The sequence below is a fragment of the Janibacter sp. Y6 genome (assembly GCF_040900765.1).
In the GTDB taxonomy this organism is placed as follows: Bacteria; Actinomycetota; Actinomycetes; order Actinomycetales; family Dermatophilaceae; genus Marihabitans; species Marihabitans melonis.
Genome location: NZ_JAKLYZ010000002.1, coordinates 167,512 through 279,586, shown reverse-complemented (window position 1 = coordinate 279,586; position 112,075 = coordinate 167,512). Strand labels below are relative to the sequence as shown.

The 112,075-nt window shown below is 73.8% G+C and carries 108 protein-coding genes and 1 tRNA gene (2 of these 109 running past the window's edge); 59 read left to right on the top strand and 50 right to left on the bottom strand.

Annotation, left to right across the window (positions count from 1 at the left end; all coding sequences use genetic code 11):
* Both L6241_RS06270 and L6241_RS06265 read left to right on the top strand, forming a co-directional pair.
* Positions 1 to 351 carry the end of a hypothetical protein gene (locus L6241_RS06270; protein WP_368245411.1) on the top strand. The gene continues 591 nt to the left of window position 1, outside the view, so the window shows 351 of its 942 coding nt (coding positions 592-942); its start codon lies off the left edge, out of view; the stop codon is at positions 349 to 351.
* Positions 352 to 374: 23 nt separating this feature from the next.
* Positions 375 to 791: an NUDIX domain-containing protein gene (locus L6241_RS06265; protein ID WP_368245410.1), complete on the top strand. Its 417-nt coding sequence runs from the start codon at positions 375 to 377 to the stop codon at positions 789 to 791.
* 11 nt (positions 792 to 802) lie between these two features.
* Here the strand turns inward: L6241_RS06265 and L6241_RS06260 are convergent, their stop codons facing one another.
* A complete protein-coding gene (locus L6241_RS06260) occupies positions 803 to 2,161 on the bottom strand; it encodes an O-antigen ligase family protein (protein WP_368245604.1) in 1,359 nt (452 codons plus the stop codon).
* The gene (locus L6241_RS06255; RefSeq protein ID WP_368245409.1) at positions 2,161 to 3,024 is read right to left on the bottom strand and encodes a hypothetical protein; all 864 of its coding nucleotides are present in this window, start codon (positions 3,022 to 3,024) and stop codon (positions 2,161 to 2,163) included. The genes L6241_RS06260 and L6241_RS06255 overlap by 1 nt, the downstream gene beginning before the upstream one ends.
* 136 nt (positions 3,025 to 3,160) lie before the next feature.
* Between L6241_RS06255 and L6241_RS06250 the strand changes: the two genes are divergently transcribed.
* From L6241_RS06250 to L6241_RS06240, 3 genes are read left to right on the top strand one after another with little or no spacing between them, the layout of a single operon-like run.
* Positions 3,161 to 3,853 carry a hypothetical protein gene (locus L6241_RS06250; protein ID WP_368245408.1) on the top strand — a complete coding sequence of 231 codons (693 nt, stop codon included), beginning with the start codon at positions 3,161 to 3,163 and terminating at the stop codon, positions 3,851 to 3,853.
* A gap of 49 nt (positions 3,854 to 3,902) precedes the next feature.
* Complete coding sequence (locus L6241_RS06245; RefSeq protein ID WP_191563616.1) at positions 3,903 to 4,982, top strand: hypothetical protein; 1,080 nt, start codon at positions 3,903 to 3,905, stop codon at positions 4,980 to 4,982.
* A complete protein-coding gene (locus L6241_RS06240) occupies positions 4,979 to 5,776 on the top strand; it encodes a WecB/TagA/CpsF family glycosyltransferase (protein ID WP_368245407.1) in 798 nt (265 codons plus the stop codon). The genes L6241_RS06245 and L6241_RS06240 overlap by 4 nt, the downstream gene beginning before the upstream one ends.
* Positions 5,777 to 5,839: 63 nt before the next feature.
* On the opposite strand, the gene L6241_RS06235 is transcribed toward L6241_RS06240, so the two are convergent.
* From L6241_RS06235 to L6241_RS06190, 10 genes are all read right to left on the bottom strand, one after another.
* The gene (locus L6241_RS06235; RefSeq protein ID WP_368245406.1) at positions 5,840 to 7,285 is read right to left on the bottom strand and encodes an oligosaccharide flippase family protein; all 1,446 of its coding nucleotides are present in this window, start codon (positions 7,283 to 7,285) and stop codon (positions 5,840 to 5,842) included.
* A gap of 4 nt (positions 7,286 to 7,289) precedes the next feature.
* A complete protein-coding gene (locus tag L6241_RS06230) occupies positions 7,290 to 8,393 on the bottom strand; it encodes a DegT/DnrJ/EryC1/StrS family aminotransferase (RefSeq protein WP_191680419.1) in 1,104 nt (367 codons plus the stop codon).
* Positions 8,393 to 9,037: an acetyltransferase gene (locus L6241_RS06225; RefSeq protein WP_191680418.1), complete on the bottom strand. Its 645-nt coding sequence runs from the start codon at positions 9,035 to 9,037 to the stop codon at positions 8,393 to 8,395. Before L6241_RS06225 ends, L6241_RS06230 begins: the two co-directional genes overlap by 1 nt.
* Positions 9,034 to 10,176, bottom strand: a complete 1,143-nt coding sequence (locus tag L6241_RS06220; RefSeq protein ID WP_368245405.1) for a DegT/DnrJ/EryC1/StrS family aminotransferase — start codon at positions 10,174 to 10,176, stop codon at positions 9,034 to 9,036. Before L6241_RS06220 ends, L6241_RS06225 begins: the two co-directional genes overlap by 4 nt.
* Positions 10,177 to 10,178: 2 nt before the next feature.
* Complete coding sequence (locus L6241_RS06215; RefSeq protein WP_368245404.1) at positions 10,179 to 11,153, bottom strand: NAD-dependent epimerase/dehydratase family protein; 975 nt, start codon at positions 11,151 to 11,153, stop codon at positions 10,179 to 10,181.
* Positions 11,150 to 12,196 carry a Gfo/Idh/MocA family protein gene (locus L6241_RS06210; protein ID WP_191680416.1) on the bottom strand — a complete coding sequence of 349 codons (1,047 nt, stop codon included), beginning with the start codon at positions 12,194 to 12,196 and terminating at the stop codon, positions 11,150 to 11,152. The genes L6241_RS06215 and L6241_RS06210 overlap by 4 nt, the downstream gene beginning before the upstream one ends.
* 167 nt (positions 12,197 to 12,363) lie before the next feature.
* Positions 12,364 to 13,158, bottom strand: coding sequence for a MerR family transcriptional regulator (locus tag L6241_RS06205; protein WP_368245403.1), 795 nt, complete (start codon positions 13,156 to 13,158; stop codon positions 12,364 to 12,366).
* 17 nt (positions 13,159 to 13,175) lie between these two features.
* Positions 13,176 to 14,195, bottom strand: a complete 1,020-nt coding sequence (locus L6241_RS06200; RefSeq protein ID WP_368245402.1) for an NAD(P)H-dependent flavin oxidoreductase — start codon at positions 14,193 to 14,195, stop codon at positions 13,176 to 13,178.
* Positions 14,195 to 14,863 carry a hypothetical protein gene (locus tag L6241_RS06195; protein WP_368245401.1) on the bottom strand — a complete coding sequence of 223 codons (669 nt, stop codon included), beginning with the start codon at positions 14,861 to 14,863 and terminating at the stop codon, positions 14,195 to 14,197. The genes L6241_RS06200 and L6241_RS06195 overlap by 1 nt, the downstream gene beginning before the upstream one ends.
* A 57-nt stretch (positions 14,864 to 14,920) precedes the next feature.
* Positions 14,921 to 15,364: a VOC family protein gene (locus L6241_RS06190; RefSeq protein ID WP_368245400.1), complete on the bottom strand. Its 444-nt coding sequence runs from the start codon at positions 15,362 to 15,364 to the stop codon at positions 14,921 to 14,923.
* Positions 15,365 to 15,404: 40 nt separating this feature from the next.
* On the opposite strand from L6241_RS06190, the gene L6241_RS06185 reads away from it, so the two are divergent.
* From L6241_RS06185 to L6241_RS06165, 5 genes are all read left to right on the top strand, one after another.
* Positions 15,405 to 15,959, top strand: coding sequence for a CoxG family protein (locus tag L6241_RS06185; protein WP_163562432.1), 555 nt, complete (start codon positions 15,405 to 15,407; stop codon positions 15,957 to 15,959).
* Positions 15,956 to 16,939, top strand: a complete 984-nt coding sequence (locus tag L6241_RS06180; protein ID WP_229299807.1) for an NAD(P)H-binding protein — start codon at positions 15,956 to 15,958, stop codon at positions 16,937 to 16,939. Before L6241_RS06185 ends, L6241_RS06180 begins: the two co-directional genes overlap by 4 nt.
* 50 nt (positions 16,940 to 16,989) lie before the next feature.
* A complete protein-coding gene (locus tag L6241_RS06175) occupies positions 16,990 to 17,982 on the top strand; it encodes an ATP-binding cassette domain-containing protein (protein ID WP_368245399.1) in 993 nt (330 codons plus the stop codon).
* Positions 17,979 to 18,812, top strand: coding sequence for an ABC transporter permease (locus tag L6241_RS06170; protein WP_368245398.1), 834 nt, complete (start codon positions 17,979 to 17,981; stop codon positions 18,810 to 18,812). Before L6241_RS06175 ends, L6241_RS06170 begins: the two co-directional genes overlap by 4 nt.
* A 637-nt stretch (positions 18,813 to 19,449) precedes the next feature.
* Positions 19,450 to 20,256 (top strand): M57 family metalloprotease, encoded by an 807-nt coding sequence (locus L6241_RS06165; protein WP_368245397.1) that lies wholly within the window; start codon positions 19,450 to 19,452, stop codon positions 20,254 to 20,256.
* Positions 20,257 to 20,372: 116 nt separating this feature from the next.
* On the opposite strand, the gene recD is transcribed toward L6241_RS06165, so the two are convergent.
* From recD to L6241_RS06135, 6 genes are all read right to left on the bottom strand, one after another.
* Positions 20,373 to 22,235, bottom strand: coding sequence for an exodeoxyribonuclease V subunit alpha (gene recD, locus L6241_RS06160; protein WP_368245396.1), 1,863 nt, complete (start codon positions 22,233 to 22,235; stop codon positions 20,373 to 20,375).
* Positions 22,232 to 25,711, bottom strand: a complete 3,480-nt coding sequence (locus L6241_RS06155) for a UvrD-helicase domain-containing protein (protein WP_368245395.1) — start codon at positions 25,709 to 25,711, stop codon at positions 22,232 to 22,234. The genes recD and L6241_RS06155 overlap by 4 nt, the downstream gene beginning before the upstream one ends.
* Complete coding sequence (gene recC / locus L6241_RS06150) at positions 25,708 to 29,106, bottom strand: exodeoxyribonuclease V subunit gamma (protein ID WP_368245394.1); 3,399 nt, start codon at positions 29,104 to 29,106, stop codon at positions 25,708 to 25,710. The genes L6241_RS06155 and recC overlap by 4 nt, the downstream gene beginning before the upstream one ends.
* A 188-nt stretch (positions 29,107 to 29,294) precedes the next feature.
* Positions 29,295 to 29,918: a DUF305 domain-containing protein gene (locus tag L6241_RS06145; protein ID WP_368245393.1), complete on the bottom strand. Its 624-nt coding sequence runs from the start codon at positions 29,916 to 29,918 to the stop codon at positions 29,295 to 29,297.
* Positions 29,918 to 30,541 (bottom strand): DUF3105 domain-containing protein, encoded by a 624-nt coding sequence (locus L6241_RS06140; protein WP_251717981.1) that lies wholly within the window; start codon positions 30,539 to 30,541, stop codon positions 29,918 to 29,920. Before L6241_RS06140 ends, L6241_RS06145 begins: the two co-directional genes overlap by 1 nt.
* Before the next feature lie 112 nt (positions 30,542 to 30,653).
* Entirely contained in the window at positions 30,654 to 30,818 is a 165-nt protein-coding gene (locus tag L6241_RS06135) for a hypothetical protein (RefSeq protein ID WP_251717982.1), read from the bottom strand.
* A 122-nt stretch (positions 30,819 to 30,940) separates the two neighbouring features.
* On the opposite strand from L6241_RS06135, the gene ppk2 reads away from it, so the two are divergent.
* The 4 genes from ppk2 to L6241_RS06115 are packed head-to-tail and all read left to right on the top strand — an operon-like array spanning position 30,941 to position 34,053.
* Entirely contained in the window at positions 30,941 to 31,837 is an 897-nt protein-coding gene (gene ppk2 / locus L6241_RS06130; RefSeq protein WP_251717984.1) for a polyphosphate kinase 2, read from the top strand.
* Entirely contained in the window at positions 31,830 to 32,873 is a 1,044-nt protein-coding gene (locus L6241_RS06125) for an LLM class flavin-dependent oxidoreductase (RefSeq protein ID WP_368245392.1), read from the top strand. Before ppk2 ends, L6241_RS06125 begins: the two co-directional genes overlap by 8 nt.
* Positions 32,870 to 33,223 carry a DUF952 domain-containing protein gene (locus L6241_RS06120; protein ID WP_368245391.1) on the top strand — a complete coding sequence of 118 codons (354 nt, stop codon included), beginning with the start codon at positions 32,870 to 32,872 and terminating at the stop codon, positions 33,221 to 33,223. The genes L6241_RS06125 and L6241_RS06120 overlap by 4 nt, the downstream gene beginning before the upstream one ends.
* Positions 33,220 to 34,053 carry an SGNH/GDSL hydrolase family protein gene (locus tag L6241_RS06115; protein ID WP_368245390.1) on the top strand — a complete coding sequence of 278 codons (834 nt, stop codon included), beginning with the start codon at positions 33,220 to 33,222 and terminating at the stop codon, positions 34,051 to 34,053. Before L6241_RS06120 ends, L6241_RS06115 begins: the two co-directional genes overlap by 4 nt.
* Positions 34,054 to 34,180: 127 nt before the next feature.
* Here the strand turns inward: L6241_RS06115 and L6241_RS06110 are convergent, their stop codons facing one another.
* From L6241_RS06110 to L6241_RS06095, 4 genes are read right to left on the bottom strand one after another with little or no spacing between them, the layout of a single operon-like run.
* Positions 34,181 to 35,938: a SelB C-terminal domain-containing protein gene (locus L6241_RS06110; RefSeq protein WP_368245389.1), complete on the bottom strand. Its 1,758-nt coding sequence runs from the start codon at positions 35,936 to 35,938 to the stop codon at positions 34,181 to 34,183.
* Complete coding sequence (gene selA, locus L6241_RS06105; RefSeq protein WP_368245388.1) at positions 35,935 to 37,227, bottom strand: L-seryl-tRNA(Sec) selenium transferase; 1,293 nt, start codon at positions 37,225 to 37,227, stop codon at positions 35,935 to 35,937. The genes L6241_RS06110 and selA overlap by 4 nt, the downstream gene beginning before the upstream one ends.
* Before the next feature lie 51 nt (positions 37,228 to 37,278).
* Positions 37,279 to 37,647, bottom strand: a complete 369-nt coding sequence (locus L6241_RS06100) for a hypothetical protein (protein WP_354588315.1) — start codon at positions 37,645 to 37,647, stop codon at positions 37,279 to 37,281.
* Complete coding sequence (locus L6241_RS06095; protein ID WP_368245387.1) at positions 37,644 to 38,747, bottom strand: C2 family cysteine protease; 1,104 nt, start codon at positions 38,745 to 38,747, stop codon at positions 37,644 to 37,646. The genes L6241_RS06100 and L6241_RS06095 overlap by 4 nt, the downstream gene beginning before the upstream one ends.
* 91 nt (positions 38,748 to 38,838) lie before the next feature.
* Between L6241_RS06095 and L6241_RS06090 the strand changes: the two genes are divergently transcribed.
* Together L6241_RS06090 and selD are read left to right on the top strand one after the other, a co-directional pair.
* Positions 38,839 to 38,934 (top strand) — tRNA-Sec (locus L6241_RS06090).
* 63 nt (positions 38,935 to 38,997) lie between these two features.
* On the top strand, positions 38,998 to 40,005 hold the full coding sequence (selD, locus tag L6241_RS06085) for a selenide, water dikinase SelD (protein ID WP_068270384.1): 1,008 nt from the start codon (positions 38,998 to 39,000) through the stop codon (positions 40,003 to 40,005).
* A 228-nt stretch (positions 40,006 to 40,233) separates the two neighbouring features.
* Here the strand turns inward: selD and L6241_RS06080 are convergent, their stop codons facing one another.
* The 5 genes from L6241_RS06080 to fdh all read right to left on the bottom strand — a co-directional run bounded on the left by L6241_RS06080 (position 40,234) and on the right by fdh (position 48,265).
* On the bottom strand, positions 40,234 to 41,091 hold the full coding sequence (locus L6241_RS06080; protein ID WP_368245386.1) for a hypothetical protein: 858 nt from the start codon (positions 41,089 to 41,091) through the stop codon (positions 40,234 to 40,236).
* A gap of 254 nt (positions 41,092 to 41,345) precedes the next feature.
* The gene (locus tag L6241_RS06075; RefSeq protein WP_368245385.1) at positions 41,346 to 42,641 is read right to left on the bottom strand and encodes an OFA family MFS transporter; all 1,296 of its coding nucleotides are present in this window, start codon (positions 42,639 to 42,641) and stop codon (positions 41,346 to 41,348) included.
* A gap of 31 nt (positions 42,642 to 42,672) precedes the next feature.
* Positions 42,673 to 43,809: an NrfD/PsrC family molybdoenzyme membrane anchor subunit gene (gene nrfD, locus L6241_RS06070; RefSeq protein ID WP_368245384.1), complete on the bottom strand. Its 1,137-nt coding sequence runs from the start codon at positions 43,807 to 43,809 to the stop codon at positions 42,673 to 42,675.
* Positions 43,806 to 44,942: a 4Fe-4S dicluster domain-containing protein gene (locus L6241_RS06065; protein WP_368245383.1), complete on the bottom strand. Its 1,137-nt coding sequence runs from the start codon at positions 44,940 to 44,942 to the stop codon at positions 43,806 to 43,808. Before L6241_RS06065 ends, nrfD begins: the two co-directional genes overlap by 4 nt.
* Positions 44,939 to 48,265: a formate dehydrogenase gene (gene fdh, locus L6241_RS06060; RefSeq protein ID WP_368245382.1), complete on the bottom strand. Its 3,327-nt coding sequence runs from the start codon at positions 48,263 to 48,265 to the stop codon at positions 44,939 to 44,941. Before fdh ends, L6241_RS06065 begins: the two co-directional genes overlap by 4 nt.
* 220 nt (positions 48,266 to 48,485) lie before the next feature.
* On the opposite strand from fdh, the gene L6241_RS06055 reads away from it, so the two are divergent.
* The 7 genes from L6241_RS06055 to L6241_RS06025 all read left to right on the top strand — a co-directional run bounded on the left by L6241_RS06055 (position 48,486) and on the right by L6241_RS06025 (position 54,990).
* On the top strand, positions 48,486 to 49,127 hold the full coding sequence (locus L6241_RS06055) for a 2Fe-2S iron-sulfur cluster-binding protein (protein ID WP_368245381.1): 642 nt from the start codon (positions 48,486 to 48,488) through the stop codon (positions 49,125 to 49,127).
* Entirely contained in the window at positions 49,124 to 50,131 is a 1,008-nt protein-coding gene (locus L6241_RS06050; RefSeq protein WP_368245380.1) for a xanthine dehydrogenase family protein subunit M, read from the top strand. Before L6241_RS06055 ends, L6241_RS06050 begins: the two co-directional genes overlap by 4 nt.
* Positions 50,128 to 52,236, top strand: coding sequence for a xanthine dehydrogenase family protein molybdopterin-binding subunit (locus tag L6241_RS06045; protein ID WP_368245379.1), 2,109 nt, complete (start codon positions 50,128 to 50,130; stop codon positions 52,234 to 52,236). The genes L6241_RS06050 and L6241_RS06045 overlap by 4 nt, the downstream gene beginning before the upstream one ends.
* Positions 52,233 to 52,841, top strand: coding sequence for an NTP transferase domain-containing protein (locus tag L6241_RS06040; RefSeq protein ID WP_368245378.1), 609 nt, complete (start codon positions 52,233 to 52,235; stop codon positions 52,839 to 52,841). The genes L6241_RS06045 and L6241_RS06040 overlap by 4 nt, the downstream gene beginning before the upstream one ends.
* An 89-nt stretch (positions 52,842 to 52,930) precedes the next feature.
* Entirely contained in the window at positions 52,931 to 53,311 is a 381-nt protein-coding gene (locus tag L6241_RS06035; protein WP_368245377.1) for an MmcQ/YjbR family DNA-binding protein, read from the top strand.
* An 89-nt stretch (positions 53,312 to 53,400) separates the two neighbouring features.
* Positions 53,401 to 53,955: an antibiotic biosynthesis monooxygenase gene (locus L6241_RS06030; RefSeq protein ID WP_368245376.1), complete on the top strand. Its 555-nt coding sequence runs from the start codon at positions 53,401 to 53,403 to the stop codon at positions 53,953 to 53,955.
* A 27-nt stretch (positions 53,956 to 53,982) separates the two neighbouring features.
* On the top strand, positions 53,983 to 54,990 hold the full coding sequence (locus L6241_RS06025) for an aldo/keto reductase family protein (protein ID WP_191564298.1): 1,008 nt from the start codon (positions 53,983 to 53,985) through the stop codon (positions 54,988 to 54,990).
* 61 nt (positions 54,991 to 55,051) lie between these two features.
* Here L6241_RS06025 and L6241_RS06020 read toward each other — a convergent pair whose 3' ends face one another.
* Positions 55,052 to 56,263: a cysteine desulfurase-like protein gene (locus L6241_RS06020; RefSeq protein WP_368245375.1), complete on the bottom strand. Its 1,212-nt coding sequence runs from the start codon at positions 56,261 to 56,263 to the stop codon at positions 55,052 to 55,054.
* Between the two features lie 40 nt (positions 56,264 to 56,303).
* On the opposite strand from L6241_RS06020, the gene L6241_RS06015 reads away from it, so the two are divergent.
* From L6241_RS06015 to L6241_RS05985, 7 genes are all read left to right on the top strand, one after another.
* Entirely contained in the window at positions 56,304 to 57,179 is an 876-nt protein-coding gene (locus tag L6241_RS06015) for an aminotransferase class IV (protein WP_368245374.1), read from the top strand.
* Between the two features lie 99 nt (positions 57,180 to 57,278).
* Entirely contained in the window at positions 57,279 to 58,208 is a 930-nt protein-coding gene (locus L6241_RS06010) for a lysophospholipase (protein ID WP_368245373.1), read from the top strand.
* A 7-nt stretch (positions 58,209 to 58,215) separates the two neighbouring features.
* Positions 58,216 to 58,896, top strand: coding sequence for a DUF998 domain-containing protein (locus tag L6241_RS06005; RefSeq protein WP_368245372.1), 681 nt, complete (start codon positions 58,216 to 58,218; stop codon positions 58,894 to 58,896).
* Positions 58,893 to 59,216, top strand: a complete 324-nt coding sequence (locus L6241_RS06000) for a hypothetical protein (protein ID WP_368245371.1) — start codon at positions 58,893 to 58,895, stop codon at positions 59,214 to 59,216. Before L6241_RS06005 ends, L6241_RS06000 begins: the two co-directional genes overlap by 4 nt.
* A gap of 5 nt (positions 59,217 to 59,221) precedes the next feature.
* Positions 59,222 to 59,512, top strand: coding sequence for a GNAT family N-acetyltransferase (locus L6241_RS05995; RefSeq protein ID WP_123093015.1), 291 nt, complete (start codon positions 59,222 to 59,224; stop codon positions 59,510 to 59,512).
* 44 nt (positions 59,513 to 59,556) lie between these two features.
* Positions 59,557 to 60,228: an HAD-IA family hydrolase gene (locus L6241_RS05990; protein ID WP_368245370.1), complete on the top strand. Its 672-nt coding sequence runs from the start codon at positions 59,557 to 59,559 to the stop codon at positions 60,226 to 60,228.
* 4 nt (positions 60,229 to 60,232) lie between these two features.
* The gene (locus L6241_RS05985) at positions 60,233 to 60,730 is read left to right on the top strand and encodes an ASCH domain-containing protein (protein WP_123093129.1); all 498 of its coding nucleotides are present in this window, start codon (positions 60,233 to 60,235) and stop codon (positions 60,728 to 60,730) included.
* A 3-nt stretch (positions 60,731 to 60,733) separates the two neighbouring features.
* Here the strand turns inward: L6241_RS05985 and L6241_RS05980 are convergent, their stop codons facing one another.
* From L6241_RS05980 to L6241_RS05955, 6 genes are all read right to left on the bottom strand, one after another.
* Positions 60,734 to 61,258 carry a ferritin gene (locus tag L6241_RS05980; RefSeq protein WP_201467909.1) on the bottom strand — a complete coding sequence of 175 codons (525 nt, stop codon included), beginning with the start codon at positions 61,256 to 61,258 and terminating at the stop codon, positions 60,734 to 60,736.
* A 54-nt stretch (positions 61,259 to 61,312) separates the two neighbouring features.
* A complete protein-coding gene (locus L6241_RS05975; RefSeq protein ID WP_068270315.1) occupies positions 61,313 to 61,495 on the bottom strand; it encodes a hypothetical protein in 183 nt (60 codons plus the stop codon).
* A gap of 65 nt (positions 61,496 to 61,560) precedes the next feature.
* Positions 61,561 to 62,343, bottom strand: a complete 783-nt coding sequence (locus L6241_RS05970) for a PIG-L family deacetylase (RefSeq protein WP_368245369.1) — start codon at positions 62,341 to 62,343, stop codon at positions 61,561 to 61,563.
* Positions 62,344 to 62,413: 70 nt separating this feature from the next.
* Positions 62,414 to 63,577, bottom strand: a complete 1,164-nt coding sequence (locus L6241_RS05965; RefSeq protein ID WP_368245368.1) for a sterol desaturase family protein — start codon at positions 63,575 to 63,577, stop codon at positions 62,414 to 62,416.
* Positions 63,578 to 63,675: 98 nt separating this feature from the next.
* The gene (locus L6241_RS05960) at positions 63,676 to 64,251 is read right to left on the bottom strand and encodes a hypothetical protein (protein ID WP_368245367.1); all 576 of its coding nucleotides are present in this window, start codon (positions 64,249 to 64,251) and stop codon (positions 63,676 to 63,678) included.
* Positions 64,248 to 65,447 (bottom strand): hypothetical protein, encoded by a 1,200-nt coding sequence (locus tag L6241_RS05955; protein ID WP_368245366.1) that lies wholly within the window; start codon positions 65,445 to 65,447, stop codon positions 64,248 to 64,250. The genes L6241_RS05960 and L6241_RS05955 overlap by 4 nt, the downstream gene beginning before the upstream one ends.
* Before the next feature lie 197 nt (positions 65,448 to 65,644).
* On the opposite strand from L6241_RS05955, the gene L6241_RS05950 reads away from it, so the two are divergent.
* Both L6241_RS05950 and L6241_RS05945 read left to right on the top strand, forming a co-directional pair.
* Positions 65,645 to 66,235, top strand: a complete 591-nt coding sequence (locus tag L6241_RS05950; protein ID WP_368245365.1) for a TIGR00730 family Rossman fold protein — start codon at positions 65,645 to 65,647, stop codon at positions 66,233 to 66,235.
* A gap of 11 nt (positions 66,236 to 66,246) precedes the next feature.
* Positions 66,247 to 66,882, top strand: a complete 636-nt coding sequence (locus L6241_RS05945) for a DUF5701 family protein (RefSeq protein ID WP_368245364.1) — start codon at positions 66,247 to 66,249, stop codon at positions 66,880 to 66,882.
* Here the strand turns inward: L6241_RS05945 and L6241_RS05940 are convergent.
* Positions 66,872 to 67,348 (bottom strand): SRPBCC family protein, encoded by a 477-nt coding sequence (locus tag L6241_RS05940; protein WP_368245363.1) that lies wholly within the window; start codon positions 67,346 to 67,348, stop codon positions 66,872 to 66,874. The genes L6241_RS05945 and L6241_RS05940 overlap by 11 nt on opposite strands.
* Positions 67,349 to 67,470: 122 nt before the next feature.
* On the opposite strand from L6241_RS05940, the gene fumC reads away from it, so the two are divergent.
* Entirely contained in the window at positions 67,471 to 68,877 is a 1,407-nt protein-coding gene (gene fumC, locus L6241_RS05935; RefSeq protein WP_123093033.1) for a class II fumarate hydratase, read from the top strand.
* 185 nt (positions 68,878 to 69,062) lie between these two features.
* On the opposite strand, the gene L6241_RS05930 is transcribed toward fumC, so the two are convergent.
* On the bottom strand, positions 69,063 to 69,479 hold the full coding sequence (locus tag L6241_RS05930; RefSeq protein ID WP_368245362.1) for a tetratricopeptide repeat protein: 417 nt from the start codon (positions 69,477 to 69,479) through the stop codon (positions 69,063 to 69,065).
* A gap of 66 nt (positions 69,480 to 69,545) precedes the next feature.
* Positions 69,546 to 70,412, bottom strand: coding sequence for an oxygenase MpaB family protein (locus L6241_RS05925; RefSeq protein WP_368245361.1), 867 nt, complete (start codon positions 70,410 to 70,412; stop codon positions 69,546 to 69,548).
* Between the two features lie 79 nt (positions 70,413 to 70,491).
* Here L6241_RS05925 and L6241_RS05920 point away from each other — a divergent pair, with 79 nt between their 5' ends.
* Complete coding sequence (locus L6241_RS05920; protein WP_368245360.1) at positions 70,492 to 71,193, top strand: maleylpyruvate isomerase N-terminal domain-containing protein; 702 nt, start codon at positions 70,492 to 70,494, stop codon at positions 71,191 to 71,193.
* Positions 71,190 to 71,669: a hypothetical protein gene (locus L6241_RS05915; RefSeq protein ID WP_368245359.1), complete on the top strand. Its 480-nt coding sequence runs from the start codon at positions 71,190 to 71,192 to the stop codon at positions 71,667 to 71,669. Before L6241_RS05920 ends, L6241_RS05915 begins: the two co-directional genes overlap by 4 nt.
* Here L6241_RS05915 and L6241_RS05910 read toward each other — a convergent pair.
* Together L6241_RS05910 and L6241_RS05905 are read right to left on the bottom strand one after the other, a co-directional pair.
* Positions 71,642 to 72,463 carry an NAD-dependent epimerase/dehydratase family protein gene (locus L6241_RS05910; RefSeq protein ID WP_368245603.1) on the bottom strand — a complete coding sequence of 274 codons (822 nt, stop codon included), beginning with the start codon at positions 72,461 to 72,463 and terminating at the stop codon, positions 71,642 to 71,644. The two genes, L6241_RS05915 and L6241_RS05910, sit on opposite strands and share 28 nt — an antisense overlap.
* A gap of 3 nt (positions 72,464 to 72,466) precedes the next feature.
* Positions 72,467 to 72,628, bottom strand: a complete 162-nt coding sequence (locus L6241_RS05905) for a hypothetical protein (RefSeq protein WP_368245358.1) — start codon at positions 72,626 to 72,628, stop codon at positions 72,467 to 72,469.
* A 101-nt stretch (positions 72,629 to 72,729) separates the two neighbouring features.
* Between L6241_RS05905 and L6241_RS05900 the strand changes: the two genes are divergently transcribed.
* Positions 72,730 to 74,253: an amidohydrolase gene (locus L6241_RS05900; RefSeq protein ID WP_368245357.1), complete on the top strand. Its 1,524-nt coding sequence runs from the start codon at positions 72,730 to 72,732 to the stop codon at positions 74,251 to 74,253.
* Between the two features lie 161 nt (positions 74,254 to 74,414).
* Here L6241_RS05900 and L6241_RS05895 read toward each other — a convergent pair whose 3' ends face one another.
* Both L6241_RS05895 and L6241_RS05890 read right to left on the bottom strand, forming a co-directional pair.
* Positions 74,415 to 75,218: an endonuclease I family protein gene (locus tag L6241_RS05895; RefSeq protein ID WP_368245356.1), complete on the bottom strand. Its 804-nt coding sequence runs from the start codon at positions 75,216 to 75,218 to the stop codon at positions 74,415 to 74,417.
* Positions 75,219 to 75,377: 159 nt separating this feature from the next.
* Positions 75,378 to 75,932: a nucleosidase gene (locus L6241_RS05890; RefSeq protein ID WP_368245355.1), complete on the bottom strand. Its 555-nt coding sequence runs from the start codon at positions 75,930 to 75,932 to the stop codon at positions 75,378 to 75,380.
* A 45-nt stretch (positions 75,933 to 75,977) separates the two neighbouring features.
* Here L6241_RS05890 and L6241_RS05885 point away from each other — a divergent pair, with 45 nt between their 5' ends.
* On the top strand, positions 75,978 to 77,453 hold the full coding sequence (locus L6241_RS05885) for a cryptochrome/photolyase family protein (protein ID WP_368245354.1): 1,476 nt from the start codon (positions 75,978 to 75,980) through the stop codon (positions 77,451 to 77,453).
* 53 nt (positions 77,454 to 77,506) lie between these two features.
* Complete coding sequence (locus L6241_RS05880) at positions 77,507 to 78,928, top strand: HAD-IB family hydrolase (RefSeq protein WP_368245353.1); 1,422 nt, start codon at positions 77,507 to 77,509, stop codon at positions 78,926 to 78,928.
* A 133-nt stretch (positions 78,929 to 79,061) separates the two neighbouring features.
* On the opposite strand, the gene L6241_RS05875 is transcribed toward L6241_RS05880, so the two are convergent.
* A complete protein-coding gene (locus L6241_RS05875; protein WP_368245352.1) occupies positions 79,062 to 79,775 on the bottom strand; it encodes a FadR/GntR family transcriptional regulator in 714 nt (237 codons plus the stop codon).
* 156 nt (positions 79,776 to 79,931) lie between these two features.
* On the opposite strand from L6241_RS05875, the gene L6241_RS05870 reads away from it, so the two are divergent.
* Positions 79,932 to 81,335 (top strand): GntP family permease, encoded by a 1,404-nt coding sequence (locus tag L6241_RS05870; protein WP_368245351.1) that lies wholly within the window; start codon positions 79,932 to 79,934, stop codon positions 81,333 to 81,335.
* 63 nt (positions 81,336 to 81,398) lie between these two features.
* On the opposite strand, the gene L6241_RS05865 is transcribed toward L6241_RS05870, so the two are convergent.
* Positions 81,399 to 82,541, bottom strand: coding sequence for a diacylglycerol kinase family protein (locus L6241_RS05865; RefSeq protein ID WP_368245350.1), 1,143 nt, complete (start codon positions 82,539 to 82,541; stop codon positions 81,399 to 81,401).
* Positions 82,542 to 82,585: 44 nt separating this feature from the next.
* On the opposite strand from L6241_RS05865, the gene L6241_RS05860 reads away from it, so the two are divergent.
* From L6241_RS05860 to L6241_RS05815, 10 genes are all read left to right on the top strand, one after another.
* Complete coding sequence (locus L6241_RS05860) at positions 82,586 to 83,899, top strand: cation:proton antiporter (protein ID WP_368245349.1); 1,314 nt, start codon at positions 82,586 to 82,588, stop codon at positions 83,897 to 83,899.
* 40 nt (positions 83,900 to 83,939) lie between these two features.
* Positions 83,940 to 85,259, top strand: coding sequence for a serine--tRNA ligase (gene serS / locus L6241_RS05855; protein WP_368245348.1), 1,320 nt, complete (start codon positions 83,940 to 83,942; stop codon positions 85,257 to 85,259).
* Complete coding sequence (locus L6241_RS05850; protein ID WP_123093061.1) at positions 85,259 to 86,695, top strand: HAMP domain-containing sensor histidine kinase; 1,437 nt, start codon at positions 85,259 to 85,261, stop codon at positions 86,693 to 86,695. Before serS ends, L6241_RS05850 begins: the two co-directional genes overlap by 1 nt.
* Positions 86,696 to 86,757: 62 nt before the next feature.
* Entirely contained in the window at positions 86,758 to 87,417 is a 660-nt protein-coding gene (locus tag L6241_RS05845) for a response regulator transcription factor (protein WP_123093063.1), read from the top strand.
* Between the two features lie 201 nt (positions 87,418 to 87,618).
* On the top strand, positions 87,619 to 88,821 hold the full coding sequence (locus L6241_RS05840) for a glycosyltransferase family protein (RefSeq protein WP_368245347.1): 1,203 nt from the start codon (positions 87,619 to 87,621) through the stop codon (positions 88,819 to 88,821).
* A complete protein-coding gene (locus L6241_RS05835) occupies positions 88,811 to 90,136 on the top strand; it encodes a glycosyltransferase family 4 protein (protein WP_368245346.1) in 1,326 nt (441 codons plus the stop codon). Before L6241_RS05840 ends, L6241_RS05835 begins: the two co-directional genes overlap by 11 nt.
* Positions 90,133 to 91,290, top strand: coding sequence for a glycosyltransferase family 4 protein (locus tag L6241_RS05830; RefSeq protein WP_368245345.1), 1,158 nt, complete (start codon positions 90,133 to 90,135; stop codon positions 91,288 to 91,290). The genes L6241_RS05835 and L6241_RS05830 overlap by 4 nt, the downstream gene beginning before the upstream one ends.
* Positions 91,287 to 93,137, top strand: a complete 1,851-nt coding sequence (locus L6241_RS05825; RefSeq protein ID WP_368245344.1) for an ABC transporter ATP-binding protein — start codon at positions 91,287 to 91,289, stop codon at positions 93,135 to 93,137. Before L6241_RS05830 ends, L6241_RS05825 begins: the two co-directional genes overlap by 4 nt.
* Entirely contained in the window at positions 93,134 to 94,246 is a 1,113-nt protein-coding gene (locus tag L6241_RS05820) for an aminoglycoside phosphotransferase family protein (protein ID WP_368245343.1), read from the top strand. Before L6241_RS05825 ends, L6241_RS05820 begins: the two co-directional genes overlap by 4 nt.
* Positions 94,243 to 95,331 carry a hypothetical protein gene (locus tag L6241_RS05815; protein ID WP_368245342.1) on the top strand — a complete coding sequence of 363 codons (1,089 nt, stop codon included), beginning with the start codon at positions 94,243 to 94,245 and terminating at the stop codon, positions 95,329 to 95,331. Before L6241_RS05820 ends, L6241_RS05815 begins: the two co-directional genes overlap by 4 nt.
* Here the strand turns inward: L6241_RS05815 and L6241_RS05810 are convergent.
* Positions 95,317 to 95,718, bottom strand: a complete 402-nt coding sequence (locus L6241_RS05810; protein WP_368245341.1) for a hypothetical protein — start codon at positions 95,716 to 95,718, stop codon at positions 95,317 to 95,319. The two genes, L6241_RS05815 and L6241_RS05810, sit on opposite strands and share 15 nt — an antisense overlap.
* A 164-nt stretch (positions 95,719 to 95,882) precedes the next feature.
* On the opposite strand from L6241_RS05810, the gene L6241_RS05805 reads away from it, so the two are divergent.
* The 4 genes from L6241_RS05805 to L6241_RS05790 all read left to right on the top strand — a co-directional run bounded on the left by L6241_RS05805 (position 95,883) and on the right by L6241_RS05790 (position 100,089).
* Complete coding sequence (locus L6241_RS05805; protein ID WP_368245340.1) at positions 95,883 to 97,205, top strand: sensor histidine kinase; 1,323 nt, start codon at positions 95,883 to 95,885, stop codon at positions 97,203 to 97,205.
* Complete coding sequence (locus L6241_RS05800; RefSeq protein WP_368245339.1) at positions 97,202 to 97,882, top strand: response regulator; 681 nt, start codon at positions 97,202 to 97,204, stop codon at positions 97,880 to 97,882. Before L6241_RS05805 ends, L6241_RS05800 begins: the two co-directional genes overlap by 4 nt.
* A gap of 90 nt (positions 97,883 to 97,972) precedes the next feature.
* A complete protein-coding gene (locus L6241_RS05795) occupies positions 97,973 to 98,923 on the top strand; it encodes an ABC transporter ATP-binding protein (RefSeq protein ID WP_368245338.1) in 951 nt (316 codons plus the stop codon).
* A complete protein-coding gene (locus tag L6241_RS05790) occupies positions 98,920 to 100,089 on the top strand; it encodes an ABC transporter permease (protein ID WP_252975425.1) in 1,170 nt (389 codons plus the stop codon). Before L6241_RS05795 ends, L6241_RS05790 begins: the two co-directional genes overlap by 4 nt.
* 91 nt (positions 100,090 to 100,180) lie before the next feature.
* Here L6241_RS05790 and L6241_RS05785 read toward each other — a convergent pair whose 3' ends face one another.
* Together L6241_RS05785 and L6241_RS05780 are read right to left on the bottom strand one after the other, a co-directional pair.
* Positions 100,181 to 100,984 carry a DUF6226 family protein gene (locus L6241_RS05785; protein ID WP_368245337.1) on the bottom strand — a complete coding sequence of 268 codons (804 nt, stop codon included), beginning with the start codon at positions 100,982 to 100,984 and terminating at the stop codon, positions 100,181 to 100,183.
* Positions 100,985 to 101,135: 151 nt separating this feature from the next.
* The gene (locus L6241_RS05780; protein ID WP_123093085.1) at positions 101,136 to 101,792 is read right to left on the bottom strand and encodes a DedA family protein; all 657 of its coding nucleotides are present in this window, start codon (positions 101,790 to 101,792) and stop codon (positions 101,136 to 101,138) included.
* Between the two features lie 143 nt (positions 101,793 to 101,935).
* Between L6241_RS05780 and L6241_RS05775 the strand changes: the two genes are divergently transcribed.
* The gene (locus L6241_RS05775) at positions 101,936 to 102,583 is read left to right on the top strand and encodes a TrmH family RNA methyltransferase (RefSeq protein WP_123093087.1); all 648 of its coding nucleotides are present in this window, start codon (positions 101,936 to 101,938) and stop codon (positions 102,581 to 102,583) included.
* Positions 102,584 to 102,648: 65 nt separating this feature from the next.
* On the opposite strand, the gene putP is transcribed toward L6241_RS05775, so the two are convergent.
* The gene (gene putP / locus L6241_RS05770; protein WP_368245336.1) at positions 102,649 to 104,157 is read right to left on the bottom strand and encodes a sodium/proline symporter PutP; all 1,509 of its coding nucleotides are present in this window, start codon (positions 104,155 to 104,157) and stop codon (positions 102,649 to 102,651) included.
* Positions 104,158 to 104,408: 251 nt separating this feature from the next.
* On the opposite strand from putP, the gene L6241_RS05765 reads away from it, so the two are divergent.
* Positions 104,409 to 105,230, top strand: a complete 822-nt coding sequence (locus L6241_RS05765; RefSeq protein ID WP_368245335.1) for a response regulator transcription factor — start codon at positions 104,409 to 104,411, stop codon at positions 105,228 to 105,230.
* Positions 105,231 to 105,394: 164 nt separating this feature from the next.
* Here the strand turns inward: L6241_RS05765 and L6241_RS05760 are convergent, their stop codons facing one another.
* Positions 105,395 to 106,693, bottom strand: coding sequence for an acyltransferase (locus tag L6241_RS05760; protein WP_368245334.1), 1,299 nt, complete (start codon positions 106,691 to 106,693; stop codon positions 105,395 to 105,397).
* Positions 106,694 to 106,788: 95 nt separating this feature from the next.
* On the opposite strand from L6241_RS05760, the gene L6241_RS05755 reads away from it, so the two are divergent.
* Entirely contained in the window at positions 106,789 to 107,409 is a 621-nt protein-coding gene (locus L6241_RS05755; protein ID WP_368245333.1) for a LysE family translocator, read from the top strand.
* On the opposite strand, the gene L6241_RS05750 is transcribed toward L6241_RS05755, so the two are convergent.
* A complete protein-coding gene (locus tag L6241_RS05750; protein ID WP_368245332.1) occupies positions 107,369 to 108,847 on the bottom strand; it encodes a hypothetical protein in 1,479 nt (492 codons plus the stop codon). The genes L6241_RS05755 and L6241_RS05750 overlap by 41 nt on opposite strands.
* Positions 108,844 to 109,368, bottom strand: a complete 525-nt coding sequence (locus L6241_RS05745; protein ID WP_201467874.1) for a SigE family RNA polymerase sigma factor — start codon at positions 109,366 to 109,368, stop codon at positions 108,844 to 108,846. Before L6241_RS05745 ends, L6241_RS05750 begins: the two co-directional genes overlap by 4 nt.
* 113 nt (positions 109,369 to 109,481) lie before the next feature.
* Here L6241_RS05745 and L6241_RS05740 point away from each other — a divergent pair, with 113 nt between their 5' ends.
* The 3 genes from L6241_RS05740 to fbaA form a co-directional block, all read left to right on the top strand.
* Positions 109,482 to 110,681, top strand: coding sequence for an aminotransferase class I/II-fold pyridoxal phosphate-dependent enzyme (locus tag L6241_RS05740; protein WP_368245331.1), 1,200 nt, complete (start codon positions 109,482 to 109,484; stop codon positions 110,679 to 110,681).
* A 108-nt stretch (positions 110,682 to 110,789) separates the two neighbouring features.
* A complete protein-coding gene (locus tag L6241_RS05735; RefSeq protein ID WP_368245330.1) occupies positions 110,790 to 111,416 on the top strand; it encodes a hypothetical protein in 627 nt (208 codons plus the stop codon).
* A 114-nt stretch (positions 111,417 to 111,530) separates the two neighbouring features.
* Positions 111,531 to 112,075, top strand: the 5' portion of a protein-coding gene (gene fbaA, locus L6241_RS05730; RefSeq protein WP_123093105.1) for a class II fructose-bisphosphate aldolase. The gene runs 490 nt beyond the window's last position; only the first 545 of its 1,035 coding nucleotides appear in the window; it begins with the start codon at positions 111,531 to 111,533; its stop codon lies beyond the right edge, outside the window.

The window sequence follows — 112,075 nt, the reverse complement described above, 5'->3', positions numbered from 1 at the left end:
CTCAGCCACGTCAACGGCGTCGCGTCCATGGGCGGCGGGGGCCTCACGGTGCGGCGCAACACGATCCTCAACGAGCACCCGCAGACCTCGGTCGTCGCCCTCTACCAGGACTTCGGGACGCAGTCCGACGACCTCGTGCAGGACAACCTGCTCGCCGGCGGCGGATACATCTTCTACGGCGGTGACGGGACCTTCGGCCCGACGTCGAAGATCCGCTTCCTCGACAACCGGGTCGCCCGCCTGTACTACCCGAAGGGGGGTTCGCTCGGGGTCATCGCCCACCTCGACCTGGACCTGCCGGGCAACGAGTCGTCGGGCAACTTCTGGGACGACACCGGCGAGCTGCTCTGAGCGCCGACCGCGCTGACCTCGAGGTGCACCGTGTCGCCGCCGCGGCGCTCGTGCGCGACGGCGCGATCCTGCTCGGGCACCGCCACCCGGGTCGCCGCTACTACCCGGACTGCTGGGACCTCGTCGGGGGTCACGTGGAGCCGAGGGAGACCCCGCAGGACGCCGTGCGTCGCGAGTGCCTCGAAGAGATCCGCGTCCTCGTCGAGGACCCTCGGCCGGTACGGCTGACCCTCGCCGACCCGGCCGTCGAGATGCATGCCTTCGTCGTCACCACCTGGTCGGGCGAGCCGGTCAACGCCGCACCGGACGAGCACGACGAGATCCGCTGGTTCGGCGTGGAGGAGCTGGGCGGCCTCGTCCTGCCCGACCCCGCAGCGCTGCCCGACCTCGTCGCGATCCTGCGCAGCGCGTCTGGTCGCAGCGCGGCGGGAGCCGGCTGAGCCGGTCCCCTCTAGCGGGTGGGCAGGAGCCGGCGCCACGAGCGCGCCGGCACCGGCGCCTCCTCGCCGGGCCGGCCCGCCGAGCGCTGGATGCGGCTCGAGCGCAACGACGCGCCGGCCATGCCCATGAGGAGGAACCACACGCTCGGCATCATGGGGAAGCTGAAGCCGTCGAAGAAGGCGAGCAGGATCGTCCCGACGACGACCCCCGCCCCGATGCCGGCGACGACCGGCCGCACCTGGGGATCAGTCGTGCGCAGGTAGGCGGCGAGGGCGCACCCGATCGCGGTCAGGGCGACGAGGAGGAGCGCGCCGAGCCCGACGACGCCGATCTCGACCGACGACAGCAGGTACTGGTTGTCGAAGATCCGGAATCTCGGCAAGAAGGTGCCCGGACCACGCCCGAGGAGCGTGTCCCGCGAGAGGTAGTCGGCGGCGACGGCGTAGCCGTCGACACGGGACTGCAGGCTGGTGTCGCCGTCGAGCCCCGTGAAGAGGCCGAGCGTCGTGCCCACCATGCCCGGCACGGTGACGAAGACGACCGCGCTGCCGAGCACGAGGGCGAGACCCACCCACAGCCGCTGCACGCGGTCCCAGGTGGGGAAGAGCACGACGAGCGCGACGAGCAGGCCGATGAGGGCCGACCGGGTGCTCGAGACCCCGATCGCGGTGGCGATGGCCAGCGCGGGCCACCAGCGGCCCAGGGTGCTGGTCTCGTCGTCGGGGTCCCGGGCGGCCATCGCGCTGCTCAGGGCGAGCGGCAGGAGCATCCCGAGGACCGCCCCGTACTCGATGGGGTGGATCGACGTGCCCGCCGGCCGGGTGAAGCCGTCACGGACGTAGCCCTCCGAGATGGCCCGGATGGTGACGAGCCCGGGGATCTGCAGCTCGTCGACCCAGGACCGCCCCGTGGCGAACTGGACGATGCCGAGCAGGGCGACGCCCCCGCCCGCCGCCGCAACCCGCCGGGTGAGCACGACGAGCCGGCCCGGGTCCCAGATCGCGTCATGCGTGAGCAGGAGCGCCCCGCTCCACGCCACGTAGAGCATGAGGGTCATCGTCGCGACGCCGATCTCGGCCGTTGCGGCCGGTCGCGCGATCGCCGTCGAGAAGGAGATGACCGCGACGCCGAGGAAGACGACGAGCGCGCCCACGAGCGGCGTCGACAGCTCGCTGCGGACGCGGTGCACCCGCTCCCACGCCCACCACAGCCCGCAACCGAGCCACAGCACCGTGGCAGGGGTGCCGACCCCGCCGAGACCGGGGACGACGAACTGCGAGGGGATCGCCAGGGTCGCGACGACGCACACCGTGAGCACGGTGACGCCGTCGCCGACGACCCCGAGACCGGAGCCCCCGTACCGCGGCATCACGGCTGGGGGACCCTCCGGTCCCGCAGAGCACTGGTGGCCTTCGGCGCATCAGGGCTGCTCTGCAGCGGGGGCGTCTCGGGCCGGGCCGTCTCGGGCCGGGACGTCTCGGGCGAGGGCACGTCGTCGTGCACGGGGGGCGGCGGCGACAGCTTCCCGTCGTGGCCACCTGGCGCATGCCCCTGGACCGGCGGAGGGAGGACCACCCCGGACGGCGGGGATGTCCTGCCCCGGCCGCGACGACCCGGGCCGGTCAGACGGCGCTCCGCGCGACGTCGCAGCGCGCTGTCGATCATGGACAGCGCGATGAGGGTGAGCACCCCGACGCCGACGAGCGCGATGAGGGCGGAGCGCACACGGTCACGACCGACAGACTCGGCGACCTTGTCGGAGCTGACCACCCGACTGGTGATCTGCTGGTCCGAGCCGCTCGTGATCTTCGACTGCAGGGCCGACAGGCTCTTGGGCGCCGTCGCGAGCAGCTCGTCGCGGATCTGCAGGGCGCCCTGGCTGGTGACGTCGCGCACCGTGAGGAGCAGCACCGGGCTGCTCGTGCTCGGCTCGTTGACCACCTCGTAGGAGGCGTCCGGCTGCAGCTCCTCGACCCGCCGACGCACGTCCTGCCCGGACAGCTCGAGGACGAGCACGTCGACCGCCTCGTTGAGACCGCCGAGCTGGAGCAGAGGGTTGTCGCCCTCCTCGACGGTGGCCCGCGGTGGCAGGAGCAGGACCGTGGCCGTGGCCTCGTAGGTCGGTGGCGTCGTCGCGTACGCGCCGTACCCCGCACCGAGCGCGCAGAGCACCCCGATGACCACCACCCACCACCGTCGGCGCCCGGCCGACACGACGTCGCGCAGCTGCACGTCCCCACCTCTCTCCGGTGTGGCCCGACTCCCCTTCGCCCACACCTCGTCCGTGCCATATTAGGAACAGATCGCCTCGCGCCGTGGGGGTTTCGCAGCGATCGCAGCGGGTGGACCGTGACGAAGGGGGATCGCCGTGAGCGTGTGGGACGTGGCCAGGGCCGTGCGCCGCCAGCTCGTCGTCCTCCTCGTCGGGCTGCTTGCAACGGGGTGGGCCGCGCTCGCCGTCACCCACGAGGAGCCGGTCTACTGGGCCCGGGTGCGGGCGGTGCTCGTCGCGCAGGGCGGCAGCCGCAACTGGCTCGTGCAGCCCGGTGAGAGCGCGATCCCCCTCGCCGGTCTCCTCGAACGCCGGATGAACGCCGAGGTCGACGCCGTGCCGACGAACTCCCCGGACGTGACGATCATCGACCGCGGGATCACCCACGGCACGGTCGTCTTCCTGCCCGACCGCGGCGGTCAGTGGGCGCACAACTTCACCGAGCCGATCGTCGTCCTCGAGGCCGCCGGCCCGGACGAGGCGTCGGTGCACGTGCAGATGGACGAGCTGGTCCGCCGCCTGCGCGGCGAGCTGACGACGCTGCAGCGCGACCTGCTCGTCAGCGGTTCACCGCGGGTCGGCTTCAGCGACTCCACCCTCGAGTACACGGTGCAGGCCGCGGCGGGCCGGCCGAAGGTCGGCGCCGTCGGCGTCGTGCTCGTCGGTGCCACGCTCAGCGTGCTCGCCTGCGTGAGCGTCGAGCGCCTGCGCCGATCTGCGCGAAACCGGGACGGCGCCACCTACCCCGGTGTCATCATGATCACCGCGGCGCCAGGGGGTCGGGTCTGACCGACCGCCGTGGTGGGTCCGCTGACGACCACCGGGGGGAAGGACGCCCATGACGGGCCACGAGGACCTGCAGGACCTGGCACTGAGGGGCCTGCGCACGATGTACGACGCGCGCACCGGTCGGGTGCCGCAGACGATGCGCCTGGTGCGCACGCCCGACGGCGTCCGGCTGCGGCCCGAGGGCGAGAACCTGCGCTACGACGGCATGGTCGCGCTCGGCCTGTCGCGCGCCGGGGACGAGGCGGCCCGGTCGGTCGTCGGCGAGGGCGGCGTCACGGCGTACGTGCGCACCGTCGTCGAGCGGGCGAAGGGGTCGGCCGAGCTCGGCGAGATCGCGCTCGCGGCCTGGTGCCTCGGCGAGATCTGCGGCGAGGAGGACCCCGTCCTCACCAGCCGCATGCTCACCCAGCTGGGCGCGCCGTCGGTGGCGACCGTCGCCACCTCGTGGGCGCTCACCGCCACGACGAGCGTGCCCCAGGGGTCGGCGGGGCTGCACGAGGTCCGCGACGCCGCCCTGGCCCGGCTGCTGCCCGCGCAGGGGCCCGGCGGCCTCTACCCGCACCTGCTCCCCGCATCGGGGACGCTGCGGGCGCACGTCGGCTCCTTCGCCGACCAGGTCTACCCGGCGATCGCCCTCGCCCGCCTCTCGCGCGCCCGCGACGACGCCGACGCGCTGAGCCGGGCCACCCGGACCGTCGACGTCCTGTGCCGGCTCCAGGGCAGCGCCGGCCAGTGGTGGTGGCACTACGACTCGCGCGGCGCCGAGGTCGTCGAGCGCTTCCCCGTCTACAGCGTCCACCAGCACGCGATGGGCCCGATGACGCTGCGCGACCTGCGCGAGGCCGGGGGACCGGACCGCAGCGCGGAGGCCGAGGCCGGGGTGGCCTGGCTCGAGCATCACCCGGAGTCGCTCGAGGACCTCGTGAGCCCGCGCCACAGCATGATCTGGCGCAAGGTCGGCCGGACCGAGCCGCCGAAGGCCGCGCGTGCCATCGGGGCGGCCGTGACCTCCCTTCGCCCCGGCACCCAGGTGCCCGGCCTCGACGCCCTGCTGCCCCCGGGCGCGGTCGACCACGAGTGCCGCCCCTACGAGCTGGGGTGGCTGCTCTACGCGTGGGGCCGGTCGTGACCGGCCCCGTCGCTGGCCCGGTCTCGGACCACGAGGTCGACCTCTTCGGCCTGCCCGTCGCGGCCCTGACCTCCGAGCAGGTGGTCGCCCGGTGCGTCGCGGCAGTCGAGCGCCGCGAGGTGCTCGAGATCGGGGTGCTCAACGCGGCGAAGGTCGTGAGCATGCGTCGCGACGCGCGGCTGCGCGAGTCGCTCCTCGGCTGCGACCTCCTCGTCGCCGACGGCCAGGCCGTCGTGTGGGCGAGCCGGGCCCTGGGCCGCCCGCTGCCCGAGCGGGTGGCCGGCATCGACCTCTTCACCAGCCTGCTCGAGGTCGCCTCCGAGCGCAGGCTGCGGGTCTACCTGCTCGGCGCGACGGCGGAGGTCCTCGCCGGGGTCGAGCAGGTGCTCGCGACGCGCTACCCGGGGGCGGTCCTCGCGGGCTCGCACGACGGCTACTTCGCGCCGGAGCAGGACGACGAGGTCGCCCGCGAGATCGGGCGCGCGCGCGCCGACCTGCTCTTCGTCGCCATGCCCTCGCCGCGCAAGGAGACCTTCGTCGACGCCCACCGCGACGTGCTCGCCGTGCCCGTCCTGCACGGCGTCGGCGGCTCCTTCGACGTCGTGTCCGGACGCACCCGTCGCGCCCCGGGCTGGATGCAGCGCGCGGGCCTCGAGTGGGCCTACCGGCTGCTGCAGGAGCCGCGCCGCATGTGGCGGCGCTACCTCGTGACGAACACCCTCTTCGTGCTGCTCCTCGTGCGTGAGCGGGTCCGGCCGAGCGCGCCGTACCGAGACCCGCGTCGGGTCGCCTGAGTCGAAGAAGGAGCGTCACCTCGAGGTGACGCTCCTTCTTCGAACCGGGCGAAGGGGGACCGGTCAGGCGGTGAGGGAGCGCAGCCGCTGCCAGTCGGAGACCAGCTCGCGACGTCGCACGGCGAGCAGGACGAGCCCGACGACGCCCGCCAGGCCGAGGGCGGCCACCGAGGGCAGCGTCGTCGCCCCCACCACGACGACCCCCGCGCCCACGACGCTCGCCCCGACGACCGGGGCCACCTGACCGCCGAGCGCCCGCACCGGCAGGTCGACGCGGTGCAGCTGCCACAGGTAGAGCGGCAGCACGACGACGAGGCCGACGACGAGCTGGGCGACCGCCACGGCCCACACCCGCCCGCTCTGCGCGGCGACGTACGCGCCGACCGCGAGGGCGAGCACCCACAGCAGCTGAGCGAGCAGCAGCAGCTGGGTCGAGCCGATGACGACGAGCAGGTCGTAGCAGAGCTCGGCGAGGATGCGCACGAGCGCGAAGACCGCGAGCCAGGCGAGCACGGGCGCGCTGCCGGCCCACTCCTGCCCGTAGACGAGGGCCACGAGCGGTCCCGCCGCGGCCGCGAGCACGAGGCACGCGGGCGCCGAGACGCCGAGCAGCAGGCGCACGAAGAGCGAGACCCCCGAGGCCATGACCTCGGGGCTCTCGCGCACGCGGGCGAAGAGAGCCGGCGCCACGCTGCGCAGCGGCTGCGAGAAGAGGCTGACCGGCCAGCTCGCGAGGTTGAAGGCGAGGACGTACAGGCCGAGCTGGACCGGGCCGAGCACCCCGCCGACGACGAGCTGGTCGAGGTAGCCGATGACGAAGACGAGCACGCTCGCCCCCGCCAGCGGCAGCCCGAAGCCGAGCAGCCGCCGCGCGACGTCGCGGTCCCAGCCGAGCCGGTAGGGCAGCGGCGAGGCGACGACGAACATCACGGCGGAGACGACGCTGCCCGCCAGGCGCCCGATCGCCAGGCTCATCGCGCCCCAGCCGGTCAGCGCCAGGGCGAGGCTGGTGAAGGCGCCGAGCCAGACGTTGACCTGGTCGATGACCATCCGCTGCTTCTGCAGCATCTTGCGCTGCATGAGCGCGGCCGGGGTCGCGACGAGGCCGTTGACGAGGATCGCCATGCCGAGCCAGCGCACGGGGTCGGTCGCCGCGGGCGCCCCCATCGCCGTCGCGTAGTACGGCGCGCCGACCCACACGAGGCCGGTGAGCACCGCGCTCGTCAGCACGGTCACCGAGGTCACCGTCGGGGCGATGTCCGCCGGCTCGTCGGCCCACCGCACGATCGCCAGGCTCACGCCGAGGTCGTTGAAGGCGAGGATCGCGAGCAGCGCGACGACGGCGACGGCGAAGGTGCCGAACTCCTGCGGGCCGAGCACCCGCGCGAGGACGATGCCGATCGCGAGCGTGCCGAAGCGTGACGCCGCGGTGTTGACCAGGCTCCAGCCCAGGGCGTTCGCGGCCCGCGCCCCGAGCCCGCGGCTCTCGGTCTGCGGCGGGGTGCCCATCGGTTCAGGCGCCGAGCGCGTCGGCGAGCGACTGCGCGACGTGCTCCTGCTGCGCGGGGGTGATGTGCGGGTAGATCGGCAGCGACAGGATGCGGTCGGCGGCGGCCTCGGTCACCGGGAAGTCGCCCCGGCCGTACCCGAGGTCGGCGAAGGCCCGCGTGAGGTGGACCGGCTCGGGGTAGTGGATCCCCGCGCCGACCCCCGCCTCGTGCAGCGCCGAGAGCACGCGGTCGCGCTCGTCGACCTGGATGACGTAGAGGTGCCAGACGTGCTCGTTGCCCGGGGCGACCGCGGGCAGGGTGACGGGCAGCCCGTCGAGCAGGCTCGCGTAGCGCTCGGCCGCCTCGCGACGGCACGCGTTCCAGCGCTGGAGGCGGCGCAGCTTCGCACGCAGCACGACGGCCTGGATCGCGTCGAGCCGCGAGTTGAAGCCGACGACCTCGTGGACGTACTTCGTCAGGCTGCCGTGCGCGCCGAGGAGCCGGGCCGTGCGGGCGAGGTCGTCGTCGTCCGTCGTCACCGCGCCGGCGTCGCCGGCGGCGCCGAGGTTCTTGCCCGGGTAGAAGCTGGTCGCCGCCATCCGGCCGAGGCTGCCGGAGACCCGGCCGTCCTGGGTCGCGCCCTGCGACTGGGCGGCATCCTCGACGACGGGCAGACCGAGCCGGTCGGCGTGCTCGAGGACCGCGCCCATCGGGGCGAGCTGGCCGTAGAGGTGCACGGGGGCGATCGCCCGCGTGCGCTCCGTCGTCACGGCCCCGAGCTGGGCGGGGTCGATGAGCAGGTGGTCGGGGTCGACGTCGACGAGCACCGAGCGCGCCCCGATCCGTGCGACGGCCTCGGCCGTGGCGACGAAGGTGTTGGCCGGCAGTACGACCTCGTCGCCGGGCCCGACGCCCACGGCGCGCAGCGCGATCTCGACGGCGTCGGTGCCGTTGGCGACCCCGACGCAGTGCTGCGTCCCGCACAGCTGCGCGTACTCCTCCTCGAAGCCCGCGACGTGCGGCCCGCCGACGAAGCCCGCGCTCGAGAGCACGTCGTCGACGTCGCCGCGGATCTCGTCGAGGATCTCGGCCTGCGCGGCGCGCAGGTCGACCAGGGGGACATGCATCAGGACTCCTTGCTCCGGGCCGGCACACCGACCCACGTCTGTCCCTGGGGCAGGTCGCCCAGCAGGGTCGCTCCCATGCCGAGGACCGCGTCGGGGCCGACACGGACCCCTTCGCGCACGCTCGAGCACATGCCGAGGTAGGCGGCGGCGCCCACGCGGACGCTCCCGCCGAGGACGACGCCGGCGCAGATCGTCGCGTAGTCCTCGACGACGTCGTCGTGGGTGAGGACCGCGCCCGGCATCGCGACGACGTGCGCGCCGACCTGCACGTCGGCGGTGAGCACGACCTCGGCGAGCAGCACGGCGCCGGGCGCCACGTGGCTGCCCTCGCCGACCGACGCCGCCGGGTGGATGACGGCGCGGTAGCGGGCCGGGTCGACGCCGAGGCCGTCGAGGCGCTGGGCCATCGCACGCCGGGCAGCGCCGCGCCCGGCGCACAGCACCAGCCGGTCCTGCAGGTCGGCCGCCATCGCGGTCGGCCCGAGCACCGGGCTGCCGAGCAGGACCTCGCCGTGGCGGGCCTCGTCGTCGTCGAGGATGCCGACCGGGGTGCTCGTGCCGTCGCGCTCGTCGATCGCCCGGATCGCGGCGAGGGTCTCGCGGGCCAGCCCGCTCGCCGCGAGGAGGAGGACCGGCTCGGTCATGGCGTCGCGCCGGGGTCGCGCAGCACGGCGGCGACCCGGTCCACGTCGCTCTCCTGGAGCTGGTGGTACAGCGGGAGGATGAGCGTGGAGTCGGTGAGGGCCGCGGTCACCGGCAGGGCGGCGTCGTCGAGGCCGAGGTGGGCGTAGGCGGGCTGCCGGTGGGCGGCCATGATCCCGCGACGGGCCGAGATCCCGTGCGCGGCGAGCGCGGCGAGGAGCCCCTCGCGGTCGGTCGGGTAGCCCTCGCCGACCTCGACCCACGCGGACTGGTAGTTCGTCGTGCCCCACGGCGGGTCCTCGACGAGCCGGAGCCCGGGCACGTCGGCGATCGCCGCGCGGTAGCGCGCGACGAGCTCGCGGCGGCGCTCGACGACACCGGGCAGGCGCTCGAGCTGGACGATCCCGACCGCCGCCTGGATGTCGGTCATCCGGTAGTTGAAGCCGACCTCGAGGTACTGCTCCGCCGGGGCCAGCACGCTCTGGTGACGGTCGGCGGCCGAGACGTCCATCGCGTGCTCGCGCAGCCGGCGCACGCGGGCGGCGCGCTCCGGGTCGTCGGTGGTGACCATGCCCCCTTCGCCCGTCGTCAGCAGCTTGCGGGGGTGGAAGGACCAGGCCGTCGCGTCCGCGCCGGACCCGACGGGCGCGCCGTCGTAGGTCGAGCCGGCCGCGCACGCCGCGTCCTCGACGAGGGCGAGACCGTGCTCGTCGGCGAGGGCGCGAAGGGGGGCGAGGTCGAGCGGCACCCCGCCCTGGTCGACGGCGATGATCGCCCGGGTCCGCCCGGTGATCGCCGGGGCGACCGTCTCGGGGGTGATGTTGCCGGTCTTCGCGTCGACGTCGACCATGACGGGTGTCGCTCCGAGGTAGGTCGGGGCGTTCGCCGTGGCGATGAAGGAGAAGGACGGGACGATGACCTCGTCGCCCGCCTCGACGCCCACGGCGACGAGGGCGAGGTGGAGGGCGGCGGTGCAGCTCGAGACCGCGACGGCGTGCTCGGCCTGGACGAGCTCGGCGAAGGCGCGCTCGAAGTCGGCGACCCGCGGCCCCTGGGCCACCCAGCCGGACTCGATGGCGGCCATCGCCGCCTCGGCCTCCTCGCGCCCCAGGTAGGGGCGCATGACGTTGATGCGCTCCATGGCTACGCGTCTGCCAGGACGCGCTCGGAGCGCCACCACGCGACGAGCTCGCGCAGCCCGTCGACGAGGTCGATCTGCGGGCGCCAGCCGAGGTCGTGCTCGGCGGCGGAGATGTCGGCCAGGCGTCGGGTGACGCCGTTGACCGCGCGATCCGGGCCGTGCTCGACCTGCAGGTCGCTGTCCATCGCCGCGAGCATCGCCTGGGCGAGCTCGAGCAGCGAGGTCTCCTTCGCGCTCGCGATGTTGTAGACGCCCTCGACGACGTCGCTGCGGGCCGCCAGGACGTTGGCCCGGGCGATGTCGACGGTGCTGACGAAGTCCATCGTCTGCTGCCCGTCGCCGAAGATCAGCGGCGGCTGGCCGGCGTCGATGCGCTCCATCCAGCGGATGAGCACCTCGGTGTAGAGCCCGAAGATGTCCATCCGCGGCCCGTAGACGTTGAAGTAGCGCAGGAGCACGTAGTCCAGCCCCTGCATCGCGCGGAAGCTGCGGATCATGCCCTCGTTGTAGGACTTCGCCGCGCCGTAGAGCGTGTCGTTGTTGTGGTGGTGGTGCCGCTCCGTCGTCGGGAACTGCTCGGCGAGGCCGTAGACCGAGGCCGAGGAAGCGGCGACGAGCTTGGCGACCTTGTGCTGCGCGGCGGCCTCGACGACGTTGAAGGTGCCGTCCACGAGGACCTCGTTGGCCAGCCGCGGCTCCTCCGCGCACTGCGTGATCCGGATCGCCGCCTGGTGGAAGACGAGGTCGCTGCCGGTGACGAGGTCGTGGACCAGGTCGCGGTCGCGGATGTCTCCCTCGACGAGGCTCACCCGGTCGTCGACGAGCGCGTCGCGCAGGTTGCCCCGCCGGCCGCGCACGAGGTTGTCGAGGACGACGACGTCGCCCACCCCTTCGGCCAGGAGCTGGTCGACGATCGTCGAGCCGATCGTGCCCGCGCCCCCGGTGACGAGGACCTTCGCTCCGTGGAGGTCGCTCATGCCGCGCTCCTGCTGTCGTCGAGGCGCACGGGGGCGCCGGTGGCCAGGCTGCTGTCCGAGGCGGAGAGCAGCCGCAGCACGCGCATCGCGGCGTGCCCGTCGGTCAGGGGTGCGCGCTCCTCGCGGATCGCGGCGGCGAGCTCGCCGACCATGCTCGAGAGCGCCTCGCGCTCGGGCAGGGCGGGCACGACGACGTCGCCGAGGCGGTAGGAGATCGTGCTCGCGCGCCGGTCGCTCGCGTTCTCGCGCTGCGTCGGCAGGTCGACCCCGCGGTCGTAGATCGAGATGCGCTGGGCGGGGTTGACGTCGTCCCACACGAGGGTGCGCCGGCTGCCGCCGAAGATCATCTGGCGCACCTTGACCGGCGAGAGCCAGTTGACGTGCACGTGGGCGAGGACCTCGGGGGCGACCGGCATCGACAGGTGGCCGACGCACTCGGTGCCCGCGCCGAGAGGGTCGGTGCCGACGGCGCTCAGCGTCTCCGGGGCGAGCCCGCCGGGCAGGACGAAGTCGAGGATCGACAGGTCGTGCGGGGCGAGGTCCCAGAAGACGTTGACGTCGGGCTGCACGAGCCCGAGGTTGATGCGCACCGAGTCGACGTAGAGCAGGTCGCCGAGGTCGCCGGCCGCGAGCGCGTCGCGGATGTAGCGCACCGCCGGGGTGTAGCAGAAGGTGTGGTCGACCATGAGCACTCGGCCCGCCGCCTGGGCGGCCGCGATCATCTCCGCGGCCTGGTCGAGCGACTCGGCGATCGGCTTCTCGACGAGCACGTGCTTGCCGGCGGCGAGCGCACGCAGGGTGAGCGCGTGGTGCGTGCTCGCCGGCGTCGCGATGGCGACGGCCGTGACGTCGCTGCGAGCGAGGAGCTCGTCGACGTCGCTCAGCAGGTCGATGGTGCTGCGCTGCCCGACGACGCGGGCAGCCCGGGCCGGGTCGAGGTCGCACACGGCGACGAGATCCCAGTCCGGGTGGTTGCGGAAGTTGCGGACGAGGTTGGTCCCCCAGTACCCCGACCCGATGACGGCGACGCCCAGCTTGTCCACGCTGTCCCCCACGGTGCGTGATGATGATGAAGCCGACCAGGGTCTGATCGGCCTTCGTCACTGTAGACAGCGCCCGTGCACCCCCGCTGGGTTATCGCAGAAAGTCGCGCGGGACGCGAGATCCCCCGGGGCGAAGGGGGATTCGCGCCCGGGGGATCTGCGCGGCGTCAGGCTGTGCGGCGGGCGACGCGCGCGAGGATCGCGTCGTGCAGCCACTGCGCGAGGCCGGGCCGGCGCTCGTCGTAGTGGCGCGTGAAGCGCTCGTCGCTCACGTACAGCTCAGCGAGGTTCGCGTGCATCTCGTCGGAGCAGTCGTAGTACACCTCGATGCTCGCGTGGTGCCGGTCGGCCAGGGCGACGCCCTCGTCCGACGCGGGGTCGACGCCGTCGGCGACGGCCTGCGCGAGCTCGGCCTCGAAGGCCTCGGTGCTCTCCTTGATCTCGACCCAGTCGGCGGGCGTGAAGCGCGCGGTGCGCGCCTGGGACTGCTCCCACTGCGGGGTCTGGCCCCAGCGCTCCTGCGCCTCGGCCTGGTACTCCTCGGAGTAGCCGTCGCCGAAGATCGCCCTCAGGTCGTCGGTGGTCGCGGGTCGGTCCTGCATCTCTGCCTCCAGTGCGTGCTCGATGGCCTCGGCGAGGTCGGCGGTCTGCGCCAGCCTCGCCCTGACCGCCGCCTGCTGCCGGCGCAGGTGCGCCAGCCGGCCCGGGCCGTCTGCCTCGAGCAGGTCCCGGACGTCCTCGAGCGCGAAGCCCAGCCGGCGGTAGCCGACGACGGTGCTCAGCCGCTCGAGGTCGCCGTGGTCGTAGAGCCGGTAGCCCGAGGCCGTGCGCCCCGACGGCACGACGAGACCCTGCTCGTCGTAGTGGTGCAGGGTCCGCACGGAGATCCCGAAGGTCCGCGCGACCTGCCCCACGGTCCACGTCCGGTCCACGGCTGCAGTCTGCCCGGGTGCGGTGGTCATGGATCCACCGTGGCGCCTCACGTCGCGTGAGGGTCAAGCCCGGCGAGGACCTCGGCGACCGGGCCGGTCGGCGCGTGACGCCACCCGGTGCCCGCCCACAGGTGCACCCCGTCGGGGTCACCGGCCGCGGCGGCGGCCTGGCGCATCGCGCGGGTGAGGTGGTGCACGGCGGGGTAGGCGGTGATCGCGTCGGCGTCGTGGGCCTCGACGAAGGCGTTGCGCAGCGCCCGGGCCGGACGACCGGTGAAGGCGCGGGTGAGGGCGGTCCGGGTGAAGCGGGGGTCGGCGAGCGCGGCCCGGTGCACGGCGGACGTGCCCGCCTCGTCGACACGCAGGAGCATCGTGCCGACGGCGACCGTCTCGGCCCCGGCGTCGAGCAGCGCGGCGACGGCGCGGGGCCCGTCCACCCCGCCCGCGGCGACGACGGGCAGCGGGCAGGCCGCCCGCACCGCGCGCACGAGGTCGGCGGTCGGCACGTCCTCGACGACCCGGTCGGGGTCGAGGGTCGCGCTGTGCCCGCCGGCCCGCGGGCCCTGGACGACGAGCCCGTCGACACCGGTCGCGCGGGCCCGCTCGGCCTCCTCGGGCGTCGTCACGGAGGCGAGCACGGTCGTGCCGGCCGCCCGCAGCGCGGCGACCTCGTCCGCGGGCGGCAGGGCGAAGGTGAGCGACACGACGGGCACCGGGCGCTCGAGGAGCAGCGCGAGCTTCGCGTCCCACGCGTCGTCGTCGACGACCGGCGTCGGGTCGAGGGTCACGCCGTACCGGGCGGCGTCGGGGGCCAGCCGCTCGGCGTACCGGGCGAGGGCGTCGGCGTCGACGACCCGGCGGTCGGGCACGAAGAGGTTGACGCCGAAGGGGTGACCACCCCTTCGCACCGTCTCGACCTCCTCGGCCAACGCGTCCGGGGTCTTGTACCCGCCGGCGACGAAGGGGAAGCCCCCCGCCGCGGCGACCGCGAGGCAGAGCCGTGCGGTCGTCGGGCCGCCGGCCATCGGGGCCGCGGCGAGCGGGCGCCGGCTGGCGAGGAGGGCCATCAGGCGTGCTCGGCGGTGTAGCTGAGCTTCAGCTGGCCCTTCTTCGTGCGCACGCGGGTGATCGCGATGCCGGCGAGGTCGGCGGTCGAGCGCACATGGGTGCCGCCGCAGGGGTCGGTCTGCAGGGTCTCGATGCTCACGCGCCGCACGCCCTCGTCGTCGACCTCGGCGGAGTACGCGAGCGCGGCGGCGACGTGCTCACGGGCGCGCTCGAGCACCCGCTCGACGAGCGCGGCCTTCTCGTCCTCGCCCTCGGGCAGCGACCCGCCGTCGAGGTCGTAGAGGAGGAAGGCCTGGCCGGGCGTGTGGCTCAGCCCGACGTTGCGGTACCCGAGGGGGGTGACGCACGCGTCGAGCAGGTGTCCGGCCGAGTGCAGCGCGGCGTGGCGCCGCCGCACGTCGGGGTCGATCGCGACGTCGACCTCGCTGCCCTCCTGCGCGACACCCGACTCGGGGTGCAGCCACACGACGCCGTGCGCGTCCTTGCTCACCGAGGCCGGGGACCCGTCGACGGTGACGACGTCGTCGGGCTGGCCGCCCCCCTTCGGGTGGACGACGCCCTCGCGGACCGCGATGCCCGCGGGCTCGGTCGAGGTCGCGACGACCTCGGTCCGGGTCGTGAAGAGGTAGGTGTCCTGCCAGTACGCACGGCTCTGCTCGACGCTCATGCCCCGATCCAACCCCAGCGCTCGGCCTGCGGCCAGACCGGCCCTCCGCTCGACGGGTCAGCTCGTCGTCGGGCGGGCCGCGGTCGCGCGGCGGTAGGCCGTCGCGTGGCGGGGCTCGTACACGAGGACGGGGTCGGTGCCCGGCACGTCGACCTCGATGCCGATGCCGAAGCCGAGGTCGCGCGGCTCGCCGTCGCACACGGCGCCGCGCTCGCGCAGCTCGGCGACCGTCGCGGCGATGTCGTCGACCATGAGGCTGATCTGGTGGTGCCGCGGCGCCGTGAAGGCCTCGCCGGCGAACTCCCCCTTCGTCGGGTGGACGCCCAGCTCGCTCGGACCGGTGTCGAAGACCAACCAGCCGGCCGGGTCACCGGCGGCGACCGCGGGGTCGTCGGAGGACCCGGCGTCGGTGACGTGCGGCAGGCCCAGGACGTCCTTGAAGAAGGTCCGCGTCGCGACCGCGTCGTCGCTGTAGATGAGGGTGTGCACTGCGGTGATCACACGACGAACCTAACGGCTGAGCGCGGCTAAGGTCGCCAGGGTGCAGCTACGTCATCACCACGAGGTCGACGCGAGCGTCGACCACCTCTGGGCCGCCTTCACCGACCTGCGCCGGGTCGGGCGCTGCTTCCCCGGGGCGCAGGTCACCGAGGTGACCGGCGACGACTTCGTCGGCGCCCTCAAGGTCAAGCTCGGGCCGGTCACCCTCACCTACGACGGCGACGGCACCCTCACGCAGGCCGACGAGTCGGCCCGCCACGCGCAGATCCGGGCGAAGGGGGCGGAGCGTCACGGCTTCGGCAAGGCCGACATCGTCATCGACCTCGAGCTCTCGGAGGTCGAGGGCGGCCGCACGGGGGTCGACCTCACGACGAGCCTCGACGTGCGTGGCGCGCCGACCAACCTCGGCGGCGGGATCGCCCAGCGCGCCTCCGACCCGCTCATCGAGCGCTTCGTCCACTGCCTCGCGGGACCGGCCTCGGCGAAGGAGGGCGGCCCGGACGACGAGCCGCTCGACGTCGGCCGCGCGGTGCTCCCCGGGCTCGTCGCGTCGTACGGCCGCTCGGTGCTCGGCCGCTTCGGACGCGGTCGATGAGGGTCCTCGTCACGGGGGCCCGCGGGTACGTCGGCTCCCGGCTCGTCCCCGCCCTGCTCGCCCGTGGTCACGAGGTCGTCGCGACGAGCTCCGACGGCAGCTCGCGGACCGGGTACCCCTGGCGGGACGCTGTGGAGTGGCGGCCGATGGACGTCTTCGACGCCGGGCAGGTCCGACGCGCCGTCGACGGGGTCGACGCCGTCGCCTACCTCATCCACGGCCTCGACGACCGCGACTACGTCGCGCGCGACCGGCAGGCCGCGCAGACGATGCGCGCCGCGGTCGACGCCGCCGGGGTCGAGCACCTCGTCTACCTCTCCGGGCTGGTGCCGCAGGGCACCCCCGACGAGCACCTCTCCGACCACCTGCGCTCGCGGCTCGAGGTCGAGGACGTGCTCACGGCGCGCGAGGGCAGCAGCCTGACGCTGCGTGCCGCGATCGTCATGGGGTCGGGGTCGTCGAGCTTCGAGGTCGTGCGCCAGGTCTCTCGGCGCATCCCGCTCGTGCGCCCGGTGCCCGTGTGGATGCGCGGCACCCGGGTGCAGCCGATCGCGGTGAGCGACACGGTCGAGTACCTCGTGCTCGCGCTCGAGTCGCCCGGGACCCGGGGCTACCTCGACATCGGCGGCCCCGACGTGCTCACCTACCCCGAGCTGCTGCGGGTCTACGCCGACGTCGTCTCGGCCACCCGGGTGCAGGTGCCCCTGCCGTGGATGCCCGCCGGGCTCATGGGCTCGATCGCCGGCGCCCTCACCGACGTGCCCACCGAGACGGTCGAGGCGCTCGTGCACTCGCTCGAGCACGACATGATCTGCCATCTCGACGCCCGTGACGTGCTCGGCGAGCCCGGGCGCACCCTCGTCGGGGTGCGCGAGTCGATGAGCCGCTCCCTGCTCCCCTTCGACCCCGCGCACGACGGCGCGGCGACGGGGGAGGACCCCCACCGGCCCTCGCTCGGCGACCCCGTCTGGTCGCGGTAGGCGCGCGCCCGCCGCAAACCCGGTGGTCGCTGTCGGCGGCCATCCCTAGCATGGCCGTCGTGACTGACTACGCCATCCAGGCCGAGGGCCTGCGCAAGACCTACGGCACGGTCGAGGCACTGCGGGGGGTCGACCTGGCGGCACCGACGGGCTCGGTCCTCGGGGTCCTCGGACCCAACGGCGCGGGCAAGACGACCGCCGTCCGCATCCTCTCCACGCTCATCCCGCCCGACGCCGGGCGGGCCACCATCGCCGGTCGCGACGTCGTCTCCGACCCCGTCGGCGTCCGCGAGTCGATCGGTGTCGCTGGGCAGTACGCCTCGGTCGACGAGTATCTCTCGGGCCGGGAGAACCTCGAGATGATCGGCCGGCTCTACCACCTGTCCCGGCGCGAGGCGCGGGCGAGGGCGGAGCAGCTGCTGCGCGACTTCCGCCTCGACGACGCCGCGGACCGTCCGGCGAAGACCTACTCGGGCGGCATGCGGCGGCGCCTCGACCTCGCCGGCGCGCTCGTCGTGCGACCGCCCGTCGTCTTCCTCGACGAGCCCACGACCGGGCTCGACCCACGCAGCCGCGGCGACATGTGGCAGGTCATCACCGACCTCGTGGCGGCCGGCACCACGGTGCTGCTCACGACGCAGTACCTCGAGGAGGCCGACCAGCTCGCCCACGACATCGTCGTCATCGACCAGGGCGAGGTCATCGCCCGCGGCACCTCCGACGAGCTCAAGGCCCAGGTGGGCGGCGAGCGTCTCTTCGTCACCATCGAGCAGGGTGACCGGCTGGGCGAGACCGCGACGACGCTGCGCCCGGTCGGGATCGACGACGCCGCGGTCGACGAGCACACACGGACCCTCACCCTGCCCATCCAGACGGGCACGACCGCCCTCGTCGACGCCGTGCAGCGGCTGTCCGACGCGGGGGTCACCGTGCAGGACATCGGCATCCGGCGCCCGACCCTCGACGACGCCTTCCTCTCCCTGACCGGGCACCGCGCCGAGATCGCCGAGCCCGACGAGACCACGCAGGAGCAGCACGCATGAGCGCCCTGGTCAGCGACTCCCTGACGATCGTCAGGCGCAACCTCATCAAGATCAAGCGGGTCCCCGACCTGCTCGTCTTCACGACGATGCAGCCGATCATGTTCGTGCTGCTCTTCGGCTTCGTCTTCGGCAGCATCGCCGGGGGCGACGGGGCCGGCTACCGCGAGTTCATGATGGCCGGCATCTTCGCCCAGACGGTCGTCTTCGGCGGCACCTTCACCGGCTTCGGCATGGCCGAGGACATGCAGAAGGGCGTCATCGACCGCTTCCGCACCCTGCCGATGCACCCGAGCGCGGTGCTCGTCGGGCGCACCCTGTCCGACGTCGTCAACAACGTCATCTCGCTTGTCGTCATGGCGCTCACCGGTCTGCTCATCGGCTGGCGGCTGCGCGACGGCGTCGTCGGGGCGGTCATCGGCTTCCTCATCCTGCTGCTCTTCGCCTACGCGGTGAGCTGGATCATGGCGTGGGTGGGGCTGAAGGTCCGCACCCCCGAGGTCGTCGGCAATGCCTCCTTCCTCGTGATCTTCCCGCTGACCTTCATCGCCAACACCTTCGTGCCCAGCGAGAACCTCCCGTCGGTGCTGCGCACCTTCGCCGGGTGGAACCCCGTCTCGACGCTCACCCACGCGGCGCGCGACAACTTCGGCAACCTCGGCGCGCTCGGTGATGGCGGCACCGGGATGAGCGAGGAGTCCGTGCGCTCCGCGGCCGAGTACACCTGGGCCCTGGAGAACGCCGAGATCTACACCCTCGTCTGGGTCGCCATCATCCTCGTGATCTTCGTGCCCCTCTCCACCCGCGAGTACAAGCGGGCGATGACGAAGTAGCCCCTGGCGGGCCGAGGGGCGACGAAGGAGGGGCTCTTTCGCTGGTCGAGGTGCGACGAAGGAGCCTCGAGACCACCGCCCCCGAGGTCTCGAGGCTCAGGCCCTGGCGGGCCTTCGCACCTCAACCACCGTCGGCTCCTGCTGGTCGAGGTGCGACGAAGGAGCCTCGAGACCACCGCCCCCGAGGTTTCGAGGCTCAGGCCCTGGCGGGCCTTCGCACCTCAACCACCGAAGGCCTTCGCACCTCAACCACCGTCGGCTCCTGCTGGTCGAGGTGCGACGAAGGAGCCTCGAGACCACCGCCCCCGAGGTTTCGAGGCTCAGGCCCTGGGGGGCCTTCGCACCTCAACCACCGAAGGCCTTCGCATCTCAACCCCTGAAGGCCTTCGCACCTCGACCTTCGGGGTCTGTCGCTCGTCGGGTGTGACGGACGGGTCGGGCGGCGGGGGTTGTGCTCGTCCGCCTTGACTGGGCCGCTACCCACTTTGGGTGCTGGTGGTGCTCATGGGGCGATCTTGGTGAAGTCCGGGCGGCGATCTTACGGTCCACGGCAGTCCCGCTGAGCAAGCGCTTCCTACGGTCGGTGGCACCCGGGACGCGATCAGCCGCCTCGGTCCACGTCACCCCAGGAGCTCCCATGAAGAGCATGACCACCCGCGTGCTGTCCGCGGCGGCTACCGTCGGTCTGGCCGGCATCACCGGTGCCACGGCCAGCAACGCCCAGGACCCGGACGCCCCGTCCTACGGCGAGTTCAAGAGCTCGACCTACCAGGACGCCGATGGTCAGTACATCGTCAACGGCGACATCCCGCTGAGCGGCGAGAAGGCCCTGAAGACCTTCTACGAGGAGATCGCAGCGCCCACGCCGGAGAACGAGCTCATCGTCAACACGGTCTACGGCCGCGACGACGTGTGGAGCGCCAGCCAGGCCAAGGCCCTCACCTACTGCGTGAGCGACCGCTTCGGCAGCAACAAGGCGGCCGTCGTCTCGGCGATGAGCAGCGGTGGCAACCAGTGGGAGTCGGCCACCTCGGGCATCGACTTCACCTACGTCAGCGCCCAGGACTCCCGGTGCACGACGAGCAACAGCAACGTCACCTTCTCCGTCGAGCCGGTCACGGGCGCGAGCTACATCGCGCGCGCCTTCTTCCCCAGCACGAGCAAGTCGCAGCGCAACGTGCTCATCAACACCGACCAGTTCTTCTCCGCCGGCGGCTGGTCGCCCTCGAACATCGTCGCCCACGAGCTGGGCCACGCCCTGGGCTTCCGGCACGAGCACACCCGGCCCGAGGCCGGCACCTGCTTCGAGGACTCGAGCTGGCGTCCGCTGACCCCGTACGACTCGGCGTCGATCATGCACTACCCCCAGTGCAACGGCTCCTCGGCCGACCTCAGCATGACCTCCACCGACCGCGCCGGGGTGCAGTCGGTCTACCCGGGCTGACACCGCGCCCGAGCGAGCGGCCTGGTCAGCCTGCTCGTCGCACCACCCCCGCACGGGGCTGCCGTCTCCTCCTCCGGACGGCAGCCCCGTACGGCGCGTCCGGCGGGTCGTGGTCCTCAGCGACGGGCGATGCGGTGGCGCAGCCCCGACGCCCGCGCCGTGCGTCGTGGCACCGCGGCGCGGATCGACTCCTCGGAGCCGACGACGGTCACCCGGCTCTGCGCCCGGGTGATGGCGGTGTAGAGCAGCTCGCGGGTGAGCAGGCGGGAGTCCGCGTCGGGCAGCAGCACGCTGACGTGCGCGGCCTGGCTGCCCTGGCTCTTGTGGATCGTCATCGCGTGCGCGGTCTCGGCGTCGGCGAGCGTGCTCGCGCCGTAGAGCGTGGGGTCGTCGGGGTCGCCGAAGGCGGCGACCAGCCGGTGGGCCGGGCCGAGCACGACGACACCGGTGTCGCCGTTGGACAGGCCCAGCCGGTAGTCGTTCGCCGTGACGAGCAGGGGGCGACCCGCGTACTGCCGGGCATGGTGCCCGGTCGCCTCGCTCAGCCAGCGCTCGACCCGGGCGTTCCACGACGACACGCCCCACGGGCCGTCGCGGTGGGCGCAGAGCAGGCGGTGCTCGTCGACCGCCGCGAGCGCCGCCCCGGGGTCGCCGCGGAGCGCGAGCGAGCGCAGCCGCTCGGCTCGGCCGAGGAGATGCCCGCGCAGTGCCTCCTCCGCGCCGGTGGGGTCGTCCACCTCGACGAAGTCGACGCTGTCGTCCTCGCTCTCGGGTCCCGCCGCCGTGCGCAGGAGGTGCATCACCTCGTCGGCATCGGCGTCGCGCACCGCGGCGGCCAGGCGTCCGATCCGGCTGCCGAAACGGCGCGAGGTGAGCAGCCGGGTCACCGGGCTCGCCGGGTGCTCCTCGTAGCCGGCGACGAGATCGGCCAGGACGGCACCCGCCTCGACGGAGGCCAGCTGGTCGGGGTCGCCGACGAGCACGAGGCGCGCGCTCGGGCGCAGGGCGTCGAGCAGCCGGGCGGTCATCGTCAGCGACAGCATCGAGGCCTCGTCGACGACGACGACGTCGTGCGGCAGGGGGTTGGTGCGGTCGCGCAGGAATCGCGTGCTGCTGTCGCGGCGCCAGCCCAGGAGACGGTGCAGGGTCACCGCCTCGACCGTCCCGACCCGGTCGCGGTCGGCCTCCTCGAATCCGGCGACGGACTCGAGGACGGACTCGCGCAGCCGGGCGGCAGCCTTGCCGGTCGGTGCCGCGAGGGCGATCGTCGGGCGACGGGTCACCCCTTCGCTCTGCTCGACGAGGAGCGCGAGCAGACCCGCGACGGTCGAGGTCTTGCCGGTCCCCGGACCGCCGACGAGGATGCTCGTGCGCCGCGCGGCGGCCGCCCGGACCGCGTCGCGCTGCTCCTGCCAGGTCCCGCCGACGAAGACGCGGGTCAGCCCCGCCTCGAGCCGAGGCACGTCGACCTCGACAGGCGGCAGCTCGGCCCGACGGGCGAGGGCGTCGGCGACCTGCACCTCCTCGCGGTGGTAGCGGTCGAGGTAGACGAGGTCGTGGTCGACGTGGACGACGCCGGCCTCGGCGCACCGGCTCGAGGCGACCGCGTCGAGCCAGTCACGCGGGGTGGCCGGCAGCACGGCGCGCACGGCCGCGGACCGCTCGGGGTCCTCGACGTCGTCGGCCGGAGGTGCTGCGATGGCGTCGTGCAGGGCGGCGACGTCGAGACAGCTCGACCCCTCACGCACGGCGCGCACGGTGAGCGCCAGCGCGAGCAGGACCGCGTCGTCGTCACCGCCGACGAGCCCGGCGAGCCGGGTCGCGACGTGCACGTCGGGCGACTCGACCCATCCCGTCCGGTTGGCGTCGCCGAGCACACCGGTCGCGCGTGCCGCGAGCCGGCGGTCGTGCGGACCGGTCGGGACGAAGGGGGTCGCGGCCGCCAGCGGGGCGTCGGCCGTGGGGTGCTCGGTGCTCATGGCGCCCTCCCGTCGAGCAGCTCGGAGACCGCCTCGACGAGCGCGACCGGCGGCAGCCACGAGAAGACCCCGGTCGGATGACCGCCGACGACCGGTGTCGACGGCCCCGCCATGCCACGCACGTAGAGGTAGAGGACACCACCGAGGTGCGTCGTGGGGTCGTAGCCGGGCAGGCGCCAGCGCAGGAAGCGGTGGAGGACGACGGCGTAGAGGAGTGCCTGCAGCGGGTAGGAGCTGTGACCCATCGCCTCGTGCAGGGCCATCGGGCCGTAGTGGTCGGTGGTGAGCGGCTCGTCGACGGCACCCAGCCAGTTCGTCTTGTAGTCGACGACGACGTAGCGACCCTCGTGGCGCAGCACGACGTCGACCGACCCGGTGAGGTACCCGCGCAGCGGCTGGTCGCCGACCGCGGGGTCGTCGAGGGTCTCGGCGAGACCACGCACGGGATCGCCCTCCGGCAGGTGGTGGCGCAGCAGGCGCGAGAGCTCGCCGAGGAGCACCCCGTCGCCGGCATGAGCGGCGTCGCCCGACGCGAGCGGCAGCTCGAAGTCCATCTCGCACAAGCGGTCGCGCCCGACCGACCGCAGGGTCGCCCCGGGCAGGAGGGGTCCGAGGGGGGTCTCGCAGACGAGCTCGAGGGCCTCGGCGAGAGCGGGTCGCTCGAGCCCGGCGACGGGCCACCGCCCCGCCTGGTGCTCGACGTGCGCGAGCAGCTCGGCGCGCAGGTCGGGCGCCTGGGGGTCGGCCTCCTCGAGCACCGCGTGCACGAGGTTGCCGAAGGTCGCGCCGACCGGCAGGTCGGCCATCGGCGACGGCAGCACGGCGTGGGTCGAGGACACGCCGCCGTCGCCGTTACCCGGGCGGGCGAGCGGGCCGACCTCGTCCTCACCCTCGCGCGGTCCGTGCTCGGGCTCGCTGCCGACGAGGTCGTCCGGGGCCGACGGGGTCGGCACGCCGACGGTGCCGGACTCCAGGGGCCGGGTGAGCCGGGTGTAGGAGGTGCGCATCCACCCGTCGTCGACGACGCGAGACCACGTGCGGGCCGTGAGCTCACGACGGACGGCCTCGGGGTCGGCGCGCTGCACGACCGCCTCGTCGACGACCTCGAGGGCGAAGGCGCCCTCGCGCTCCCACGCGCGCAGGCGGCCCGCGGCCTCGACGTCGGAGGGCACGGCGACCCGGGGCGGGAGCTGGCCCTGACCGGGCTCGCGCCCGAAGAGCATGCGATGCAGCGCCGAGGGCGGGGTGTTCATCCCCGAGGGGAACCACCACGTGACGACCTGGCTCTGCGCCCGGGTGAGGGCGACGTAGAGCATGCGCAGCGCCTCGCCGTCCTCCTCGTCCTGGTGGCGGGTGACCCGCTCGCCGCGGTCGGGGTCCTCGGTGATGCCGATGTCGAGGCAGCGCCGGCCCTCGTCGTCGTGGAAGCGCAGATGGGTGAGCCGGTTGGCGCGGGTGACGAAGCGGTCGGCGACGAAGGGGAGCAGGACGACGGGGTACTGCAGCCCCTTGCTCGCGTGGATCGTCGCCAGGGCGACCGCGTCGGCGTCGCTGTCGAGCCGGCGGGTGCGCTCCTCCTGCCGCACCGCCTGCATGCGCTCGCGCAGCCAGGTCGTGAGCGCGGCGAGACCGTCGCCCTCGACGACGGCGCGCTCGTGGAGGACCTCGCCGAGGTGGCGCAGGTCGGTGAGGCGGCGCTCGCCACCCTCGAGGCCCAGCGCACGGCTCTCCAGACCTCCGGTCGTCGCCGCGGCGAGCACGGCCGCGACCCCACGCCGGCCGAGGACCTCGGACCACGTGCGCAGCACCCGGGCGACCTCGTCGACGAGGTCGTCGCCGCCGGCGTCGAGATCGGCCGCCCGGTGCCCGACGAAGGTCGTCAGGGCCGCGGCGCGGACCCGGTCGGCGCGGTGCGACTGCGCCATCGCCTCGAGCAGGGTGAGCCAGTCGTCCGCGGCCGGGGTGGCGAAGATCGACTCGGAGGAGACGACGACCGAGGCGATGCCGATGTCGTGCAGGGCCCCCCGCACCTGCTCGAGCGAGTCGCGCTTGTGGGCGAGCACGGCGATGTCGCCGGCACGCAGCGGTCGCCCCTCGAAGGTCATGCCGGAGGCGAGCAGCCGCGCCACCTCGGCGGCGCAGTCGCGGGCCACGACCGGGCGCACCGAGCCGATGCTCACCTTGCCGTCGTCGCCGGCGACGAGGGCGGTGGGCACGGCGCGCAGCCGGACGGGGGAGAGGAGGGGGTCCTCGTCGGCGCCGGGCAGGGCGAGGCGGGACTCCCCCTTCGCCGGCTCGACGGGGTGGACGACGATCTCGGGTGACCCGAGGCGGGCGCCGCGCATCATCGTCGTCAGGGCGCCGACGAGGGCAGGGTCGGAGCGGTGGTTGCGCACGAGGGTGTGCCGGCGCGTGGCGGTGGCCGCCGCGGCGAGGTAGGTGTGGACGTCGCCGCCGCGGAAGCCGTAGATCGCCTGCTTCGGGTCACCGATGAGCACGAGCGCGCTGTGCCCGGCGAAGGCCCGCTCGAGGACCTGCCACTGCACCGGGTCGGTGTCCTGGAACTCGTCGACGAGCACGACCTGCCACCGGTCGCGCATGCGCTGCCGGGCCGGGCTCGTGTCGTCGGCGAGGGCGTCGGCGAGCTCGCTCAGCAGGTCGTCGAAGCTCAGCACGCCCAGTCGCCGCTTGCGTCGGGACATCTCGTCGCGGACGAGATGGGCGAAGCGCAGCTTGCGGGCCGCGACGGTCACACCGGGCAGCTCGTGCGGGCTGATCGCCGAGTGCGGGTGCTCGACGACGACCCGCGCGATGGCCCCGGCCTCCTCGCGGGAGAAGGCGGGCGGGCCCTCGCTCGCCGCGAAACCGCGTAGGTAGAGGTCGTCGACCACCTCGTCGCGCAGGTCGGTGAGGTCCTCGACGAGCCGCGCCCGGGGGTCGGTGTCACCGGCCACGCCGAGGCCGCGCAGCACGAGCTGGCAGAACTGGTGGGTCGTCGCGATGGTCGCGCCGTCGAAGTGGGTGAGCGCCTCGCGCAGCCGGCGCTCGCGCAGGGCGACCTCGTCGGGAGCGCCCGAGCGCAGCAGCGCGACGACGGGGTCGCCGTCCGCGGTCTGCGGGTCGACCAGGCCGCGGTGGACGAGACGCAGGTGCTCGCGCACCCGCTCGCGCATCTCCTGGCTGGCCGCGCGGCCGAAGGTGATGACGAGCAGGGACTCGAGCGGCAGGCCCTCGGCGACGTAGCGGGCGACGAGCGCGCCGATGGTCCACGTCTTGCCGGTGCCCGCGCTCGCCTCGAGCAGCACGGTGTCGCCGGGCCCGGGCAGGTCGCCCACGACGTCGAAGGCGCTGTCCTGAGGTGCGACGGAGGAGCCTCGAAGGGCGCTGTCCTGAGGTGCGACGGAGGCGTCGTCCTGAGGTGCGACGGAGGAGCCTCGAAGGGCGTCGTCCTGAGGTGCGACGGTCGGCTCGCTCATCGCCCACCTCCGAGGTTGTCGAGCAGCGGGTCCCACAGCCGGCTCGCCAGTGCGGCGAGGTCGGTGCCGGGCCCGGCCGCGGGGACGAGGAGGTCGTCGATGCTCGAGCCGGCGCCGATCGCGAGGCGCCACCAGCGGTCGTCACGCTCGGCGCTGAAGCCGCGGTCACCGGGCTCCCACTCGCCCTTCGCCGCCTGCCGAGCCGCCCGTGCGCGCCGCGGGTCGTGGTGGACGGCCTGGGCGTAGACGTACCCGGTCTTCGGCGGCAGCGGCAGGGGCGCGGTGCGACCGAGGAGGTAGAGCTCGACGAGGTCGCCGAGACGGGCGAGGGCCAGCTGCGGCTCCAGTCGTCCGATCTCGCGGGTGTCGGTGCCACGGGGCCTCGTGCCGAGCAGGCTCGCCTGCCAGCCGCCGTCGGGGTGACCGGCGGTGAGGGCGAGCAGGTGCACCCAGGCCCCGAGCAGCTGCTTCGCACCGACGCCGCTGTAGCCGGCGGCGACGAGCCGGTCGCCGTGCACGGAGTCGACCGCACCCGTGACCCGGCGGCCGCCGGGCAGCGAGATGTCGACGTGGACGGTGCGACCGGGCTCGGTGCCCCGCAGCTGCTCCACGCTCGCGACGAGCCCCTCGGCCCGCTGGCAGATCGCCCCGAGGGCGTGGCGCGCCAGACCGCTCGGGGGCAGCTCGCCACGGAGCAGCTCGGCGGTCCACACCTCCTCGGCGGTGCGCCCCGCGAGGCGCTCACGGACGCCGCGGTCGCCGATCGACCAGCGCTCGAGGTTGTCGAGGTCGACGGGGATGCGATCGCTCACCTCGTCGACCTCCCAGCTCGTGGCGACGCCGAGGCGGTCGTGGACGAAGGTGCGTGCGGGCGAGTGGACGAAGGAGACGAGCTGGGCCAGCGAGATCTCGCTCAGCGCCTCGGCCGGCAGGGGACCGTCCAGCAGGGGTGGCGGCTCGGGGCGCGGGCCGAGCATGGCCCGGGCGCCGCCGAGCGCGGCCTGGTCGAAGGAGAAGGAGCCGGTGGCGGTGAGCGCACCGGGCTCGAAGTTGCGCGGGTCGAAGGGCTGCAGCGGGTGGCGGACCTCGCCGACCGCGCTCGACGCCGCGACGGCAGCCCCCTCGGGGTCGTGCTCGGCGCCGGCATCTCGCTCGACCGGGGCCACGGTGTCGGCCGCCGCGTCGATGAGCTCGCCGAGCGGCACCGCGGGCGGGCGCCGCTCCCCGCTGCGCTCGTCGGCGCCCGTGTACGTGATGACGAGACGCTCCTGCGCGGCCATGACGGCGTCGAGGAGCAGCTGGCGGTCCTCGCTGCGCGCGTCGCGCTCACCGGTCATCGGGGTGCGGGCGAGCACGTCGTCGCCGTCGACGGCCTGCTGCCGGGGGAAGGTGTCGTCGTCGAGCCCGACGAGGCAGATGACGCGGTGCGGGACGGAGCGCATCGGCACCATCGTGCACACGGTGATCCCGCCGGTGCGGAAGCTCGCGCGGCCCGGGCGGCCCGCGAGGGCGTCGGCGAGCAGGACGCGCACGTCGGCGATGCGCAGGGGCAGGTTCTCGGGCGCGTGGCGCGAGGCCTCGGCGAGCACCCGCTCGAGCTCACCGACCTGCCAGGCGTCGGTCGTCGGCACGTCGGTGAGGTCGAGGACGGCCTCGCGCAGGGCGTCGGTCCACTGCGAGGCCGACCGGGCGGCGCCGAGCGCCTCGGTCGCGGCGCGGAGCCGGTCGACGACCTCGGCCAGGATGCCGGCGAGCTCGATGCTGCCGCTGCCGACGTCGTCGTAGGGCAGGGTGTGCCCGCCGATCGACAGCGGACCGTCGGCGGAGACGGCGACCCCGGCGAGCAGCCGGTCGAGCCCGAAGTCCCACGTGTTCTGCCGCTCCGCGGACAGGGCGAAGGGGGAGCGGCCCGCCGCGTCGAAGCCCCAGCGCACCCCGGTGGCGCCGACCCACGAGGTGAGGGTCTCGAGGTCCTCGTCGTCGAGGCGGAAGCGGGCGCGCACGGGTGTGCTGGAGATGATGTCGAGGACCTCGCTGGCGCTGGCCCGGCCACCGACGAGGGCGACGAGCCGCTCGGCGACCTCGAGGAGGGGGTTGGTCGCCGCGAGCGAGCGGTCGGCGAGCGAGACGCGCATGCCGTGCGCGGGGTGCGCGTCCACCCCTTCGGCCTCGGTGCCGTGGTCGCCCAGCCCGAAGGCCGCCCCGACGAGAGGGGCGTAGACCTCGACGTCGGGGCACATGACGAGCACGTCGCGCGGCTCGAGGCTCGGGTCGTCCTCGAGCAGCCCGACGAGCACCTCGCGCAGCACCTCGACCTGGCGCGTCGGGCCGTGGCAGGCGTGGATGGACAGGCTGCGGTCGTCAGGGGCGGGGACACGGGCGGCCCGCTCCGGCGCGCTCGGCACGTGGTCGGCGGCGATGTCGGACTGCAACCAGCGCAGGACGGTGCCGGTCGGTGCGGGCCCGGCACCCCCGCCGTGGTCGACGTCGTCGGCGCCGGGCCGCAGCACCCGGACGAGCTCGCGGCTGTCGCGGCCCAGCGAGGCGAGCAGCGGGTGGGCGGGGAGCAGCTCGGGGTCGTCCTGCGCGCGGGGCACGACGCCGGCCCCGGCGAGGGCGGCCGCCGTCGCCGACCAGGCGGTGGGGGAGGGCTGCGGGAGCCACACGTGCACCTCGCGGTGGGTGGCGAGCGCGCGGAGCAGCTCGACCTCGGTCACCGCGAGGCGGGTATGGCCGAAGAGCGAGAGCCGGTCGGGCAGGTCGAGCGAGCCGGGGTCGTCACGCAGCCGCTGCAGGGTCTGCGCGTGACGCACGTCCGGCGGCGGCTCGGTGACGACGTCGAGCAGCCGGCGGTAGAGCTCGGGCTGCCAGCGCAGGTCGGCGGGCAACGGCTGGCCGGCGCCGTCCTCGTCACGCCCCTCGCGCCACGCGGTGAGCACGGCCGGGCGCTGGACCCCGTAGCGGTGGAGGAGGCGGGCCAGGCGCAGGGCCAGGCCGTAGCGCCGACCGCGGCGCACGTCGTCCTCGTCCTGGCCGTGGCCGAGGTGACGGGCCAGCGCGGCCGCCCACGGCTCGTCGAGCGCGGCGTCGATGCTCGCGAGGAGCGGCCACACGAGGTGGGCGGGCAGCCAGGGGTCGTCGAGCTCGCGCCCGGTGAGCAGGGTGACGAGGGAGGCCGGCCGCACGAAGCGCACGCCCGCGCACACGCCGTCGGAGCCCGCCTCGCCCGCGCCGAGGCGGTGCGAGAGCCGCTGCGCCAGCCACCGCTCGACGCCGTGCTCGGGCACGACGACGACCTCCTCGGCGAAGGGGTCGGGCAGCGGGTCCGCGAGGAGCGCGCCGAGGTCGTCGGCGAGCTCGGCGGTGCGGACCGCCCGGTGGAGGTGCAGGGTCACGAGAGCAACCTAGCCAGGAGGGCGGACATCGCGCGGGGGCGGTGTGGACGGCGGTGGTCTCGAGGCTCGGGCGCTGCGCGCCCTCGCACCTCGACCAGCGAAGCGGCTCGGGCGCTGCGCGCCCTCGCACCTCGACCAGCGAAGCGGCTCGGGCGCTGCGCGCCCTCGCACCTCGACCAGCGACGGGTCTACGAGGACAGGGGCTCGGCCCCGCGCTCCTGGAGCATCTGGGTCATCGTCTCGGTCTCGAGGGTCTGGCTGTTGATGATCGACTGCGCGAGGCGGCGGACCTCGGGCTGGGAGGCGCCGTCGACGGCGGCCTGGGCCATCGGCACCCCGCCCTGGTGGTGGCGGATCATCAGCTGGAGGTAGTAGACCTCCGCCTCCTTGCCGGACAGGCGGCCGAGCCGGTCGAGCTCGCTCTGCACGGCCATGCCGGGCATGAGCGCGCCCTCCTGCGTCGCGGGCATCGTGTGGTCGTGGCTGTCGTCCATCCAGCCCATGACCGGCTGCGAGCTCGTCGGCGACAGGCCCCAGGCGGAGAGCCACCCGGCCATCTGGCCGGACTGGTGCGACTGGGTGCGGGCGATGTCGTAGGCCAGCGACCGCACGGACTCGTCGTCGGTGCGGTCACGGACGATGAAGGACATCTCCACGGCCTGGTCGTGGTGGGTCTGCATGTCACGGGCGAAGCCCGCGTCGGTGCTCAGGTCCCCCGGGGCGTCACCGCTCGTCGAGCGGCCGACGAAGACCCCGGCCGCGACCCCGATCGCGAGAGCGACCAGGGCCGCGACGATGGCCCTCGGCGACATCAGGCGCCGACGCCGCCGGTGCAGGCGGCGCCGGGCTCCGGTGTCTGCGGGCCCTGGCGGTACTTCTTGATGAAGGGCTCGAGGCGCGGGTCGTCCGCGGAGTCGACCTTGAGCTGGGTGCCCCACGCGGAGATGGTGATCGGCGAGTCCATGCCCTCGAAGGGGGAGATGAGCCCGTAGGTCTTCGGGGTCATGTCGACGAGCTTGTCGACCTGGTCCTCCGCGAGATCGGGCTGGTAGGTGATCCACACCGCGCCGTGCTCGAGGGAGTGCACGGCGTTCTCGTTCGGCACCGGCTTGTCGTAGACCCCGCAGTTGAGCCAGGCGGGGTTGTGCTCGCCGCCGACGGGCGGGGTCTCCTTGTAGTCGACCGTCCCCTCGACGTGGTTGACGCCCGGGTAGTCGTAGGTCTGGACGCCCTCGATCTCGTCGGCCGCGGCGATCTTGCGCCCCTCGTCGTTGCTGATCGCCCAGAAGACCGCTCCGGCGATGAGCGCGACGGCCAGGCCTGCGGCGCCGTAGAGGATGCCGTTGCGTCGGCGCTCGGCGGCCTGCTGCTCCTTGCGGGCGGCCTCGAGACGCTCCTGGCGGGCGTTGGTCGTCGTCGTGTTCTTCTTGCTCATCGTTCCTCAGCGGCAGACGGGGCAGGACTGGCCCCATCATCGTGCACGGGCCACCTGAGAGCACCATGAGACCCGCCCTGGAGGACCGAGCGAAGGGGGGGACCCCCTTCGCTCAGTCCCTCGAGGTGCGTCCGAACATCCCCACCGCGATCCACGACAGGGCGACGACGACCCCGCCGACGGGGGCGACGACGTCCCGGGCGTCGGACAGCCCGACGGTGACCCCGTAGAGCATGGTGATGGCGAGGGCGACGAAGACGAGCACGCGGCGATCCATGTCTCCTACGGTGCCGCGGGGGGTCCCCCTTCGCCCATGACAGCGGGCCGGACCTGCCCATGACGGCTGTCACGGGGGCCCGTCGTCACCTGCCCGCCATCTCGAGGTGATTGGATCGGTCCATGACGCAGAAGATGGGCCTTCGCGAGTTCATCGACGACCTGCAGGCGAAGGGGTACACGGTCGGCGGCAGCAAGCAGGAGGACCCCGTGCTCCTCATGCCCGACGGCAAGGCCGTCGAGACGTGGAAGGAGGGCTACCCCTACGACGAGCTCATGCCGCGCGAGGAGTACGACGAGGAGAAGTACCGCCTCCAGGTCGAGCTGCTCAAGTTCCAGTACTGGGCGCAGGACGAGCGGCGCAAGTTCGTCGTGCTCTTCGAGGGCCGCGACGCGGCCGGCAAGGGCGGGACGATCAAGCGCTTCACCGAGCACCTCAACCCGCGCGGTGCTCGCGTCGTCGCGCTCAACAAGCCGACCGACCGCGAGGCCGGGCAGTGGTACTTCCAGCGCTACGTCCAGCACCTGCCGACCGAGGGCGAGATCGTCCTCTTCGACCGGTCCTGGTACAACCGCGCCGGCGTCGAGCGGGTCATGGGCTTCTGCAGCGACGAGGAGTACGAGGTCTTCATGGACCAGGCCCCCAAGCTCGAGCGGCTGCTCAGCGAGTCCGGGGTCCACGTGACGAAGCTGTGGTTCTCCGTGACCCAGCAGGAGCAGCGCACCCGCTTCGCGATCCGCCAGCTCGACCCGGTGCGCCGGTGGAAGCTCTCACCGATGGACCTCGAGTCCCTCGACAAGTGGGAGGCCTACACCGCCGCGAAGGAGGAGATGTTCGAGCGCACCGACACCAAGCACGCGCGGTGGACGACGGTGCGCTCCAACGACAAGAAGCGGGCCCGGGTCAACGCGCTGCGCTTCTTCCTCGACCAGTTCGACTACGAGGGCAAGGACACCGGCGTCGTCCACGCCCCGGACAAGAAGATCGTCGGTCGCGGGAAGAAGACGGTCGGTGACTGAGGTTGGCACCCAGGTGACTGCCTCGAACCCGACCCGCCCCCTTCGCCTCTCCCTGCTCGACCTCGCCATGGTGCGCTCCGGCCAGCCGATCAGCGAGGCGCTCGCCGACAGCGTCCATCTCGCGCAGGTGGCCGACGAGCTGGGGGTCTTCGAGCGGCTGTGGTTCGCCGAGCACCACAACATGCGCTCGATCAGCTCGTCCGCGACCGCGGTGCTCATCGCCCACGTCGCGGCCCGCACCGAGCGGATCCGCGTCGGCTCCGGCGGGATCATGCTCCCCAACCACGCCCCCCTCACCGTCGCCGAGGACTTCGGCACGCTCGCTGAGCTGCACGGCGACCGGATCGACCTCGGGCTGGGCCGAGCCCCCGGCACCGACCAGGTGACGATGCGCGCGATGCGCCGCTCGCCGGTCGCGTCCGACCAGTTCCCCCAGGACGTCCTCGAGCTGCAGGGCTACCTCTCCGAGCAGACCCGTATCGAGGGCATCCACGCCTACCCCGGCGAGGGCACGAAGGTCCCGCTCTACATCCTCGGCTCCTCGCTCTTCGGGGCCCAGCTCGCCGCGCAGCTCGGCCTGCCGTACGCCTTCGCCTCCCACTTCGCGCCGGACGCGCTGCAGGCGGCTGTCGCCGCCTACCGTGACGGCTTCCGCCCCTCCGAGCAGCTCGCCGAGCCCTACGTCATCGCCGCGCTCAACGTCGTCGCCGCCGACAGCACGCATGAGGCCGACGAGCTGCGCGCCCAGGTGCTCTCCTCGCGGGTGCGCTCGCTCGCCGGTCGGATGCCGCAGCTCGCCGGGGTCGACATCGACGACGACATGGTCGCCGAGCTCATGGACACCCCCGTGGGCCAGCAGGCGCTGCACATGGCGACGTACACGGTCCACGGCGACCGCGAGGCTGTCGCCGCCGGGCTCGCCGACTTCCAGCGGACCGCCGACGCCGACGAGCTCATCGTCGCCAACGTCGCGCCGGGACGTGACGCCCGAGAGCGCACCCTGCGGGTCCTCGCGGACATCCGGGCGGCGGCGTGAGCGGAACGATCCTCCACCTCGCGCTGGCCTCGGAGTGGGAGCAGGCGACGGCGGAGGGCTCGTACGGCACGTCGACGCTCGGCGTGAGCATCGAGGAGGAGGGCTACCTCCACGCGTGCGAGGACCGCGCCCAGCTCGACGGGGTGGCGCAGCGGTACTACGCCGATGTCGACGCACCGCTGGTCGTGCTGTCGATCTCCGAGGAGGCCGTCGCGGCTGCAGGCCTGATGGTGGGCCGCGAGCGCCCGGCGCCGGGCGCCGACCTCTTCCCGCACGTCTACGGCGGCCGGCTGCCGGTGAGCACGGTCGTCGACGTATCCCCCTTCGAGCGCGGGGTCGCCGGGGTGTGAGCCGGGCCTACGTCGCGCTCGGCGACTCCTACGCCGCAGGCGTCGGGGCCGGTCGTCGCGAGCCGGGGCCGTACCGCACCGACGCCGGGTACCCGCTCGCGGTCGCCCGCGCGACCGGTCTCGACATCGCCTACCAGGCAGTGCTCGGCGCGACCTGCGCCGACGTCCTGCGAGACCAGGTCGGCGCCGTCGGGGCGCAGACGCAGCTCGTCACGGTGACCGTGGGCGGGAACGACGCGGGCTTCGTGCCGGTGCTGCTCTCGGTCGCGCGGCCCGGGTGGGCGGGCAGCTCCGACGGGGCGATCGACGAGGCGCTCGAGGTGGTCTCGGGGGTGCTTCCCGGTCGTCTGCGCGAGGTGCTCCGTGCGGTCCGGGGGCGCGCGCCCGACGCCCGCGTCGTCGTCAGCGGCTACCCGCACCTCTTCGACGGCGTCTCCGACTGCTCGTGGATCACCTCGGTGTCCGTGCACGAGATGCGTCGCCTCGGCGACGCGGCCGACCGGCTCGCCGAGACGATCCTCGGCGTGGCCTCCGACGAGGGCTGCGAAGGGGTGGACGTCCGCACCCCCTTCGACGGCCACCAGATCTGCGACCCGGACCCGTGGGTCCACGGGCTGTCGTGGCCGACGCAGGAGTCCTACCACCCGACGGCGGCGGGCCACGCCGCCTACGCGCGGGCCGTCTCGGCGCTCGCCGTGCCGGTCGAGGCCGAGGTCGTGGCCGGTGTCGCACCTCCGCAGGTGGAGCACGGGGCCTGCGTCGGCACGGCCCCGACCTTCGCCCTGCGCGACGTCCTGACCGGCCGTGCGATGCGGCGTCCCCCGCTCTAGCTCGAGAAGTCCGCACCAGCGCGGGTTACAACCCGCGCGGCTGCAAAGATCCCGGGCCTCTCTCCCGAGAAGCTGGCGCCGGCGCGGGTTGCAACCCGCGCGACTGCCAAGATCCCGGTCGGGTCGCCTAGCGGGCGACCTCGCGGAGGCGGGAGTCGAGGCGGCGGGTCCACCCCTTCGCGTCGAGGTGCTCGAGCAGCGGCACGGCGACCCGACGGGTCGTGCCGAGCGCCTGCCGCGCCTCGCTGAGGGTGAAGGGACCGCCCAGCCCGGCGAGCTCGCGCATCGCGCGGGCCGGTCCGTCGGGCAGGAGGACGACGTCGTCGGGCAGGCGGAGCAGCCGCCCGAGCCGGGCGGCGGCGGCCAGCTCGCGCGCACCGAGCCCGAGCGCGGCGAGGTCGTCGCGCTCCGGTGCGGCGAAGGGGGACTCCCTCAGCCTCCGCTCGACCTCCGCGACCCCGGCCTCGGCCGGACCGAGCCCGGCGGGCCCCGCCCGGTGGACGCGGCCCTCCGTGACCTCCAGACCGGCAGCCGCGGCGACGGCGGCGACGAGGGTGTCGGCGTCGTTGGGCAGGCGCAGGCGGTGGGCGAGCTCGGCCACCGGCAGGCCGGCGCTCAGCGGGTCGCGGTCGCGCAGCGCGTCGACGAGCCGGGGTGCCTCGGCTCGCCACCCGGCCCAGGCGGCAGGGTCGACGACGTGGTCGCCGACGTGGACCTCGTCGGCGCCGGCGGCGCCCAGCCCGAGGCGACCCAGGTGGTCGGCGCGCTGCACGCGGTGCTCGGCGAGACGCAGCGCCCGGGGGTCCGTGGTCGAGAGCGCCTCGCCCCGGGCCACGGCCGCGCCGCGGCGACGCAGGGGGAGCGGGTCGACGTCGCGCACCTGGGCGCCCCACGTCCGTCGGCTGCCCGGGTCCCGCAGGACCAGGCGGTCGCCCACGCGCCACGGCAGCGCGGTCTCGATCCGCACGCGGGCGTGCGCAGGGCCGAGGGGGCGCACCACCCCTTCGTGGTCGGCGGTGCCGACGTGCACGGTGAGCTGCTCGGGCAGGTCCGCGGACTCAACGGCCACGTCGACGGTGCGCGAGAGGACGAAGGCGTCCGGCGTGACGACGACCGCCCCGCGTCCCACGGCGTCGACGTCGACTCGGCGCAGGTTGACCGCCGCTCGGGTGATCCCGGTGAGGCTCTCGTGCCGGGTGTCCTCGCTGTGCAGTCCGCGGATGGTCACGGCATGACGCCCCGTGCCCGGGTCGTGCACCTCGAGGTGGTCGCCGACCGAGAGCGTGCCGTGACCGAGGGTGCCGGTGACGACGGTCCCCGCGCCGCCGATGGTGAAGGAGCGGTCGACCCACAGCCGCACGGGCGCCGCGGGGTCGGGCTCGGGGAGCGCGGTGACCAGGGTCGTCAGGGCGGCCCGCAGGTCTTCGACCCCGAGCCCTGTCGTCGCCGACACGACGACCGAGGGCACGTCCGGCCAGCCCAGCTCGGCGAGGCGGACGAGCGCCTCGGTGCGCACCGGCTCGGGGTCGGCGAGGTCGCTGCGCGTCACCGCGAGCAGGACGTCGCGGATCCCGAGGGCGGCGACCGCCCCGACGTGCTCGCTCGTCTGCGCCTGCCAGCCCTGGTCGGCGGCGACGACGAGGAGCACCGCGGGAGCCGGCCCGAGCCCGGTGAGCATCGTGCCGATGAAGCGTCGGTGCCCCGGCACGTCGACGACCGCGAGGTCGACGTCGTCGCCGAGGCGGGTCCAGGCGAAGCCCAGCTCGATGGTCAGACCGCGCTCGCGCTCCTCGGCGAGCCGGTCGGGATCGCGTCCGGTGAGGGCGCGCACGAGGGTGGACTTGCCGTGGTCGACGTGCCCTGCCGTCGCGAGGACGCGCCTCATCCGGCGAGCGCCTCACGCAGCGCGCGCAGCAGGTCCTCGTCCGCCCCGGACGGGATGCAGCGCAGGTCGACGAGGCCGCGGCCGCCGTCGACGCGGGCGACGACGGCGGGCACGTCGCTGCTCGGCCGGCGCAGACCGGGCACGAGGTCCGCGGGGATCTCGACGGCGTGGCCGTCGAGCGGCACCCCGGGAGCGCCGCCACCGCCGACCCGCCCGTCGACCGGGACGACCTGCCGACCGAGAGCCTCGGCGAGACGCTCGGTGCGCGCCCGCAGGTCGTCCGGGCTGGCGTGCAGGGCCTGCGCGGTCGGGGTGGGCGGACCGGTGAGGGTCGCCTCGAGCGCGGCGAGGGTGAGCTTGTCGACCCGCACCGCGCGGGCCAGCGGGTGACGACGCAGCCGCTCGACGAGGTCGGCGCGGCCGAGGACGAGCCCGGCCTGCGGGCCGCCGAGGAGCTTGTCCCCGCTCGCGGTCACGAGATGGGCCCCCCGGCGAAGGGAGGTCGTCGCGTCCGGCTCGTCGGGCAGGGCCGCGTCGGGGGCGAGCAGACCGGAGCCGATGTCCTCGACGACGGGCACGCCGAGATCGGCGAGCTCGGCGACGCCGACCGAGCGGGTGAAGCCCTCGACGCGGAAGTTGCTCGGGTGCACCTTGAGGATGCAGCCCGTGTCGGGTCCGACGGCGTCGACGTAGTCGCGCAGGTGCGTGCGGTTCGTCGTGCCGACCTCGCGCAGGCGGGCGCCGGTGCTCGCGACGAGGTCGGGCAGGCGGAAGCCGTCGCCGATCTCGACCATCTCGCCCCGGCTGACGACGACCTCGCGGCCGGCAGCGAGCGCGGTCGTCGCGAGGACGAGGGCGGCGGCGCCGTTGTTGACGACGAGCGCGTCACCGGCGTCGGGCACGGCCGAGCGAAGGGCGGCGAGGGCCTGGGCCCCGCGGCGCGAGCGCTGCCCGGTCCCGAGGTCCATCTCGACGTCGACGTACCCGGCGGCGTCGACGACGGCCTCGATCGCGCGGGGGGAGAGGGACGCGCGGCCGAGGTTCGTGTGGATGACGACGCCGGTCGCGTTGAGCACGGGGGTCAGGCTGCTCGCCCGGCTCGGCAGCCCGGCGAGCGTCTCGTCGACGACGCGCTCGGGCTCGATCTCGCCGGAGCGGGCGCGCTGCTGGGCGGCGACGACCGCGGCCTTGACCCGCTCGCGGGAGTGCGTGCCCAGCGCGGTGACCACCCGCGGGTCGGCGAGGACGGCGTCGGTGCGCGGCACGCGCCGCCGGGGGTCCTGCGTCATGGTCTCGACCCTACGACGCGGCCCGAGGCCTCCCCCTTCGGGCGGGGTGGCTCAGCGCCGCTGGAGGGAGACCCACCCGTTGGGCTTGGTGCCCTCGCGCTCGTCGCTGTGCGGCACGGTCTCGACGACGGTGTAGCTGCGCCCGTCGAGCTCGACGGTGCCGTCGAGGTCGACCGAGACCCGGCCGTCGGGGGTCTGCAGCCCGGCCCCGTCGTCGGTGACGTTGTAGGCGACGACGCGGGTGCCGTCGACCTTCGTCGGGAGGTTCTGCTTGAGGACGATGGCGTCGGCCATGGGGCTCTCCTGCGGTGCGCTGGGGGTCGAGGTGCTCGTGCTGGTGGACGCGGGGTCCGGCCCGCTGCCGCAGGCGCTCGCCCCGACGAGGAGGGCGAGGCCGGTCGCGATCGCCGCGCACCTCATGGACGGCTCGTGCTGATGTGGCCGAAGTTGTCCTGGAACTCCTCGTAGGTGAGCACGATCGGGTCGTCTCCGGGGCTCCAGGGGTTGGTGAGCTCGAGGTCCCCGCTCTCGGTCACGCCGCTCACCCAGTAGAGGTGGTTCGTCGCGATCGTGTCGTCCTCGTACAGCGGGCGGCCGCCGACGTCGTCGTGCGAGGACAGGAGCACCTGCCCGCCGGTGTCGAGCACCTCGCGGATCTCGTCGGAGTCCGGCGGGGCGTTCCAGTCGAAGATCCCGCTGCTCGTGTTCTCGGTGCCGACGTCCTGGCCGGTGATCGCCTCGAGGGCGCGCTCAGCGGTGTCGTAGTCGAGGTCGCGCCAGTCGCCGCCCATGTGCTGAGCCATCGCCTTCTCGTAGAGCAGCGGCCACAGCTCGCGGTCCGAGGCGCTCGCGTTGTCGGCGAAGACCGGATCGCCGTCGTCGGCCGGCACGACCGCGTCGACGCGGTAGACGACCGGCTCGCCGTCGACGTAGAGCGTGACGTCGTAGGTGCCGTCGCCGTTGTCGACGACGCCCTGCTCGAGGACCTCGGGGTGGGTCGCGGCGACCGCCTGGAGCGAGGCGATGAACCAGCAGTCGTTGAGGCTGCCCTGCTCGACGTCGGTCGGCGCCGCCCCGTCGCGGAAGAGCGGGCCCTCGATCTCGGTGTCGACGGCGTCCTCGGCGTCGGGGTCGAAGTTCGGGTTGTCCTTCTCCTTCGTGCTGCCGCCGGCACCTGCGTCGTCGGCCCCACCGGCTCCCCCGTCGCGGCCGCCCGGCCCGGCGGGTCCGCCCGGTCCGCGACCACCGGGGGAGTCCGAGGCGGAGTCCTGGGCGTCGGCCTGACGCTCGAGCTCGTCCGCGTACGCCCGCACCCGGTCGGCGGCGGCGTGGACGACCCGCTCGGCCGCCGACCACCGGTCGCCGAAGGACGCGAGATCCGGTCCCTGCCAGGCCTCGTCGAGCGTGGCCAGCCCGGCCCGCCCGGTGCGGCACACCTCGTCGAGCCGTTGCTCCGTCGCCCTCAGCTGCGCACCCACCTGGCGCACCCGGGCGACGTCCATCCCGTCGGTGAGCGTCATGACCGGCCTCCCTGCCCTCGTCCCTGCGCAGGCTAGTGGCGGCGTGGTGGGTGCGGCCAGGGCAGGACTCCCCTGCGATAGCGTGAGCGGCGGAGGCGTCTGGGCACCTGGTGGGCTCCCCGGTCTTCAACACCGGTGAGGCCGAGCATCTCGGTCTGGCGGGTTCGATTCCCGTCCGCCTCCGCCAGCCACCACCGGCGAAGGGGGCCCGCCGCCCCCTTCGCCGGAGGGCCCGACCTAGGGTGAGGGCATGGCGGAGCAGCTGCGACTGACCCAGTACGCCCACGGCGGAGGGTGCGCGTGCAAGATCCCGCCCGGTGAGCTCGAGCAGGTCGTCGCCGGCCTGCGCGGGGTGCGCACCGCCTCGACCGCCGAGGTGCTCGTCGGTCTCGACGACGGCGATGACGCGGCCGCCGTGCGGGTCGCCGACGGTCTCGCCGCGATCTCGACAGCCGACTTCTTCACCCCCGTCGTCGACGACGCCTACGACTGGGGCCGGATCGCCGCGGCGAACGCGCTCTCCGACGTCTACGCCATGGGTGGCACGCCCGTCATGGCGATCAACCTCGTCGGCTGGCCGCGCGACGTCCTGCCGACCGACCTCCTGACCGAGGTGCTGCGCGGTGGTCTCGACGTCGCGACCCAGGCCGGCTGCCCGGTCATCGGCGGGCACAGCATCGACAACCCCGAACCGATCTACGGCATGGCCGTCACCGGCACCGCCGACCCGGACCGTCTGCTGCGCAACGACGCCGCGCAGCCCGGCCTGCCGATCAGCCTCACCAAGCCCCTCGGCCTGGGCATCCTCAACAACCGGCACAAGGCGACCGGGGAGCTGAGCGCCGAGGCGGTCGAGGTGATGACGACCCTCAACCGCGAGGCGTCCGAGGCGGCGCTGGCGGCGGGGGTGCGCTCGGCGACCGATGTCACCGGCTTCGGGCTCCTCGGGCACCTGCACAAGCTGTGCCGCGCGAGCGGTGTCGCGGCCGAGATCGACGCCGCGGCGGTGCCGTACGTGAGCGGCGCGCGCGAGGCGCTCGCCGCCGGGCACGTCCCCGGCGGGTCGCGGCGCAACCTCGACTGGGTGCGCCCCCATCTCAGTGCCGACGGGGTGGGTGAGGACGAGCTCGTCATGCTCGCCGACGCCCAGACCTCCGGCGGCCTGCTCGTCGTCGGCGAGATCCCCGGTGCCCCCGTCGTCGGCCGCACCGTCGCCGGCGGCTCGCTCGGCGAGGGGATCACCCTCCGGGTGCGCTGACCCCTTCGCGCTCGTCGGCTGGGGCTACGAAACCCTGCCAGCAGCCCTTCGACGAGCCAGGACCCTCTCGAGAGGGTCCTGGCTCGTCAAGACCCAGCCAGCAGGGTTTCGTAGGCAGCGGGGGGCGAAGGGGGACCCAGCAGCACCTCGACGCGCGAGCAGCAGCACGAGGTGCGGCTGGGTATGACGAGCTGCTGCATGCAGCAGCTTGCTGAAGGGGGGCGGGGGTCAGGCGCGGGGGCGGGTGCCCGGGAGGTAGCCGACGTCGATGACGGCCTTGACGAAGGGGCGTGCCCGCCGCAGCGTCTCCTCGGCCTCCGGCACCCCGGCCCACAGGCCCGCGGCGGCGGTGTCGGTCTCGCGCTCGACCCGGTCGTAGAGCTCGGCGCCGGCAGCGGTCATCGCGCCGTCCGCGTCGAGCAGCCCGCGCGAGCGCAGCGACTGCGACGCGCTCTCCCAGTCCGAGTCCTCCCAGCCGCGGGTCTTCAGGAGCAGGGAGCGACCGAGCGTGCGCCGGCGGATCGCCGGGTCGGGGTGGGGCGCCTCGTGCAGCACGAGGGCCTCGACGGGGGAGAGGTCGGCGAGGACGAGCGCCGCGATGTGCCCGTCGCCGCGGTGCTCGCGCACGACGGTGATCGCGTGCCACAGCTGCAGGTGCGGCTCGTCCGGCCACGGGTGGGCGGCCCACGCGGCGGCGAGAGGTCGGCCCTCGAAGCGCGCGTCGACGACGCCCGCCCGCAGCGCGCCGACGACGGAGGCGATCTCGGGGTCGGACACGCGCTCGCCGAGGGCGTCGCGCAGCGAGGCGTCGACCGCACGGGTCCGTCCGGCGTCGGTCTCGTCGAGACCGGTCGACAGCGCCTCGGACCAGCCGAAGGTGATGAGCGCCGGGTTGAAGTTGTAGAAGGTCGCCGCGACCGTCGCCGCCGAGGTCCGCCCCAGCGGCGCGGCCCGCCCCCCGACGTACATGCCGGCCTGCGAGAGCCGCAGCGGCACCGACTCGGTCTTGAGGTGCGGGTTGAAGTACGCCAGGACGTGGTACGGCTCGAGCGTCTCGTAGGCGGTGCGGGCCAGCGTCGAAGTCACGCCTGGCACCTTACGGGTCACCCGGGCGAAGGGGGAGGCGGTGGTCTCGAGGCTCAGGCCCGGGGAGCCTTCGCACCTCGACCAGCGACGGGCGGGTGGTCTCGAGGCTCAGGGCCGGGGGGCCTTTGCGCCTCGACCGCCATGCCCCCCTTCGCCACGTGACCAGCCCCGCCCCATGCCCAATGAGCGCGAATCGCCGCTACGCGGGGGGCGTAGCGGCGATTCGCGCTCACTCGGGCGACGGGAGAGGGGGGTCAGGCGTCGGCGGTGCGGCCGGCGGGCTTCTTCGTGATGAGGGGGATGGCCGCACCGACGAGGGCGATGATGCCGACGACCGTGTAGCCGACGGTGTACGCCTTGTCCTCGCCGACGAGCGCGGAGATGAGCAGCGGGCCGACGACGCCGCCGATGGACCAGCCGATGAGCATGAGGCCGTAGATCCCACCGGCGTTCTTCACGCCGAAGAAGCTGCCGGCGGTCGACGGCATCGTCCCGAAGGCGCCGCCGTAGCAGAGGTAGATGAGCGCGGCGAGGACGTAGAAGATCGCGACGTTGCCGGCGTGCGGGATCGCGATGAGCGCCAGGCCCTGGATCGCGAGGATGCCGACGAAGGCCGTCATCTTGCCGATCTTGTCCGACACGGCGGCCCAGGCGATGCGCCCGACGCCGTTGAAGAGACCCATGACGCCGACGAGCGTCGCGGCGGCGCCGGCGCTGAAGCCGGCCACGTCGGTCGCGGTGCCCGCCGCGATCGAGATGAGCGAGATGCCCGCGGTGACCGAGATCGTGAGGATGAGGGTGAGGAGGTACCACTGCGGGGTCGACAGCGCCTCGGCCTGCGTGAAGTCGCGGACCGCGGGGGCGGTGGTGTCCCCCTTCGCCGCGGTGCTCTGCGTCGCCCCGGCGACGGTGTAGCCCTCCGGCGGGTTGCGGAAGACGGAGGCGCCGATGACGCCCGCGACGAGGTAGGCCAGGCCGAGCCAGAGGAAGACCTTCGTCGGGTAGCGCTGGTAGTCCTCGCTGCCGGCGATCATCCGCTGGGCGAGGGGGCTGGTGATGACCGCGCCGAAGCCGAAGCCGCCGACGGCGATGCCGGTGATGAGGCCCGTCTTGTCCGGGAACCACTTCTGCAGCATGGCGATCGGGACGATGTAGGCCAGGCCGAGACCGAAGCCGCCGAGCACGCCGTAGCCGAGCACGAGCAGCCACAGGTCGCTGCCGTCCCGCGCGAGGCTGGCGAGCATGATGCCGACCGAGTAGATCGCGACGCCGACGAGCGCCACGGTGCGCGGCCCCCGCTTGTCCTGGATCCGTCCGCCGAGGAAGGTCCCGACGAAGATCATGCCGATGGCGACCTCGAAGGGGATCGCGGCCTGCACCTTGGAGATGTCGAAGGCAGAGCCGTCCGCCTGGAGCGCCTTGGCGAAGGTGCTCCACGCGTAGACGGCGCCGATGGCGAGCTGGACGAGGACGCCTCCGACGAGGATGAGCCAGCGGTTGCCCCCTGCGCTCGTGGTGGTCGAGCGTGGCGTGGTGGCAGGGGTGCTCATGACGACTCCTTCTCAGGTGGCGGTGGCGCGCTCAGCGCGCCGTGGTGATGCTGTCGTGGACGACGCCGCGGGCGCGGCGCTCCTCGAGACGGGCCTTCTGCGTGGCGACCGTGTGGCGGGGGTCCTTCGCCGACTCGATCCCGGCCTCGACGACGGCGAAGCGGGTGAGCGCGGAGGCGGTGGCCAGGGCCAGCCCGCTCGCGACCGCGACGGTGCGCGAGCGGCGCGCGAGCAGCGAGCCGACGCCGCCGGCGATCGTGAGGACCTTCGCCGCGCGCATCATCGCGCCCGGTCGGCCGTGGTGGATCGTGTCGTCGATGTCGAGCTCGCGCAGCCGACGCTCGACGGCCTCGGTGGCGACGAGGTCGCCGACCGCGCCGAGCACCGCGAGGCGCTGGACCGGCCGGGTCTGCGAGGCCGGGGTGAGGACGAGCTGCAGCCCCGAGGAGGCCATCGCCGCGGAGGAGACGAAGACGAAGGGGAGGGTGCGCCGCGACTCGAGCCACACGGGGGTGGCGGTGTCGGAGAGCAGGACGGCGGTGTACGCAGCGAGCGGCGGCCCGAAGGCGAAGCTGCCGAGCGAGCCGATCGTCTCGAGCGGACGCACGACGCCGCCGAGGACGGGCAGGCCGCGACCGCCGCTGCGCCCGCCGAGCATCCGGTCGACCTCGGCCGCGGTGCTCAGCGCCCCGAAGGCGGAGAAGGCCGAGAAGATCCACGTGCCGACCGACATCGGCGAGGTGAGCTTGACCGTGCGCAGCATGTTGATGAAGCGCTCGGGCCGGCCGAGGTCGGAGACGAGCAGCCCGCCGCTCACGGCGACGGCCGTCATCGAGGTGAGCCGCGCGTTGCGGCGCAGCGCCTCCAGCCCGACGGCGTGGGCCGCGGCGCCGATCATGCCCGAGCCGGCGGCGACGCCGCCGGTGAAGAGGTAGGCAGGGATCTCGTGCTTCCACGGCACCGGCTTGATGACCGGCTGGCCGTAGTAGCTGCGGAACTCCGCGTCGGGCACGACGGCCTGCTCGCCGCGTCCGCGCTGCCGCCCGGAGAGCCAGTCGCTGCCACGGGCCGCGAGGCCGCGCGGGTCGCGGTGCTCACCGGCCCGGCGGCGCTCGCGCCGGCCCTGGGTCTCCGGCGGGCGATAGCTGTCGAAGGCGCTCGTGCTCATCGGCGCGCCCCGACGAAGGACACGGCCGCGGCGCCGAGGAGCCCCAGCGCGGCCAGACCGGCCTTGCGGAACATCTCGGGCAGGTGCGCGGTCGGCACGACCGGGTCCGGCGGCAGGCCGTAGACCTCGGGCTCGTCGAGGAGCAGGAAGACCGAGCCGGTCCCGCCGACGCCGTCCTGGTCGTTGGCGCCGTAGAGCCGGGCCTCGGTGAAGCCCTGGGAGTGCAGCTGGGTGACGCGCTCCTGGGCCGAGGCCACCATGTCGTCGTGGTCGCCGAACTTGATCGAGGTCGTCGGGCAGGTCTGCGCGCACGCCGGCGTCTGGTCGTGGCCGAGACGGTCGTAGCAGAGCGTGCACTTCTGGGCCACGCCGATGTTCGGCACGTGGTCGTGAGCGCCGCTGCCGCGGGAGTCCTCGACACCGCTCTCGTCACGGCGCCCGATGACCCCGAAGGGGCAGCCGCCGACGCAGTAGCCGCAGCCGTTGCACACGTCGGGCTGGACGACGACGGTGCCGAACTCGGTGCGGAAGAGCGCTCCGGTCGGGCAGACGTCGAGGCAGCCGGCGTGCGTGCAGTGCTTGCACACGTCGGAGGCCATGAGCCAGCGGAACTCCGGCAGCGGGCCGACCTTCGGCTGGCCGTCGACGGTGGTGCCGAAGGGGGACCCGCCGTTCGTCGTCGGGGTGATGCCCTCCTGCGCCCCCTTCGCGGCGAGCATGTCGGACAGCGCCGGGCCGTGGTCCTCGACGGGCGCGGGCAGGCTGCCGTACCCGGCAGGGGTCCCGCCGCGGGCCGGCTGCGGGGCCGGAGCCCCGATGCTCGGCATGCCGAGGTCGACGAGCGCCTTGCCGGAGGCACGAGCCGCCTCGATGCGCTCCTGGCCCTGCTCGACGAAGGCGACGTGGCGCCACGTGCTCGCGCCGAGGTCACCGGTGTTGTCGTAGGAGTTGCCGGACAGGCCCAGCCCGTCCATGGGCACGGCGTTCCACTCCTTGCAGGCCACCTCGCAGGCCTTGCAGCCGATGCAGATCGAGGTGTCGGTGAAGAAGCCCTTGCGAGACGGCGGGTCCACCCAGCCGGCGTCCTGCGCGACGTCGGTGGCACCGGAGAGCTGCTCGGTCAACCAGGTCACGTGTCCTCCTGCTCGATGATCTCGACGACGTCCTCGGCGACCCGGGCGTTGCCGGTCTCGGTCGTGGCGCCGGCGAGCGACTGGTACTCCGCGACGAGCCGCAGCAGGTCGTCGCCCTGGGGGCGGCGACCGGGACGGATGTCGCACGAGCCGACCTTGCTCTCCTGGATCTGGACGTTGGGGTCCAGGGCCAGGCCGAGCAGGTCGTTGGCGGCGTCGCCCTCGACGACGGCGTCACGGCCGACGCCCCAGTGGTAGGGCAGGCCGATCTGGTGCACGGTGCGCCCGCCGGCGAGCAGCGGTCGCATGCGGTCGGTGACGAGCACCCGGGCCTCGATGGCCGAGCGCGCGGAGACGATCGTCGCCCAGTCGCCGTTGGTCAGGCCCCGCTCCTGCGCCAGCGCAGGGCTGACCTCGCAGAACATCTCCGGCTGGAGCTCGGAGAGGTAGGGCAGCCACCGGCTCATGCCGCCGGCCGTGTGGTGCTCGGTGAGCCGGTAGGTCGTGAAGACGAAGGGGTAGACCCCGCTGCCCGGCTCGTCGCCCGAGGGCGCCCACAGGTTGTCCTTGCGCGGGAAGAGCACCCGCCCGGGGTTGCGCTGCTGGGGGTAGAGCGGGTTGACGACGGGTGACTCCTGCGCCTCGTAGTGCGTGGGGAGCGGGCCGTCGACCATCCCCTTCGGCGCGTAGAGCCAGCCCTTGCCGTCCGCCTGCATGATGAAGGGGTCGTCGCCGGCGATCGCCGCGGGACCACCGACGCCGGGGTCGGGCCGGAAGGACGGGTCGCGGTCGACGGGGAAGTCCGGGACGTCCTTGCCGACCCACCTGCCCTGCTCCGCGTCCCACCAGATGTACTTCTTGCGCTCGCTCCACGGACGACCCTCGGGGTCGGCGGAGGCGCGGTTGTAGAGGATGCGCCGGTTCATCGGCCAGGCCCAGCCCCAGTCCTTGGCGACCTCGTCCTGCTCCTGGCCCGGCACGCGGTCCGCGGAGTGGTTGATGCCGCCGGCGTAGACGCCGGAGTAGATCCAGCACCCGCCGGAGGTCGAGCCGTCGGCCTTCATCTCGTTGAAGGTCGACAGCGGCTGGCCCGCCTTGTCGCCGGTGAGGTGCATGCCGTTGATCTCGCGCAGCACGGCCTCGCCGTCGATCTCACCCTCCTCGTCCTTCGGGTAGTCCCAGGTGAGGTCGAGCAGCGGGCGGTCGCGCTCGTCGGTGGATCCGGCGAGACGCTCGCGGATGCGCACCCCGAGCTCGTAGAAGAACTCGAGCTCGCTCTGGCAGTCGCCCGGCGGCATGACCGCGCGGTGGCGCCACTGGAGCAGGCGCTGGGTCTGGGTGAAGGTGCCTGCCTTCTCGACGTGCGTGGCCGCGGGGAAGAAGAAGACCTCGGTGCCGATGTCCTCGGTGCGCAGCTCACCGGTCGCGATCTCCGGCGCGTCCTTCCAGAAGGTGGCTGACTCGATCATCTGCAGGTCGCGCACGACGAGCCACTTCAGGTGCGACATCGCCAGGCGCTGCATCCGGCCGTGGGCGGACCCGACCGCGGGGTTCTGGCCGAGGAGGAAGTAGCCCTCGACCTTGTCCTCGAGCATGTCCATCGCCGTCTGGTACGTGCCGTGGGGACCGTTGATCTTCGGCAGGTAGTCGAAGGCGAAGTCGTTCTCCGGGGTGGCGGCGTCGCCCCACCACGACTTGAGCAGGCTCGCGGTGTAGGCGTCGGCGTTGGTCCAGAAGCCCTTCTGCAGCGGTGACGCGATCGAGGACAGGTACTCCTCGTAGCTGTCGTGCTGGCCGGCCGCCGGCATCGGCAGGTATCCCGGCAGGAGGTTGAAGAGCGTCGGGATGTCGGTGCTGCCCTGGATGCTCGCGTGACCGCGCAGCGCCATGATGCCGCCGCCGGGGCGGCCGACGTTGCCCATGAGCAGCTGGAGGATCGCGGCGGTGCGGATGAACTGCGCGCCGAGCGAGTGCTGGGTCCAGCCCACCGCGTACGCGAAGCACGTCGTGCGCTCGCGCCCGGAGTTGTCCACGATCGCGTCGGCGATCTCGTGGAACTGCTCCGGGCGGATGCCGCACACCTCCTGGACCATCTCGGGCGTGTAGCGCTGGTAGTGCCGCTTGAGCACCTGGAAGACCGAGCGGGGGTGCTGCAGGGTCTCGTCGCGCTCGACCTTCGCGTGCTCGAGCGGGGCGCCGTGACCACCGGTCTCGTCGCCCGCGGCGCGGGCCGACTTGCTCGACCCGTGCTCGCTCGTCCCGTCCGGGCCCTCGACCTCGCCGTCGGCGCTCTCGCCCTCGGCGGGGTCCTCGCGCTCGGCGTAGGCCCACGTCGACATGTCGTAGTGGCCGGTCTTCGGGTCGTACCCGGAGAAGACGCCGTCGAGGTCCTCGGTGTCGCGGAAGTCGTCGCTCACGAGCGTCGCGGCGTTGGTGTACGCCACGACGTAGTCACGGAAGTAGAGGTCCTTGCTCAGGACGTGGTTGATGAGCGCGCCGAGCAGCACGACGTCGCTGCCCGCACGGATCGGGACGTGCGTGTCCGCGATCGCCGAGGTGCGGGTGAAGCGCGGGTCGACGTGGATGACACGTGCACCGCGGGCCTTGGCCTCGGAGACCCACTGGAAGCCCACCGGGTGGCACTCGGCCATGTTCGAGCCCTGGATGATGATGCAGTCGGCGTTGGCCATGTCCTGCAGGTACTGCGTGGCGCCACCGCGACCGAAGGAGGATCCCAGACTGGGAACCGTGGAGCTGTGTCAAACACGCGCCTGGTTCTCGATCTGGATCGCTCCCGCGGCGGTGAAGAGCTTCTTGATGAGGTAGTTCTCCTCGTTGTCGAGGGTCGCTCCTCCCAGCGCCGCGACGCCCATCGTGCGGCGCAGCCGCCGGCCCTGCTCGTCGTGCTCCTGCCAGCCCGCGGCCCGCGAGGCCATGAAGCGGTCGGCGACCATGTCGATGGCCTCGTCGCGGTCGATCGGGCGCCAGTCGCTCGCGCCCGGCGCGCGGTAGAGCACCTGCTTCTGCCGCGACGGCGAGTTGACGAGCTGCTCGCTCGCCGCCCCCTTCGGGCACAGCCGACCACGACTGATCGGCGAGTCCTTGTCGCCCTCGATCTGGACGACCTTCTCGTCCTTGACGAAGACGCGCTGGCCGCAGCCGACGGCGCAGTAGGGGCACACGCTCTGCACGACGCGGTCGGCCGTCGACGTGCGCGGCTCGATCTCGCGGGTGCGCTTGCTCTGCACCGACTTCCCTCGGCCCAGGTAGTCGCCGGTCCGTAGCTGTCGTACGACCGGCCAGTCGAGCGGGGTGATGGCCATGGGAGCCTCCGTCGGGCGTCGGTGCTGGTGCTCCACGTCACTCTCGCACACGGCGCTCGCACCGTCGCGGGCGGCAGGACCCCCCTTCGGGTGTGACGAAGGGGGGACGGCTTCGGCAGCCAGACAGGGGGGCGGCGGGCCGCCCACCTGGCCCGATGTCGGTGGCATGGTGGGACGGCCGCGTCCGCGGCGTGCCGGACCCCCCAGGAGAGGACGCCCCGTGACGGATTGGAGCACCACGACGACCGTGACCCTGACGGTCGACGGCCGCAGCCACGAGATCGAGGTCGAGCCGCGCACGACGCTGCTCGACACCCTGCGCGAGTGGCTCGGGGTGACGAGCGCGAAGAAGGGCTGCGACCACGGCCAGTGCGGCTCGTGCACGGTGCTCCTCGACGGCCGCCGGCACCTCACCTGCCTCACCCTCGCCGTGCAGCAGGACGGCGCCGAGATCACGACCGCCGCCGGGCTCGCGGGCGTCGACGCGACGGCGCACGGCGATCCCTCGCTCACCGCGCTCGACGACGCCGAGCTGCACCCGGTGCAGCAAGCCTTCGTCGACCGCGACGCCCTGCAGTGCGGCTACTGCACCCCCGGTCAGGTCTGCAGCGCCGTCGGGGTGCTCGACGAGATCGCGAAGGGGCACGCGAGCCACGTCACGGACGACCTCGAGGAGGGCCTCGACGGCGGGGCACAGCTGACACGAGACGAGATCCGCGAGCGGATGAGCGGCAACCTGTGCCGCTGCGGGGCGTACACGAACATCGTCGACGCGATCTGCCAGGCCGCGGGCGACCCGCCGCCGGACAGGGTGGCCGAGGCCGAGATCGTCTCCGGTGCGGGCGACGGGGCCGCGCGATGAACCCCTTCGCCTACGAGCGGGCCACCGACCCCGCCGACGCCGTCGCGCGCCACGGCGGCGACCCCGACGTCGCGTACGTCGACGGCGGCAGCAACCTGCTCGACCACCTCAAGCTCGGGATCCGCACGCCGTCGCGTCTCGTCGACGTCGGGCATCTCGGGCTCGACGAGATCACGCCGACGCAGGACGGCGGGCTGCGTATCGGCACCAACGTGCGCAACAGCGACCTCGCCGCCCACCCCGCGATCCGCCGCGACCACCCCCTCGTCGCGCGGGCCCTGCTCGCCGGCGCCTCGGGCCAGCTGCGTCACCAGGCGAGCACCGGCGGCAACCTGCTCCAGCGCACGCGGTGCGTGTACTTCCAGGACCTCACGACGCCGTGCAACAAGCGCGAGCCGGGCACCGGGTGCTCGGCCGACCACGACGAGGCGCGCACGAGGGAGAACGCCGTCCTCGGCACGAGCGAGCACTGCGTCGCGGTCCACCCGGGCGACCTCGCCGTCGCGCTGCGCGCGCTCGACGCCGTCGTCGTCGTGCGCGGCACGGGCGGCGAGCGCCGGGTCCCGATGGGCGAGCTGCACCGGCTGCCCGGCGACCGGCCCGATCTCGACACGACCCTCGAGCACGGCGACCTCATCACCGCCGTCGAGCTCGCACCTCCGACGCCTGGCGCCGTGGCGACGTACGTCAAGGTGCGCGACCGGGCCTCCTACGCCTTCGCGCTCGTCTCCGTCGCTGCCGAGCTCGTCACCGACGGCGAGACGATCTCGCACCTGCGCCTCGCGTGGGGCGGCGTCGCCCATGCGCCGTGGCGCCCGACCGGCGTCGAGACCGCTCTCGTCGGCGGACCCGTCGACACGGACGCCGTCCTCGCCGCGTGCGAGGAGGAGCTGGGCCAGGCCCGCACCTGGCCGGGGAACGCCTTCAAGGTCCCCCTCCTCGCCCGCACCACCGCCCACGCGATCGAGCAGCTCGCGACCCGTCCGGCAGGAGCCGCAGCATGAGCACCGACGACTCCGGCGAGCGCCTCGCGCCGCTGACCGCCTCGGCCATGGGGACCGACGTCGCCCGCGACGACGCCCGTCTCAAGGTCACCGGCACCGCGCCCTACGCCGTCGAGCACCCGGTCGAGGACCCCCTCTACGCGGTGCTCGTCGGGGCCCCCTTCGCCCTGGGGTCGGCGACCGTCGACGCCTCCGAGGCGCTCGCCGCACCCGGTGTGCACTCGGTCGTCGACCACACCAACGCGCCCCGGCTCGAGGGCGTCGAGGACCTCGAGATGGACCTGCTGCAGTCCGGTCGGGTCGACTACCACGGCCAGGTCGTCGCGATCGTGCTCGGGGAGTCGCTCGCCGCGGCCCGGCACGGGGCGCACCTCGTGCGCGTCGACGGGGCGCAGCGCGAGGCGGCGACCCGCTTCGAGATCGGGCAGGCCCGGCGCAAGCCCGACGAGGTCAACGCCGGCTTCCCCACCGACTCCGAGACCGGTGACGTCGACGCGGCCGTCGCGCAGGCCGCGACGACCGTGCAGCAGACCTACGTCACCCCGCTCGAGCACAACAACCCGATGGAGCCGCACGCGGCGACGGCCACGTGGCGCGAAGGGGGAGACGGTCCCGTCCTCGAGATGACCGTCTCGACCCAGTCGGCACCGGGTGTCGTCACGACCCTCGCCCCCCTCCTCGGGCTCGAGCCCGAGCAGGTGCGCGTGCGGGCGCCGCACGTCGGCGGCGGCTTCGGCAGCAAGGGGCTGCCCCACCCGCCGGACCTCGCGGCCGCCATGGCGGCGCGCACCGTGCCCGGTCGACCGGTGCGACTGGCCGTCACCCGTCAGCAGATGTTCGCGCTCACCGGGTACCGCTCGATCACCGCCTCGCAGATGCGGCTCGCGGCCCAGGAGGACGGCACCCTCACGGGGATCCAGCACGCCTCCTTCACCCCGTCGAGCCGGGTCAAGGAGTACGCCGAGCAGACCTCGGTCTCGACGCGCTCGTTGTACGCGGCGCCCAACCGGCGCACGAGCCACCGGCTCCAGGACCTCGACGTCGCGATCCCGTCGTGGATGCGGGCGCCGGGCGTCTTCCCGGGGGTCTTCGCCCACGAGGTCGCGATGGACGAGCTGGCCGTCGACCTCGGCATCGACCCCGTCGAGCTGCGCCGTCGCAACGACACGGACGTCGACCCGGACTCGGGCGACCCCTTCAGCGAGCGGCGCCTGCTCGAGTGCTTCGACCGCGGGGCCGAGCTCTTCGGGTGGAGCGGTCCGCAGGAGCCGCGCTCGCGGGTCGAGGGCGACTGGCTCCTCGGCAGCGGCGTCGCGACCGCGACCTACCCGGGTGAGTCCATGCCCGGCAACCAGGCCTGCGTCACCGTCCTCGACGACGGGCGCTACGAGGTCTCCATCGCCGCCACCGACATCGGGACCGGCGCGTGGACGGTCCTGCGGCTCGTCGCGGCCGACGCCCTCGGCGTGCCGCGCGACCAGGTCGAGATGCGCATCGGCGACAGCTCGCTGCCGCCGGCCTCGGTCGCCGGTGGGTCGGCGGGCACCTCGTCGTGGGGCACGGCGATCACGGGTGCTGCCCGTGCGCTGCACGACAAGTTCGGCACCGACCCCGCCGCCGGGTCGTCGGTGACGACGCCCGCCCCGGACGACCCGGGCGAGGAGGGGTACGTCACCCAGTCGTACGGTGCGGTCTTCGCCGAGGTCGGGGTGCACCGGTGGACCGGCGAGGTGCGTGCCCGTCGGCTGCTCGGGGTCTACTCCGCCGGCCGCGTGCTCAACCCGCGCGGTGCCCGCTCCCAGCTCGTCGGCGGGATGGTCATGGGGCTCGGCGCGGCGCTGCACGAGGAGTCGGCGCGCGACCCCCGCTTCGGGCACGTCGTCACCCAGGACCTCGCGAGCTATCACGTGCCTGCGCACGCCGACGTCCTCGACGTCGAGGCGCATTGGCTGCAAGGCCGCGACGACGTGATGAACCCGATGGGCTCGCGCGGCATCGGCGAGATCGGCATCACGGGAGTGGCCCCTGCGGTCGTCAACGCGGCCTACGCGGCGACGGGGGTGCGGGTCCGCGAGCTGCCGCTCACCCCGGACCACTTCCTGTGACCGGCGGCGAGGCCAGGCCCGGCGTCGTCGGGCTCGTCCTCGCCGCCGGGTCGGGTCGGCGGATGGGCGGGCCGAAGGCGCTCGCCCGCACGCCGTCCGGCGAGCTGCTGCTCGACCGGGCCGTGCGCATCGTGCGAGCGGGCGGGTGCGCCCAGGTCGTCGTCGCCCTCGGTGCCGGTGCTGACGAGGCACGCGGGCAGGCGCAGGCGCTGGCCCAGTCCGGGACCACCGTCGTCGACGTGCCCGACCACGGCACCGGGATGGCGGCCTCGCTGCGCTCCGGACTGAGCGCCGCGGAGCGGCTCGACCCGGACGCCGTGCTCATCACCCTCGTCGACCTGCCCGACGTGACACCCGACGTCGTCACCCGCGTCATCGGCGAGGGCCCCCACGACGACGCCCTTCGGCGGGCCATTTACGACGACCGGCCGGGCCACCCGGTCCTCCTCGGGAGGGTGCACGTCACCCCCCTCGTCGAGAGCCTCTCGGGCGACGAAGGGGGACGCCGCTACCTCGCCGGGGCGGGCTGCGAGGGCGTGCCCTGCGCGGATCTCGCGACCGGGCAGGACGTCGACACCCCCGAGGAGCTCGGCCGGGCGCGCTGAGCTGCGCGGCCGTCACCGCGGGTGTCGGTGGGTGCTCGTAGGGTCGGCGGACAGCCCGACGACGGGGGCTCGAAGGACGGGGAGGTCGCATGGACGGGGCGCAGCTGCAGGGGATCGCGCGTGCCCGGGCCGACGAGCTGCCGGGGAGCGAGCTGGGTCACCCCTTCGGCGCGGAGTGGGACGTGTGGAAGGTGCGCGGCAAGGTCTTCATGCTCCAGACCGCCGTCACGGGCGACCCGATCCTCACGGTCAAGGCGCACCCGGCCGACGCGCAGAGCCTGCGGGAGGCCCACGAGTGCATCACGGCCGGCTACCACATGAACAAGCGGCACTGGATCACCCTTCGCCCCGGCGACCTCGACACCCAGCTCGTCGAGGACGTCGTCACCGAGTCCTACCTCCTCGTCATCGAGGGGCTGCCGAGGCGGCTGCGGCCCGTCGACCCGGCCACCTTCGGCCCCACCCGCTGAGGAGGCGTTCCGCCAGGCGGTGCGAGGCCGACGAGGTGAGCGGCGTGCGCCCTACGGTGCTGGCACCCGCGCCGACACCGAGGTGAGCCATGTCCGTCCCCGCACCCCACCAGCCCGTCATCCGGGTCGCGCGCCGACGCGCGAAGCCCGGGTGCGCCGCAGCGTACGAGGCCCTCGTCGGCGGCATGCTCGGCGACGTCCGTCAGGTGCCGGGCTTCATCGGCGCCGAGGTCATCCCGCCGTCCACGGAGGGCGGGGAGCACCAGACCATCCTGCGCTTCGAGGACGACGAGGGGCTGGCGGCCTGGGACGCGTCGCCGGTGCGCCACGAGTGGCACGCCCGGCTCGCCGCGGTCGCCGAGGGCGACCCGGACTACCAGGTGCTCACCGGGCTCGAGGCGTGGTTCGCCCGGCCCGAGGTGCCCGGCCACAAGCCGCCGCTGCGCTGGAAGATGGCGGTCGTCACGTGGTGCGGCATCTTCCCCACCGTCGCCCTGCTCCAGCTCGTCCTCAACCCCCTCATCGTCGACGTCCCCTTCGTCCCGCGGGTCGCGATCTTCACGGTCTTCGTCGTCGCGATCGTCACCTACGTCGTCATGCCCCAGCTCGTGCGGCTCTTCCGTCCCTGGCTCGCGCGCCGCTGAGGCCGGTCACGGACGTAGCGTGACGGGATGGAGTACAGGTACCTCGGCAACAGCGGGCTGAAGATCAGCGAGATCACCTACGGCAACTGGTTGACCCACGGGTCCCAGGTCGAGAACGAGCAGGCGCACGCATGCGTGCGGACCGCGCTCGAGCAGGGGATCTCCACCTTCGACACCGCAGACGTCTACGCGAACACCAAGGCCGAGTCGGTCCTCGGCGAGGCCCTCAAGGGCGAGCGCCGCGAGAGCCTCGAGATCTTCACGAAGGTCTACTGGCCCACCGGCCCTGGCGGCAAGAACGACACCGGGCTGTCCCGCAAGCACATCATGGAGTCCATCAACGGCTCCCTGCAGCGCCTGCAGACCGACTACGTCGACCTCTACCAGGCCCACCGCTACGACACCGAGACCCCGCTCGAGGAGACGATGCAGGCCTTCGCCGACGTCGTGCGCCAGGGCAAGGCGCTCTACATCGGTGTCAGCGAGTGGACCGCCGACCAGATCCGCGAGGGCCACCGCCTCGCGCGCGAGCTCGGCATCCAGCTCATCTCGAGCCAGCCGCAGTACTCGATGCTGTGGCGGGTCATCGAGCCCGAGGTCGTCCCGACCTGCGAGGAGCTCGGCATCAGCCAGATCGTGTGGAGCCCGATGGCCCAGGGCGTGCTGTCCGGCAAGTACCAGCCGGGCGCGCAGCCGCCCGAGGGCAGCCGCGCCGCCCACGAGGAGGCCGGCGCGAGCATGCGCGACTTCATGAAGGACGACATCCTCAGCGCCGTCCAGGGTCTGAAGCCCGTCGCCGACGAGGCCGGGCTGAGCATGGCCCAGCTCGCGATCGCGTGGGTCCTGCAGAACGACAACGTCGCCGCGGCTCTCGTCGGGGCCTCGCGTCCCGAGCAGGTCGTCGACAACGTCAAGGCCGCCGGCGTGCGTCTCGACGACTCCGTCATGACGAAGATCGACGAGGCCCTCGGCTCGGTCGTGCAGCGCGACGCGGGTCAGACCGCTGCGCGCTCGCCGAAGTCACGCGTCGCCTGACGGACCACGCGCACGAAGGGGGCGGGGCCGGGTCATCCGGCCCCGCCCCCTTCGCGTCTGCTCAGGCGAGCTCGCGCAAGCCCTCGAGCAGCCGGTCGACGTCGGAGTCGTCGGTGTACGGGGCGAGCCCGATGCGCACGCCCCCGGTCTCGCCCAGGCCGAGCGCCCGGCTGAGCTCGATCGCGTAGAAGTGCCCCGCCGGTGCGGCGACACCGCGCTGCGCGAGGTGGGCGCGCACGTCCTGGGGGTCGCGCCCCTCGAAGGTCACGAGGAGCGTCGGCGTGCGGTCCGGCGCGCCGGAGCGAAGGGAGACACCCGGCAGCTCGCGCAGCGCCGGCTCGAGACGGGCCAGCAGCGCGCTCTCGTGCTCGTGGAGCGCAGCGAAGCTGCGCTGCAGCCGTGCGCGGCGCGGCTCCTCGGTGTCGTCGCCGGGGGCGAGATCGGCGAGGAAGTCGATCGCGGCGGTGACGCCCGCCATGAGCTCGTAGGGCAGGGTCCCGAGCTCGAAGCGCTCGGGGACCGCGTCGCTCGAGGGCAGCAGCTTGTCCATGTGGAGGGTCTCGAGGAGCGCGGGGTCGGCGCTCACCGTGCCGCTGTGGGGGCCGAGGAACTTGTAGGGCGAGCACGCCCAGAAGTCGGCACCCAGACCGGTCCGGTCGGGCAGGCGGTGCGCGCTCGAGTGCACCCCGTCGACCCAGAGCAGCGCCCCGACGCCGTGGGCCAGCGCCGAGACCTCGGCGACGGGTGGGATCGTCCCGACGAGGTTCGACGCGGCCGTCATGGCGACGAGCCGCGTGCGCTGGGTGACGACGGCCTCGAAGTGCTCGAGCCGCTGGTCGCCGGTGGTCGGGTCGAGCTCGGCCCAGCGCACCGTCGCACCCGCTCGCTCGGCGGCCTGGACCCACGGGCGGATGTTCGAGTCGTGGTCGAGCCGGCTGACGACGACCTCGTCGCCCGGGCCCCACGTCGACGCGAGCGCGCGGGACAGGTCGTAGGTGATGGCGGTCGCGCTGCGCCCGAAGATCACGCCGCGCGGGTCGGTGCCCACGAGGTCGCCGATGGCGGCCCGGCAGCCCGCGACGACCTCTTCGGCCCGTCGCTCGGAGGAGGTCACCGCACCCCTGTTCGAGATCGAGGAGACGAGCGTCGCGGCGATCGCGTCCGCGACGACGTCGGGCGTCTGGGTGCCGCCGGGCCCGTCGAAGTGGGCCAGGCCCTGCACGAGCGAGGGGAAGTGGGAGCGGATGCGCTGCACGTCGTAGGCGGTCGTCATGGGGCACATCGTGCCCCCTGCGCCGCGTAGCGTGAGCGGCATGCCCCGGGTCGTCGCCGTCCTCCGCCCCGACGGCCCCGAGGTCGTCGACCCGGCGCAGCCCGTCATCACCGTCGACGACCTCGGCCTGACCCGCGGCGACGGGTGCTTCGACTCCGGTCTCGTCACCGACGACGGCGACGGGCACGTCGTGCGCGGCCTCGACGACCACCTCGAGCGGCTGACGCGCTCGGCCGCAGCGCTCGAGATCACCCCTCCGCCGCGCGAGGCGTGGGTCTCGCTCGTCGACGCGGCCCTGGCCGCGTGGGACACCCCCGGCGACGCCTCTCTCAAGCTCGTCCTCACCCGCGGGCGCGAGTGGGACCCCGACGCGGGCCCGACGGCCTGGGTGGTCGTCTCGCCACGGGCGTCGGGCCGGCCGCAGCGCGGCGAAGGGGGGAGCGACCCTGTCCGCGCGGTGACGCTCACCCGTGGTCACCCGAGCGACGCCTTCGAGGACGCCCCATGGCTCCTCGGCGGGGCGAAGACCCTCTCCTACGTGGTCAACGTCGCCGCCCAGCGCGAGGCCGCACGGCGCGGGGCCGACGACGTCGTCTTCACCTCGACCGACGGGTACGCGCTCGACGCCCCGATGGCCGGGCTGCTCGTCGTGCGCGACGGTCGCTGGCTCTCCACGCCCGCCGGGCCCACGGGCATCCTCGAGTCGCTGTCGGTGGCGACGATCCTGCGGGCCGCCGCCGAGGACGGGCAGGGCAGCGCCTTCGAGCTCGTGCCGGTCGAGCACCTCTACGACTCCGACGGGGTGTGGCTCGTGGCCTCGAGCCGCGGCCCGACGCCGGTCGGCGAGCTCGACGGCCGCCCCCTTCGCGTCGACCCCGACCTCGTGGCCACGGCCGCCCGGTACGCCGGGTTCTGACCCGGTCGCGGTCCCTGGGCATGCCCGGGTGCACCCTGGTCCCTCGACCCGCCCCGCGTCCTGGCGCGCAGAGCCCTCGACGTGGCTAGGCTCCCCGCCATGGAGACGCTGAGCATCCCTTCGCCCCACGACGGGCTGGCCCTGGCCACCTACGTGTGGGAGCCCACCGGCGCGCCGAAGGCGGTCGTGCAGGTCGCGCACGGCATGGCCGAGCACGCGCAGCGCTACGACCGGCTCGCCCAGCGGCTCACCGCGGCCGGGTACGCCGTCGTCGCCCACGACCACCGCGGGCACGGCGCGACCGTCGACGACCCGAAGGACGCCGGCTATCTCGCCGACGCCGGTGGGTGGAGCGCCGCGATCGTCGACATGCGTGCCGTCGGGGCCGCCGCGCGGGAGCGCTTCGCCGGGGTCCCCTTCGTCCTCCTCGGCCACTCGATGGGCTCCTTCCTCTCCCGCGAGCTCGTCTCGCGCGGCAGCGCGGGCATCGACGCGCTCGTGCTCTCGGGGACCATGGGCGACCCCGGTGCGCTCGGCAAGGTCGGGGCGCGCGTCGCCGCGCTCGAGGCGCGGCTGCGGGGCCGACGCCACCCGTCGTCGCTGATGAACACGCTGACCTTCGGCTCCTTCAACAAGGAGTTCTCGCCCGCGCGGACCGACTTCGACTGGCTCTCGCGCGACACCGACGAGGTCGACGCCTACGTCGCCGACCCCCGCTGCGGGGCCGTCTTCACCTCCGGCTTCTTCGCGGACATGCTCGCCGGCGTGAGCGACCTGGCCAAGGACTCCAACGCCGGGCGGATCCGCAAGGACCTGCCGATCTACCTGCTGTCGGGCAGCCAGGACCCTGTCGGTGGGCAGGCCGCCGTCGAGGCCGTGCAGGCGCAGTACGAGCGGGTCGGGCTGACCGACGTCACCGCCCGGGTCTACCCCCAGGGGCGCCACGAGATGTTCAACGAGACCAACCGCGACGAGGTCGTCGACGACCTCGTCACCTGGCTCGACGAGACCGTCGCGCGCGTCGGCTGACCCGGGCGTGAGCGCCGATCGCACGCGGGTGCTCGGGCTGCTGCTGCTCCTGTCCGGCGCCTTCGTCGTCGCCGAGGTCGTCACGGCCTCGGCATGGACCGGGCCGGCGTACTCGTGGACCGGCACCGTCATCAGCGAGCTGGGTCGCACCGACTGCGGGGGCGGTGCCGTCCCGGCGTGCTCGCCGTGGCACGGGGTCATCAACGCGATGATGCTCGCCCAGGGGGTGCGGGTCGCGCTCGCCGTCGCCGTCGGCTTGTCGCTGCTGCGGGGAGCCGCAGGTCGTCTGGGGGTCGTGACCGCCGGGGCCGCGCTCGTCTACGGGGCGGGCATCGCCGGCGTCGGTCTCGCGCCCCTGTCCGACGCCGCCGTCGCCGGCTCGCCCGAGGCGCTGCGGCACGGGGTCGCCGCGCTCCTCGCGATCGGGGGCGGCGTGCTCGTCCTCGTGCTGCTCGCGGCGACCCTGCGCCGCGACCACCCCAGGGCGGCCCTGCTGGCGGCGGTCCTCGCCGTGACGGGCACCGCGGGCGGGGTGGGCTTCGCCGTGCTGCCCGACCTGCAGGGGCTCACCGAGCGCGTCGCCGTCTACGCCCCCATCGCCTGGCAGGTCGTCGTGGGCTCGGTGCTGCTCGTCGTACCGGCCCGGGCCGCCTCTCGTCGCGGGCCTCGGGCGGTCGCCGCGCCATGAGCACCCCCATGCCGCCGCTCGGCCCGGGGGATGCGCGCGCGCCTCGCCGGCGCGGTCGTCGTCGGCACGCGGTGGCTGTCCTCGCCGGGCTCCTGCCCTCGGTGCCGCTGCTCCTGTGGTTCGCCCTCGTCGCCGTCACCGCGGCCGTCGACCGGTCCTCGGCGCCGCAGCCCGGCGCCGTCGGTCAGGTGCTCGGGTGGACGCTTCTCGTCCTGCCGGTCACGCTCGTCCTCGGTCTATCCCTCGTCGGCCTCGTCTACCTCGGCGCCGGGCTGCGGGACTCGCGGACCCGTCGCCGGGGGCCTGCGGTGGCACGATGACGGACATGGCCGACATCGAGATCCGCAAGGACGAGCAGCGCTCCCGCTACGAGGCCGTCGTCGACGGCCAGGTCGCCGGGTACGCCGAGTACCGCGACCGCGGTGAGGCGATCCAGCTGCCGCACACCGTCGTCGAGGACGCGTACGAGGGCCAGGGCGTCGGCTCGGCGCTCGCACGCGGCGCGCTCGACGACGTGCGCGCGCAGGGCAAGCTCGTCGTCCCGACGTGCCCCTTCATCGCGTCGTACGTGGAGCGGCACGACGAGTACGCCGACCTCGTCGTCACCGGCTCCTGACCCCGCCCGGGGCGCCGACCAGGCGGGCCGGGGATGATGGGGAGGTGAGCTCATCCCCCTTCGCCGACCGCACCTTCGCCGCCGTCATCTTCGACAACGACGGGACACTCGTGGACTCGAGCGGCTCCGTCGAGCGCTCGTGGGTGCGCTGGGCGCAGGAGCACGACGTCGACCCGCGCACGCTCGCGGGCCACCACGGCTTGCCGGCGGCCGCGATCATCGACTCCGTCGCCCCGCACCTCGACGCGACGACCGCGCTCGCCCGCATCGACGAGCTCGAGCTCGCCGACGTCGAGGGCATCGTCGCGCTGCCCGGCGTGCTCGTGGCGATCAAGGCCCTCGCCGAGCAGGGCGGGCGCTACGCCGTCGCGACCTCGGCCCACCGCGAGCTCGCCCAGGTGCGCCTCGCGACCGCGGGCATCGACGCCCCGGAGGCCTTCGTCACGGTCGACGACGTCGATCGCGGCAAGCCCGCGCCCGACCCCTTCCTCCTCGCCGCGCAGCGGCTCGGCGTGGACCCGACCGACTGCCTCGTGTGCGAGGACGCCCCGAGCGGCATCGCCGCGGCCCGGGCCGCCGGGTGCGCGGTGCTCGCGGTCACCACGACCACCGAGCCCGGTGACCTCGGCGACGCCGATCTCGTCGTCGACTCGCTCGCCGACGTCTCCTTCGAGGTCGTCGACGGGCGCGTGCGCGTCACGCCCGTGGCAGGCTGAGGTCATGGTCGAGCGCACGCAGCAGGACCGAGAGCTCGACACCTTCTGGTCTCTGGCCAGCCGTCGGCTGCGCCTGCCGGGCGTCCCGACCTACACCGGGGTCAACCCGCTCGGGCTGCTCCGCCCGCCGTCGTGGGCCTTCGGTTCGACGCCCGAGCAGGCCGACCGGCTCCTCGCGCTCGTCCTCGACGGCACGAAGACGGCCACCGCGAGCGCCCACTCCGACTACCTCTCGGCCGGCGAGCCGCTGCCCGAGGCCGGCGATCTCGGCATCGTCCTCGACGGGGCGGGCCACCCCCGGGCCCTCGTGCAGACGACGCACGTGCGGGTCATCCCCTTCGAGGACGTCGACGAGGACCACGCGCACGCCGAGGGCGAGGGCGATCGCAGCCTGCGCTACTGGCGGCTCGCGCACGAGCACTACTTCGAGGCGCACGCGGCCGGTGGCTACCGGCCGGACATGCCCGTCGTCCTCGAGCGGCTGCGGGTCGTCTACCCCTGAGGCTCAGGCGTCGGCGACCGGCGGGGCCATCGGGTCCTCGCCGCCGGCCTGCAGCTCGCGCTCGACGTAGGTCTCGATGTCGTTGACGTCGTCCTGGCTGCGCGCGACGACGGCGAGCAGGTCGTCCATGACGGCGACCTCCTCGACCTGCTCCTTGATGAACCACTGCATGAACTGCTCGGCCGCGAAGTCGTCCTCCTGGCGCGCCGTGCGGGTCAGCCCGTGGATCTGCGTCGTGACCTCGCGCTCCTGCGCGAGCGCCCGCTCGACCGGGGCGACGACACCCTCGAAGCCGTTCACCGGCGCGGACACGGCGGGGATCTGCACCGGCTGGTTGGTGTCGATGAGGTAGCGCATCATCATCATCGCGTGGTCGCGCTCCTCGCGCGCCTGCCGGTAGAAGAAGCCGGCCATCTGCGGCATCGTCAGCGCGTCGTAGTGCACGGCGATCGCGACGTACTGCTGGTGGGCCGCGAACTCCTCACCGATCTGGACGTTGAGCTGGGCGGCGAAGCGCGAGGTCGTCATACCGCGCAAGGCTAGGCAGACGGGGGGCTGCTGTCACGTGAGGACAGGCGAGCCTCAGGCGGCCTTCTTCAGCTTCGACTTGGCCTCGACGGTGACGAGCTTGCGCTTGTGGACCGCGTAGCCGTCGGGCATCTTGCCCTCCTTGAGCAGGCGGATCGGGCAGGAGTCGCAGCGCTTCTTGGACACGCAGCACTTCTGCTTGACCTTGATCTTGCCGATCCGGACCTTCTTGCTCACGAGAAGAACGGTAGCGCACAGGTAAGCCTTGCCTCACCATCTTCCGCAGGACGGAACGCGCCTGGTCAGACGAAGGGGTTGCCGTCCACCATCCCGGGCTCCGCGCCCGGCTCGGTGTAGTACTCGACGCCGAACATCGCCGTGTACGCCGGCGGCGGCATCTGCAGCATCCCCTGCACGTCCTCCTGGCTGCCGTGGCACTCCAGCGCGCGGCGCTTGCGGTCGAGGGCGCCGGTGACGTCGACGCGGTGGTGGATCTGCTCCTGCGGCAGGCCGATCGGCTCGCCGTCCGCCATCGGCTCGTCGGCGTCCCACCCGGGGTCCATGCCCATCTCCTTCGCGGCGGCGATGCCGCGGCGGATCTCGTCGCGGTTCATCGTGCCCTCGAGCAGGCGGGGTCGGCGGGCGGCCAGCTCGGCGGCCCGGTGGGCGACGCGGTGGACCTGGACGTGGTCGGGGTGGCCGTAGCCGCCGTGCCAGTCGTAGCCGACGAGCACGTCGGCGTCCTCCTCGTCGAGGATCGCGGCGAGACGCCCGGCGGCCTCGTCGACGTCGGCGCCGTGGAAGGAGCCGTCGTGGGAGTTCTGCTCCCACCCGTGCATCCCGGAGTCGCGGTAGCCGAGCCACTCGACGCGCGCCGTCCCGGTGACCCGGGCGGAGGCCTCGGCCTCGGCACGGCGGTGGGCGGCCAGGCCGTCGACGCCGACCCCGTCGGGCACCGTGCCGAGCTCGCCGCCCGTCGCGTAGACGGCGACGACCCGCTGTCCGGCGTCGCTGGCGAGGATCATCGAGCCGGCCGTGCCGGAGGCCTCGTCGTCGGGATGGGCGTGGAGGAAGACGATGGTCACCCGCCCATGATGTCTCAGCGGGCAACCCCCTTCGGCCGGGTCGTCGAGGGCGGGTCGGGCGAAGGGGGGCTCAGCCGGCCACCGGGGTGGCCACGGGACGCGGTGGGGTGGCCTGCGCCGCCAGCTCGGCCCGCCGCTCGTAGGCCCACCCGGGTCCGCGCAGGAGGAAGCCGGCGCGGTCGGACCAGGTCGGCGCGGTGGCGACGTCGCGGGCGATGTCGCGCCACTCGTGGGTGGCGATGGTGCGCACGTCGTAGGTCTCGAGGTTGCGCGTCAGGCCGTAGCGCACCCGCTCGTCCTCGGGCTCGAAGGTGCCGAAGAGCTTGTCCCACACGATGAGGATCGAGCCGTGGTTGATGTCGAGGTACTGCCGCTGGCTGCCGTGGTGGGCGCGGTGGTGGCTGGGGGTGTTGAGCACGCGCTCGAGACGGCCGATGGAGCGGATCGCCTCGGTGTGGATCCAGAACTGGTAGATGAGGTTGATCGCGCGGGCGTCCTCGATGGCGCGCGGGCTCACCCCGAGCAGCGCGAGCAGGCCGTAGGGGACGGCCATGGTGATGCCCTCGGCGACGGGCTGGCGCAGGGCGGTCGAGAGGTTGTAACGCTCGCTCGAGTGGTGCACGACGTGGACCGCCCACAGCCAGCGCGACTCGTGCGAGAGGCGGTGGTTCCAGTAGTAGATGGCGTCCCAGCCGGCGATCGCGACGAGTGCTCCGACCTTGCCGTGCAGGGCGAAGGGGGACCACCGCGCCAGCCGGGTCGCGGAGGTCTGGGTGCTCCACAGCGTCGCTGCGGACAGGGCCGCGGTCGCGACGGCGGCGACCGCGGAGCCGGCGGTGAGCCGGCCGAGGGCGTCGACCCGGGAGCGCACGAGCTCGGGCTCGACCTGCTGCGAGGGCAGGGTGCCGGCCTCCGGCAGGTGGCCGAGCTCGCGCCGGCGACGCAGCACGTCGCCGACGGTGGTCGCCGCGGCGGCGGCGAGACCGACGCCCGCGAGCACCGTCCCGAGCCGGCCGCTGCTGGGGGCGAGACGGCGCAGCGCCGGGGCGGTGACGAGCGGGACGACGAGGCTGCCGACTCCCATGGCCAGGCTGGCGATCGTGTCCTGCAGCTCGTAGTCGCCCGCGCGCTCCTCGCCCTCGGGCGCCGGGTGGCGCTTCTGCCACGCGTACTCGGCCCCCATCGCGGCGACGAAGCCGGGGATGGCGAGGACGGTGATATCGGGACGTGCCACGGTGCACTCCTAGATGGGGGACGGCGGTCACCCTAGGCGCCGCCGGGCGGTCGCGTCAGTGATCGGGCGCACCTGTGGCGCTGCTCGTCGCGTCGAGGTCAGCCCCCACCTCCGCATGCAGGCTTGACGCGAAACCGCCAGGTCGAGGGGCGAGTCTGTCGAAGCGTCTCCTCCCCCTTCAGTCGGTACTCGATCACCAACCCGTCGAAGGCCGAGCGCTCCTGCAGCTTGAGGTGCAGCACAAGGGTGAACTCGTCGTCGCGTGTCGACGCCGCGTCCGTACCGGCGACCGATGCGCCGGGGATCTGGACGAGAGAGTCCTTCGCCGCCGAGGAGAGGCCTTCTCCGGGCCAGCCGTCAAGGATGCCGAACGACGAGGCGTACTCTTCTGGAGCGATAAAGCTACCGGCGAGCTCTACGTGCCGTGGCTCATTCAACCGGACGCTGAGGAGTTCTACCTCGTGGTCTGAGGTGTTGACGAGCATCTCATGGCCGTAATTGGCGCCGGAGCCGCGGATGTCGTCTGAGGGGTAGCAGATCTCTCCCGAGATGTCCGAGTTCGACACTCGGAGGTGCTGTCCGATGACAGCCTCTTGCTCACCCTCAGACGAACAAGCGGCGAGCAGGGCTGCGATTGCTCCGAAGGTCAGGGCGGTGCGCGACGCGGAACTCACAACGCCTTTCGCACGACGATCCGCCGTGGGCCGGACGCCGGGTACGTATCATCACCGCACAGACGAGCCCCTCTGGACGCGGTGGCGTTGTACTGCAGGCTCGAGCCAGTGACATAGCCGGTCTCCGCGCTGAGATTCACCCCGATCGCGCCCTTCAGGTCGGCACCGTAGTAGTTCCGCCACGCGCGAGACGAGTCCAGGGTGATGCCCTTGTTCTTGGGGTACTGCTTGCACTTCCAGAGTGATGGTGTCGAGGTGCGACCTGTCGTCGGTCCGCCGTCGTGTGAGGTCGCCCGGATCTCGTACCTGCGGGACGTCTCCACCCCGCCGTAGGTGCACCGGACCTTGTACTTGCTGAACCCGAAGTCTGTGTACAGATGTTTCGTGCCGCGATGCACACCATGGTCCTCTGTTGCTGTGCGTTCGACTGCCCGTTCACCCTTGACGGAATAGGTGCCGAACGTGCCATCCACCGAGACACCCACCCCGACCTTGGTGGACCTCCCCGTGAGGAACGAGGCCTTGATGGTGGCACTTGTCGGACTGGCGGAGTACACGCCCGCGATGAAGACCTTTCGGGATCCCATGTATTTCACCCAGGTCGTCTTGCAGGCGTAGAAGTCGTCGGTCGGGCTCGCCGGTCCCGACGAGGCCCGTGCGACCGGTGACGCGGCGGCGACCGTACGGAGTGGGACCTCGGTGGGGATCCCGTCAGTGGCCGCTGTCGGCGCCGACACTCGACTCGGACGCGCGGCCGCAGCACCAGTGCCAGCAGTGGACCGATCGAGGATGAGCGTCTGGGTCAGGCGAGGTGAGGACGCCTTGCCGATGTGTGCGACGACGTGGTGGGTCTCGACGCCGCCTCCGGAGATCGGTGCCAGGACTGTCAGGTTCACCAGCCCGTCCGAGGTCGCGTGACGGGCGAGCTCGCTGAGGCCCGTGGCCACGACGCGGAACCGACCATGCGAGTCGGTCGTGGTCCGGGCCACGACCGACGACCGTGACCCGGAGTCGCCGACGGACACCTGGATGAGCCGTCCGGAGCCGACATCGGTGCTGCCCTCGAGGAGGACCGGCGACGCGGTGGTCCTGGTCGGAGCGTCAGCCGCGTCAGCCTCGGCTGACGCGGCGGGAGCGCTCAGGACGAGCAGCGCAGCGGCAGTCCGAGTGGCCGACTGGATCTGACGAGATCTCATGAAGGCTCCCCTGCTCTGGCAGACGTGCGTCCGCTCGTGCGAGCAAACCTATGGCCGGCTGGCATGCTCCGCATCTGGAGCAGCGGCTACGAGGCTCGCTACCACCTCCTCGACGGACGGAGGGGGCTGGGTCCCCCTTCGCCCGGCAGATCTGCGGGATTGGGCGTCCGCAGGGGTGTGGTGCCTACGCTGGGCGGGTGCTGCGCAGCGTCTGCATCTTCACCGGGTCAAGCCCCGGCGCCGACCCGACCCTCGTCGACGTCGCCCGCGACGTCGGTGCCGAGCTGGCCCGCCGCGGGATCGGCGTCGTCTACGGCGGCGGGGGAGCCGGTCTCATGGGTGCCGTCGCCGACGGCGCGATGGGCGCCGGGGGAGAGGTCGTCGGGGTGATCCCCGACTTCATGGTCCAGCGCGAGTGGGGCCGCGACGACATCACCGAGCTGCACGTCGTCACCTCGATGCACGAGCGCAAGGCGAAGATGGCCGACCTGTGCGACGCCTTCCTCGTCCTGCCCGGGGGCATCGGCACGCTCGAGGAGCTCTTCGAGGTGTGGACCTGGCGCCAGATCGGCCTGCACGGCAAGCCGATCGCCCTCCTCGACCTCCCCACCGCGGTCGGTGCGGGCTTCTGGCAGCCGCTGCTCACCGCCCTGCAGGGCCTGGCCGACGCCGGCTTCGTCAGCGCGGAGAGCCTCGCGGACGTCGTCGTCGCCCCCGACCTCGACAGCGCGCTCGCCGGGCTGGCGCAGCGCCCCACCGACTCCCGGCTCCTGCGCCCGGGCACCTGAGGAGACCCGCCATGTTCGTCGCGTCCCAGCTCGACCGGCTGCTCGACCTCGGCCTGGCCGAGCTCGCCGGTGTCGACGAGGACCAGCTCGTCGAGTCCTTCGGCGGTGACCTGCTGTGCACGACGGGCCTGCTCGCCGTGCACCCGAGCCTCGTGCCCGCCGCCCGGCTGACCGCCCTGCTCGAGCGCGGCGGCAAGCCCGGTTTCGTCGTGCCCGACATGACCGACCTCGTGGCCTTCGGGCCGATCCCGCAGGTCGAGGTGCCCGACACCCCGCTCTACGTCGTCACCGGCGTCGAGCGCGGCGACGACCTGCGCGACGTCAGCCCCGACGAGGCGCTGCCGCGCATCCTCGAGCGCGGGCGCACCCCGCTCACCCTCACCGAGGGGATCAGCTGGCTGCTCCAGCAGCCCGCGGTCCTGGAGCCGAACCACTGCTTCATGACGATCGGCTCCCGCAAGCCCAAGGGCGCCGGCTACGACAAGCGTGTCCCGGCCATCTGGATCAGCGGAGGCGCACCGCGCGACGGCGGCCCGGAGCGCGACGGCGCGCCCAAGGTCGGCTGGTGCTGGGCCGGCAACCGGCACACGTGGCTCGGCCACGCCTCGGCCGCCGGACGTCAGGCGGGCGCCGCGCTCACTGCGTGACGGCGGCCGCGAGGCGGCGCAGCGACTCCTCGCGCACCTGCGTCGGCAGGGCCGGCATGGAGATGCCGAGGTCGCGCACGACGTGCTCCGGCACGTCGGTCCAGTCGAAGGTCTGCCGCACCCGCGTGCGGTGCTCGTCGATCGGGTCGAGCTCGTAGCGCCACTCCCACCCGATCGGCTGGCCGCCCTGCGGCCCGGGTCGCCAGGCGACGACCCGGTCGGGCACGAGCGCGACGACGTGGTTGTCCATGACGTAGTCCTCGGCGTCGCGCCCCGGCAGGCGGCGGCGCATCTGCATCGAGAAGACCTGCCCGACCTGCGTGAGGCGCTCGCCATCGAGGCGCTCGCGCACCATCCGGCTGCCGTCGACGGACGGGTGCTGCGCCGGGTCGGTGAGCAGCGCGTAGACCCGCTGCGCCGGGGCGTCGACGTCGAGGGTGATGGTCTCGGTCGTGGGCTCGCTCATGGGGTCGAGTCAACCAGTCGGGCGGCGGGCGAAGGGGTGGCCGCGCCCCCTTCGTCCTCGCTCGGCGCAGCGCCACCGGACTCGCGCCGACGCGCCCGGCGGGCCCCGGTAGCGTGACGCCCATGGTTGACACCGCCGGTACCCGGACAGAGAGCGACAGCATGGGCCCCGTCGAGGTGGCCGCCGACAGGTACTGGGGCGCGCAGACCCAGCGCAGCCTCGGCAACTTCGACATCGGTCGCGACACCTTCGTCTGGGGGCGCACGATGATCCGCGCCCTCGGCATCCTCAAGAAGTCCGCGGCCCTGGCCAACGCCGAGCTCGACCAGCTGCCGCGCGACATCGCCGACCTCGTCGCCCAGGCCGCCCAGGAGGTCGTCGACGGCGAGCTCGACGACCACTTCCCGCTCGTCGTCTTCCAGACCGGCTCGGGCACGCAGTCGAACATGAACTCCAACGAGGTCATCGCCGGCCGCGCGAACGAGATCGCCACCGGCAGCCGCGGCGGCAAGGACCCGGTGCACCCCAACGACCACGTCAACCGCGGTCAGAGCAGCAACGACACCTTCCCCACGGCCATGCACGTCGCCGTCGTCCTCGAGCTCGCCGAGACGATGTACCCGGGCGTGCAGCAGCTGCGCGACACCCTCGCCGCGAAGGCCGAGCAGTACGCCGACGTCGTCATGGTCGGCCGCACCCACCTGCAGGACGCCACGCCCGTCACCCTCGGTCAGGTCATCGGCGGCTGGGTCGCGCAGATCGACTTCGCCGTCGAGGACGTGCGCCGCGCCGACGAGCGCGCCCGCGAGCTGGCCATCGGCGGCACCGCCGTCGGCACCGGCCTCAACGCCCACCCCGACTTCGGGCGGCTGTGCGCGCAGCACATCTCCACCGAGTCCGGTCACGAGTTCTCGCAGGCGGGCAACCTCTTCGCGAGCCTGTCCGCGCACGACGCGCTCGTCGCGGTGAGCGCCGCCCAGCGCACCCTCGCCGGCGCGCTGATGAAGATCGCCAACGACGTGCGCTGGTACGCCTCCGGCCCCCGCAACGGCATCGGCGAGCTCGCGATCCCCGAGAACGAGCCGGGCTCCTCGATCATGCCGGGCAAGGTCAACCCGACCCAGGCCGAGGCGATGACGATGGTGGCCACCCGGGTCTTCGGCAACGACGCGACCGTCGGCTTCGCCGGCAGCCAGGGCAACTTCCAGCTCAACGTCTACAAGCCGGTCATGGCCCACGCCGTCCTCGAGTCGGCCCGCCTCATCGGCGACGCGTGCGTCTCCTTCGACGCGAACTGCGCCGTCGGGCTCGAGCCGATCCACGAGCGGATCGAGGCCAACCTCGCGAGCAACCTCATGCTCGTCACCGCGCTCAACCGCCACATCGGCTACGACAAGGCCGCGGCGATCGCGAAGAAGGCGCACAAGGAGGGCACGACCCTGCGCGAGTCCGCCGTGGCCTCCGGTGTCGACGGCGCCGACTTCGACGCCTGGGTCGTCCCGATGGACATGACCCACCCCAGCGCCTGACCCCCTTCGCCTCACATCTGACTCGCGCTACGGCGCAGTACCGGTCGTGATCACGACCACTACCGCGCCGTAGCTCGCGACGAAGGGGGCGGGGCGATCCGACGGGGGCGGGCAGAGACGACGACGGGCTGCCGACCGCAGATGCGGTGGGCAGCCCGTCGTCGTGCGCCAGGGGCGAAGGGGGGTCAGATCCCCCCGTCGCTCACCTCGGCGCCCGGGGCCTGCAAGGTCTCGTAGCCGCCGAGCAGCTCGGCCATGCGCAGCGGGCCCTTCGCCTCGTCGGCGCGGCCGGCGCGCACGAGGGTGCGCCCGAGGAGCAGGTGCGCGTACGCGTCCTGCGGGTCTTCGTCGAGCACCTGGCGCGCGGCCTCCTCGGCCCGGCGCAGCTGGGCGGAGTGGTAGTAGGAGCGGGCGAGGAGCAGGCGGGGCTCGGAGAGCCCGTGCCCCACCGGGTCGCGGCCGTCGCCGCTATCGGGCGTCTCGGCCCGGGCGGCGGCCACGTCGGTGAAGAGCTCCTCGAGCTCGCGCGCTGCGTCGAGGTACTGCCCGTCCTCGAAGTAGTGGCGGGCCCGGTCGTAGTGCTCGTATCCGTAGGTGACCATCACGCGGGCCTCAACAGCGCTCGGGCGGCAGGTGTTCCGGGGGGCCGCTCGACCCCGGCCAGGCGCTCATGCCGCCGCCATGCCCCAGCGCACGAGACGGGTCGCGCCGACCCCGGCACCGCGGGCCAGCGACCGGGCCAGCCCCCGCCGGGCGGGCAGGTCGAGCATCTCGCCCGCCCACGGCGGGAGCACGCCGAGCGCACCGCTGGCGATGAGGCCGTAGCCCGGCCGGGCGGGCACGGGCAGCGGGGGCTCGCGCAGCAGGAAGGAGGCGGCGTCGCGGGCCGCCTCGGTCGTGCGCAGCTCCGGGCGGTACTCCTCGAGCGCGGCCTCGAGCTCGGCGACGCTCGTCGGCAGGTCGGTCGCGCCGAGCCGGCTCGCGGGCAGCGCGGCCTGCTCGACGTAGCGGTCGCACTCGGTGACGTCGAGCGGGCTGGCCGCGTAGAGCTGGTGGGCGCGCAGGAAGCACCAGACCTCGGCGATGTGCACCCAGCGCAGGAGGTGGGGGTCGTCGGCGGAGTACGGCTGGCCGAGGTCGTCGACGCCGCGGACCCGGGAGTGCACGGCGCGCACGACGGCGATCGCCTCCTCTGCGTGCTCGATCGTGCCGTACGTCGTCGTCGCGAGGTAGTGGCTCGTGCGCTGCAGCCGGCCCCACGGGTCGCCGCGGAAGCCGCTGTGGCCGGCCACACCGGCCATGGCGGACGGGTGCAGGGACTGCAGCAGGAGCGCGGCGATGCCGCCCGGGAACATCGAGGCCTCGGCGTGCACCCGCCACACCGGGTCGTCCTCGGTGAACCAGCGCGGGCCCTCGCTGCGCCAGATGCGATCGGCGGCGCGCTGCGCGTCGGGCCCGGCGACGCGGCTGCGCAGGGCGTGGGCGAGGCGGGTCTGCGCCGCTCCCGCCGCGCGCCGGATGACGGTGGAGGTCATGACCCGACAGTAGGTCGCGCCACCGACAGCCCGGCCCGCAAGCGCCTGCCCAGTCGCCGCCCGACCTAGGGTCGAGGGCATGGCGAGCGACCTCGGGAGCCGGCCCGTCCCCCTTCGCGTGACCCTCCAGGACGGCCGCCGCGCCCTCGACGAGGCCCTCGACGCCCTCGTCTCGGCCGGTGACCTGCCCGACCTCGACCTGCTCGAGCCGAGCCGCTGCCGTGGGTGGTCGCGCCTGGAGGTGCTCGTCCACGTGCGCACCGGGCTCGAGGAGATGCTCGGCGGGTGCGTCAGGCCCAGCGAGGCGACCCCGGACCACGACGCCGCCTCGTACTGGCGCGAGGGGCCGGGCTCGCAGGACGGCGACGACGACACGGTCGCCGCGATCCTGTGGACCCGTCGTACCGCGAGCGCCTACCGACGACCCCGGGGCGCCTGGGAGCACCTCGTCACGACCGCCGGGGCGGTGCGCTCTGCGACCGCGCTCATGGGCGACCGCTGCGTGGACTTCCAGGGACAGGTGCTCGCGGCGGGCGACTTCCTCGCGACGTGGGCGGTCGAGCTCGCCGTCCATCACCTCGACCTCGACGTCGCGGGGCCGCCACCCCCGCCGGCAGCGCTGCGCCTTGCCCGGGCCACGGTCGAGGCCCTCCTCGGCACGCCGCTCGACGAGGCGATCGCGGACGTCGACGCCGTCCTCCTCGGGTCCGGCCGCCGCCGTCCGACCTCGCAGGAGCGCCACCTCCTCGGCCCGCTCGCCGACGAGGTGCCCGTCCTGTGACCGCCCCCGGCAGCGCGAGGGCCGTGCAGGCCGAGGACGTCGGGGCCTGGCTGGTCAAGGCCAGCCCCGGTGCGAGCGACGTCGAGACGATGCGCGCGCAGGGCTTCGCCGAGGTGCGGCGGTGGTGCGTGCGCCGCTCGTACCGCACCGAGCTCGTCGTGCCCGGCGCCCCGGTGCTGCTGTGGGTGAGCGGCGGCAGCGCACGGGTGCCGTCAGGGGTGCACGCGGTCGGCGAGGTCACCGGCCCGGTGCAGCGCGACCTCCACCCCGGCCCGGTCGACGACCTGCCGATGCGGCTGCGCCCTCTCGACCCGCCCGTGCTGCGGCCGGCGCTGCTCGCCCACCCCGTCCTGAGCGGGCTCGAGGTGCTGCGCAGCCCGTGGGGGAGCAACCCGTCCTACCTCGACCGCGCTCAGCTCGCCGCGCTGCGCGAGGTCGTCGGCCCCGGTCAGCTGCCGGCGACGAGCGGCGGGTAGCCCTCGCGGTAGCTGGGGATCTCCGGCTGCCAGCCGGTCGCCCGCAGCCGCGCGTTGCTCAGCCGACGACCGACGGGGGTGACGTCATCCCCCGTCGCCCACGGCACGCCGAGCTCGGCCGCGACGAGGGCGCGCAGCTCGCCGGACGTGCAGGGCTCGTCGTCGGTGACGACGTAGAGGCGGTCCGGGTCGTCGACGCGGGTCAGCAGGTGGGCGAGCGCCGAGGCGGCGTCGTCGCGGTGGACGCGGTTGGTCCAGCGCCCGGGGTCGTGGTCGTCGCCGCGGCGCACCTCGTCGACGACCCGTGGGTGCGGGCGACCGTAGAGACCGGAGAGCCGGGCGACGACGCCGTGCGGGAGGGCCTCGGCGAAGGCCCGCTCGGCCTCGAGGAGGACCCGGGCCGTGGGCCGGGAGGGGGCGGGCGGCGTCGACTCGTCGACCTCGCCCTCGACGTCGCCGAAGACACCGGTCGAGGACACGAGGACGGCCCGCGACGGGGTCCGCTCGCGCACGACCGCCTCGATGCCGCGCAGCATGCCGTCGACGTACGTGCGCCGGTAGGCGTCCTCGTCCCGGCCGTCGGCCGTGAGGCAGACGAGCAGGAGGTCGGCGTCGAGATCGGGCAGGTCGACGTCGGGGTCGGTGAGGTCCGCCGCGACGCCACGGATCGGCGGGGGGACCTGGGCGGCGTCACGACGCACGCCGGTGACGGTCACGCCCTCCTGCGCGAGGCGCAGCCCGACGCGGCTGCCGAGGTTGCCGCAGCCGAGGAGGGTCGCTGTCCGGGTGCTGATGGCTCAGATGGACGCGGTGGGGCTGTCCTCGGGACGCTGCCCGCCGTCGCCGCCGTCGGGGCCCTGGTCGGTCTCGACCTCGACCCCTTCGGTGCGCTGCTGCGCCTCGTCCTCGCGCTGCTGGTTGTCGGGCTGCGGGTCGGGGGTCTGCTGCGTGTCGCTCATGACGGAAGTCAACCACTGTGGACGGGGTCGGCGGTGGCTGCGCGGGTGGGGTATGGGCGCCCGTCGCGAGCACCCCCGCGCCCGTGGCTAGGGTGCGACCCATGAGCACGACGAGCACCCCTCACCTGCTGCTGCGGGGGGTCCGGCCGGCGGGGTCGGACCACGAGCCGGTCGACCTGCGGCTGCGCGACGGCCGGGTCGCCGAGCGCGGTCCGGACCTGCCGGCGAAGGGGGCCGAGGTGCTCGACGCGAGCGGCACCTGGGCGGTCCCCGGGCTGTGGGACCAGCACGTCCACATGGGCCAGTGGGCTGCCGTCGGGCGGCGGGTCGACCTCGCGGACACCTCCGGGCCGGGGGAGGTGCTCGCCCGGGTGCTCGCGCACCTCGACGCGGGCGAGCCGGGCGACGACTCCCTCGTCGAGGGCTTCGGCTGGAGGCTCGGCGGGTGGGCCGACCTGCCCTCGACGGCCGCACTCGACGAGGTCGCCGGGTCGCGACCGGTTGTGCTCATCAGCGGCGACTGCCACGGCGGCTGGCTCAGCTCGGCCGCGTACCGGGCGCTCGGCGTGGAGCCCCACCCTGGTCATGTCGACGAGGACGAGTGGTTCGCCCTGTGGGCCCGCCTGGGCGAGCTGCCGCAGAACCCGCGGGCCGTCCACGCCGCCTTCGACCGCGTGCTGCGCGAGGCCGCCGCCCGCGGGGTCGTCGGCATCACCGACCTCGAGCACGCGACCGGGCTGTGGCGCGAGTGGCCCCGCCGGGTCGCCGCCGGGCTCGACCGCCTCCGGGTCCGTCCGGCGACCTACCCGACGACCCTCGACGACGCCCTCGGCGAAGGGGTGCGCACCGGCGACGTCCTCGACGACCTCGGCCTGGTGACGATGGGCCCGCTCAAGGTCATCAGCGACGGGTCGCTCAACACCCGTACCGCGTGGTGCTGCGAGCCCTTCGTCACCGACGACGTGCTGCCGGACCCACGGGGCAAGAGCAACGTCGGGCCCGAGGAGCTCGCCCAGATGCTGCGCCGGGCCGCGGCCGGAGGCCTGCAGGCGGCGGTGCACGCCATCGGCGACGCGGCGCTGGCCGACGCGCTCGACGCCTTCGAGGCGTCGGGGGCGCGGGGCAGCATCGAGCACGCCCAGCTCGTCCGGCTCGAGGACCTGCCGCGGATGGCGCGGCTCGGCATCGCCGCGAGCGTGCAGCCGGCCCACCTGCTCGACGACCGCGACGTCACCGACGCGCTGTGGCCCGACCGGGCGGACCGCTGCTTCGCGCTCGCCGCGATGCGCGACGCCGGGGTCGAGCTGCGGCTGGGCTCCGACGCTCCCGTCGCCCCGCTCGACCCGTGGGAGGCGATGGCCGCCGCGGTGCACCGCAGCGCCGACGACCGCGCGCCGTGGGTGCCGGACCAGGCGATCACCCCGCTCCAGGCGCTCGCCGCCTCGACCGACGGGCAGCACCTGCGGGTCGGCGACCGGGCCGACGTCGTGCTGCTCGCGTCCGACCCCTTCGCCGTCGAGGTCGACCCCCGCGACGGCGCGGCGACCGCCGAGGCCGCCGCCCGCCTGCGCGAGGTGCGCGTCTCGCTCACCGTGCTCGGGGGCCGGGTGACTCACGAGGGGTGACGCCTCCGCCGGACCGGGATGCCGCCGCCGGACCGGGATGCCAAGAGGTGACCGGGACATGTCCCGGCCCCGCACGGACAACCCGGTCGCGGAGGGGTTCCCCGGTCTCCGGCAGACGGTCACCTCGTGCCGGTGCGGACCTCGACCTCCGGCCGGTCGGTCTAGAAGATCGACTCGACCCACTCGGGGTGGTCGACGAAGGGGTTGCGGTTGCCCTGCCAGCCGTCGTGGATGCGGTCGTTGCGACGCTGCTCGAAGGCGCTCGGCGGGTCCTGCTCGTTCCACTCCTTGAGCACCGACAGCCGCCCCATGTACGGCGCGGAGCCGTTGCCGGTGCGGTCGTTGACCTCGAGGTCGGCGACGCCGTCGGCGCCCTCGTAGCGCACCGCCATGTAGAAGATCATCCGGGCGACGTCGCCCTTGTCGGCGTCACGCGGCTCCCACGAGTCGCCGTCCGCGTAGTTGCCGGGCGCCTCCTGGTTCTGCGTCCCGCCCTCGTCGAAGTCGAGGTTGCCGCGCGCGGAGTTCACCGTGACGTCCGTCGGGCGCAGGTGGTGCAGATCGGTGCCGGGACCGGCGCTCGTGCCGAAGTCGCCGTGGCTCTTGGCCCACACGTGCTCACGGTTCCAGTTGTCGACCCCGCCGCCGTTGTTGCTCTTCGGCGAGGAGGTGCCGGAGTACAGCAGGACGACGCTGCTCGTGTCCTGCGGGTCCTCGTCGACGTCCTTGATGCCGTCCCACACCTGCGAGTACGACAGGACCCGCTGGTCGCTGACGAGGTCGGTGAGCGCCGCGCGCAGCTGGGCGCCGGACAGCCCCTCGACGCCGTCGTAGTACGTGCCGGGGTCGTAGGCGGCGACCGTGGTCGTGGTGGCCGGCGCGAGCGCCTGGGCGGGGAGGGCTGCGGGGGCGACGACGAGGGCGAGCGCACCGGCGAGGGCGGCGACGCGACGGGTCGGGGTCATGGGGCACCTCTGGGCGAAGGGGGCGCCGGACCGGTCGGGCCGCCGCCCGGCCATCGTGTCCGGGACCAGGTCGAGGGAGGGTGAACGCGCGGTCAGGGTCGCGTCGAAGGTGCGTCCGGATCGGGTGGGGTCGGTCAGCGGCGAGTCTGCGAAGGGGGATCAGCGTCCCGCCGCGTAGGCCTCGAGCCACGCCCCGAGCTCGCGCGCGCAGCCGTCGACCGCGGCCGACCAGTCGTGCGCGGTCTCGTCCGCGCCGTCGCTCACCATCTTCACCAGGCGCACCGGCACTCCCATCTCCTGGCAGGCCAGCGCGACGGCGTAGCCCTCCATGTCGACGAGGTGAGCCCGCTGAGCGATGCGGTCGCGCACCACCGGGTCGGTGACGAAGAGGTCGCCGCTCGCGAGCGTCGTCGGCAGGGCGGGGTCGAGCACGAGCCGCTCGCGCGGGTCGATGCCCAGCCGGCGGATCTCGTCGGCCGACAGGTCGTGGTTGAGGACGGTGCCGACCTCGTGCAGCCCGGTGACGTCGGGGCGCAGCGCGCCCGCGGTGCCGATGTTGACGACCTCGACCTCGCCGCGTCGCGGGTGCTCGGCGAGCGCCCGGGTCACCTGGACGGCGGCGAGGGTCTTGCCGATGCCGGTGAGCACGACGGGCATCCCCGACGGGACGTAGGCCGCCTCGGCGGCGATGGCTGCGACGACGAGGATCTCCACGGGCTGCACGCTATCGCCGTCGGTGCGCGCACCTAGGGTGGCGCCGTGGCAGTCACGGTGCGCCTGGTCTACCCCCACCAGCTCTTCGACGCGCACCTCGAGGTGCCGCAGGGCACGCGTGTCGTCCTCGTCGAGGACGACCTCCTCTTCAGGCAGTACGCCTTCCACGCCCACAAGCTCGTGCTGCACCGGGCGAGCATGCGCCGCTTCGCCCGCCGGCTGCGCGGGGCCGGCCTGGAGGTCGACGTCGTCGAGAGCCGCGCCGACGAGCCCACCGGGACGCGGCTCTCGGCGCTGATCCGCGAGATCGGCCCCGACCGGGTCGAGGTCTTCGACGTCCACGACGACTGGCTCTCGCGCGACATCACGACGGCGCTGCACGACGGCGGCTACGTCCTGCGCGCGCAGGACGTGCTCGAGACCCCCGGCTTCCTCACGACCCGCGAGGAGCTGCGCGGCTGGTTCGCCGAGCACCCGGCCCGGATGCAGCACTTCTACACCTGGCAGCGCCGCCGTCTCGGAGTCCTCGTCGACGGCGACCAGCCCGTCGGCGGGCGGTGGTCCTTCGACACCGAGAACCGCAAGAAGCTGCCGAAGGGGTACGACCCGCCCCGCGTCGACCTCGCCACCGAGCACGGCGCGGACCTGCGGGCGGCGGTCGAGTGGGTGGCGCAGGAGTTCCCCGACGCCCCGGGCGACCCGGCGACCTTCGCCTGGCCGACGGACGCGGCCGAGGCGCGTGACCACCTCGCGGCCTTCCTCGACGAGCGCCTGGCCGACTTCGGTCCCTACGAGGACGCGATCTCGGCTGACCACCCCTTCGTCCACCACGCCCTCATCACGCCGATGCTCAACATCGGCCTCATCACCCCGCGCGAGGTCCTCGACGCGGTGCTCGCGCACGCCGACGAGCACGACGTGCCGATCGCCTCGCTCGAGGGCTTCGTGCGCCAGGTCATCGGGTGGCGCGAGTACATGCGGGCGACCTACCACCTCTACGGGCGGCGGATGCGCACGAGCAACCGGCTGCACCACGACGAGGACCTCGCCCCGGGCTGGTGGGACGCGAGCACCGGGCTGCTGCCCGTCGACCTCGTCGTGCAGCGGGTGCTCGACACCGGCTACTGCCACCACATCGAGCGGCTCATGGTGCTCGGCAACGCGATGTGCCTGCTGCGGGTGCGCCCCGACGCGGCCTACCAGTGGTTCATGGAGCTCTTCGTCGACGCCTACGACTGGGTGATGGTGCCCAACGTCTACGCGATGAGCCAGTTCGCCGCCGGCGAGGCGATGACGACCAAGCCCTACGTCTCCGGCAGCAACTACCTCAAGAAGATGTCGGACCTGCCGCCGGGGGAGTGGCGCGACGACTGGGACGCGCTGTACTGGACCTTCGTCGTCGACCACCGCGAGGTCTTCGAGGAGAACTTCCGCTCCCGGCGCATCCCTGCCCTGTGGGACGGCTTCGCCCAGGCCAAGCAGGACGACCTGCTCGAGCGGGGCCGCGCGCTGCTGGGGTGACCGGCCCCACCGCCGCGCCCACCGGCGGGCCCCGGCGCCCTAGGGTCGGGCACGTGCCCGGAGCAGCCTTCTTCGACCTCGACCGCACCCTGCTGCGCCGCGCCTCCGGGCCGGCCCTGTCCGAGGCGATGCGCGAGACCGGCGTGACGTCGGCTGCGCTGCCGCTCGAGCGCGCGATCTTCGGCTACTTCGACCTCTTCGGCGAGACGCTCGGCTCGATCGCGCTCGCCCGCCAGGGCGGGCTGCTCGTGCGCGGCCGGGCCGCCGACGCCTTCGACGAGGCCGCGGAGGTCGCCGCCGACCGACTCGCCGAGCGGGTCGAGCCCTTCGCCCGGCTGCTCCTCGACGAGCACCGCCGGGCGGGTCGCCCCGTCGTCCTGGCGACGACGACGCCCGAGCACCTCATCCGCCCCTTCGCCCGCCGGCTCGGGCTCGACGACGTCATCGGCACCCGCTTCGAGGTGCGCGACGGGCGCTTCACCGGGGCGCTCGACGGCCCCTTCGTGTGGTCGCGGGGCAAGCTCGCCGCGGTGCGCGCCTGGGCCGACGAGCACGACGTCGACCTCGCCGACTCCTACGCCTACTCCGACTCGGTCTACGACCTGCCGCTCCTGCACGCCGTCGGCGAGCCCGGCGCGGTCAACCCCGACCCCCGGCTCCTCGGCGTCGCGATCGCCCGCCGCTGGCCGGTGCTGCACTTCGACACCTCGCCAGGAGTCGTCAAGGTGCCGGTCGTCGGGCTCGAGGTGCAGCAGGTCGCCATGGCGATCGCGCGGCCCGAGCTCATCCCCTACGCCCGCTTCGAGGTCGAGGGGGTCGAGCACCTGCCGCAGACGGGCGGGACCATCCTCGTCGGCAACCACCGCAGCTACTTCGACGTCACGACGATGCTCGTCGCGATGCGTCAGGCCGGGCGCACCGGTCGCTTCCTGGGCAAGAAGGAGATCTTCGACGTGCCCGTGCTCGGCCAGGTGATGACCGCGCTCGGCGGCATCCGGGTAGACCGCCAGGGTGACGACGACGAGCGCGACGACCCGCTCGTGCCCGCCGCCCGGGCCATCGCCGGCGGCGAGCTCGTCGCGATCCTGCCCGAGGGGACGATCCCGCGCGGCCCCGACTTCTTCGACCCCGTCCTGCGCGGCAAGCCCGGCGCGGCCCGGCTCGCCGCGCTCACCCGCGCGCCGGTCATCCCCTTCGCCCTCAGCGGCACCGAGCAGGTGTGGCCGCGCTCGGCCCGGCTGCCCGACGTGCTCGCGCTGCGCCGCCCGCCGACGGTGCGGGTGCGCTTCGGCCCGCCGGTGGAGCTCAAGCACCGCAGCGAGGCCCGCGACACCGACCGCATCATGGCCGCCATCGCCGACCTCCTGCCCGACGAGCTGCGCGAGCCGCGCCGGCCGACCCTCGCCGAGCTCGCCCGCACCTACCCCGACGGCGTCGTGCCCGCCCAGGACCGCGCCTTCGCGGTCGACGGGTGACGCGCGGGTACGACGACCACTGACCTCCCGCCCCGCTCGCGGTCTCGCCCCAGGGGCGGCCCCTGACGGAGAGACCGATCGGCGGTCGTCCTACCCGCGGGTCACGACACCGCCAGGGGCGGGCGGCCGGCGCTCAGCCGGCCGGGTCCTGCTGCGCCACGGCATCGGCGGCCTCGTCGACGACGAGACGCATCGTCGCCTCGGCCCGCACCGCGTCGCCGGACGCGATCGCCTCGGCGATCTCGCGGTGCCACCGGATGGCCTGCGGCTCGGGGACGGCGGGCATGAGGTCGTGCTCCGTGCGACCGGCGAGGGCCTGCTCGACGAGACCGGCCATCGAGGCGAGCGCACGGTTGCCGCTCGCCTGGAGCAGCGCGGTGTGGAAGTCGACGTCGTGGGCGAGGTAGGCCCGCAGGTCGCCGGCCGGACCGGCGGCCGCCATCCCCTCCACGGCGGCCCGCATCCGGGCGACGTGCTCGGCCTCGTCGCGCCGGGCCGCGAGCGCGGCTGCGACCGGCTCGACCCCGCGGCGCAGCTCGCTGATCTCCGCGAGCTGGCGGTGCCGGTCGACCCCGGCGAGGCGCCAGCCGACGACGAGGGGTGACAGGGCGTCCCACTCCTGCGGCGGGCGCACGACGAGGCCTACCCGGCGACGTGCGGTGAGCACGCCGACCGACTCGAGGACCTTGACCGCCTCGCGGACCACCGTGCGGCTCACGCCGTAGCGCGCCTCGAGCTGCTCGGTCGACAGCGCGGTGCCCACGCCGAGGACGCCGCCCAGCAGGTCGGCGCCGAGGTCGCGCAGGAGCGCGACGTGCAGGTCGCGGCGCGGCGCGGGGGTGCTCACCCGGCGCATCCTAGGCCTCCCGCCGACGCGTCGGCTGGCAATAGTCATACTTTTGCGCCAAGATCCGTGACGTCGGACGACGTGGTTCGCGGCCTGCACGTGGTGGGCGCTGCGTGGTCCCGGGTGCACGCGCGCACCCCGACGAGAGGTCACGTCATGGTCTTCGAGGACGCCCCACCGGTCGCCGCGTACGGCGCGCCGGTCATGCTGCTCATCGCGCTCGCCGCGGTGGCGCTGCTGCTCCTGCTCATCATCAAGCTGCGCATCCACGCCTTCGTCGCGCTCGTCCTCGTCAGCCTGCTGACGGCCGTCGCGACCCGCATCCCCCTCGCCGACGTGCCGTCGACCCTCCTCGACGGCTTCGGCGGCACCCTGGCCAACGTCGCCCTGCTCGTCGGGCTCGGCGTGATGATCGGTCGTCTGCTCGAGGTCACCGGCGGCGCCCAGGTGCTCGCCGACACCCTCATCGGACGCTTCGGCGAGAAGCGGGCCCCGCTCGCCCTCGGCGTCGCGTCCTTCCTCTTCGGCCTGCCGATCTTCTTCGACGCCGGTCTCGTCGTCATGCTGCCGATCATCTTCAGCGTCGCCCGGCGCTTCGGCGGCTCGGTGCTCACCTACGCCCTGCCCGCCGCCGGCGCCTTCGCCGTGACCCACGCCTTCGTCCCGCCGCACCCCGGACCGGTCGCCGCGGCCGGTCTCGTCGGTGCCGACGTCGGCCTCGTCATCGTGTTCGGCCTGCTCATCGGCATCCCGACGTGGTTCATCGCCTGCTACCTGTGGGGCCTGTGGGCCGGGCGCCGCTTCGAGCTGCCCGTCCCCGCGGCGATGACCGTCCAGGACGACCTCGAGGCGGAGGGCGGGGTCCGCGGCCCGCTGCCGTCCTTCGGCACCGTGCTGCTCATCCTCCTGCTGCCCTTCACCCTGATCTTCCTCAACACCGGCATCACCACCCTCGTGTCCACCGGCGCGATCGCCGAGGGCCAGGCCTGGGCCGACGGGCTCGTCCTGCTCGGCCAGACCCCGGTCGCCCTGCTCATCACCACCCTCGTCGCGATGGTCGTCCTCGGCTGGCGCACCCGCAGCCGCGACGAGGTGGAGACCCTGCTCGGCGACGCCCTCGGTCCCGTGTGCGTCGTCATCCTCGTCACCGGCGCGGGCGGCATGTTCGGCGGCGTGCTCCGCGCCTCGGGCATCGGCACGGCGCTCGAGAGCAGCCTGTCCTCCCTCGGCCTGCCCGTCACCGTCGCAGCATTCGTCGTCGCGGCGGCGCTGCGCGTCGCCCAGGGCAGCGCGACCGTCGCCCTCACCGTCGCCGGCGGCCTCATGGCGCCGACCGTCGAGGCGGCGAGCGGTCTGAGCAGCATCGACCTCGCGCTGATCGTCATCGCCATCGCCTGCGGTGCGACCGTCCTCTCGCACGTCAACGACTCGGGCTTCTGGCTCGTCAGCCGCTTCTTCGGCATGGACGAGAAGACGACCTTCAAGACGTGGACGGTCATGGAGACCCTCATCGGCGTCGTCGGCTTCGCCTTCGCCCTCACCCTCAGCCTGATCTTCTAGCCCGCACGACGGGCGAAGGGGTGGTCCCACCGGTCAGTGGGGCCACCCCTTCGTCGTCGTGGCTCAGCGCGAGCGGACGATGAGCGCCTGCCGGTCGACCGTGGCGACGACGTGGCGCGCCTCGCCGAGGACGTCGCCGTCGACCTGCACCGGGTGGGGCTCGTCGACCTCGACCTCGAAGCGCTCGCCCGACGTGCGGGCGAGGTGGGGCATGTCGCGCTCGGAGCGCGAGAGGACGCTTCCGGCCAGCGAGGCCCAGCCGACGATCGTCCGGGGGCTGACGACGACGCAGTCGAGCCGGCCGTCGTCGATCTGCGCCGAGGGCATGAGCTGGATGCCGCCGGTGAGCGTGCCGCAGTTGCCGAAGACGATGGTGCGCGCGGCGACGGGGGTCTGCTCCTGGCCGTCGACGCTCCACCGGATCTTGAAGCGGCGCACGAAGATCTTGCCCAGTCCGGTCGCGAAGTACGCGGGCCAGCCGACGCTCTTCTTCAGGCCCTCGCTCGTGCTGCCCATGATCTCGGCGTCGAAGCCCATGCCGGCCATGACGAGGAAGGGGTGGCGGCGCACGGGCTCGCCGCGCACCGGCTCTTCCGCCTGGCCCTCGTCGTCGGCGACGACCTCGGCCACGGGGTCGAGGTCGAGCCAGGCGACGTCGATCGCCTTGTTGCGACCGGTGCACGCGACCTCGAAGGCTGCCTCGAGGTCGCCGGCGGGGATGTCGAGGTTGCGGGCGAGGAGGTTGCCCGTGCCGCGGGGGAGCAAGCCCATCGGGGTGCGGGTGCCGGCGAGCGCCGCGGCGACCGCGCGGGTCGTGCCGTCGCCGCCGAGGGGGCAGACGAGGTCGACGCCCTGCTCGAGGGCGAGACGGGCCTGGCCGGTGCCGGGGTCCTCGGCGGTCGTCTCGAGGACGACGGGGTCGTCCCAGCCCAGCCGGGCGCTGGCCTGGGCCAGGCTCGCGCGGGTCGCCGCGAGGTCGTCGACCTTCGTCGGGTTGACGACGACGGCGGCACGCGGACGGCGCGGGGGCTCCGCCTCCGGGTCGGCCTCGGGGCGGAAGGCGCTGCGCGGGGGACGACGGGCGCGGTGCCGGCCACGTCCCCGCGGGCCGGGGTCGGGGTCTGTGAGGACCATCCACACGACGAGCGCGCACAGCAGGAGGCAGAGCGCGACGGCGAGCGCGAGCAGGGTCCAAGGTCCAGGCACGTCGGCGACCGTACCCCGCCCCGGGCCGGAGGTAGCCTGCGGGCATGTCTGCCGACGCCGTCTACCTCGTGGCCGGTGTCGCGCTCCTCGTCGGGGTCGTCCTGCCCGCGCTGCTCGACCGCCTGTCGCTGTCGGTGCCGATGGTGCTCATCGGGGTGGGCATGCTCGTCGGGCTGCTGTCCCTGCCGGTGGGCACCAACCTCGACCCCATCGACCTGCGCCCGACGATCGAGCACGTCGCCGAGCTCGCCGTGCTCGTCGCGCTCATGGGGGTTGGTCTCGCCCTGGACCGACCGCTGTCGCTGCGGCGGCGGGGCTCGTGGCGGGCCTGGGGCGCCACCTGGCGCCTGCTCCTCGTCGCCATGCCGCTGTGCATCGGCGCGGTCTTCGTCCTCGGCCACTGGGTGCTCGGGCTGGCCCCGGCCGCCGCGCTCCTGCTCGGCGCGGTGCTCGCGCCGACCGACCCCGTGCTCGCCGGCGACGTCCAGGTCGAGGGCCCCGACATCGAGACCACCCCCGAGGAGCTCGACGAGGAGGACGAGGTGCGCTTCTCGCTCACCTCCGAGGCGGGCCTCAACGACGGGCTCGCCTTCCCCTTCGTCTACGCGGCGATCTTCCTCGTCACCCTCGGCTCGCCCCTGGAGTGGGGGCTGCAGTGGCTGGCCTGGGACCTCGTCGGTCGGGTGGTCATCGGTGTCGGGGTCGGCTGGCTCGTCGGCCGGGTGCTCGCGGCGCTCGCCTTCCGCGCCCCCGCGAAGTCGTTGCGCACCGCCGAGACCGGCGAGCCGCTGCTCGCGCTCGCGGCGATCCTCGGCGCGTACGGCGCGGCCGAGGTCGCCCAGGGCTACGGCTTCCTCGCCGTCTTCACCTGCGCGATGACGCTGCGCTCGCTCGAGCGGGACAGCGAGTACCACCGCCACATGCACGAGGTCGTCGAGCGTCTCGAGCGACTCATGGTCCTCATCATCTTGCTCTTCATCGGCATCGAGCTCACCCGTGGCGTGCTCGCCGACCTCGACTGGCGCGGTGTCCTCGCCGGGCTCTCCCTCATCCTCGTCATCCGCCCGCTCGCGGCGATGCTCTCCCTGCGGTTCGGCGTGCGGCGCGGCGAGGACCTGTGCGGCCTCGACCGGCGCGAGCGGGCGGTCGTCGCCTTCTTCGGCGTGCGCGGGATCGGCTCGGTGTACTACCTCGCCTACGCGCTCGGCCAGGCGGAGTTCCCCGACGCCCGGTGGTTGTGGTCGACCGTCGCCTTCACCATCGTCGCCTCCGTCGTCATCCACGGCGTGAGCGTCAACCCCGCGATGCGGTGGGTCGAGCGGCACCGCGGGCCGCAGGCGGAGGTCACCTCGACCTAGCCCGACGGGGGAGCGGCCGCGTCGCCGATATCCTCGGCGGGTGATCGACATCAAGCAGCTGCGTGACCAGCCCGACCTCGTCCGCGCGAGCCAGCGCGCCCGGGGCGAGGACGACTCCGTGGTCGACGCGATCCTCGCCGCCGACGAGCGCCGTCGCTCCGCCATCGCCAGCTTCGAGTCGGTCCGCGCCGAGCAGAAGTCCTCGGGCAAGGGCCTCGGCCCGATCATGGGCAAGATCAAGGCCGCCCAGACGTCCGGCGAGGACACGAGCGCCCTGCAGGCCGAGGCCGACGAGCTCAAGGCGAAGGGGGCGGCGCTCGCCGCGGAGGTCAAGCGGCTCGACGCGGCCCAGGGCGAGGCCCAGGCCGAGCTCGACCGGCTGCTGCGCACGGTGGGCAACGTCATCGAGCCCGGCGTCCCGACCGGCGGCGAGGACGACTACGTCGTGCTCGACGAGGTCGGCACCGCGCGGGACTTCGCGGCCGAGGGCTTCGAGCCGCGCGACCACCTCGAGCTCGCCGAGGGCCTGGGCGCCCTCGACATGGAGCGCGGGGCGAAGGTCAGCGGCTCGCGCTTCTACTTCCTCACCGGCATCGGCGCGCAGCTCGAGCTCGCGCTGCTCAACATGGCGGTCGCCCAGGCGACGGCGGCCGGCTTCACCCTGATGATCACGCCGGCGCTCGTGTCGCGCGACGTCATGGCCGGGGCGGGCTTCATCGACAGCCACGAGGAGGAGGTGTACCACCTGCCGGCGGACGACCTCTTCCTCACCGGGACCTCCGAGGTGGCCCTCGCGGGCTACCACTCGGGCGAGATCATCGACCTCGCCGACGGCCCGCGCCGCTACGCCGGGTGGTCGACCTGCTTCCGCCGCGAGGCCGGCAGCTACGGCAAGGACACCCGCGGCATCATCCGCGTCCACCAGTTCAACAAGCTCGAGATGTTCGTCTACTGCGACCCGGCCGACGCCGCCGCCGAGCACGAGCGCCTCCTCGCCTGGGAGCGCGAGATGCTCGCGAAGGTCGAGCTGCCCTACCGCGTCATCGACACCGCGGCCGGCGACCTCGGCGGGCCGGCCGCCCGCAAGCTCGACTGCGAGGCGTGGGTGCCGACCCAGGGCCGCTACCGCGAGCTCACCTCGACGTCGAACTGCACGACCTACCAGGCGCGCCGTCTGGGCACGCGCTTCAAGGACGGCGACGGGCGCACCCAGGTCGCGGCCACGCTCAACGGCACGCTCGCGACGACCCGCTGGCTCGTCGCGATCCTCGAGAACCACCAGCAGCCGGACGGGTCGGTGCGCGTGCCGGAGGCGCTGCGTCCCTTCCTCGGCAAGGACGTCCTCACCCCCCTTCGCTGATGGTCGGGCGCCAGCACGGCATCGCCGGGCGGCTCGTCGCCCTGGTGACGGCCACGCTGGCGCTCGCGCTCGTCCTCGCCGGCGTCATCGCCTACGTCGTCCAGCGCGCCGAGGTCCTCGAGCAGGCCGACGGCGAGCTGCTCCAGGAGGTCGAGGAGCTGCGCCAGCTCTCCGACCAGTCCGCCGCCGACCGGCCCTACCGCGACGTCGGGGTCCTCCTCGAGGACTTCCTGCGCTTCAGCGTGCCCGGCAGCGACGAGTCGATGATCGCCTTCGTCGGCGACTCGCGCGTGCCGGCCCTCGTCTCCGGCGGCGAGCGCCGCATCGACCTCACCGAGCCGGCCGTCATCGACGCGGTGCTCACCCAGCGCCGGCCGGACGAGACCGTGCTGACCACCGTCGAGACGCCGACCCAGGACCTGCGCATCGCGATCACCCCGGTGCAGGGCGACGACGGCCAGGGCACGCTCGTCGTCGGCATCGACCGCGGGGCGCGCCTCGACCGGGTCGACTCCCTCCTCAGCGCCTACGGGGTCGGTGCCCTGCTCACCCTCCTGCTCGCCGGTGCCGTCCTCCTCGTCGCCGTGCGCCGCCTGCTCTCCCCGCTCGGCGACCTCGTCGAGGCGGCCGAGCAGATCGACGACCGCGAGCTCTCGCGCCGGGTCGTCGTGCCCGAGCAGCGCACCGAGGTGGCCTCGCTCGCGACCTCGCTCAACACGATGCTCGAGCGGCTCGAGTCCTCCTTCGTCGCCCAGCGCCGCTTCCTCGACGACACCGCGCACGAGCTGCGCACCCCGCTGACGATCATGCGGGGCAACCTCGAGGTGCTCGACGCCGAGGACGTCGAGGACGTCGAGGCGACCCGCCACATCGAGCTCGTCGAGATCGACCGCATGCGCCGCATCGTCGACGACCTGCTCCTCCTCGCCCGGCTCGACCGGCCCGACTTCGTGCGCCCGGCCCCCATCGACGCTCGCGACCTCCACGCCGACCTCCTCGCGCTCGTCCCCGCGCTCGGCGACCACGAGTGGGTCGACGACGGGTGCGTCGAGGGCGTCGTCCACGTCGACCGCGACCGGGTCGTCCAGGCCGTGCAGCAGCTGTGCGCCAACGCCGTGAAGTTCTCCGAGCCCGGCTCGCAGATCCGGCTGCGCACCGCCTGGCGCGGGGCGGGCGAGGACCGCGCGCTCGTGCTCTCCGTCGCCGACGACGGGGTCGGCATCGCCCCAGAGGAGCAGGAGGCGGTCTTCGAGCGCTTCGGCCGCGCCGAGGGCCAGCGCGCCGTCGAGGGCAGCGGCCTCGGGCTGCCCATCGTGCGGGCCATCGCCCACGCCCACGGCGGCGAGATCGAGCTCGACTCGCGACCGGGGGAGGGGAGCACCTTCTCCCTCGTCGTCCCGGCGCCCGAGCCCGAGCCGTCACCGCGGGCTCGGTAGCCTGGCCGCACCCGGGCACCCGCCCGACCCGGACCGTCCCCGGCCCGCAGGAGGGCACACCCATGGCGCGCATCCTCATCGTCGAGGACGAGGAGCACCTCTCCCGCTTCATCGACAAGGGCCTGCGCAAGGCCGGCTTCGAGACCGTCGTCGCCGCGGACGGCATGACCGCGCTCGAGCACGCGACCGGCGGCGGCGTCGACCTCGTCGTCCTCGACGTCGGGCTGCCGCGCATGGACGGCTTCACGGTGCTCAAGCTCATCCGCGGCATGGACGTCGAGGTGCCGGTCATCATGTGCACCGCACGTGACTCCGCCGACGACAAGGTCGCCGGTCTCGAGGGCGGCGCCGACGACTACCTCGCCAAGCCGTACACCTTCGCCGAGCTGCTCGCCCGGATCCGGCTGCGGCTGCGCGACCGCGCCCCCGGCACCCCCGAGGTCACGGTGCTCGAGCGCGGCGAGGTCTCGCTCGACGTCGTCGCCCGTGAGGTGCGCCTCGACGGCGCCCCGGTGACCCTGTCGGCGCGCGAGTTCTCGTTGCTGCGCACCTTCCTCGAGCACCCCGGTCAGGTGCTCTCGCGCGAGCAGCTCATCGAGCGCGTCTGGGACGGCGCCGAGACGAGCAGCAACGTCGTCGACGTCTACATCGGCTACCTGCGGCACAAGATCGGCGCCGAGCGGATCGTCACCGTCCGCGGGCTGGGCTACCGCCTCGCCTGAGCCGCCCGGCTCCCCCCTTCGCCCTCGCCCCCCTTCGCCGAGGTATGGCAATCGGTCGACCAGACCCCCCTCTGGCCTACAGATCTCCATACTTCGCGAAGGGGGGGCGACGGGGGTGGGCGAAGGGGGAGCCCTGCGCGGATGAGAGGGCTCTCACCATCGGCTCACGGGCGGCTCATCGCGACGCAGTTGCATGTCCCCATGCGCATCGCCACCTCGCCCGCACCGACCTCAGCGCCCCTGCGCGTCGCGCTGTACTCCCACGACTCGGTGGGGCTGGGCCACCAGCGCCGCAACCTCGCCATAGCCCACGCCCTGCGGACCCACCTGCCGGCCCTCACCGGGCGTGAGGTCACCGGGCTGCTCCTCACCGGCGTCGAGCGGGTCGTCGGCCACCTGCCGGCCGACTTCGACGTCGTGCGCCTGCCGGGCATCGCCAAGGACGCCCACGGCTACGCGCCGCGCGAGATGAGCGTGCCGATGACCGACCTCATCGACGTGCGTCGCGCGATCCTCTCCGGCGCGCTCGGGGCCCTCGCCCCCGACCTCGTCGTCGTCGACCGGCACGCCTTCGGCGTCGACGACGAGCTGCTCGAGCCCCTGCGCCGGCTGCGCCGCGAGCAGCCCGGCACCCGCGTCGTCCTCGGGCTGCGCGAGGTGCTCGACGAGCCCGAGGTCGCCGTGCGCGAGTGGCGTCGCGTCGGCTCCGAGCGGGTGCGCGAGCTCTTCGACGCGATCTGGGTCTACGGCGACGAGCGGGTCACCGACCTGCGCGCCACGGGCGCCGTGCCCGCCGAGCTGCACGACCTCGTCGTCCACACCGGCTACCTCTCCGCCGACCGCGCGACCCGCAGCTTCTTGCGCGAGCTGCAGCGCCCGTACCTGCTGACGACCGTCGGCGGCGGGCACGACGGCGAGGACCTGTGCCGGGCCGCGGTCCAGGCGCCGGTCCCCGAGGGCCTCGGCCACGTCGTCGTCGTGGGCCCCCAGGCGACCCCGAGCCGGCGCGAGGAGCTGCAGGCACTCGCCGGGCCGCGCACCGAGGTGCTCGACGAGGTGCCCGAGGGCCTGCTGGCCATCCGCTCCGCCGAGGCCGTCGCCTGCATGGGCGGCTACAACACCGTGTGCGAGGTGATGAGCACCGACCGACCCGCCGTCGTCGTGCCCCGGGAGGAGCCCCGCCAGGAGCAGCTCATCCGGGCCCGCTCGCTCGAGGCCACCGGCGCCGTCGACGTCATCCGCGCCGCCGAGCTCACCCCCGAGCGGCTCGGCCGCTGGTTCGCCGACAACCTCCACCGCAGCGTCGACCGCAGCCACCTGCGCCGCGACGGGCTGGCCGCCGTCGCCGGCCACGCGGCCGATCTGCTCGCCACGACCCCCCAGGACATCCGCCATGCGGTCTGAGACCCTCGCCCCCGCGCGCACCAGCGCCCCGCCGTCGCCGTCCGCCCCGCCGTCGACGACGCCGTCCCCGACCACCGTGTCGTGCGGCGCCCCCACGACGGCCACCGAGCGCGTCGGCTACGTCGTCAAGGTCTACCCGCGCTTCTCGGAGACCTTCGTCGTCACCGAGGTCCTCGCCCGCGAGGCCCAGGGCGAGGCGCTCGAGATCTTCGCGCTGCGCCCGACGACCGACACCCACTTCCACCCGGCGCTCGCCCGCGTGCACGCCCCCGTCACCTACCTGCCCCGCGCCCTCAAGGCCTCCGAGCTGTGGGCGAGCATCGCCCGCGCCCATGCCGTGCTGCCCGACCTCGGGCCGCGCCTGGCCGAGCTGCTTCCCCTCACGACGCGGCTGGCCGCGGACGAGGTCGCCCAGGGCGTCGAGCTCGCGATCGCCGTGCGCACCCGGGGGATCACCCGGCTGCACGCGCACTTCGCCTCGGCCCAGGCCCGCGTCGCCGCGGTGGCCGCGCACCTCGCCCAGGTCCCGTGGAGCGTCACCACCCACGCCAAGGACATCTTCCACGACGAGGTCGACCTCGACCTGCTCGCCGACCTGCTGCACGGCGCGAGCACGGTCGTCGCGATCAGCGCGTACAACGAGCAGCACCTCGGCCGGGTCGCGCCGCGGGCCCGCGTCGCCCGGGTCGCGAACGGGCTCGACCTCACCGGCTTCGGCTACCGCGAGCCGGGGCCGGTCACGGGCCCCCTTCGCGTCCTCGCCGTCGGCCGGCTCGTCGAGAAGAAGGGCTTCGACGTCCTCCTCGACGCGCTCGCGGCCGCCCGCGCCGCCGGGCTCGAGGTCCGCGCGGAGGTCGCCGGGGCCGGTGAGCTCGGCCCCGACCTCGTCGCCCGCACCCACGCGCTCGGTCTCGACGACGTCGTCACCTGGCTGGGCGCGCGGCCGCAGGACGAGGTGCTGGCGCTGCTGCGGCAGGCCGACGTCTTCGTCGCGCCGTGCGTCGTCGGCGCCGACGGCAACGCCGACGGGCTGCCGACGGTCATCCTCGAGGCCATGGCGGTGGGCACGCCCGTCATCTCGACCGCCGTCACCGGGATCCCCGAGGTCGTCCGCGGCACCGTGGCCGACCCCGTCACCGGGGTGCTCCTCGAGCCGGGGGACCCGAGCGCGCTGGTCGACGCGCTGCGCGCCGTCGCGGCCGACGCCTTCCCCCGCGCCGACGTCGCCCGCCGCGCCCGTGACCTCGTCGAGCGCGACCACGACACCACCCGCCAGGCCGCCCTCCTGGCCCGTTCGACAGGAGCCGTCGCATGAGAGTCGCCTACGTCTGCGCCGACCCCGGCGTCCCCGCCTTCGGCACGAAGGGGGCCTCGGTCCACATCCAGGAGATGGTCCGGGCCTGGCGGGCGAAGGGGGCGCAGGTCCACCTCTACGTCGTCCGCACCGGAGACCACGTGCCCGACGACCTCCTCGACGTCCCGGTGACCCACGTGCCGGTCGGCCGAGCGGCCGACGGCGGGACGGCCGGGCGCGAGCGCGCCCAGCAGGTCGCCGCGGACGCGCTGGCCCGGGCCGTGCTCGCCGACGGCGCGGACGTCGTGCACGAGCGCTACTCCCTCTTCTCCACCGCCCTCGCGCAGGTGACGGCCCGCACCGGCGCCGTCGGCCTGCTCGAGGTCAACGCCCCGCTCGTCGAGGAGCAGGCCCAGCACCGCGAGCTAGTCGACACCGCGGGCGCCCTGGAGGCGCTCCGGACCCAGGCGGCGGCCGCCGACCGGGTGCTCGCCGTCTCCGGCCCCGTGTCGGACTGGGTGCGCACGCACGTGCCCTCGGCGCGGGTCGTCATCGCCCCCAACGGCGTCGACCCCGGTCGCATCCACGCCGTCGTGCCCGACCGCGTGGGCGCGCCGGTCGTCGTCTTCGTCGGCACGCTCAAGCCGTGGCACGGCGTCGAGCACCTGCTCGACGCGGCCGCCCTGGCCCGTCGACCGTGGCAGGTGCGCGTCGTCGGCGACGGCCCTCAGGCGAGCGCCCTGCGCGAGCGCGCCGACCGGCTCGGCCTGAGCGTCGACTTCCGCGGGGCGGTGACCCCGCAGGAGGTGCCCACGCACCTCGAGGGAGCCGCGGTCGCGGTCGCGCCCTACCCGGCGGGGCAGGACCAGTACTTCTCGCCGCTCAAGGTGCTCGAGTACAGCGCCGCCGCCCTGCCCGTCGTCGCGAGCGACGTCGGCCAGCTCGGCGACCTCGTCCACGACGGCGTCACCGGGCTGCTCGTGCCGCCGTCGGACCCCGAGGCGCTCGCCGCCGCCGTCGACGCGCTCGTGTCCGTCCCCGACCGCGCCGAGCGGATGGGCCGCGCCGGCCGCCGCCGGGTCGTGCGCCAGCACACCTGGCTCCACGTGCTCGACCGCGCGACGGGCGGGCTGGCCCTGCCCTGGGCGGGCGCGTGCGAGGAGGCGACGGCATGAGCCGCGACCAGGGCGCGCTGCGCCGGACCCTCGGCGTCCTGCGGCCCCACCTGCCCGAGCAGCGCCTGCTCATCGGGGCCGGCGCCCTTGCCCTCGTCCTCGAGGTGCTCTTCCGGGTCCTCGAGCCGTGGCCGGTCAAGGTCGTCGTCGACGCCGTGACCCGCTCGCTCGGCGCCGACCTCGCGACGAGCGGACCGGAGGCCGGACCCGCGCTGCTCGGCGCCGCCGCGCTCGCGACGATCGCCCTCGTCGGGCTGCGCGCGGTGTGCAACTACCTCGCGACGATCGCCTTCGCGCTCGTCGGCAGCCGCGTCGCCACCCAGCTGCGCCAGCGCACCTTCGACCACGTCACCGCGCTGTCGAAGGGGTACCACTCGCGCAACGGGTCGGCCGACATCGTGCAGCGGCTCGTCGGCGACGTCGGCAAGCTCCAGGAGGTCGCGGTCACCGCGGGTCTGCCGCTGCTCGTCAACGTCTTCACCCTCGTCGTCATGACCGGCGTGATGATCTGGCTCGACCCGCTCCTCGCGCTCGTCGTCGTCGCCGCGTCGCTCGTCTTCGTGCTCCTCTCGCGTGGCAGCACGAGCCAGATCACCGTCGCCTCGCGCAAGACGCGCCGTAGCGAGGGCGAGCTGGCCGGGGTCGCGCAGGAGGCCATCGGCGCGATCCCCGTCGTCCAGGCGTACACGCTCGAGGGCGCGCTCTCCCGCTCCTTCGGCGGGAGCAACGACCGGGCGCTGCGCGACGGGGTGAGGGCCCGTCGCCTCGCCGCCGGTCTCGAGCGCTCGACCGACGTCGTCGTCGGGCTCGCGACGGCCGCCGTGATCTTCGTCGGCGGCTGGCGGGTCGTGCAGCAGGTGACGACCCCCGGCGACCTCGTCCTCTTCCTCACCTACCTCAAGACCTCGATGAAGCCGCTGCGCGACATCGCGAAGTACACCGGGCGGATCTCGCGCTCGGCCGCCTCGGGCGAGCGGGTCGCCGACCTGCTCGACGAGGTGCCGGAGATCCTCTCGCCGCAGGAGCCCGTGCGCCCCTCCCGCGTCCGCGGTGCGCTCACGCTGCGCGACGTCGTCGCCGGGTACGGCCCCGGCCGGCGGGTGCTCGACCGCGTCGACCTCGACATCCCCGCCGGCCAGCGGGTCGCCCTCGTCGGCCCGAGCGGGTCCGGCAAGTCCACGCTCACCGCGCTGCTCGCCCGGCTGCAGGACCCCCAGGGCGGCTCGGTCCGGCTCGACGGGCACGACCTGCGCGACCTCGAGCTGTCGCTCGTGCGTCGTGAGGTCACCCTCCTGCTGCAGGAGTCCGTGCTCTTCACCGGCACCATCGCCGACAACATCCGTCAGGGGCGGCCGGACGCCACCCTCGAGGAGATGTGGGAGGCCGCCCGTCGGGCTCGCGCCCACGACTTCGTCATGGAGCAGCCCGACGCCTACGAGACGGTCGTCGGCGAGCGCGGCTCGACGCTGTCGGGCGGGCAGCGCCAGCGCATCGCCATCGCTCGGGCGATGCTGCGCGACAGCGCCGTCGTCGTGCTCGACGAGGCGACGAGCGGGCTCGACCCGAAGAACGCCGCCGCCGTGCGGACCGGCCTGGACGAGCTGACCCGGGGTCGCACGACGCTCGTCGTCACGCACGACGAGCAGACCGCGCGGGCGTGCGACCGCATCATCTGGCTCGAGGACGGCCGGGTGCGCTGGGACGGAGGCCCCCACGACGAGATGCCGAGCGGCCATGCCTTCCGACCCGACGACGGGGACGAGGCGCGCGCCCCCTTCGTCCCGGGCGACCGCCGGGTCGACCGGGACGGCGCCGAGGACACCGTGCCGATCCCGGTGCGGGCATGAGCCGCCACGCGACGCTGCGCGTCGCCCTCGACCCGGACCGGGTCGGCGAGCTGCTCGGCGCCGACGTGCGGGTCACCCGTCTGCGGCACAAGCCGGGGCAGTACACCGTCGCGGCGCTCGCCGACGCGACCGGCCCGACCGGCTGGCTGCGGCTCACCCCTCACCAGGACCGCGCGGCGCGCGACGCGGAACGCGCGGCGCGCGTCGGGCGTCGGGTCGAGGTGGTCGAGGCCGACGGCCTCGTCCTCGTGCACGGCGACCTGTGGACCGACCCCCGTCTGGCGCGGGTGCTGCACCGTGCGGCCGATCTCGTCGACGCCTCCGTCGTCGTGCGGCACAACCCGCTGCGCCGCCTCGTCCTGCGGCGCGGCACGACGCAGATCCGCGTCACGACGAAGGCCCAGCCCGACGTGCACCGGCTCGTCCCCGCCCTCGCGGAGGAGAGCCTGGCCGCGGCCCCCCGCGGGCGCGCCTCGAGCCGGGTCACCCGGTGGGAGTGGGTGCCGGGCGAGAGCCTCGACGCCGTCTCCGGCCGCGGAGACCTCGGCGCGCGTCGCGCCGGCGAGATCGCCGGCGGGCTGCTCGCCCGGCTGCACCAGGTCCCCGCACCAGCCGGTGCGCACGAGCGGCTGCCGCAGCGCGCGGGCTGGGACGACGGGGCCCTGCGCGCCACCGCCCGAGGTCTGGCCGAGGTCGACGCCGAGCTCGGTGCTCGCGCCGCCGGTCTCGTCGACCGGCTCCCCGCGGTCCCCGTCGGCGCACCGGTTCTGCTGCACGGCGACTGGTCGAGCGACCAGCTCGTCGTCGGCGAGCACGGCGCGCGGATGATCGACCTCGACCGGGCCGGCTCCGGGCCGGCGCTGCGGGACCTCGCCTCCTATCTCGCCGTCGAGGCGCTGCGGACCGGCGACCCCGAGGGGGCGGGCGCGGCCGGGCTGCGCACCGGGTACGAGGAGGGCGGCGAGAGCTGGCCCGGCGACGCCGCGGTGCGGTCGGCGAGCGCGGCCGCTCTCCTGTCCCGGGCGAAGGAGCCCCTGCGCCGGGCGGAGCCGACGTGGCGCGACGGGGTCGGGTGCACCCTCGACCTCGCCGAGGAGCTGCTGCGATGAGCGTCGTGCCCGAGCGGGTCGACCTCGGCGGGGACGAGCTGCGCGTCGGTCGGGCCTGGCCGAAGGACCTGTCCGCCGACCGGCTCTCTCTACGCGTCGAGGGCCGCGACGGCTCCGACCGGCTGCGCGCCGGCGAGCTCGACCTCACCCGGTCGCGCGGACGCTGGCAGGTCGGCGAGGTGAGGGTCCTCCCCTTCGCGACCGACCCGCGTCTGCCCGGGCTGGCCGGGCTCGACGGCACCCTGCTCGTCCACCGCGGCGGCCGTCGAGCGGTGCTGCGCGAGGCCGGGTCCTACACGAAGGTCGTCCGCCCGGGTGCGCTGGACGCGGTGCTGCAGGCCCATCGCACCGGAGCCCGGCTCGCCGCACGCGCCGGCTGGGCCGCCCCCGCCGCCGAGGTGGTGCCGGGTCAGCCCGGGACGATCCGGCTGAGCACCGTGCCCGGCGCGCCCCTGCACGACCTCGGATTGCGCGGTGACGAGGAGGCGGTGCGCAGGGGGTGGGGCGCCTTCGCCGAGGGCTGGCCCGAGGTCGTCGCCGGTGACGCGAGCGAGCTGCCCGCGCACGACGCGAGCGCCGAGGTCCAGGTCGCTGAGCGGGCCGTGCGTCAGGCCCTCGACGCGTGGTCGCCCCCGGCGCAGGTCCGCCTGGGCGTCGAGCGAGCGCTCGACATCACGGTCGCCGCGCTGCTCGACGACGCGGGGGGCCCCGCCGTGCCCAGCCATCGCGACCTCCACGACAAGCAGCTGCTCGTCGGCGAGGGTCTCGGGCTGCTCGACCTCGACACCGCCGCTCGTGCCGAGCCCGAGCTCGACCTGGCCAACCTCCTCGAGCACGTGCGCCTGCGCGGCCGGCAGGGACTGTGGTCGCCGGCGGTCGTCGCGCTCGGCGAGGAGGGCGTGCGCCGGGCCGCCGAGCGGGTCGGTGCCGACCCGCGGCGGCTGGCCGCCTACCGCGCCGCGACCCGGCTGCGCCTCGCGGGGATCTACCTCTTCCGGCCGAGATGGGCGGGTCTCGCCCGCACCGAGCTCGAGCTGGTGGCGTCGGCACCGCCTCTCATGAGAGCGCTCTCATGCGGGTCTTAGCGCGCCGTCATGCTCGGCTGGGAGGCTGGGCGTCATGAAGGTCATGGCAGCAGTCGTCGGGTTCCTCCTCGTGGGCGCCGCATCGGTCCTGCTCTGGGTCCAGGCGAGCGCCCCCACTCCCGAGACCGTCCCGGGCGTGCGCATCGGCAGCGCGACCACGGAGCCCGCGGCCCGCAGCACCTCGAGCAGCTCGAGCAGCTCGACGTCCTCCTCGACGAGCTCCTCCTCGACGAGCTCCTCCTCGACGAGCTCCTCCTCGAAGAGCTCGTCGACGAAGAGCTCGTCGTCGAAGACCCCGACGAGGCCCACGTCCTCGACGACCCGCACCCCGACGCGCACGACGACCGCACCGCCCTCGCCGCGCACCGTCGCCCCGAGCCCGCGCACCTACGACGACGACGACGATGACGACGTCGAGACCGAGGACCGCGACGACGACGAGTGGGACGACGACTGAGGCCACCCCCTTCGCCCGTCTGCTGGCTCCCGTGCGCCGTGTCTCCGTCTCGCGACGGAGGCGCGGCGCACCGGCGCTCTCCTAGGGTGTCGGGGTGGTCCTCATCGACACCCTGCGCCGGTTCTTCGCGATCGACGACCCCTGGGAGCGCCCGGGGAGCGAGGTGACCCGCCAGGACGCGCTCATCACCGCGGGGACCGCCGTGCTCAGCCTGCTCACCGTCGAGCTCATGCGCGGGGTCGGGGTGCTCGAGGCCGTCGACCACCCCGTCTGGGTGCAGTGGCTCGTCACCGCCGGGCCCTGCCTGCTCCTGCTCGGCCGCCGCCGGTGGCCGCTGACGATGCTCGTCGTCGGCTCGGTGGCCTACTGGGCGATCGCGACCTTCGTCAGCCCGATGGCGAGCCTGCTGTCGACGCAGCTCGTCTACTTCGCCGTCGTCTACTCCGGTGTCGCCTACGCCCGCCGGCGCTCCGAGATGGTCCTCGTCGTCGGCGCCGTGCTCGTCGGGATGTTCGCGTGGCTGGTCTGGAGCCTCGCCGTGGGCAGCGCCGTCGACGACATGCTCGCCGGGAGCGACCCGGCCAACCGGTCGCGGGCGATCGTCGCCGGCATCGCGCTGACGACCCTCATCAACGTCGTCTACTTCGGCGGCGCCGTCCTCGTCGGCCAGAGCGCCTGGCGCAACCGCCGGCAGCGGGCCCGTCTCGAGGACCAGGCGAGCACGATCTCGGCGCAGTCCGAAGAGCTGAGCGAGCGCGCCGTCGTCGTGGAGCGGCTGCGCATCGCCCGCGAGCTGCACGACGTCGTCGCCCACCACGTCTCCGTCATCGGCGTCCAGGCGGCCGGCGCGCGGCGCGTGCTCCAGCGCGACCCGGGCGCCGCGACGGACGCCCTCGGGGTCATCGAGAGCTCGAGCCGCGAGGCGGTCACCCAGATGCGATCGCTGCTGCGCACCCTGCGCACGGCGACGCCGGTCGTCACCCAGGAGGAGCACCGCGGCCCGGAGCCGCACCTGGGCGACATCGCCCGGCTCGTCGCCGAGCGCGACGGGCCGGTGCTCCACGTCGAGCACGAGGTCGTGCTCGACTGCGAGGACGCCCTCGACGCCGTGCCGGCCGCGGTCGGGCACAGCATGTACCGCACCGCCCAGGAGGCGCTGACCAACGTCGCGAAGCACTCGACCGCCCGGACCGCCCGGGTCGTCGTGCGGGTGCGGACCCGGTCGGGCTCACCCTTCGCCGAGGTCGAGGTGACCGACGACGGTCGCGCCCGCGCCGGGAGCACCGGCTCCGGCCTGGGCCACATGGGCATCCGCGAGCGGGCCGGCCTCCTCGGCGGCACGGTGGAGGTCGGGCCGCGGGCGACGGGCGGCTACCGTGTGCGGCTCAGGGTCCCGCTCGAAGGGGGAGACGCATGAGCGAGCAGGCGACGCACGAGGCACCGCTGCGGCTCCTGCTCGTCGACGACCAGCGCCTCATCCGGGCCGGCTTCGCGATGATGCTCGGCGTCGAGCCCGACATCGAGGTCGTCGGCGAGGCCGGCGACGGCGCCGAGGCGGTCGAGCGGGCCGCCGAGCTGCGCCCCGACCTCGTCCTCATGGACGTCCAGATGCCCGGCATGGACGGCATCGCCGCGACCCGCGAGATCGTGCGGCAGGGCCTCGGGCAGGTCGTCGTCCTCACGACCTTCGACCGCGACGACTACCTCTTCGACGCGCTGCGGGCGGGGGCGAGCGGCTTCCTGCTGAAGAACGCCGAGGCCGAGCAGCTCGTCGACGCCGTGCGGGCCGTCGGCCGCGGCCACTCCCTCCTCGCGCCGGAGGTCACCCGCCGCGTCATCAGCGCGATGGTGACGAGCGAGACGACCGACGCCGCCTCCTCGGGCGCCACCCCCGACCTCGGCGTGCTCACCGAGCGCGAGCGCGAGGTGCTCGTCGCGGTGGGGCGCGGGCTGTCGAACTCCGAGATCTCGCGCGAGCTCTACATCGGCGAGGCCACGGTGAAGACCCACGTGAGCAACGTCCTGGCCAAGCTGCAGCTGCGCGACCGGGTGCAAGCCGTCGTGCTCGCCCACCAGGCGGGCGTCGTCGGCTGAGCCCTCCCTCCTCAGGGGGAGGACGGGGCCGTCCCGGGTCACCCCCGCGGTGGATCCGCCGGGGCAGGGGGCCGACCTAGTGTCCTGGTCATGGCTTCCACCCCTGACTCCATCAGCGTCGAGGGCCTCACGCGCCGCTTCGGCGACCGGGCCGTCGTCGACGACGTGAGCTTCACCGTGCCGGGCGGTCAGATGACCGGCTTCGTCGGCGGCAACGGCGCCGGCAAGACGACGACGATGCGCATGATCATGGGCGTCCTCGGCATCTCCGAGGGCACGGTGCGCTACGGCGAGCACGAGATCACGACCGCCGACCGCCGCCGCTTCGGGTACATGCCCGAGGAGCGCGGCCTCTACCCGAAGCAGAAGATCCTCGAGCAGCTCGTCTACCTCGCCACCCTCGGCGGGACCGACAAGGCGGCGGCGACGACGGAGGCGAGCGAGCTGCTCGACCGCTTCGGGCTCCTCGACCGGGCCGGTGACACCGTCGAGAAGCTCTCGCTGGGCAACCAGCAGCGGGTGCAGATCATCGCCGCGGTGATGTCGCAGCCCGTCGCGCTCGTCCTCGACGAGCCCTTCAGCGGGCTGGACCCGCAGGCCGTCGACTCGATGGCGGACCTGCTGCGCGAGCACACCGCGCGCGGGGTGCCGGTGCTCTTCTCCAGCCACCAGCTCGACCTCGTCGAGCGCCTGTGCGACCGCCTCGTCGTCCTCGCCCAGGGCCAGGTCCGGGCGCAGGGCACCTCGGCGGAGCTGCGCACCGGCGGGCCCGAGCGGTACCGCGTCACGCTCGGGTCGGACGCCGGCTGGGTCCGTGACCTGCCCGGCATCCACACGGTCGACGTGGACGGGCCGACGGCCCTCATCGAGCTCGATCCCGGCGGCGGTACAGGGGCCGCTGCCGGGGTCGACCCCACCTGGGCCGGGAGCGACCCGCGGGTCGACGCCCTCGTGCGGGCCGCGCTGGAGCGCGGCGGCGTGCGAGAGCTGACCCGCGTCGTCCCCGCCCTGTCCGACATCTACCGAGAGGTCACGGCATGAGCACCCGCACCGCCCCGTGGCGCCTCGTCGCCCAGCGCGAGGTCATGGTCAAGCTGAGGGACAAGTCCTTCATCCTCGGGACCCTCATGTCCCTCGCCCTCGTCGCCGGCCTCATGGGCTTCCAGGCCTGGCAGGCCGAGCGGCACCGCGACGTCACCCTCGTCGCGACACCCGAGGCGACGTCGATGGCCCAGGCCGTCGCGACCCCCGCCGAGGCCGACGACAAGCTGACGATCACGGTGCAGGACGAGCCCGACGCCGACGCCGCGCGGGCGGCGCTGGAGTCCGGCGACGCCGACGGCTGGCTGCACGAGCAGGACGGCACGTGGACCCTCACCGCCTACGACGAGCAGGACGGCGCGCTGTCGAGCGCGGTCACCGAGGGCGTCGCCCAGCAGGTGCTCGCCGAGCGGGCCGAGGCGGCCGGCACGACGACCGCCGAGCTGACGAAGGGGAGCGAGGTCACCCAGACCCTGCTCAAGGGCGACGCCGAGCGGGCCGGCCTGGCGCAGGCCGTCGGCTTCGTCATGGCGATCCTCTTCTACTTCAGCGCGATGATGTTCGGCATGACGCTCGCGATGAGCGTCGTCGAGGAGAAGCAGTCGCGCATCGTCGAGATCATCGCGACGTCTATGCCGGTGACCCAGCTGCTCGCCGGCAAGATCCTCGGCAACTTCGTCCTCGCCGTCGGCCAGCTCGCGCTCTTCGTCGGGGTGGGCCTCGTCGGCCTCACGCTCACCGACCTCGGGTCGCTGCTGCCGTCGCTGTCCTCGGGCATCCTCTGGTACGTCGCCTTCTACCTTGCCGGCTTCGTCCTCGTCGCGACGCTCTTCGCGATGGCGGGGGCACTGGCCAGCCGGGTCGAGGACGTCCAGTCGACGTCGACGCCGGTCACCCTGCTCATCATGGCGGTCTTCTTCTCCGGCATCTTCGCCACCGGCACGATCGCCTCGGTGCTGTCCTGGCTGCCGCCCTTCTCGGCGGTCCTCATGCCGATGCGGCTCGTCACCGGCCAGGCGCAGTGGTGGCAGGCCCTCGTCGCGCTGCTGCTCCTCCTCGCCCTCACCACCCTCGTCCTCGCGGTCGCCACCCGGATCTACCGCCGGGCGTTGCTCCAGACGAGCGGCAAGCTGGGCTACAAGGAGGCGTGGAACGCCGAGATCTGAGGCGGTCACCCCTTCGTCCGCCGAGGTATGGCAACGGGCCCCGATCCGGTGAGGATCGGAGCCCGATTGCCATACCTCGGCGGGCCTGGGCTCAGGCGAAGGGGGACGGGCGGCGCACCGGCCACGCCGGGTCCCACGGGGGCCCGGCGTGCTCGTGCGCCCCGCGCCCGAGCGCACGCCGACGCGCCCGGGTCTCGGGCCGCGCCCACGAGGCGGTGCGCGCGGAGCCCGCGCTCGCGACCTGCTCCCGCTCGGCGGTGACCCGGACCCGCAGCGCCCCGTCGACGACGGGCAGGACGGCCTCGTCGACCTCCTGCAGCAGCGCGGCCGAGCCGCTGTCGCACGCGTCGCACCCGCAGTCGGGGAGCAGGGCCAGCTCGACGGCGGGCGAGCCCGCCGCGACGACGACCGCCTCGGACCCGATCTGCCCCAGGACGAGGGGAAGTGCGCCGGCGCGCTGCGGACGGAGCACGACGACCCGGTCGAGCTCGAGGCGGGGGCGGAGCAGCCACCCGTCACCGCTGCTGGCTGCCTCCGACGGGCCGAGAGGCCGGGGCGGCGGGACCTCCTCGGGGTCCGCCAGGCCGCGGGCGACGAGCTCGTCGACCCAGGCCTGCACCCGCTCGCCGACGACGACGTGACGCTCTGGGCGGCTGACCCGTGAGTACTCCTCCTCGCGCGGCTCGGCGTGCTCGCCCGGGGCCGCGCGGTCGTCGTGCGGGTCCGCCCAGTCGGCGACGGTGCGGGCCGCGGCGAAGCGCGCCTCCACGGCGTCGAGCAGATCCAGGACGTGGGTGGGCAGGGCGGCGTCCTCGGGGAGCCACTGCCGGTCCTCGGCGCTCAGCGCCTCGAGCCCGGCGTTGTGCGCGTGCCACCACGGTCGGTCCACGGTCATCTGCCGACCCTCTCAGGCGTCGGGCGAGGGCGCCACGAGATATCGCCTCGCCCGGGCTGCCGCCACCACCCCTTCGTCCGCCGAGGTATGGCAACGGGCTCCGATCCGGTGAGGATCGGAGCCCGATTGCCATACCTCGGCGGGCCTGGGCTCAGCGGTCGGTGCCGGCCTCGAGGTCGATGTGGTCGTCCGGGTCGTGCGAGCGACGCCGTGAGCGGCGCACGAGGAAGCCGACCCACACGAGGAAGGTCACGATGATGAGGACGTAGACGACCTTGCTGATCGGGTCGATGTACTGCTCCACCAGGTGGTAACGGCTGCCCAGCGCGTACCCGGCGCTGACGAGCGCGGTGTTCCACAGCGCGCTGCCTGCCAGGGTCATGAGGAAGAAGCGCCCCATCGGCATGCGGTCGACACCGGCGGGGATGGAGATGAGGCTGCGGATTCCGGGGATGAGCCGGCCGAAGAAGACCGCCTTGCTCCCGTGCTTGCTGAACCACACGTCGGCCTTGTCGACGTCCGAGACGTCGACGAGCGGCATCTTCTGGGCGACGAGGCGCAGCCGGTCCATCCCGACGACCGCGCCGATCGCGTACAGCAGGAGCGCGCCGGCGACCGAGCCGAGCGTGGCCCAGGCGATGGCCTCGACGATCGTGTACTCGCCGTTGGCGGCGGTGAACCCCGCGAGCGGCAGGACCACCTCGCTCGGGATCGGCGGGAAGACGTTCTCGAGGAAGATCGCCAGCGCGATCCCCGGACCGCCGACGGACTCCATGACCGAGAGGACCCAGTCGATGAGCTGTTGCATGCCGCCCTTCCCGCGGTTGGTGGCCGTCCCGGTCGGGACGGGCCGCGACCCAGGGTAGAGGTCCGCGCCTGGGAGGGCGCTGGACAGACCGCCGGGCGAGGGGGCGAAGGGGGACCCGCCCGCCCCGCGTAGGTTGGGCCCCCGTGAGCGAGGAGCGCGAGGTCGGGGTCGGTCCGTGGCAGGGCCCGTGGCCGCAGGACGACCGTCTCGACCCGGCCCTGCTCGAGGCGGGGGACCGGCGCAACGTCGTCGACCGCTACCGGTACTGGAGCCACGACGCGATCGTCGCCGACCTCGCGACACGACGTCTCGGCTTCCACGTCGCCATCGAGAACTGGGAGCACGACTTCAACATCGGCTCCGTCGTGCGCACGGCGAACGCGCTCGGCGCCGCCGCCTTCCACGTCGTCGGGCGACGCCGGTGGAACAGGCGGGGCGCGATGGTCACCGACCGCTACCAGGTCGAGCACCACCACGCCGACGCCGAGGCGCTGCACACGTGGGCCCAGACGGCGGGAGAGGGGGGCGCACCCCTTCGCCTCGTCGCCGTCGACAACGTGCCCGGCGCGCTGCCGCTGGAGACCTACGACCTGCCCCACGGGTGCGTCCTCGTCCTCGGGCAGGAGGGGCCGGGCATCACCGCGGAGATGCTCGCGGTGTGCGACGACGTCGTCGAGATCGGTCAGCACGGCTCGACCCGCTCGATGAACGCCGGGGCCGCCGCCGCGATCGTCATGCACGCGTGGGTGCGCCGCCACGTCCACCACCAGCGCCCCGTCGCCTCCGGCTGACGGCCCCGTGACGCACGACGCCCTCCCCGGGTGACCCGGGGAGGGCGTCGTCGTGAGGTCTGCGCTCAGACGGTGACGCGGGGGCGGTCGAGCTCGACCATCATCTGGTCGAACTCCTCGTCGACGCCCGGCTGGTCGGTCGCCGTGAGGCGGCTGACGACGACGGCGACGAGCAGCGCGGCGAGGAAGCCGGGGACGATCTCGTACATCTCGTCGGAGAGGGCGTCGATGTTGCCCCAGACGAAGACGACGACCGCGCCGGTGATCATGCCGGCGAGAGCGCCCATGGCCGTGAGACGGCGCCAGTACAGCGACAGCAGGACGATCGGGCCGAAGGCGGCGCCGAAGCCGGCCCACGCGAAGGCGACGAGCTCGAGGATCGCCGAGTCGGAGTCGAGCGCGAGGACGAAGGCGACGAGCGCGACGGCGAGGACGCCGAGACGGCCATAGGCGAGGAGGCGCTCGGGGCTGGCCTTGCGACCGGCGAGGTTGACGAGGTCCTCGACGAGGGCCGAGGAGCACACGACGAGCTGGCTGCTCATCGTCGACATGATCGCGGCGAGCACCGCGGCCAGGACGAGGCCGGCGACGAGCGGGTGGAAGAAGATCTGGCTCAGCAGGAGGAAGACCGTCTCGGGGTCCTCGATCGGCTTGGCGGGGTCGCCCGCGAAGTACGCGATGCCGATGAGGGCGGTGCCGACGGCGCCGAGCGCGGTGATGATCATCCACGTCGTGCTCACACGACGGCCGATCTTGGCCTCAGAGGGTGTGCGGAGCGCCATGAAGCGCACGATGATGTGCGGCTGGCCGAAGTAGCCCAGGCCCCACGCGGTCGTCGAGATGATCCCGACGATCCACGCGATCGCGCCGCCGTCGATGCCGGCGAAGAGGTTGAAGGCGTCGGGGTTGACGCTCTCGGCCTGCGCGACGAGGTCGCCGAGGTCACCGAGCTGGAGCAGGGCGACCACGGGCACCGCGACGAGGGCGGCGAACATCAGCAGGCCCTGGGCGACGTCGGTGAGCGTGGCGCCGAGGAAGCCGCCGAAGAGCGTGTAGGCGAGGGTGATGACCGCGACGAGGATCATCCCGCTGAGGTAGCCCCAGCCGAAGGAGCTCTCGAAGAACTTGCCCGCGGCGACCATGCCCGAGGACACGTAGAAGGTGAAGAAGACGAGGATGACGAGGGCGGCGACGACGCGCAGCAGCCGCGTCGTGTCGCGGGTGCGACGCTCGAAGAAGCTCGGGATCGTGATCGAGTCGCCGGCGATCTCCGTGTAGGCGCGCAGACGGGGCGCGACGAAGGTCCAGTTGAGGTAGGCGCCGATGGTCAGGCCGATGGCGATCCACGCCTCGATGAGACCCGAGGTGTAGATGGCTCCGGGCAGACCCATGAGCAGCCAGCCGGACATGTCCGAGGCGTTCGCGGACAGGGCCGCGACCGAGGGGCGCAGCCCGCGCTCGGCGAGCATGTAGCCGTCGATGCTCCGTGTGCGGGTGTAGGCGTAGTAGCCGATGCTCAGCATCGCGACGAAGTAGATCGCGATGGCGATGAGCTGGTATGTCGTCTCTGACACGAGGTCGTGCCCTTCTGGTGTGTGGCGTGGCCGTCGCAGGGGATCGCGGCGGGTGGCACCCTACCCACGCCTCCCCTTATCACACCAAACCGCCCGAAGGGGGGAATAAGTGACGAACTCGCGGCCACCCCTTCGCATCCTCTCGGTGGACGGGATCGCGGGTGCCGCACGCGGTCACGGGTCGCACGCCGGTGGGATGCTGGGCGGAGGCGGGCCGCGAAGGGGTGGCCCCGGCCCGGAGGGGGCCGTCGATGGTGGCCGACCCGTACGCCCGGCGCGCCGCGCTGGCGCGCGAGACCGCTGAGATCGCCCACGCCGTCGTCGACGGCGACGACGTCGGGCCCGACCTCCTGGCCCTGCTCGCGCGGCACGCCGGCGCCGACACGACGACCCTGTCGGTCGACCTCGGCCTCGACCTCGTGCACCCGGTGCCGCGGGTCCTCGTGCACGGCGACGACCTCACCGAGGCCGAGCGTGCGCGGTGGCGGGAGCTGCTCCCGACCCACCCCTACGCCCGGTACCTCGCGAGCCGGCCGACGCTGACCACCCGGATGACCGAGTGCGTCGTGCCCGAGGACGTCTGGGGGTCGCAGGTCTACGAGGAGCTGCTCGCGCCGCGCGGGATGCGTTACCAGGCAGCCGCGACGCTCGGGAGCGGGCCGACGACGATGACCCTGGTGTGCCTGTGGCGCGAGACCCACGACTTCGACGACGCGGCGCTCGAGGTCGTCGAGGCGGTGCGGGCCGCCGTGCACGACGCCGTGCTCCTGCGCCGCCGCCTCGTCGGCCTCGCCGACCCGGCGCAGCCGCGCTCGGACTGGTCGGGAGGGCCGGACGAGGTGCGGCTGACCTCGCGCCAGCTCGAGGTGGTCGTCCTCGTCGCCCGAGGGCTGACGAACGCGCAGATCGGTCGCAGGCTGTCGATCTCGGAGCGCACCGTGCGCAAGCACGTCGAGGACCTCTTCGAGCGGGTCGGGTGCACGAGCCGCTCGCAGCTCGCGGCGTGGTGGAGCCGAGGTGGCGCATTCGCCACCTCGACCGATCCTCCTGCGGCGCCGATCCTGGAGCCCTGACCGTGTGGGCGAGCACAGGGGGCTCACTCGTGCGGCCAGGGCAGGCGACGAGGGCATGACCGCGGAGGGGTTCGACGGCCGGCCGACGCCGTACCGCCGCGCGCGCCGGTGCCGTCACACGACGGCACCGGCGCTCTGCGTGGTCTGCCCGGGTCGCGGTCGGCTCAGATCCCGGCCCGCCGGCGAAGGGGGATCACCCGCGTCGCGACGAGCCCGGCGACGGGCAGCAGGGGCCACACCCACTGGACGCCGCCGTCACCGACGATGCCCGACCTCGCCATGACGGCGAGCCCGCCGCAGACGGCCACCGTCGCGAGCAGCGGCTGCCACGTGCGCGGCGCGGGTCGGGTCTCGGCAGGAGGGTTCTCGAGCCGGCCGAGGCAGGCGACGAGGGCGAAGGTCACCGCGGCGAGCACGACGAGCCACACCGGACGGGTCTGCCACCACTGCGCCGTGCCCGGCTCGATGCCCATCCCCGGCCCGCCGAGGAGCACGCCGACCCCGACGACGACGACCATCGCCGTGAGGTGCCACAGGTAGAGCGTCATGATCCGGGCGTTGACCGCGACCGTCGCCGTCCACGGCCCGCGACTCTGCAGCCAGCGCTGCAGCGGGGTCTCGGCGAGCAGGGCGAGCCCGATCTGGGCCATGCCGAGCAGCGCCATCGTGATGCGCGTCGGGTAGGAGTTCTCGACCTCGCCGCCGATGCCGATCATCGACAGCGGGTAGGGCCCGAGCGCGACGAGGGTCGTCACGCCGACGAGCCCGACGAGCGAGAGGCCCAGCCGGCGGCCGGTGCCGTCGAGGCGCCCGTCGCGCCAGGCGTAGCCGAGCTGGTGCACCGTCGCCCAGACGACGAGGTAGTTGACGAAGCCGACGAGCACCTGCCCGGTGCTGATCGAGGCGTAGTCGACGAGCCCGCCGAGGGCCAGGCCGCCGAGCACGCTCCACCAGCCGAGGCGCTCCCACAGCCGCAGGGTCACCGGGGTGACGGCGACGACGAGCACGTAGGCCGCGAGGAACCACGTGGGCACGAGCGCCGTCTGCGACGCGGTGCGCAGCAGGTCGGCGGGCACCCCGGCGGCGTGCGCGACGCTCACCATGACGAGCCAGGTGAGGAGCAGGGGCACGACCGGGGTCATGAGGCGGCGCAGCCGGGCCCGCTGCCACCCGGCCCAGGTCGCCCCCTTCGCCCGCGCGGAGCGCCACGACGTGGCGTTCGCGTAGCCGCCGACGAGGAAGAAGAGCGGCATGACCTGGAAGACCCAGGTGAGCCCCTGGAGGACCGGCACGCGCTCGAGGGTGTTGACGAGGCTGACGTCGCCGTCGCGGACGACGACCGCTGCCATGAGCCAGTGACCGAGGACGACGACCGTGATGGCGACGGCCCGGTAGAGATCGACGACCCGGTTGCGGGTCTGCGGCGTCGCCTCGACGAGGCGGCTGACGGTGTGCGTGGTCATGCCCTCGAGCCTGGCGAAGGGGGACCCGCCCCCGCCTGAGTCCGAATACCTGACATCTCTGGTGCGGCGGGCTCGGGCGGCCCTACGCTCCGTCGGTGAGCCAGTACCTGTCCTTCGTCGCCTTCGCCGCGCTCGTCGCCCTCGCGCCGGGGCCGGACACCTTCCTCACCCTGCGCAACACCGTCGTCGGCGGTCGGGGTCGGGGGACGTGGACGGCGATCGGCATCTGCCTCGCCGGCACCGTGCAGGGGCTGCTCGCCGCCGCCGGTCTCGGCGCGGTCATCGCCCACGCCGAGCCGGTCTTCGAGGCGATCCGCTGGGCGGGCGTCGCCTACCTCGTCTACCTCGGCTCGGTCGCGATCCGCGCGGCCCTGCGCCGCGGCGAGGGCTGGCAGGTCGAGGGGCTGCGTGCGCGCGCCCGCCGGCCGTGGCGCGAGCTGCGCTCGGGATTCCTCAGCAACATCACCAACCCCAAGGTGCTGATGTTCAACCTCGCCGTGCTCCCGCAGTTCGTCGGCGCGCACGCCTCGGCGCTCACCTTCGCGATCTACGCGATGACCCTCGTCGCGCTCGGGGCGGTCGTCCTGCTCGGCGTCGTCCTCGCGGCCGACCGGGCGAAGGGGGCGCTGCAGCGCTCCCGGGTGCGCCGGGGCGTCGACGGCGGCACCGGTGTCGTCATGCTCGGCTTCGCCGGCGCCCTCGCCACGGAGGCCTGACCGCCCAGGTGCTGTCACGAAGCATCCACCACAGGACGAGGCCCGCCCCGGCGACGCCGAGCGCGGTCCACCACGGGTGCCAGATGACCCACAGGTCCCAGGTGCCGAAGAGCGAGCTGCTCGCCCGACCCTGGGCGTAGACCTCCTCGGCGACGACCATGTCGGAGGTGCGCAGGGACGGATCGACGACCGTGCGCACGTCGTCCGTGCCGCCCTCGAAGAAGAAAGACCCCGCGACGACCCGAGTCCCGTCGACGTCGCCGACGGCGAGCATGCCGCCGCCGGGCGAGTAGAGGCGACGGTCGGTGAACGGACCGCCGGCACCGGGGCAGCAGGCGACCGCGCTGGGCGAGCGGTCCGGTCGGTCGACATCGGTGTACAAGGTCCAGGTCGGGTCATCCCCGACGAGGCCGAGCACGGCAAGGGCGCCCTGGTGCACGGTGACGTCGCCAGGCGCGATGTACGAGCCGTCGACGTAGGTCAGGAGATGGTCGTTCGCCGGCTGACGGGGCAGGTGCTCGAGCCGGCCGGTGCGCACGTCGAGCTCGCTGGGGTACAGGCTTCTGCGCTGCGCATGGGTCACGAGCAGGACGGTGTCGTCGTCGGACCAGCCGGCGAGGTACAGCGACGCCACGCTCTTCGGTCGGTCTGGGCTGGTCGCCCGGTCGACCTGGGCGACGACACGACCCGCGGCGGTGACGACGGCGACGCCCTCGCCCTTCGCGCTCGTCCGGATCGCGACGTGCCTCCCGTCAGGGCTCCACACGACGTTCTGCGCCGCGTCGTTCAGGCCGATCGCCCTGCCGTCGACGACGTGGTGCTGGCCTGAGCGGAGGTCGTGGACGTGCAGGACGTAGGTGCTGTCCCTCGTCGACGAGCGCGTGAGCACCGTCGCCGTGTGACGGACGGCGGCGATCTTCGTCCCGTCGGGGGAGAGCGCGACGGGATCGAGGATCTCGCTGGCCTGGTCGGGCCGGAGGTCCCCGGCGGGGATGACGTCGTCGAGGCTGCGCAGCTCGCCGCTCGGCAGCACGGCCTGGATGGCGCTGCCCCCGTTGACGGTCGGGCTCGAGACGGCGTTGCGATCGGGGTCGTCGGCGTCGTCGTCGGTGCCGACGGAGATGAGGCCCGCGACCGGGCCGGAGCGCAGGGGCAGCTGGGGCGGGTCGGCCTGGAAGCGGACCCGCTCGGGGTACCCGACCGGCCCGGTCGGCGTCGCCGGCAGGGTGTCGACCCGCGACACCCCGCCGAAGGAGACCCACGCGAGGAGCACGGTGACCGCGGCCGCGGCGAGCAGCGCGACCGAGCGGCGGCTCAGCGAGCGACGACGCTCCACCCGCGCCGTGGACCAGGCGCTCTCGGCGAGCCCGCCCGGCACGTTCTCGGGCACGATGTCGTCGGCGAGCTCGGCGAGCGCGTCGTGCAACGAGGTGCTCATCGCCGCACCTCCTCACGGTCGAAGGTCTGCGCCAGCTCGGGCGCGAGCGTACGCAGCCGGGCCAGCGCGTGCCGGGTCTGAGACTTCACGGTGCTCGTCGAGCAGCCGAGCACCCGCGCGGTCTCGACCTCGGTGTGCTGCTCGTAGAAGCGCAGCACGAGCACGGCCCGCTGCCGCGGGGTCAGCCGGGCGAGCGCGTCGGCGAGGGTGAGCCGGGCAGCGGCCTCGGAGTACGCGTCACCCTCGAGCGGGGTGTGCTCGCTCGGCTCGCCGACGACGCGCGGGCGCACCGCGCGCCGTCGCCAGCCGTCGATCGCGCGGGTGTGCAGGGCCGTGCGGACGTAGGCCTCGGGGTTGCCCTCGCGGGCCACGCGTCGCCAGTGCCGGGCGAGGGCGACGAGCGCCTCCTGCAGCAGGTCCTCGGCGTCGGCGCGGTCGCCCGTCAGCAGGTAGGCCGTGCGCAGCAGCGCCGTCGACCGCTCGCGGACGAAGGCGGTGAACGCCTCCTGGTCCTGCTCCATCGACACCCCTTCGCCCCTGACCCGGTCACCCTCTCACCGGGTCAGACGCACGGCACCTCGATCCGGGTGGATGCGGCGCTCGCTCGATCCGGGCGAAGGTGGAGGATGACCCCATGTCGAGGCCGTCACCGTCGCGTCGCAGCCAGGTCACCCCCTTCGGGGTCATGGAGGTCCTCGCCCGGGTCGCCCGGATGCGCGAGGAGGGGCGTGACGTCATCTCGCTGTGCGCGGGCGAGCCGGCCGGGGGCGCGCCGACCGCGGTCTCGCGGGCTGCCGCAGCGATCCACGAGTCGCGCGAGCCCCTCACGTACACACCGGCTCTCGGCCTGACCGAGCTGCGCAGCGCCATCGCCCAGCACTACCGCGACTGGTACGGGCTGGACGTGCCGGCCGAGCGGGTCGCGGTGACGACGGGCAGCTCGGGGGCCTTCGTGCTGACCTTCCTCGCCGCCTTCGACCAGGGCGACCGGGTCGCCCTCGCCCGCCCCGGGTACCCGGCGTACCGCAACATCCTCAGCGGGCTCGGCTGCGAGGTCGTCGACCTCGACTGCGGGCCGGAGGTGCGATACCAGCCGACCGTCGAGCAGCTCGCGGAGGTGCACGCCCGCCAGCCGCTCGCCGGGCTCGTCCTCGCCTCGCCGGCGAACCCGACGGGCACGATGATCGGCCGCGCCGAGCTCACCGCGATCGCCCGGTGGTGCACCGAGCACGGCGTGCGCCTCGTCAGCGACGAGATCTACCACGGCATCACCTACCCCGAGCCGGGTGCGCCCGACCCCCGCGGCGTGTGCGCGCTCGAGGTCGACGACGACGCGGTCGTCATCAGCTCCTTCAGCAAGTACTGGGGGATGACCGGGTGGCGGCTGGGCTGGGCCGTCGTGCCGCACGACCTCGTCGGGCCGGTCGACGCGCTCGCCGGCAACATCGCCCTGTGCCCGCCCGCACCGGCGCAGATGGCCGCGCTCAGCGCGCTCACCGACGAGGCGCTGCTCGAGTGCGAGGAGGCGGTGGCCGGCTTCGCCCGCACCCGCGAGGTGCTGCTCGAGCTCGCACCGCGGCTGGGCTGGGGCGAGGCGGCCCCGGCCGACGGTGCCTTCTACTACTACGCCGACCTCGGGCCGCAGCTGGAGCGCTGGCCCGACTCCGCCGCCTACGCCGCGGCGCTGCTCGAGGCGACCGGCGTCGCCGTCACCCCGGGCGGTGACTTCGACGAGCGCGCCGGCGACCGCCACGTCCGGCTCAGCCTGGCCGCCGGGCCCGAGGCCGTCGCCGAGGCGGTCGAGCGCATCGTGGCCTGGCAGGCCGGTCTCTGAGGCGCTCCTGGTCGCGCCGTGACGGGCAGGCGGCGGGCAGGTCGAGACCTCGCGCCCCGGCTCGTCTACCGTGACCCGGCCACCCCCGACGTCGCCAGGAGCCCCTTCGTGATCACCACGTCCTCGACCCGTGCGGCGACCGCCCTCGCCGCCGTCGCCCTCCTCGCCGGCTGCGGCGGGGGCGACGCGCAGGACGCCGGGTCCTCCCAGCCACCTGCGTCGTCGTCCTCGTCGGCGATCCCCGCGCCGGGCAGCCCGACCGTGCCGCTCGACGCCCCGGGCGACGACCGGCTCGACGAGGCCCGCTCCGACGTCACGCTCGAGGGGGCGGCGTCGAGCATCAGCTGGCGCCTGCCCGCGGACTGCTACGAGGCGACGAAGCCGTCGAGCGCGCGGTGCGACGACGACGGCACCGCCTTCCAGATCGTCGTCGGCGGCAAGCCCGGCATGGACCTCGTCGAGAGCGAGCTGGACTACCGCGAGCTCGCCGAGGAGGACTCGACCGTCCAGCAGACGACGGTCGACGTCGCCGAGCGCACCTTCACCGTGCTCGTCGACGACGGCGGCGGCGCCGAGGGCGACACGGGGATCATGACCTTCTTCCACCAGCCCGAGGGCTCGCCCGACACCTTCGCCGTCGTGCTGCTCACCGAGGCGCCGGTCTCCGACCTGCCCTCCACGCGGGTCGACGAGCTCTACCAGGTGCTCGGCTCGCTCGAGCTCGAGCCGGCCTGACCCGGGCCCGCCGGGTCCCCCTTCGGGCACCTGACGGGCAGGGGAGCGGCGTGGCGGGGCGACGTGGAAGGATCGTGGGCAGGACCACACATCGCTGACAAGGAGCACGACGCCATGCCCATCGCCACCCCTGAGGTCTACCGGGACATGCTCGACCGCGCGAAGGCAGGCTCCTTCGCGTACCCGGCCATCAACGTCACGTCCAGCCAGACCCTCAACGCCGCGATCCGCGGCTTCGCCGAGGCCGGCTCCGACGGCATCGTCCAGGTCTCCACCGGCGGCGCGGAGTACCTCTCCGGCCCGACGGTCAAGGACATGGTCACCGGCTCGCTGGCGCTCGCCGCCTACGCCCGTGAGGTCGCGAAGAACTACGACGTCAACATCGCGCTGCACACCGACCACTGCCCGAAGGACAAGCTCGACGGCTTCGTCCGCCCGCTCCTCGCCGCGAGCCAGGAGCACAAGGACACCTTCGGCACCCCGATCTTCCAGTCGCACATGTGGGACGGCTCGGCCGTGCCGCTCGAGGAGAACCTCGAGATCGCCCAGGAGCTGCTCGCGCTCGCCGCGGCGGCCGACATCATCCTCGAGGTCGAGATCGGTGTCGTCGGCGGCGAGGAGGACGGTGTCGCCAACGAGATCAACGACCAGCTCTACAC

What these genes read in the sequence shown, in the direction of transcription:
- L6241_RS05840 (WP_368245347.1), top strand. Translation starts at nt 87,619, where the DNA reads ATGCGCATCGCCACCTCGCCCGCACCGACCTCAGCGCCCCTGCGCGTC.
- L6241_RS06245 (WP_191563616.1), top strand. Translation starts at nt 3,903, where the DNA reads ATGACGGGCCACGAGGACCTGCAGGACCTGGCACTGAGGGGCCTGCGC.
- L6241_RS05795 (WP_368245338.1), top strand. Translation starts at nt 97,973, where the DNA reads ATGGCTTCCACCCCTGACTCCATCAGCGTCGAGGGCCTCACGCGCCGC.
- L6241_RS06235 (WP_368245406.1), bottom strand. Translation starts at nt 7,285, where the DNA reads ATGGGCACCCCGCCGCAGACCGAGAGCCGCGGGCTCGGGGCGCGGGCC.
- L6241_RS06020 (WP_368245375.1), bottom strand. Translation starts at nt 56,263, where the DNA reads ATGACGACCGCCTACGACGTGCAGCGCATCCGCTCCCACTTCCCCTCG.
- L6241_RS06205 (WP_368245403.1), bottom strand. Translation starts at nt 13,158, where the DNA reads ATGACCACCGCACCCGGGCAGACTGCAGCCGTGGACCGGACGTGGACC.
- L6241_RS05920 (WP_368245360.1), top strand. Translation starts at nt 70,492, where the DNA reads ATGGCGAGCGACCTCGGGAGCCGGCCCGTCCCCCTTCGCGTGACCCTC.
- L6241_RS06145 (WP_368245393.1), bottom strand. Translation starts at nt 29,918, where the DNA reads ATGTCGCCGAGGGCCATCGTCGCGGCCCTGGTCGCTCTCGCGATCGGG.
- L6241_RS05825 (WP_368245344.1), top strand. Translation starts at nt 91,287, where the DNA reads ATGAGCCGCGACCAGGGCGCGCTGCGCCGGACCCTCGGCGTCCTGCGG.
- L6241_RS06015 (WP_368245374.1), top strand. Translation starts at nt 56,304, where the DNA reads ATGCCCCGGGTCGTCGCCGTCCTCCGCCCCGACGGCCCCGAGGTCGTC.
- L6241_RS06100 (WP_354588315.1), bottom strand. Translation starts at nt 37,647, where the DNA reads ATGAGGTGCGCGGCGATCGCGACCGGCCTCGCCCTCCTCGTCGGGGCG.
- L6241_RS06045 (WP_368245379.1), top strand. Translation starts at nt 50,128, where the DNA reads ATGAGCACCGACGACTCCGGCGAGCGCCTCGCGCCGCTGACCGCCTCG.
- L6241_RS05830 (WP_368245345.1), top strand. Translation starts at nt 90,133, where the DNA reads ATGAGAGTCGCCTACGTCTGCGCCGACCCCGGCGTCCCCGCCTTCGGC.
- L6241_RS05980 (WP_201467909.1), bottom strand. Translation starts at nt 61,258, where the DNA reads ATGACGACCTCGCGCTTCGCCGCCCAGCTCAACGTCCAGATCGGTGAG.
- L6241_RS05985 (WP_123093129.1), top strand. Translation starts at nt 60,233, where the DNA reads ATGGTCGAGCGCACGCAGCAGGACCGAGAGCTCGACACCTTCTGGTCT.
- L6241_RS06010 (WP_368245373.1), top strand. Translation starts at nt 57,279, where the DNA reads ATGGAGACGCTGAGCATCCCTTCGCCCCACGACGGGCTGGCCCTGGCC.
- L6241_RS06135 (WP_251717982.1), bottom strand. Translation starts at nt 30,818, where the DNA reads ATGGATCGCCGCGTGCTCGTCTTCGTCGCCCTCGCCATCACCATGCTC.
- L6241_RS05745 (WP_201467874.1), bottom strand. Translation starts at nt 109,368, where the DNA reads ATGGAGCAGGACCAGGAGGCGTTCACCGCCTTCGTCCGCGAGCGGTCG.
- L6241_RS06220 (WP_368245405.1), bottom strand. Translation starts at nt 10,176, where the DNA reads ATGGAGCGCATCAACGTCATGCGCCCCTACCTGGGGCGCGAGGAGGCC.
- L6241_RS06155 (WP_368245395.1), bottom strand. Translation starts at nt 25,711, where the DNA reads ATGAGCGAGCCGACCGTCGCACCTCAGGACGACGCCCTTCGAGGCTCC.
- L6241_RS05995 (WP_123093015.1), top strand. Translation starts at nt 59,222, where the DNA reads ATGGCCGACATCGAGATCCGCAAGGACGAGCAGCGCTCCCGCTACGAG.
- L6241_RS06175 (WP_368245399.1), top strand. Translation starts at nt 16,990, where the DNA reads ATGGCCGTCGTGACTGACTACGCCATCCAGGCCGAGGGCCTGCGCAAG.
- L6241_RS06050 (WP_368245380.1), top strand. Translation starts at nt 49,124, where the DNA reads ATGAACCCCTTCGCCTACGAGCGGGCCACCGACCCCGCCGACGCCGTC.
- selA (WP_368245388.1), bottom strand. Translation starts at nt 37,227, where the DNA reads ATGACGCAGGACCCCCGGCGGCGCGTGCCGCGCACCGACGCCGTCCTC.
- L6241_RS05925 (WP_368245361.1), bottom strand. Translation starts at nt 70,412, where the DNA reads ATGACCTCCACCGTCATCCGGCGCGCGGCGGGAGCGGCGCAGACCCGC.
- L6241_RS05845 (WP_123093063.1), top strand. Translation starts at nt 86,758, where the DNA reads ATGGCGCGCATCCTCATCGTCGAGGACGAGGAGCACCTCTCCCGCTTC.
- L6241_RS06095 (WP_368245387.1), bottom strand. Translation starts at nt 38,747, where the DNA reads ATGACGCTCACCGACGGGATGGACGTCGCCCGGGTGCGCCAGGTGGGT.
- L6241_RS06025 (WP_191564298.1), top strand. Translation starts at nt 53,983, where the DNA reads ATGGAGTACAGGTACCTCGGCAACAGCGGGCTGAAGATCAGCGAGATC.
- selD (WP_068270384.1), top strand. Translation starts at nt 38,998, where the DNA reads ATGGCGGAGCAGCTGCGACTGACCCAGTACGCCCACGGCGGAGGGTGC.
- L6241_RS06165 (WP_368245397.1), top strand. Translation starts at nt 19,450, where the DNA reads ATGAAGAGCATGACCACCCGCGTGCTGTCCGCGGCGGCTACCGTCGGT.
- L6241_RS05800 (WP_368245339.1), top strand. Translation starts at nt 97,202, where the DNA reads ATGAGCGAGCAGGCGACGCACGAGGCACCGCTGCGGCTCCTGCTCGTC.
- L6241_RS06195 (WP_368245401.1), bottom strand. Translation starts at nt 14,863, where the DNA reads ATGAGCGTCGAGCAGAGCCGTGCGTACTGGCAGGACACCTACCTCTTC.
- L6241_RS06200 (WP_368245402.1), bottom strand. Translation starts at nt 14,195, where the DNA reads ATGGCCCTCCTCGCCAGCCGGCGCCCGCTCGCCGCGGCCCCGATGGCC.
- L6241_RS05940 (WP_368245363.1), bottom strand. Translation starts at nt 67,348, where the DNA reads ATGAGCGAGCCCACGACCGAGACCATCACCCTCGACGTCGACGCCCCG.
- L6241_RS06180 (WP_229299807.1), top strand. Translation starts at nt 15,956, where the DNA reads ATGAGGGTCCTCGTCACGGGGGCCCGCGGGTACGTCGGCTCCCGGCTC.
- L6241_RS06075 (WP_368245385.1), bottom strand. Translation starts at nt 42,641, where the DNA reads ATGAGCACCCCTGCCACCACGCCACGCTCGACCACCACGAGCGCAGGG.
- L6241_RS06170 (WP_368245398.1), top strand. Translation starts at nt 17,979, where the DNA reads ATGAGCGCCCTGGTCAGCGACTCCCTGACGATCGTCAGGCGCAACCTC.
- L6241_RS05785 (WP_368245337.1), bottom strand. Translation starts at nt 100,984, where the DNA reads ATGACCGTGGACCGACCGTGGTGGCACGCGCACAACGCCGGGCTCGAG.
- L6241_RS05860 (WP_368245349.1), top strand. Translation starts at nt 82,586, where the DNA reads ATGTCTGCCGACGCCGTCTACCTCGTGGCCGGTGTCGCGCTCCTCGTC.
- L6241_RS05750 (WP_368245332.1), bottom strand. Translation starts at nt 108,847, where the DNA reads ATGAGCACCTCGTTGCACGACGCGCTCGCCGAGCTCGCCGACGACATC.
- L6241_RS05945 (WP_368245364.1), top strand. Translation starts at nt 66,247, where the DNA reads ATGTTCGTCGCGTCCCAGCTCGACCGGCTGCTCGACCTCGGCCTGGCC.
- L6241_RS05850 (WP_123093061.1), top strand. Translation starts at nt 85,259, where the DNA reads ATGGTCGGGCGCCAGCACGGCATCGCCGGGCGGCTCGTCGCCCTGGTG.
- L6241_RS05870 (WP_368245351.1), top strand. Translation starts at nt 79,932, where the DNA reads ATGGTCTTCGAGGACGCCCCACCGGTCGCCGCGTACGGCGCGCCGGTC.
- L6241_RS05900 (WP_368245357.1), top strand. Translation starts at nt 72,730, where the DNA reads ATGAGCACGACGAGCACCCCTCACCTGCTGCTGCGGGGGGTCCGGCCG.
- fumC (WP_123093033.1), top strand. Translation starts at nt 67,471, where the DNA reads ATGGTTGACACCGCCGGTACCCGGACAGAGAGCGACAGCATGGGCCCC.
- L6241_RS05760 (WP_368245334.1), bottom strand. Translation starts at nt 106,693, where the DNA reads ATGACCACGCACACCGTCAGCCGCCTCGTCGAGGCGACGCCGCAGACC.
- L6241_RS06140 (WP_251717981.1), bottom strand. Translation starts at nt 30,541, where the DNA reads ATGAGCAAGAAGAACACGACGACGACCAACGCCCGCCAGGAGCGTCTC.
- L6241_RS06035 (WP_368245377.1), top strand. Translation starts at nt 52,931, where the DNA reads ATGGACGGGGCGCAGCTGCAGGGGATCGCGCGTGCCCGGGCCGACGAG.
- L6241_RS05835 (WP_368245346.1), top strand. Translation starts at nt 88,811, where the DNA reads ATGCGGTCTGAGACCCTCGCCCCCGCGCGCACCAGCGCCCCGCCGTCG.
- recD (WP_368245396.1), bottom strand. Translation starts at nt 22,235, where the DNA reads ATGAGCACCGAGCACCCCACGGCCGACGCCCCGCTGGCGGCCGCGACC.
- ppk2 (WP_251717984.1), top strand. Translation starts at nt 30,941, where the DNA reads ATGACGCAGAAGATGGGCCTTCGCGAGTTCATCGACGACCTGCAGGCG.
- L6241_RS06215 (WP_368245404.1), bottom strand. Translation starts at nt 11,153, where the DNA reads ATGAGCGACCTCCACGGAGCGAAGGTCCTCGTCACCGGGGGCGCGGGC.
- L6241_RS06260 (WP_368245604.1), bottom strand. Translation starts at nt 2,161, where the DNA reads ATGCCGCGGTACGGGGGCTCCGGTCTCGGGGTCGTCGGCGACGGCGTC.
- nrfD (WP_368245384.1), bottom strand. Translation starts at nt 43,809, where the DNA reads ATGAGCACGAGCGCCTTCGACAGCTATCGCCCGCCGGAGACCCAGGGC.
- L6241_RS05790 (WP_252975425.1), top strand. Translation starts at nt 98,920, where the DNA reads ATGAGCACCCGCACCGCCCCGTGGCGCCTCGTCGCCCAGCGCGAGGTC.
- L6241_RS06230 (WP_191680419.1), bottom strand. Translation starts at nt 8,393, where the DNA reads ATGCATGTCCCCCTGGTCGACCTGCGCGCCGCGCAGGCCGAGATCCTC.
- L6241_RS06000 (WP_368245371.1), top strand. Translation starts at nt 58,893, where the DNA reads ATGAGCACCCCCATGCCGCCGCTCGGCCCGGGGGATGCGCGCGCGCCT.
- L6241_RS05740 (WP_368245331.1), top strand. Translation starts at nt 109,482, where the DNA reads ATGTCGAGGCCGTCACCGTCGCGTCGCAGCCAGGTCACCCCCTTCGGG.
- L6241_RS05955 (WP_368245366.1), bottom strand. Translation starts at nt 65,447, where the DNA reads ATGAGATCTCGTCAGATCCAGTCGGCCACTCGGACTGCCGCTGCGCTG.
- L6241_RS05905 (WP_368245358.1), bottom strand. Translation starts at nt 72,628, where the DNA reads ATGAGCGACACGCAGCAGACCCCCGACCCGCAGCCCGACAACCAGCAG.
- L6241_RS05930 (WP_368245362.1), bottom strand. Translation starts at nt 69,479, where the DNA reads ATGGTCACCTACGGATACGAGCACTACGACCGGGCCCGCCACTACTTC.
- L6241_RS06030 (WP_368245376.1), top strand. Translation starts at nt 53,401, where the DNA reads ATGTCCGTCCCCGCACCCCACCAGCCCGTCATCCGGGTCGCGCGCCGA.
- L6241_RS05895 (WP_368245356.1), bottom strand. Translation starts at nt 75,218, where the DNA reads ATGACCCCGACCCGTCGCGTCGCCGCCCTCGCCGGTGCGCTCGCCCTC.
- L6241_RS05815 (WP_368245342.1), top strand. Translation starts at nt 94,243, where the DNA reads ATGAGCGTCGTGCCCGAGCGGGTCGACCTCGGCGGGGACGAGCTGCGC.
- L6241_RS05765 (WP_368245335.1), top strand. Translation starts at nt 104,409, where the DNA reads ATGGTGGCCGACCCGTACGCCCGGCGCGCCGCGCTGGCGCGCGAGACC.
- L6241_RS06225 (WP_191680418.1), bottom strand. Translation starts at nt 9,037, where the DNA reads ATGACCGAGCCGGTCCTCCTCCTCGCGGCGAGCGGGCTGGCCCGCGAG.
- L6241_RS05820 (WP_368245343.1), top strand. Translation starts at nt 93,134, where the DNA reads ATGAGCCGCCACGCGACGCTGCGCGTCGCCCTCGACCCGGACCGGGTC.
- L6241_RS05780 (WP_123093085.1), bottom strand. Translation starts at nt 101,792, where the DNA reads ATGCAACAGCTCATCGACTGGGTCCTCTCGGTCATGGAGTCCGTCGGC.
- L6241_RS06110 (WP_368245389.1), bottom strand. Translation starts at nt 35,938, where the DNA reads ATGAGGCGCGTCCTCGCGACGGCAGGGCACGTCGACCACGGCAAGTCC.